This is a genomic window from Murimonas intestini, from assembly GCF_024622195.1.
GTDB classification, from domain to species: Bacteria; Bacillota; Clostridia; order Lachnospirales; family Lachnospiraceae; genus Murimonas; species Murimonas intestini.
In genome coordinates this window covers 634,386-749,728 of record NZ_JANKBI010000001.1, presented here as the reverse complement: position 1 = coordinate 749,728, position 115,343 = coordinate 634,386, and the positions used below count along the sequence as shown (strand labels likewise).

Sequence of the window (115,343 nt, the reverse complement as noted above, 5' to 3'; positions counted from 1 at the left end):
AGTCGGAGACTATATAAGTGAAATAATGGAAAAGCCGTCTGTGACAAGGGCTGAATTCATGGAGATTTTTAACAGCATTTCCGGATGCTCTCCTGAGGAGATTGCAGAAAAGAATGAGATACCGGTTGAGAGCGCTTCCCTTATCATGCCGTCTATGGTTATTTATAAAAGGATGGTGGAAGAAATAGGGGCGGAGACGATCTGGATGCCGGGGCTGAACCTGACAGATGGTCTGGCATTTGATTATGCCCAGAAGAAAAAAATCCTGAAATTCGGCCATAATTTTGATAATGATATTATCGCGTCTGCCAGAAACATGGCAAAGCGTTATATGTGCAGCAAGGCACATATTAAAACTCTGGAGGAGCTTGCCCTGGCAATATTTGATAAGACAAAGAAGATCCACGGCCTGAGCGCAAGGGAGAGGCTGCTTCTTCAGATCGCCGTCATCCTTCATGGCTGCGGCAAGTATGTGAGCCTTTCTAATGTGGCCGAGTGCTCCTACAGCATCATCATGGCAACAGAGATTATCGGACTTTCCCACTCGGAGAGGGAGATCATTGCAAATGTAGTTAAGTTTAATACTATGGATTTTGATTATTATGATAAACTGAGCAGCTACACAAGCATTAACCAGAGGGAATACCTGCTGATAGCAAAACTGACGGCCATACTGCGCATTGCAAATGCTCTTGACCGGAGCCATAAGCAGAAATTTAAAAATGTGAAGATATCGCTGAAGGAAAAAGAGCTTATCATATTAGTGGAGACTGATGAGGATATTACTCTGGAAAAAGGCCTGCTGCCTGAGAAGGCCGCTTTCTTTGAGGAAGTGTTCAGCCTGGAGCCTGTGATACGCCAGAAGAAAAAGATATAGAGGAGGGAGCAAGATGGCAGAAATAGATTTCTATGATTCTAAATATTATGAAAACAGAGAACTGAGCTGGATCAGCTTTAATGAGAGAGTACTGAGCGAAGCCAGAGACAAGAGCCTGCCTCTTTTTGAGAGGCTTAAATTCTTAAGCATCACTGCGTCAAACCTGGATGAATTTTTCATGATCCGTGTGGCCTCCTTGAAGGATATGGTACATGCCGGATATACGAAGCCGGATATTGCAGGGCTGAATGCGGAAGAGCAGCTGGAGCTGATCCAGGAAAGGGCACATGAACTTGTGAACCTGCAGTATTCTACTTATAACCGTTCCCTGCTCCCTTCACTTAAGCAGCACGGCATGGTGCTTGTCTCAGCCCACGAGGAGCTGACAAAGGACCAGATGTCCTATGTGGACCGCTATTTTGAAGAAAATATCTATCCGGTGCTGACGCCGATGGCTATGGACTCATCCAGGCCGTTTCCGCTTATCAGGAATAAATCCCTGAATATAGGCGCCCTTATCTCTAAAAAGGGAGAAAATTCCGAGGACTTTGCCACTGTACAGGTGCCCTCTGTGCTGCCGAGGATCATACAGCTTCCGGACGGCAGGGACGGGAAAAAATATGCCATACTTCTGGAAGAGGTCATTGAACGCAATATCGGGAAACTGTTCCTGAATTATGATGTGGTTTGCGCTCATCCTTACAGGATAATGAGGAATGCGGATCTGACAATCGATGAGGACGAGGCGGCCGATCTGCTCAAGGAGATCCAGAAACAGCTGAAGCGCCGCCAGTGGGGCGAGGTCATCCGTCTGGAGGCCGACGAGGGTATGGAGAAGTCACTGCTGAGGATATTGAAGAAAGAATTCAATATAAAGGACAGTGATATCTACAGCATAAACGGCCCTCTGGATCTGACATTCCTGATGAAAATGTACGGCATGCCGGGATTTGATGAATATAAAGTAAAACCTTACCGGCCTCAGCCAGTGCCGGCCATGATGAATGAAGAAGATATCTTTACGCAGATCAGAAACGGGGATATACTTCTCCACCATCCGTTTATGACTTTTGATCCTGTTGTAAATTTTGTAAAACAGGCGGCAAAGGATCCTGACGTACTGGCAATAAAGCAGACATTGTACAGGGTGAGCGGCAATTCTCCAATCATCGCAGCACTCGCCCAGGCGGCTGAGAATGGCAAGCAGGTTTCAGTGCTGGTGGAGCTGAAGGCCAGGTTTGATGAAGAGAACAATATAATCTGGGCAAAGATGCTGGAAAAAGCCGGCTGTCACGTTATCTACGGACTTGTGGGGCTGAAGACCCATAGTAAGATTACACTTGTTGTCCGCAGGGAGGAGGACGGCATACGCCGTTATGTCCATCTGGGCACTGGAAACTATAATGACAGCACGGCGAAATTATATACAGACCTGGGCCTCCTTACATGCTCTGAGGCCATAGGGGAGGATGCAACTGCTGTCTTTAATATGCTCTCCGGCTATTCAGAGCCAAAGAGCTGGAACAAGCTGGTAGTGGCCCCTATCTGGCTGAGAAAACGCTTCGTAAAGCTTATCCAGAGAGAAACAAAGCATGCCAGAGAGGGGAAACAGGCCCACATTATAGCAAAGATGAATTCCCTGTGTGACAAGGAAATAATTGCAAATCTGTACGAGGCCTCGGCAGCGGGAGTCAGTGTGGAGCTTATAGTCCGCGGGATCTGCTGTCTCAAAACAGGAATTCCTGGTGTGAGCGAAAATATATCTGTGCGTTCTATTGTGGGTAATTTCCTGGAACACAGCAGGATCTTCTATTTCCACAATAACGGGCAGGAAGAGATATATATGGGAAGCGCTGACTGGATGCCGAGAAATCTGGACAAGAGAGTGGAGATCCTCTTCCCTGTGGAGAATCCCAGGCTGATGGAGGAGGTGCGCCATATTCTGGATATCCAGCTGGCAGACAATGTAAAGGCCCATGTGCTGGCGGCTGACGGAACTTATGAGAAGATTGACAAGAGAGGCAAGGTGCTCTTAAATTCACAGCAGTATTTCTGTGATGAGGCCATAAGCAGGGCGGCCCAGCCGGAGGAAGAAGTAAATGACAGGTTGTTTATTCCGGCAGAGCCCATAGAGATGGATTAGGCGGATGGAAAATATGAAATATATTGATCTGCATGTCCACTCAAATGAGTCAGACGGAACTTATACGCCGTCTGAGCTGGTGGATTATGCTATAGAAAAAGGCCTGGCTGCTTTTGCACTGACTGACCATGATACTACAAAAGGGCTTGCAGAAGCCATCCGGGCTTCCAGGGGAAAGCCGGTAGAAGTAATACCGGGAATCGAGTTTTCTACAGAGTATGAGGGACGTGATATACACATAGTGGGGCTGGACTTCGACTATGAAGACCAGGAGTTTCAGAGCCAGTTAAAGCGCTTCAGGGATTCTAGGGATCTGCGAAATGAAAAAATGATCAGGAAACTGAATGAGGCCGGGATAAAGCTGACCTGGGAAGATATGGAGAAGCGTTTTGGGGAGGCTGTGTGGACAAGAGCCCACTTTGCCAGGTATATGCTGGATGAAGGCTACATCAGGGATATGTCAGAAGCCTTCGAGCGTTATATAGGTGATGGATGTACCTGCTATGTGCCGAGAGAAAAGGTGACCCCACATCAGGCAGTGCGCCTTGTGCGCAGGGCGGGAGGGATTCCTGTACTTGCCCACCCCCTTCAGTACCATCTGCAGCCTGAGAAGCTGAAAGAGCTGGTTTGTGAACTGAAAAAAAGCGGGCTTCTGGGCCTGGAGGCTGTCTATTCAACCCACAGGGGGTATGAGGAAGACGAGATGCGCCGTCTGGCGAGAATATCGGGGCTGTGCATTTCGGGCGGCTCTGATTTTCATGGAAGCAATAAGCCTGCAATTGACTTGGGCTGCGGCCGTGGAAATCTGAAGATACCGTATGAGATATTAAAGCAGCTGCGGGCTGCGAGGGATAATGATTCCCTCAGATGAAAGAAGAATGAGAAGTACAGGGGACCGGAAGCGCAGGGGAAAGCGCAGGACGGACTACAGGAAAAAGATAAAGGAGCAGTGACAGTTGGAAGAGAACAGGACATTTCGTGACAGATATATGGCGGGCGAGACAGACTTTGAAGAGATCTTCAGTTTGACGGGCAAGTGGAATTTCAGTGATGATACAAGAACATTGAGAGAATTTTTGGGACTTACCCCGGAGGAAGAAGATGTCTGGATCAGTGAGAGTGATGAGGCTTTGGAGGATTTGATGGAGAAAGAAAAGAATACAAGGATTCTTTTCGTGGATCTGGACGGCACACTTCTCAATGACAAAAAAGAGATAACAGAGAAAAACCGCAGGGCGGTGGATGATGCCCTCGCAAGGGGACATAAGATAGTGATCACTACAGGACGTCCCACAGTGAGCGCCAGAAGGCTGTCAAGAGAACTGGGGCTTGTTAAGGACGGATGCTTTGCCATTGCTTACAATGGGGGCGAGATATATGACCTGTACAGGGAAAAATCAGTGTACCGCAGGACGATTCCTCTGGAATATGTGAAGAAGGTCTTTGAGGAGGCTAAAAAGAGAGGTCTTCACTGCCAGACCTACAATGATGAAAATATCCTTATTGAAAAAGAGACAGAGGAAGTAAAGCGATACCAGAAAATGACAAACGTGACTGCTGTTGTGGTCCCTGATGTCATAGAAGCGCTGAAAGGCCGTGAGCCGGTCAAGCTCATTGTCATGGATTATGAAGATCATAATAAACTGGTGGCTTTTGAGGAGGAGACTAAGGAGTGGGCAGACGGGAAGCTGGACCGGATCTTTTCCTGTGCAGCTTACTTAGAGCACGTGGCTCCGGGAGTTTCTAAAGGCAGTGCCATGAGCATTTTGTGCGAAAAACTGGGTATCCCTATGTGCAATACGATAGCGGCAGGTGACGCTCCTAATGATGTGAGCATGATTGAAGCAGCGGCAGTGGGCGTGGTGATGCAGAACGCGCCGGAAGATATCAAAAGCTGCGGCGATTATGTGACAGAGGCTGACAATAACCATGACGGGATCGCGGAAGTGATTGAGAGATTTATGTAATAGACTTTAAACTCCCTGTATGATATAATAAACTTATGGGGAACGATTATTTTAGCAGGTAATGAGTCAAGTGAACAGTAAACCAGCAGAAGCAAAAGGAGAGTGATATAATGACAGATAATGAGTTATTACTGGCAATATCTGATATGATAGACAAAAAGATAGAACCTGTAACAGCTGCCATAAGAGTTATGCAAAGTGATATAGACGCTATAAATCAAAAGGTTACATCAGTAGGGTTAAAGCTTGAAAATGAAACAAATCATAATATCCAGCTGCTTGCAGAAAATCATATAAATCTGGTCGATAAATTGAATCAGGCAATACGGGTAACTGACAAAACGTTATTGTATGAAGTGCAGGTGTCAACCTTAAAATCTAAAGTTGAGTATTTGGAAAAAGAAGTAGCGGAAATTAAAAATCATATTGCGTAAACATATACCTTGTCGTGCGGAGCACGCCCATCCGAAGGATTTGAATTATGGGATGCACGGAGGTGTATAATTATAAAAAGTGCAGGGCCTTGATTGTAAAGGCGCTGTACTTTTTTCTGTATTTACACAGGAGGCACAGTGATGAATAAAAAATTGAGGATAGCAGTAGTACAGGCAGCCTATTCAGGGTACGATGTGGAGAGCAATAAGACTAAAGGAATCCAGCTTGTCATGAAAGCGAAGGATATGGGGGCAGATCTTGTGCTGTTTCCGGAATGCTGGCTGCATGGCTATAGATTTCCTCTGGTGGCAGAGGATGTGACGGCGGAGGAACAGCAGGAACTTGAACACTGTCCCTGTGACTGGGATGCTCTCAGAAAAAATTCCAGTTACAAGGAATGGGCAGAGGGGGCTTTGGATGAGGAGAGTGAACCTATACGTGAGTTCTGCCGCCTTGCCAGGAGCCTTTCTGTGGGGATTGTGATGACCTGCTACACAAAAGGCCGGGAGAGGCCAAGGAACAGTGCCTTTTTGATTGATAAATCCGGCGCTGTCAAAATGATATACAGTAAAGTACATACCTGCAGTTTTTCAGTGGAAAGCATGCTGGAAAATGGGGAAGAATTTAAAGTATGTGAGTTTGAGGGTGTCAGGATAGGTATTATGATCTGCTATGACAGAGAGTATCCTGAAAGTGCCAGAATACTGATGCTGAAAGGCGCAGAGATCATACTTGTCCCAAATTCGTGCGGCGGGATGAAGCCCAGGGTAAACGCATTATCTACAAGAGCTTATGAGAATATGACAGGGGTGGTTATGGCAAATGTGGCAGGTAAGGACTGCGGAAGGTCATGTGCATTCACACCTGTTGCCTGGGATAAAGAAGGAAAAGAACAGGAAATGACCATGTTTCTGGCAGATGAAGAGTCAGAGGGCATCTATATGGCTGAATATGATATTAATGAACTGAGAGCGTACCGCAGCAGTGAGATGATGGGAAATACATTCAGAAGGACGGAAGCCTACGCTGATCTTTTAAAGGCAGCAGTACAAGAGCCTTTTATCCGTGACAGATGGATAGAATGAATGTCGCTGGTCACGGAGTGAACAGTAATGAATGACAGCGATGGGACCTCTGCCTCCTGAATTGTTGCATAAATGATTTTAAATATACGCCTTTAATAACAGAAGTGTATTCTCAACCCCGTCGGTATGGCTTCTCTCATACCCGTGTGAGGCATATACGCCGGGGCCGATCAGCCCGTGGCGGAGGTCATAGCCGGCCTGAAGGGCGGCGCCTGCGTCTGAACCGTAGTGAGGATACACGTCTGCGGCAAAATCGATATTATTATCCTTTGCTGCTTTTATCAACCCCTTGACGATATCATAGTTGTATGGGCCGTTGCTGTCTTTTACACAGATGGAGACCTGATGCTCCGTGCACTCCAGACCATCGCCCACACATCCCATATCCACGGAAAGGATCTCTGTCACATCATCAGGGGTGGAGGCGGAGCCGCCGTGTCCTACTTCCTCAAATACAGTTATATGCTGGTATACCCTGCGTGTAAGGGAAACATTCTCGTCCTTTAAGTATTTTGCGTAGCCCAGAAGGATAGCGGTACTCAGCTTATCATCCAGAAAACGGCTCTTTATATAGCCGGACGGGGTAATTGTTGTGCGCGGGTCAAAGCAGATGTAATTGCCGGTCATGATACCCAGAGCCTCCACATCCTCTTTTGATGAAACAGGCTCATCTATAAGGATCTCCATCTCATCAAAGGACCTGGATTTATCATTGAAATCCTTATTGACATGGATAGAGGCATTCTGAAGCTGGAGAGTGCCGGTGTATTCCCTGCCGTCAAAAGTATAGATCCTGCAGTTTTCGGTCTCTGCATTGTTGGGATTCATCCCTCCCACAGGAGTCATGCGGAGACGGCCGTTTTGTTTGATCTGCGCTGTCATTCCCCCCAGAGTGTCCACGTGGGCAGTTAATAAAAGGCCATTCCTCTTTCCACCCAGATCTACAAGTACCCCGCCCTTTGTTGTTTTGGCCGGAGAATACCCGAGATCTTTGTATTCTTTCATCAGATAATCAGTCACGGCCTGCGTAAAGCCGGAGGGGCTGTCTATTGCCAGCAGGTTCTCAGCCTGTTCTAAAATATACTCTGTGTATTTATTCATAATGTCCTCCTGATAGTAATTTTCATATACGGCTCTAATATATCACAACCTTAATTTAAGTACAAGTTTACCCGCTGATTTCAATTGAAATCTTTGTGAGATACTCGTTTTCATCGGAGACGGCGATTTCATCCAGAACAGCCTCTTTATAAGAAAACATGCCCGGGGTCAGATTTTTCCTTCTGATATAGGAGAAAAGCTGCTCATAAGCATCAGCGGCATCATAATAATTGCCTCTCAAGTATGTTACGGCGTACAGCCCGGCAGGCTTTTTGCAGCAGGGATGGCCTTCGGGGGCAGAATGTACTTTAGTAAAAAAATGTGCATAAGTATCCAGATGCCCTTCCATCAGACTGCGTGTAGTGAGCATTGCCCCGTAGGGATGTCCCATATTAAGTGAATGGCTCCGGCAGTAGCCGATATGTTCGCAGATGGTCCTGATTATGATATCATGGTCATTAGTGTCAATGCGGGGGCTGATGATCAGATATTCCTCGGGCATCTCTTCAAGGCTGATAGAGGCGGAGTCCATGCATTTGGGCGTCTCGCTTAGATCCACCAGTTCTATCTTTGTCTGAATGACCTGCTGGATACGTTTCAGCCGGTCCAGTTCCTGCCTGATCTTTTCCTGCTGTTCTAAAAGCAGGGTCTTTAAAGCAGCAGGACTGCGGCAGTCAATATATTCTTTTATTTCTTTTAAAGGCATACCGATTTCCCGCAGACAGGTAATTGTAAAAAAGACATCGCACTGGCTCTCGCTGTAATACCGGTAGCCTTTTTCGTCTGTCCAGGCAGGAGAAAAGAGGCCGATCTCATCATAATGGAACAGGGTGCGTTTATTTGTACCGCATAAACTGGCAAATTCCCCTGTTTTTATGCATGGTGTGTTGAATTTCTGCATAAATATACAATTCCTCCTTGACTATACCGTAACGGTATACTTTATTATAAAAGCGCTGTAAAAATAAGTCAATAAAAGTAATGTAAATAACGCTGCTGAATAATTACATATAAATATTTCTATCAGGAGGAAAGAATCAATGCCAAAATTAAGTGACAGGGTCGGTACATTTACCGATTCCGTGATCAGGAGAATGACGCGAATCAGCGATGAATATGGAGCTATTAATCTTTCACAGGGGTTTCCTGATTTTGACCCGCCAAAAGAAATTATGGATGCCCTGGCAAAAGCGGCATATGCAGGACCTCACCAGTACTCCGTGACTTTTGGGGCTGAGAATTTCAGGGAGGCGCTGGCCCGCAAGCAGGGACGCGCCATCGGAAGAGAGATTGATCCTGAAACAGAAATCGTGGTTACCTGCGGCGGTACAGAAGCTATGATGTGCGCCATGATGACTATCTGTAATCCCGGCGATAAGGTGATGGTGTTTTCTCCATTTTATGAGAATTACGGAGCTGATGCCATCCTCTCAGGCGCAGAGCCGGTCTATATTCCGCTGGTCCCTCCTGAATATGGATTTGATATCTCATTAGTAGAAGAAGGATTTAAGAATGGGGCAAAGGCCATTATTGTCTGCAACCCATCCAATCCCTGCGGAAAAGTATTCTCCAGGGAGGAATTGACTGCCATCGGAGAACTGGCTGTAAAATATGATGCTTTCGTAGTCACTGACGAAGTTTATGAGCACATGGTATATGCGCCGAACCGCCATACATGCATGGCATCTATCCCTGGAATGTATGAGCATACCATAACATGTAATTCCCTTTCTAAGACATACTCCATTACAGGGTGGCGTCTCGGATACCTGATAGGGCCGGAGGAAGTGATAGAGTCTGCCAAGAAGGTCCATGATTTCCTTACAGTGGGGGCAGCGGCCCCTCTTCAGGAGGCAGCAGTGACAGGGCTTAATTTCCCTGAATCTTATTATGAAGAGCTTCTTGAAGTTTATACTAAGAAGAGGGCATATTTTCTGGAGGGGCTTGACAGGATCGGCCTGAAGCATAATGTGCCCCAGGGAACTTATTTTGTCCTGATCGATATCCAGGCGTTTCTGGATCTGCCGCAGTTTAGCGGATATACAGACCTGGAATTCTGCGAGTGGATGATAAAGAATATCAAAGTGGCGGCAGTGCCGGGGTCCAGCTTCTTTAAAGAAGAGGTGAATAACCTGATAAGACTCCATTTTGCAAGAGAAGAAAAGACGATGGATGAGGCGCTTGCCCGTCTTGCCAAATTACAGGAGCTGTTGAAATGAAAACTTATTCAGTCTGTTTCACAAATTATACAATAGGCGGTGAGGCATATGAACATGTTCCCGCAGTCTGCGGTTTTTATGGCAGAAGAGTCCTGCTGGTAGCGGGAGAGAAGGCGCTTTGTGCAGCCGGGGATAAGCTGGCCCTGTCCATAAAGAATTCCGGTCTTGAAATAGTCAGGACTGTGATATTTAAAGGAGACTGTACATATTCCCAGATCGGGAAATGTGCTGAAATTGCAGGAGAATGCCAGGCGGAAATGATATTCGGACTGGGAGGCGGCAAAGCGCTGGATACTGCTAAAGGCGCGGCATTTAAGGTCGGTCTGCCTGTGTTTACCTTTCCAACAATCGCGGCTACATGTGCTGCCGCTACAGCTCTGTCAGTAGTCTATAAAGAGGATGGGAATTTTGACAGCTTTTATTTCTATGAGAGGCCTGCCAGACATTGCTTTATAGACCTGCAGGTGATAGCAGATGCGCCGTTTCAGTATCTGAGAGCGGGCATGGGAGATACGATCGGCAAATTTTTTGAATGCCACTTTGCGGCCAGGGGAGATAAGCTGGACCACAATTCAGCGCTGGGCAGGGAAATCAGCAATATGTGCTATGAACCGCTACTGGAGCACGGTGTACAGGCGCTTAAGGACTGCCGGGAGCACAGAGCTTCCTACGAACTGCAGCAGGCTGTGCTGGCCAATATTGTGAGCACCGGTATGGTATCTCTCATGGTGCTGGATGATTATAACTGTGCAGTTGCCCATTCTGTCTATTATGGACTTGTCCTTCTGCCGGGATTTGAGGAGGCTTACCTGCACGGTGATGTAGTGGCTTATGGTGTGCTGGTCCAGCTGGCTGTGGACGGGCAGGAAGAGGAAATGTGCCGGCTGAAAGGATTTCTGACAGAGCTTGGGATACCGTCTTCATTAAAACAGATGAATGTAAAGCTTGAGCGGGAATACCTGCGGGATGTGTTAAAGGAGATCGTGGAAGGCCCTGATATGGAGCATATCCCCTATAAGGTCACAGAAGATATGATATTTGCCGCTATGGAAAAGGTGGAGCGGCTGTAGAGGAGAGAAAAATGGAGCATTCAAGCGTTAATGTAAAGAATTTATCGAAATTCATCCTGTGTTCTGCATTTGGTGTAGTGATGTTTCTTGTGCCTATACCACAGGGAGAATCCTTCACAACCCTGCTGGACTTTTTGAAATCCGGCCTCAAGACCCTGCTTGGTCCGGGGCTGAATTATATGATTGCAGGCCTGCTTGTATTATCAGCGGTCATGAGCCTGATTGATCATTTTTTTAAGCCTGATTTTATCAGAAAGAATCATTACATGACAAAAGCATTTACAACTACGCCCCTCTATCTTGTCTCAAAGGTAATAGGCGCGGTGTTTGCATGCATGGTGGTTTTCGGGGCCGGACCGAAAATTGTCACCTCTGCTGACACTGGAGCTACGATCATAGATCTGTGCGGGACACTTTTCTGTATTGTTGTGGCATTCAGCTTTATTCTGCCCTTTCTCACGGACTGCGGCATAATGGAGTTTTTAGGAGTGCTCTTAAGGCCTGTTGTGCGCCCACTGTTTCATGTGCCGGGCAGGGCGTCTGTAGACCTGATGGCCTCCTGGTTCGGTGCATCAAATGCAGCGGTCATTCTGACACGGGAACAGTACATGAAGGGATTCTATACGAAAAGAGAAGCAGGTTATATCATGACAAACTTTTCTATAGTTTCTATCCCCTTTTGCCTTATGGTGGCAAATACTGTGGGGATTGACAATCTTTTTCCGGCTTTTTACCTGTGTATCTGTATAGTGGGAATTATCCTTGCGGTGATTATTGCCAGGATACCTCCTATCAGGACGATCCCGAATACATATAAGGAAGAAGTGGGAAATCAGCTGAGTGAGGATGTTCCTCAGGAAAAGGGTATATTTGCATATGCAGTGGAGCTAAGCTGCAAGAGGGCTGAAAAATTCAGTATCAGATCAGTTGCTTCCAGCGGTTTTGAGGTTGTCGTAGGTATGCTCTTTGACCTTATTCCGATTGTAGTGTCATGGGGGACTGTTGCACTTATCATAGCTACGTATACGCCTGTATTTGAGTGGCTCTCTTATCCTATGGGGATGTATCTGCAGCTCTTTGGTGTAGAGGAAGCGTTTGCGGCTGCTCCGGCAACTCTTGTCGGCTTCACGGATATGTTCATCCCTGCGCTGCTGATCACAGGCCTTACATCAGTGAAGACAAAATTTATTATCGGTGTGCTCTCGCTGATACAGATCATCTACCTGACAGAGGTAGGCACCATTATTATTAAGAGTGAGGTTCCGCTGAATCTCTGGAAACTCTTCCTGATCTTCCTGGAAAGGACGATTATCGCCATACCTGTAATCGTCCTGCTGGCGAATCTGTTTATCAGATAAATAATATTACTAAACATAAAAATACCGTTTTTCAGAGTCTCAGACTTCTGAAAGACGGTATTTTTTTGTCAGCAGCAATATTCCGGCTTCATATTAGTTACACATTGGAATGATATTCTGCCTTCAGTGATGTAAATACAAAATTATGAAGGAGGAATATATTATGAATTTTATCAACCGCGCGTGGCTGTACATTGTCAGGAAGAAGGGGAAAAGCACATTGCTTTTTATTGTCTTTCTGGTCATGGCCACTTTAGTACTGACGGCTCTGTCACTGGGGAGCGCTTCGGAGACGGCAAGAGAGAATCTGAAGAAAAGCATAGGCGGAAAATTTCTTGTGGCCTGTGATTATTCTGAAAATAATCCGTATCTGAAAATTGAACAGAATGAGAACGGGATGCTTATCTATACAACACAGCAGATCTCACCTGAACTGGTGGAACAGATCAGAAATATAAAAGGTGTTGAATACTGCAGCGCAGAAGATGAATCGCTTGTCACCTGCCCTGATATGAAGTGGTTTGCGGGGAATGTCCCCATAGTAGAAGAATTCAGGCAGTCAGCCAAAATCATCGGTACGTGGAAAAGCAGTGAAAACAGCCTGTTTACATCAGGCAGGCTCACTCTTGCGGAGGGAAGGCATATAACGCCGGAGGATCACAAAAAGGTTCTGATCAGTAAAGACCTGGCTGAGAAAAATGATTTGAAAACAGGTGATACCATACGGACAGAAAAGGGATTTGATTTAGAAATAGCAGGGCTTTTTATCCCAAGAGAACTTGAAAGCGTCAATGAGCAGGTTACAACTTATGATAAAATACAGAATCTGATAATCACAGATCTGTCTGCCCTGGTGGAGATGGAGAATGGGCCGTCTGTACAGGGATTTAAGGAACTGGAAGTGTCTGTTCTGGACCCGGAAGAGATGGAGAGTATAATGAGTCAGATAAAGGAGATCCAGGGGGTGGACTGGAAAGGATTTACTGTCACGGAAGAAAATGACAGCTATGAAAGTACAGTATCTTCCCTGAAACAGCTGTCAGGACTTGCATCTGCCTTTCTGGTCATAATACTTGTTGCGAGTGTGGCTGTTCTGTCATTGATCCTCACCTTATGGGCCCGGGGAAGAGTTCATGAAACAGGTGTGCTCCTCTCGGCAGGGATAAGGAAATCTTCAATTCTGGGCCAGTATATGGCAGAACTGATGCTGATAGCATTTGCTGCATTTTTATTATCATATTTCTCATCAAGCGCGGCTGTATCCAGAACAGGTGAGCTTCTGGCGGCAGGACAAAAAGCCTTTGGGGTACAGGAGGAAGATGAGGGAGCGGATGCAGGCAGTAGGGGAGGCTCAGGCATAGGTACACAGGATGGGATCAGGGAGATGGGGCCCGCAGATCTGGAGGTTACTGTACAGCTAAAGGATATGATCCTTCTTTTTCTGGCAGGGCTGGCTGTTATTTCCATTTCAGCCGGTATTGCATCCGTCTCTGTCATGAGACTGAAGCCCCGGGAGATATTGGCTAAGATGAGCTGAGCCAGGGGCGTTTTACCGCCGGGTATATTAAAACAAGAGAGATAATAGAAAGGATGAAAATAATATGAGTATATTGGAGCTGCAGGAAATTACGTATACATATGATAATAAACAGTATGTTTTGAGAGGTATCAATGCAAAGATGGAGGCAGGAAAGATGTATGCCATCCTGGGACCTTCCGGGTGCGGGAAAACCACACTGCTTTCTCTGCTGGGCGGTCTGGACAGTCCGTCAAACGGCAGGGTTCTGTTTGACGGAACAGATATTGAACAGACTGGTTTGGATGAACACAGAAGAAAACATGTTTCTTTTGTGTTTCAGACGTATAACCTGATTGATTACATGACGCCCCAGGAAAATGTAAGGCTGATTGCCAGGAAGCCTCCTCTGCCGTATCTGGAGAGGCTGGGGCTTACAAAGGATGAGGCAAAACGGAATGTGCTGAAGCTCTCGGGCGGGCAGCAGCAGCGTGTGGCCATTGCCAGGGCGCTGGCATCTGAGGCTCCGGTCATCCTGGCAGATGAACCCACGGGAAATCTGGATGCAGATACGGCACAGGATATTGCGGAAATCCTTAAGGAGAGCGCTCATGAGGAAGGCAAATGTGTGGTGATCGTTACACACTCGAATGAGCTGGCAGAACAGGCCGATGCAGTGTTCAGCCTGAAATATGGCAAACTGCAGACTATCATTTAAAATCGCCGTTTCGCGCTTCAGACTTAGCCTGCATCATATATCACTCAGACTTTTGTCAATTTTCAGGACTGATGCGATTTTTACAGTATAAATGGATATACTCAAGCATAGAGCATGTATATCCCAGATAAATATTGCACAAATTGTATTAATTGTATATAATCAATATGAAAATGAGAAAAAAGGAGAGTGTAAAATGAAAGAAAAGCAAAAATCTCACGGAGGGGCGCTCCTGGGCGCTGCATTTATTATGGCAACATCAGCGATCGGACCAGGCTTCCTTACACAGACGGCAAAATTCACAAGCGATTTTCAGGCCAGCTTTGGTTTTGTCATTCTTGTATCGATCCTGCTGTCTGTCGTAGTGCAGCTCAATGTGTGGAGAGTGCTGTGCGTCTCCGGGATGCGCGGACAGGATGTGGCGAACAAGCTGCTGCCAGGACTGGGTTACTTTGTAGCTGTGCTGATCGTCCTGGGAGGCCTTGTATTCAACATCGGAAACGTAGGCGGAGGCTCTCTTGGATTCAATGCCCTTTTGGGGATCCCCGTTGAAGCGGGGTGCTTCCTTGCGGGTGCGATTGCAATCGTGGTGTTCCTGCTTAAAAATGCTACAAAGGCTATGGATACCCTGACAAAGGTATTGGGCGGTGTAATGATCGTAGTCATCTTTATTGTGATCGTTATTGTCAAGCCTCCGGTGGGACAGGCGTTAAAGGAAACCTTCCTGCCGTCTACAGGCCCTGTGAAGCTGTTTCCGGCCATCCTTACTTTGCTGGGAGGCACGGTAGGCGGATATATCACTTTTGCAGGCGCCCACAGGCTGATTGACGGGGGCGTTACAAAGGAAGAAAATCTCAAAGAGATAAACAAGAGCTCTCTGATGGGAATGGTCATTGCCACAATCGTGCGTATCTTTCTTTTCCTGGCAGTGCTGGGCGTAGTTGTGAAAGGTGTGGCTCTCGATGCCGGCAACCCGGCAGCGGATGCATTCAGGCAGGGGGCGGGCGAGCTGGGATACCGCTTCTTCGGCCTTGTACTCCTCTGTGCAGCAGTCACATCTATTATAGGAGCGGCATATACTTCCGTTTCCTTCCTGAAAACGCTGAGCAGGACGATTGAGAAACAGGAAAAGTGGGTCACCATCGGCTTTATCGCTGTATCAACATTGATCATGGCTCTGGCAGGCCAGCCTGCAAAGCTTCTTGTTCTGGCAGGGGCCCTCAACGGTCTGATCCTTCCTGTGACTCTGGGAGTGTGCCTTGTGGCATCCCAGAAGAAAAAGATCATGGGTGAGGCATACCGCCATCCTGTGTGGCTGCTTATCTCCGGGATCGTAGTTGTGCTGCTTTCGGCCTATCTGGGAATCACTTCACTGGCAAATCTGGGTCAGCTGTTTGCGTAAGAACAGCACAGGGTAGGAGAGGTATAATGCAGAAAATCAAGTTTTTAGCAGCGGGTGATTCGTCAATTCTGATCGAATTCGGAAATGAGATAAGCCCTGAAATAAACAGAAAAATAACGGCAACCGTCCGTTTGATGAGAGAGCAGCAGATCCAGGGTGTCGTGGATATAATTCCGGCATTCTGTTCACTTCTGATCAATTATGATCCGAGAGTCATATCATTTGAAAAGATAGAGAGGCGCATGCGCCATCTTGTAAAGCTGGAGACAGCCGCAGAAGAAGTGAGAAAAAAGATAATAGAGATCCCTGTATGCTACGGCGGGGAATTTGGCCCTGATATCAGTACTGTAGCGGAACATGCAGGTATTTCCAAAGAAGAAGTAATACGAATACATTCTTCAGGGGATTATCTGATCTATATGCTGGGATTCCTGCCGGGATTTTCTTATCTGGGAGGCCTGGATGAGAGAATACACACGCCCAGGCTTGCTGACCCGAGAATGATGATACCCGCAGGCAGTGTGGGGATAGGCGGATCCCAGACAGGCATATATCCTCTTGATTCACCGGGCGGATGGCAGCTTCTGGGAAGGACTCCGGTGAAGACGTATGACCCGGACAGAGAAGAGCCCATACTGTTTGAAGCCGGAGACTATATCCGCTTTATTCCCATAGATGAATCAGAGTTTTTCAGGATAAAAGAACTGGCGGACAAGGGAGTCTATCAGCCGGTTATTCACGAAGGAGAGGTGTGATATGGGAATACGTGTGTTAAAAGGCGGAATGCTGACTACGGTCCAGGATCTGGGAAGAACAGGCTACCAGAGCCAGGGCTTTGGCGTATCAGGGGTTATGGACGTGCGCTCATTTAAGATTGCAAACCTCCTTCTGGACAATCCGGAGAATGAAGCAGTTTTGGAATTTACATTGATCGGGCCGACCCTGCAGTTTACATCTGAGACTATCATAGCCATAACAGGGGGAGATTTCCAGCCTGTGATCAATGGCAGTCCTGCGCCCATGTATACAGCCATATATATGAACAAGGGAGATATACTTAAGTTTAGCAGCGCCAGGACAGGCAGCAGAGGTTACATTGCCTTCTCCAGTTATCTGGATATCCCGGTAGTCATGGGGAGCCGTTCTACAAATATCAGAAGCTCTGTGGGAGGGTTCAAAGGCAGAAAGCTGGAGGATGGGGATTATTTAGGGTTCCGCATGAAAAGGCGTTATCTGCCGTATTTCCTGTCCAGAAAGCTGGACCTGGATGAATTTGATCAGGAGGATGCCACTCTGCGTGTCGTACTGGGGCCGCAGAAAAGTAAATTCACAAAACAGGGTATAGAGACATTTCTTGGCAGTGAATATGTGGTTACAAGCGACTTTGACAGAATGGGTTGCAGGCTGGAAGGACCGTTTATAGCCTACAGGGATACAGCGGACATTATCTCAGATGGTATCGCATTTGGCGCCATACAGGTGCCGTCCCACGGCAAACCCATCATACTGCTCTCAGACAGGCAGACTACAGGAGGCTATGCCAAGATAGCGGCTGTGGCCTCAGTAGATATACCGAAGCTGGTACAGCGCAAGACAGACCATAAGATACGTTTTCAGGCAATCACAGTCCAGGAGGCACAGAAGCTGTACCTGGATGAGATCAGGGAGATGGATGAGTTCCGCAAGCAGATATACAGGCCATGTAAAGAGGTGCTGGACTGCCGTCTTGTAGCGAAGAGGCTTTGCAAGCTTTTTGACCAGTAGAATAATCATAGAGGAATAAGGAGATCATACATGGATTTAAAACAAATAGAGGAACTTGTTAAAATAATCGAAAAATCTTCCCTCACAGAGTTTTCTGTGAAAGAAGGGGATTTAAAGATCACCATGAGTAAGATAAACAAGAATGCTGCTGCAGTGGAAGGACTGGCAGCTGCGGAGGCAGTGCAGGGGCTTTACGAGGCGGAAACTGAGGAGGATGAAGCATTTATCACATCTCCCATAGTGGGTACATTCTATGCGGCCGCGTCTCCAGAAGAGCCGCCGTTTGTGAGCGTGGGCGATGTGGTTAAAGCGGGACAGACAGTCTGTATCCTGGAAGCTATGAAGCTGATGAATGAAATCCAGAGTGATTTTGAATGTGAGATAGAGGCAGTGCTTGTGAGCAATGAGCAGAAGGTGGAATACGGCCAGCCGCTCTTCCGGGTAAAGAAATTATGATCGTGCAGGGAGGACTGGGCTTATGTTTAACAAAATATTAATAGCCAACCGGGGCGAGATAGCAGTCCGTATTATCCGCGCCTGCCGCTGCATGGGAATCAGAAGTGTGGCCATCTATTCTAAAGAGGATGCAAAAAGCCTTCATGTGCAGCTGGCGGACCAGAGGATCTGCATAGGGGAGGGGCCGGCCAGGAACAGCTACCTGAATATGGAGAGGATTATCACCGCCGCAAGAAATATGGGGGCCGATGCCATCCATCCCGGCTTCGGGTTCCTGTCAGAAAACAGCAGATTCGTCAGGATGTGTGAAGAAAACGGGATTACATTTATCGGCCCTTCGGCAGATGTCATAGACAGGATGGGGAATAAATCCCAGGCACGCAGGACTATGATGGATGCCGGGGTACCTGTGGTGCCGGGGACAAAGGAGCCTGTTTTTAATGCCGGAGAAGCGGAAAAGGCAGCAGAGGAGATCGGATACCCTGTCATGATAAAGGCCTCATCAGGCGGCGGGGGAAAGGGAATGCGCGTGGCAAAAAATGCCCGGGAGTTTGAATTCCAGTTCAATATGGCACAGAGGGAATCGGCAAATGCATTCGGGGATGATACTATGTATATAGAGCGTTTTATAGAGAATCCCCGCCATGTGGAGATCCAGATAATGGCTGATGCGCATGGAAATGTGGCAGCTCTCGGCGAGAGGGATTGTTCTGTGCAGAGAAACCATCAGAAGCTGATTGAAGAATCTCCGTCCCCGGCTATATCTGAAAAAATGCGGAAAGAGATGAACCGCTGTGCAGTTCTGGCTGCGCGGACAGTCAATTATACAAATGCCGGTACCATTGAATTCATCGTGGATCCCCATGGGGGATTTTATTTCATGGAAATGAATACGCGTATCCAGGTAGAACACGGTGTCACTGAGATGGTGACTGGGACAGACCTTATCATCGAACAGATCCGTGTGGCCATGGGTGAAAAGCTGAGCTTTAAGCAGAGTGATATCATACAGAGAGGACACGCCATAGAGTGCCGCATCAACGCCGAGATACCTGAAAAAAATTTCATGCCAAGCCCGGGTCTGATAAAGCATATGCATCTTCCGGCCGGAAACGGCGTTCGGGTGGATACTGCACTGTACACGGGATATAAGATTCCTTCAGAGTACGACTCCATGATAGCCAAGGTCATTGTCCATGCGCCTGACAGGGAGGCAGCCCTGCAGAAGATGCGTTCAGCTCTGGATGAAATGGTGATCCTGGGAGTGGAGACGAATCTGGATTTCCAGTATCAGATACTCCGCAATCCTGTATTCTGTGCAGGGGAGGCGGATACTTCATTCATAGAAAAGATGATGGGTATTGACTAGGAGGAAGAGAAGAATGTACAAGGTAGATTTAAACAGTGACCTGGGCGAGAGCTTCGGAAGATATACTCTGGGAATGGACGAAAAGATCATCCCTTTAATCAGTTCGGCGAATGTGGCATGCGGATTCCATGCTTCTGACCCTGTGGTGATGGAAGAGACAGTATCCAGGGCAAAAGCGGCTGGGATCAGCATCGGAGCACATCCCGGCTACCCGGATCTCATGGGGTTTGGGCGGCGAAATATGGATGTGACGTCAGGGGAAGCCAAGGCGTATACGCTTTATCAGATAGGCGCCCTGGATGGGATGTGCAGGGCAAATGGAGTGAAGCTCTCACATGTGAAACCTCATGGCGCCCTGTATAATATGGCATCAGGGGATTATGAGCTTGCAAGAGGAATCTGCCAGGCTGTAAGGGAATTTGACAAAGACTTGATCGTGCTGGCGCTTTCAGGAGGCGAACTGGCCAGGGCTGCAAAAGATATGGGCCTTCGCACAGCGCTGGAGGTATTTGCAGACAGAGCCTATGAGGAAGACGGCAGCCTGGTGAACAGGAGAAAAGCCGGGGCAATGATCCATGACGAAGAACTGGCTATCAAAAGAGTAGTCCGCATGATTAAAGAAAAGAAAGTCACGTCTGTAACAGGCAGGGATATTGACATCCAGGCAGATTCTGTATGCGTCCACGGAGACGGAGAAAAAGCTCTCGCTTTTGTTGAAAAAATCAGGAAAGCGCTTCTGGAAGAAGGCATCGGGATCTCTCCGCTGGGGGAGATCGTGTGACATATATGTATAGAGGGCAGAGGCAGGCGGCATAATATGTTTTGTAATATTACAGGAGGTAATTGATCAATGAAGGAATCAAATATTGTGTCATCTGTTACAGAGCTGCCCCTATCCTGCAGATCAGCAATGGAAAGGATGGAGCGGGAGATAGAGCGGGAGGAGGCAGAAGAGGACTGTCAGTTCGAGGGCCTGCCAGAGAAGGATGTAAAGAAGTCAGAGGATTTAGTTTGACATGTTCCTGACCTGAGACTATAATTAAATAAAGTGCAGGCGTAAAAGAAAGATGCCTGCGGCAGCAGGAAAGAGTGTTTACACCGTAGAGCGGCTGTAAATGCTCTTTTTATGCCATTGAAGTAAAAGTATCAGGAACAGGGAAAGGAGAGCGTTAAATGGAGACAGAAAAGAAAGTTAAGACACTTGATATGACACAGGGAGGGGTTGTCAAAGCTATATTGCTTTTTTCCATCCCGCTGCTGATAGGGAATATCTTTCAGCAGCTGTATAATACTGCCGATTCGGTCATCGCAGGAAATTTTATCAGCAAACAGGCGCTGGCAGCTATAGGATCCAGCAATTCCCTGATCAATCTGCTGATAGGGCTTTTTCTTGGGATCGCGACTGGAGCAGGTGTTATCATAGCACAGTATTACGGTGCAAAGGATAAGGAAAAAATGCAGTGGGCAGTACATACATCCATCGCCTTCAGTCTTATAGGAGGAGTTATACTGACTGTGGCAGGCGTTCTTCTGTCGCCGCAGATACTTAAATGGATGGGAACGCCGGATGAGATCATGGAGCAGTCTGTAGTCTATCTGCGGATCTTCTTCTGCGGCTCTGTTTTTAACCTTCTCTATAATATGGGGGCGGGTATCCTGCGCGGGGTGGGAGATTCCAAAAGGCCGCTCTATTATCTCTGTATTACCTCCGTATTAAATATCCTGCTGGACCTGCTCTTTGTTATTGCCTTTCGCATGGGGGTAGCGGGTGCAGCCCTGGCTACGATCCTCTCCCAGGCTTTTTCAGCGGTGCTGGTGATCGCGACTCTCATGAGGGACAGGGATATTTATACTCTGGATTTGAAGAAGATAAGGATAGACGCAAAGATGATGAAAAGGATCCTGAATATGGGTATCCCCTCAGGGATTCAGAGTGCTGTCATCTCTCTTTCCAATGTAGTTGTACAGGCAAATATCAACAGTTTTGGTTCAGACGCTGTGGCAGGCTGCAGCTCTTACATGAAGATAGACGGATTTGTGGTACTCCCGATCATGAGCTTTGGTATGGCTGCCATGACATATACAGGCCAGAATGTGGGAGCAGGCAAACGTCAGCGTGTAAAAGAGGGAGCAGTGAAGACTCTTCTTGTGGGGCTGGCATACTGCATCATCATGACAATAGTACTGCTGGTCTTTGGAAAAACTGCGCTTTCTATATTTACAAGAGATACTTCTGTGAATGATGTGGGATATACAATGCTGACTATCCTGGCGCCGTTCTATGTATGCATTACTGTAGCCCAGGTTCTGGGCGGCGTTTTCAGAGGGGCGGGAAAATCACTGGCTACTATGTTTATCATGGTTGGGAGCATGGTGGGGATCAGGATGCTGTGGGTAAATCTGGCAGCGCTCGTCTGGCCTTCACTCGACACTGTACTCTGGGGGTATCCCGTATCCTGGATCTTTGCCATGCTGGGTGTTTTTATATATGCGTGGAAGGGAAAATGGCTTCCCAGGGAACTTAAGAAAATGTAAATGTAAAGGTTATGGAGGGCATTCTGCTTGAAAAATTCTATTATAGTAACGGGAGTAAAAGAAGGAAACCTGAAAAATATTTCAGTGGAGATACCAAGGAATAAACTTGTGGTGCTGACTGGATTGTCGGGAAGCGGCAAGACAACTCTCGCAATGGATGTCATTTATCAGGAATGCCAGAGGCAGTATCTGGAGGCTATCAGCTTTCAGGGGATCAGACGGCCGGATATAGAGTATCTGAAAGGCGCCTCCCCGGCAGTCTGCATTACGCAGACAAGCTGCAATAAAAATCCCAGATCCTCAGTTGGAACGTTGACAGATATCTACACGGATCTGAGGATGATATATGAAAAGCTGGGAAAACGCACCTGTCCATACTGCGGGAAAGAGATACTGGCAAGCAGCTGTGTGGAAGAGGCGGTAAAAGACAAGGATGAGTTTACAGTCTTTATGTACTGCAGTGAATGCGGCGGGAAAATGAAGAAGCTGACCAGAACCTTCTTTTCTTATAACACAAGAGAGGGTGCATGCCCCAAGTGTGAGGGCATGGGAAAGATCATCAGCGTGGAGGAAGAGCGTATACTCCACAAAGAGCTTTCCCTGGAAGAGGGGGCTGTGGATTTTTGGGAACAGAAATATAAGGAATATCAGATTGAAGTGTTGTATGCAGCATTCTTTCATTATAACCTCTTCTTTCAGCCCAATATGCCGGTTGAAAAGTTTACAGAGATGCAGAAATATATCCTGCTTTACGGTGTGGATAATGAAACAGTCCGCCAGGCATTTCCTGATATCCAGATGCCCAGGACCGCAGCAGACGGCAGATTTGAGGGTATTTATAACACTATGATGCGCAGGGTCGCAGAGAAGGGCTCTGATGCAGGAAAGCTGGGTAAATATCTGAGCGAAAAGCCCTGTCAAAAGTGCCATGGGGAGAGGCTTGGCCGGGAGAGCCGCAAGGTCAGCGTGATGGGGATGCGTCTGCCCCAGTTGTCAGGACTGACAATGGAGGAGCTCTCAGAGTGGCTGGGTGAACTGGATAATTCTCTGGACGATGTGCAGAGGCCTCTCGTGGAAGTCTATCTGGAGGACCTGAAGACAAAGATAACCCGCATTATCAATGTGGGGCTGGAATATCTCACTATGGACCGTCAGGCTATGACACTCTCAGGTGGTGAGGCACAGCGGATAAAACTGGCGGCTGTGCTGGATTCAGAGCTTACCGGGATCATCTATGTGCTGGATGAGCCCACTGCAGGACTGCATCCAAGGGATACGGCGGGCCTGATAAGGATTCTGAAGGATCTGTGCGGCCTGGGGAATACGGTGATTGTCATAGAACATGATACAGATATCATGGAGGCGGCTGACTATGTGATCGATATGGGACCCGGCGCGGGAAAATACGGGGGACAGATCGTAGGCTGCGGCACACTTGAACAGCTAAAAAACCAGGAAGAGAGCATAACCGGGAATTATCTGAAGCGCGAAGCAGAAAAGTGCAGGAATGTGAGAACAGGTGATGGGGGAAGCATAAAAATCGAACATGCCTCTATGTTTAATCTGAGGGATATCACTGTCTCCATACCGACGGGAAAGCTTATCAGTGTGACAGGAGTATCAGGTTCAGGAAAATCCACTCTTATATTTGAAATTCTGGCAAAGTATCCGGGACAGCGGGCAGGCGGCAGCTGCTGCATAACAGGCCTGGAAAAGTTTGACAGTGTAATAACCATAGAACAGTCGCCCCTGACACGGATGAAACGTTCCAATGTGGCTACCTTCAGCGGTCTCTATGATAAGATCAGGAAGATATTCGGCAGCCTGCCTGAAGCTAAGAAAAAGGGATTTACAGCGAAAGAGTTTTCTTTTAATATAAAAGGAGGCAGATGTGAGACATGTGAGGGCCTGGGAATGGTGGCCAGCAATATGCTGTTCTTTCCCGATACAGAAGTGGTATGCCCTGTCTGTAATGGAAGGCGCTTCAGGGATGAAGTGCTGGAAATACAGTATAAAGGGTATTCCATCAGGGATGTGCTGCAGCTCTCCGTCTGGGAAGCGCTTGAGGTCTTTAAGGAATATCCGGGCATTATAAAGATACTGCGTATGCTCTTGGAGACAGGCCTTGGATACCTGGAACTGGGGCAGACACTGACAACACTGTCAGGGGGAGAGGGGCAGAGACTGAAGCTGGCATCAGAGCTGCTGGGCAGAAGCAGGGAGAAGAACCTCTATCTGATCGACGAACCTACTACGGGGCTGCATCCCATAGATGTGGAGAATTTTCTGGTCCTTCTGAACAAGATAGCAGACGCCGGAAATACAGTGGTTGTAGTAGAACACAATCTGCAAGTCATCAGAAATTCTGACTGGATCATAGATCTGGGCCCGGGTGGAGGCATACATGGAGGACGTGTGATTGCCTGGGGAACGCCCTCAGACATTATGGAAAATGAAAGCTCAGCCACAGGCAGGGCTTTGGCATGTAACTGAGAATGTACTGAACAGAGAGGATTGGAGGATAATATGGTTGAAATTTTAAAAGAAAAATGTACAGGCTGCAGCGCGTGCATAAAGGACTGTCCCGCCGGGGCAATAAAATTAGAAGACGGAAGGGCTGCATGGCTGCGTAAATGTATACAGTGCGGCCACTGCGTGGCAGTATGTCCGCAGAATGCAGTGTCCATACCCTCGTATGAGATGGAGGATGTGGAAGAATATGACAGTGAGAGCTTCAGGATAGAACCGGAGAATTTTCTTCATGCAGTTAAATTCCGCAGAAGCATCAGGAATTTTAAAGACAGGCATCTGGAAAAAGAAGTGATCGGGGGAATCCTCCAGGCCGGCAGATATACGGCAACAGCAAAAAATATGCAGGACTGCACATTTGTGGTTGTACAGGAGCGGCTGGAGGAATTCCGGAAACTTATGTGGGATACTATGCCCTCCATTCTGGAAGAGATGGAGAAAGTGAACCACCCCTATCTGAGAAGCATACAGTTTTTATACCGCAAATGGGAGAAGAGCGGTGAGGACTCTCTGCTTTTTAATGCGGATGCTCTTCTTGTGACAGCATCAGAAGAACCTCTGGATGCAGGCCTGGCGGCAGCGAATATGGAAATGATGGCATCCGCCTCAGGCGCAGGTGTTTTATACAGCGGATTTACGGCAGGCGTCCTGTCAGCGGCGCCCGCACTCAGGGAATGGCTGGGGCTGGGTGAAAAAAAGCCTGTCTGCTGCATGCTGCTGGGATATCCGGCTGTTACCTACAGGCGCACTGCGCCCCGCAGGAAAGCTGATATCATATGGAGATAAGAATGTCACCACAGTGAAGCCGCTATCAGATACAGGGCCAGATAATAGAGGAACATGAGCAGCTTTTGCTTAAAAGTATCAGGTTTGCCGAACTGTTTCTTTCCAAGGATCATGTCAGAGATCTGGAAGCTGAGAATGCCTGCTGCAAACGGCAGAAATCTTATGCCTGCAGTAAAAGGCAGGACAGCTGCGGCTGCGAAATCTCCTGTCAGTACGGCTGCATAAATAATAAAGGGAATAAAAAGCTTTCCCATGAGAGGTATCTCCTTCTTAAAAATAAGGACCATCAATATAAGTTCGGCAATCCAGACCACAAGACTGGCAGGGTGGAGAGGAGCCTGCTCCAGAGCCCAGAGTATCAGCAGTATATGTCCGGCGCCAAAGGAGATACCTCCGGCGATAAGATTCAGCTCGATGAAAAAATCCCCTGCCATGCAGAATATAAGACCCCAGAATACCAGGTTCGTAAGAGGATTTTTACCCTCCAGAACAAGGGCGAGCGCAGCGGTGCATACACAGATATAGCTGCCGGCACACTTGGGAATCAGATAAAACTTCCTGGGAATAATAAACTGTACGGCATAAACAGCCCCCAGGACGGGCAGTGCGATAATGTTCCAAATCAGCAGATTCATAGTAACTTCCATGTTGAGTTATACTCCCTTCTACTACAATATATTTATCTTGAAATTTCCCTGTAATTGCAGTATACATCAGCTGGCCTCATTATACCATATCTGCGATATAGTATCCCTCTGGGAGATGCGCACTTGGCGCGTATAATGTCTAACGACATTATACCACACCCACTGATGGGATGTCACTATTTGCGGGTTACTGTTCACTCCGTGACCAGTAACACGCTCCGCGATGCACAGAAACGGCAAAAACCGCCATTTCGCGCTGCAACCCTCGGGATTTTCGTGCAAAATACGCACGAAAACACCTCGCGGGACGGTGATGTGTGAACAGTAACATTTGCGGGACCGCGCTTTTGTGTAGACAAATAGAATATTTGATTCTATAATAGATTCTAAATACAAAAAGATGAAATAGGAGGAATATTATGAAAAAAGCCATTACTTTTCTTGCTGCATTTTCCATGAGTCTGTCACTGCTGGCAGGCTGTGCAGGGTCAGGCAGCGGAAATACGGAAAAGGCCACACAGGCTGTCACTCCGGCAGAGACAGAAGCGTCTGAGAAAACAGAAAAAATGACTGACGCGCCAAAAGAGACGGATAAGAGTACAGAGGTGCCAAAGGAGACAGAGACGGCAAAGGAGACAGAAACGCAGCCGGCGACAGATGAAACGGCGGAGGATATGTCTGAGACAGCAGCCAAAGCCGGGACGGAATCAGAACTGGAAACAGAGGCGCTGAATAAGACAGATGCTGAAGGGAAAGTGCGGGTCATGGCTCTGAAGGGGCCTACGGCCATGGGAATGGTAAAATTGATGGAGGATTCTGAGGCGGGAGCCGTGAATGGAAATGAATATGATTTTACCATAGCTGCGTCTGTGGATGAGGTTACGCCAAAACTTGTACAGGGAGAAGCTGATATTGCTGCTGTTCCGGCAAATCTGGCCTCTGTATTATATAATAACACGAAGGGCAAGGTGCAGGTACTGGCTGTCAATACACTCGGTGTGCTGTACATTGTTGAGAACGGGGAGGCCGTACAGTCGGTAGAGGACCTGAAGGGAAAAACAGTCTATGCCAGCGGCAAGGGTGCAACCCCTGAATACGCTCTTAATTATATCCTGCAGGAGAATGGGATAGATCCTCAGAAGGATGTTACCATTGAGTGGAAATCAGAACATTCGGAGTGTGTAGCGGCTCTGGCAGCTGACGAGGACGGAATTGCCATGCTTCCTCAGCCTTTTGTCACCACCGCCCAGGCAAAGAATGATAAGATCAGGATCGCCCTGGACCTTACAGCAGAATGGGATAAACTGCAGCAGGGCGGCGGGAGAGAAGTGATGCCCAGCGCATTAATAACAGGAGTGGTTGTCGTGCGCACTGATTTTGCACAAGAACATAAGGCTTGGGTAGATGCTTTTATGGATTCCTATAAAGACTCTGTTGAATATGTAAACAGCAATACTGACGAAGCGGCGTCATTAATTGAAAAATACGATATAGTGCCGGCCGCTGTTGCAAAGAAAGCCCTGCCATACTGCAACATCACTTTTATCGAGGGAGGGGAGCTTAAAGAGAAGCTTTCCGGTTACCTGAACGTACTGATGGAGCAGAATCCTAAAGCTGTAGGAGGAGAGCTTCCATCGGATGATTTCTACTACAGCAGATAAAAACAGGAAAAAGACCAGGATCCGTCTCTGGTCAGTAGCTTTCTGGCTGTTGCTGTGGGAAATCGTAAGCCGGATTATTGGACAGGAGATACTGCTTGTATCTCCTGTTTCTGTAATAAGACGTTTATTTGAGCTGGGGACTGAGGCAGATTTCTGGAGCTCTGTCGCTTATTCCTTCGGGAGAATAATCGGAGGTTTCCTGCTTGCTGCATGCTGCGGCGTCCTTCTGGCAGGGGCGGGCGCTGCCTGCCGGTTTGTGAGAGAACTGGCAGCTCCGGCCATGGCGGCTGTGAAAGCGACTCCTGTAGCATCATTTATTATTCTTGTGCTGATATGGGTGCCTTCCAGGAATCTGTCGGTAGTCATATCCTTCCTGATGGTGCTGCCGGTCATCTATACGAATGTATTAAACGGGATACAGAGTACAGACAGAAAGCTTCTGGAAATGACAGAGGTTTTTGACGTATCCCCTTGGAGACGCATCAAATATATATACATGTCCTCTGTGCTGCCATATTTCAGGGCAGGATGTTCCCTTGGCCTTGGACTCTGCTGGAAAGCAGGAGTTGCAGCTGAGGTGATCGGCATCCCGGCGGGATCCATTGGAGAAAAGCTGTATGAGGCCAAAGTGTATCTGGAAACGCCGGACCTGTTTTCCTGGACAATTGTCATCATTATTCTCAGCATTGCCTTTGAAAAGATTTTTCTGTTGTTAACCGACCTGCTGGTTGGAAGAGTGGAGAGGAGATAAGTTCAGATGGATATTGAAATAAGGAACCTTTCTAAATCATATAATGGAAAAAAAGTGCTGGATAATGTATCCTGCAGATTTAAGGAGGGAAGCATAACACTGGTGATGGCCCCTTCCGGACAGGGAAAGACGACTCTCCTCAGAATACTGATGGGGCTGGAGGAAGCAGACTCCGGGGAAATAGACGGTCTGGACGGCCGGAAGATGGGCGCCGTGTTCCAGGAGGACAGGCTTTGCAGAAATTTAAGCCCGGTATCAAATATCCGCCTTGTGTGCCGCAAGAATATTACAAAAACGGAGATAATAGAAGCTATGGATGCCGTGGGCATTGCCGGATGCGCATCGCAGCCTGTCAGGGAGCTTTCAGGCGGAATGTGCAGGAGAGTAGCTATTTTAAGGGCTCTGCTCTCAGACAGCAGCATCCTGCTGATGGATGAACCGTTTAAAGGCCTTGACAGAGAGACAAAGCTGATAGTAATGGACTATACAAAGTCAAAATACAATGGCAGGACAGTGATACTGGTGACGCATGACGAGGCTGAGGCATTATATATGGCCGGAGAAGACAGCGGCAGGATATGCCGGATATAGTAGAAAAATGCAGGAAGCCATGCTATAATAAAACTTATGAAGCAAACATGGGGAATATAAAACAAAAGAGAGGGAGGCAACAGGATGGATTTACAGGAACGCGAAAAAAAGATAGCTGAACTGAAGGCGAAAAGAAAAAAGCAGGTGCTTATTGTGAGAAGTGCAGTAGGCGGCCTGGCGCTTGTGCTGCTTGTAGTATGCGCTGTTTTCATAGTGAAGTTAGTTAACCGGGGAGATGGGAGCAGTACAGCTGATGATCCGGCAACGGAAGCAGCCACGGATGGCCAGATGGAGGAGACAGGCCAGACGGATGGCAGCCAGACAGAGGGGAGCACCCAGGCACTGCCGGCAGGAACAGACCCCTCAACAGCAGCGGCAGAGGCAGATACGCTGGCAGCTATGTACGACTACGACGGAGCTATTGAATTACTAAAAGGGATGGCCGGCTATGAATCTGATTCCCAGCTGCAGGCGAAGGCAGCGGAGTATGAGGCGGCAAAAGCTTCCTGCGTAGAATATCCCCTTGAGGAAGTGACTCACGTATTTTACCATTCGCTTGTGAAGGATCCCGCCCGCGCGTTCGCTCCGGATGACGCCACATCTAAGGGGATTAATCAGGTCATGACAACAATAGACGAGTTTAATAAGATCACCCAGTCTATGTATGATAAGGGATATGTGATGGTCAGACTGTCTGATATGGTCACCTTTGACGAAAACGGTAATGCTGTGAAAGGAAAGATCATGCTGCCTCCCGGAAAAATACCATTTGTGCTGTCCCAGGATGACGTGAGCTATTACCACTACCAGGCAGGATATGGGATGGCTGATAAGCTGGTGCTGGATGAAAACGGAGAGGTGAAGGCTCTCTACACAGACACAGACGGTACAGAGAGTATTGGAGATTTCGACATGGTCCCGCTTATTGATTCATTTGTAAAAGAGCACCCGGATTTTTCATACAGAGGCGCGAAGGGGACACTTGCCATGACAGGCTACAACGGAGTTTTCGGTTACAGGACAGATATTGATTATAAAGTAAAGGAGCATCTGCTGGACGACCAGAAGGCATGGCTGGCGGAGAATCCTGACTTTGATTTTGATAAAGATGTGGCTGAGGCAACTAAAATTGCAGATGCCATGAAAGCAAACGGCTGGACGTTTGCCAGCCATACATGGGGACATAAAGATGTCAGTGCGGCAGCACTGGATGATATTAAGGCTGACACTGAAAAGTGGAAGAGTTATGTGGAGCCTATTGTAGGACCTACAAATATTATCATTTTTGCTTTTGGCGCCGACATTGGAGAAGCCGCGCCGTATACATCTGATAATACAAACGGTAAGTTTGATTATCTGAAGAGCCAGGGCTTTGATATTTACTGTAATGTGGATTCCCAGAAATATTTTGTACAGTTCGGGGAAAATTTCATGAGGCAGGGCAGGAGGAATCTGGACGGTTACAGAATGTATTACGATCCTGATCTTGTCTCTGACCTGTTTGATGCCAGCCAGGTATTTGACAGCGCAAGGCCGACGCCGGTTCCAAGAATGGATGGAAAAGACAGCGATTGATGCAGCAGATATGCAGGATAAAATGGATTTCAGCGCAAGGCAGATAAGGAGGGAATTTAGAGAGAATATAGAAATAGAAAGGAGAAGGTGAAGCATGAGAGGTAAAATTGAAAGGCTTCAGAAAATTTTGGATGAAAGCAGGTATACAGTCGCCATATGTGGCTCCGGAATGATGGAGGAGGGCGGCTTTGTGGGGGTCAAGCACCCTGAGAGGGCATATGAGATCGAGGAGAAGTATGGGGATTCGCCGGAAGAGATATTCTCAAGCGTTTATTATAATACCCGGCCGGAACAATTTTTCAGATTTTATAAGGAGGAAATGCTTAAAATAGCGCCGGAACCGACAGCGTCAGGAGAGATCATGGCCGCAATGGAGAGGGCGGGAAGACTGCAGTGTATTATCACGGCCAATATCTATGACCACCCCCGGAAAGCGGGCTGCAGCAATGTGATAAACCTTCATGGCACTATTTATGATAATAAGTGCCCCAGATGCGGCAGGGAGTATTCGCTTGATTATGTGATGAATTCCAGGAAAGTCCCCATCTGTGAGAAGTGCAATGTGCCTGTGCGTCCGATGGTCTCTCTGTTTGGGGAGATGGTGGATGCAAGGCTGCTGGCCAGGGCGGTGGATGAGATCGAAAAGGCTGATACACTGCTCCTGCTTGGAACAAATCTGGATTCAGAAGTATTTTCAAGCTATTTCAGGTATTTTGAAGGCAGCAGCCTTGTAGTCATCCATCAGAGGGAGCATTATATGGATTCCAAAGCAGATCTTGTTATTATAGACCAGCCTAAAAATGTACTTCCTCAGCTCCAGTTTTGAGACTGCACTTGACGGGCGGGAGCAGAAATGATACAATACCGGAGAAATAAGTGGGATAAATGGCCGCGGCTGGCAGACCGAAAGGTGCCAGACGAGGAAAGTCCGGGCTTCACAGGGCAGGATGCCGGATAACGTCCGGTGGAGGCAACTCTAAGGATAGTGCAACAGAAATATACCGCCGGGAGACCGGTAAGGTTGGAAGGGCAGTGTAAGAGACTACCGCCTCTCTGGCAACAGAGAGGGCATATGTAAACCCCATCCGAAGCAAGACCGAACAAAAGCATATGGCGGCCCGTCAGCTTTAGGTAGGTCGCTCGAGCCTGGTGGCGACATCAGGCCTAGATAGATGGCCATTCACGACATAACCCGGCTTACCGTCCCGCTTATTATGTTATGCATCTGTATGATGCGCGCTCCGTAGCGAGAATGACGGGGCATTCTTGAACAGAAAGACCCGGCCCCCTCAGGGAATACAAATACCTGAGGGGGCTTTTTGGAGTATAAAATCTCGTATTTTGGCATAGACTCAAACATGATACAGACTCAGATATCATGAGCGAGGAGGAGTCTTTTTGAAAAAATGGAAAAGAGCGGCAGCGGCTGCTGCAGCATGTATGATACTTATGACAGTACCCTGCAGGTTTGTTCAGGGGAGCGCCGTGTGGGAAGAGGCAAAAGAGGGTGCCGGGGCTGGTGAGGCCGCCGGGACTGAGGAGGCTGCCGGGACAGCAGAAAACCAGGCGGAAGTACCGCAGGAGCTGCAGTCCCTCTATGCCCAGTCAGCAGTTCTGATCGATGGTGACTCCGGCAGGGTGCTTTTTTCCAAGGCCGGAAAAGAGCAGAAGCCTATGGCAAGCACAACAAAGATCATGACATGTATCCTGGCACTTGAACTGGGAAATATGGAGGATACTGCCACAGCCTCCTCCTATGCGGCGTCTATGCCCCAGGTGCACCTTGGCGTATCCTCAGGTGAAGAATTCCGTCTGAAAGATCTTCTGTATTCTCTTATGCTGGAGAGCCACAATGATGCCGCTGTAGTGATCGCCGAGCATATAGGAGGAAGCGTAGAAGGCTTTGCTGCCTTGATGAATGAAAAGGCCAGGGAACTTGGGTGTGAGAATACGTATTTCATTACCCCAAACGGGCTGGATGCCCAGGATGAGACAGGGGAGCACAGTACAACAGCTGAAGACCTGGCCCATATCATGAAATACTGTATCATGGACTCCCCTAAAAAGGACGAGTTTCTGGAAATCACCCAGACAGTCTCCTACAGTTTTACAGACCTGGCGGGCAGCAGGAGCTTTTCCTGCAATAACCACAATGCCTTCCTGCGCATGATGGACGGGGCGCTGTCGGGAAAAACAGGTTTTACAGGAAAGGCGGGCTACTGCTATGTGGGGGCCCTGAACAGGGACGGCAGGACTTTTATTGTAGCGCTGCTGGCCTGCGGGTGGCCCAATAATAAAACATATAAGTGGAGCGATACGAAGAAGCTGATGACATATGGACTGGAGAATTATGAATACCGGCAGGTGTGGGAGGAACAGGAGATAGCCGATATACCGGTTGAGGATGGGATAACGGATGACGGCTGGCCGGGCAGGCAGGTATTTGTAAAAGCAGGCCTTAAAAGTGAGATCGCCCGGGAGGAGAAAGAAGGCGCGGATCCCGGTGAAAACGGGCAGCCGGGGAGTGTGGGTGGCAGGAGAGAAGAGCTGGAAAAAGGGCTGCTCCTTGGAAAAAATGAACAGGTGCGGGTGGAATGTGATGTGTGTGACGGGCTTAAAGCTCCTGTGGAGGCGCAGGCGGAGGTTGGCAGTGTCAGGTATTACCTGGGTGATGAGCTGATATATGAGGAAGCGGTAGTTACAAAGGATGCTGTGGAAAAGATAGATTTTATGTGGTGCTTTGAGCAAATCATGAAACAATATGCCCTGATGAAGAAGACCGGCTGATGGCTTTCATCATTTTTTGACGGCAATTTACGGGAAAAAATTGTTAAAATAATGACAAAACGCTTGCTATTTTTTGAGAAACAAGATACAATTATAATCGGCAGAAAATTGGTTTACTTTATTAAAAATATAAAAATGGAGGGCTGAAAAATGAGTGATACAGCACAAAGCTTAGCAGGCAAAAGAATAGCGTCTTTGCTTGATGAGAACAGTTTTGTTGAAATCGGCGGAAGTGTAACTGCCAGAAATACTGATTTCAACATGCAGGAAAAAGAAACTCCTGCAGATGGCGTTATTACAGGTTACGGTGTGATTGACGGTAATCTTGTATATGTCTACAGCCAGGACGCTTCTGTTTTAGGAGGTTCTATCGGCGAGATGCACGCAAAGAAGATCGCAGGCATCTATGACATGGCTATGAAGATGGGGGCGCCTGTCATTGGTCTCGTTGACTGTGCAGGATTAAGGCTTCAGGAAGCTACAGACGCTCTGAACGCGTTTGGTGAGATTTATCTGAAGCAGGCAATGGCTTCCGGAGTGATCCCGCAGATCACAGCTGTTTTCGGAACATGCGGAGGCGGAATGACTATAGGTTCTGCTTTGACAGATTTTACTTTCATGGAGGACAGCAAAGCTAAATTATTCGTAAACTCTCCAAATGCGCTTGATAATAACCGCGTGGACAAATGCGATACAGCAGCTGCAAAGTTCCAGAGCGAAGAGGCAGGTACTGTTGATTTTACTGGCAGTGAAGAGGATATCTTCGGACAGATCCGCCAGCTGGTATGCATGCTTCCGTCTAACAATGAGGATGATGCATCATATGAAGAGTGTACAGATGATCTGAACAGAGTCTGCCCGGATCTGGCGAACGCATCAGGCGATACTTCGATCCTTCTTTCAAATATCTCAGATGATAATATTTTTGTAGAAGTGAAAGCTTCCTATGCAAAAGAGATGGTGACAGGTTTTATCAAATTAAACGGCATGACAGTGGGCGCTGTGGCAAACCGCACAGAAGTGTATGACGCAGAAGGAAATAAGACAGCAGAATACGACGCCGTGCTGACTACAAAGGGAGCCAGAAAAGCAGCAAAATTTGTTAAATTCTGCGATGCTTTTGAAATCCCTGTACTTACTCTGACAAATGTGAAGGGCTTTAAAGCTGATATGCATTCTGAGAGAAGCATTGCTTCTGCAGTGGCAGAACTGACATATGCTTTTGCAAATGCTACAGTCCCGAAGGTCAATGTGGTTATCGGATCAGCTTTCGGAAGTGCTTATACAGTCATGAACAGCAAAGCGCTGGGAGCAGATATGACTTATGCCTGGGGCAATGCACAGATCGGTATGATGGATGCAAGAGAAGCAGCCAGGATCATGTATCCTGATGCAGATGCAGCCCTTCTGAATGAAAAGGCGGCAGAATATGCTTCTGCTCAGGAAAGCGCCATGGCAGCAGCAAGACGCGGATATGTAGATACTCTGATCGAGGCAGAAGATACCAGAAAATATGTGATCGGAGCTTTTGAAATGTTATTCACGAAAAGAGAAGACCGCCCGAGCAAAAAACATGGCACGGTTTAAGAGAGGTGAATAATATGAAGGGAAAACTGAAAAGTCTGTTACTTGTCGTATGCCTGCTTGTAAGCATGAGCGTTTTCGCAGCATGCGGACAGAAGACAGAGAGCACAGAAAATAACAGCGGCCTGAGCCAAGAGCAGATTGCTTCTTTTGAAAGTTCGGCAGTAGGAATGATTGAGAGCGTCACATCAATGGATGATGCTGCTATGGAATATTATCTGACTTTGAATGATGAATTCACGACAGGCAGTATCCAGTCATGGCAGGGCGTAAAAGAAGAGCTGGGAGCTTATAAAGAGTCAGGTGAACAGTCCTATGAAGTGAAAAATAAGATTATCACAATCACTACAAAAGCTTTCTTTGAGAAGATGGATGCAGATGTGGAGCTGGTTGTGGACTTTTCTAATCTGAACAGCGTTACAGCCACCAGCATGACGTTTAATGTTGACTATCCAATGTCTGTTATGCTGGAGAGAGCGGCTTTAAATACAGTCATGGGTATAGTCATTGTATTTTTAATGCTTCTGTTCCTGAGCTTCCTCATTTCTCTGTTCAAGTATATTCCTAAGCTTACAGAGTCTTTTGGAAAGAAAAAAGAGATCAAAGAAGAGCCGAAGGCTCCTGCAGCTGCAGAAATACCTGCAGTGGAAGAAGAGGAAGAGCTTGTGGATGACGGAGAGCTGGTTGCAGTTATTGCAGCAGCAATCGCAGCATCTGAGAATACTTCTACAGATGGTTTTGTAGTTCGTTCTATTAAAAAAGCAAACCGTAAAAAATGGCAGAAGGCCTGATATTAGGAGGATATTATCATGAAGAATTATACAATTACTGTTAATGGAACAGCATATGATGTAACTGTTGAAGAAGGAACAGGAAGCACAGCGGCAGCTCCTGCGGCAAAAGCAGCGCCAAAGGCAGCTCCGAAAGCAGCTCCTGCAGCGGCACCGAAGGCAGCGGCAGGCGGAGCAGGCGCAGTTAAGGTAACAGCTTCTGTACCGGGTAAGGTATGCAAGATAGAAGCAAGTGCAGGACAGGCTGTAAAGGCCGGAGAAAACATCATGATCCTGGAAGCTATGAAGATGGAGATCCCTGTAGTGGCTCCTCAGGACGGAACAATCGCAAGCATTGATGTAGCAGTAGGTGATGCAGTAGAATCAGGTGACGCATTAGCATCAATGAACTAATATTGGAGGTAGAAAAATGTCATACGTTATTGATACGTTGTCTAACCTACTCCATCAAACGGCATTCTTCAATCTGACCTGGGGCAACTATGTAATGATTCTCGTTGCCTTCGTGTTCCTTTACCTGGCCATCAGGAAAGGATTCGAACCGCTTTTGCTGGTTCCGATTGCATTTGGTATGCTGCTTGTAAATATCTTCCCGGGTATTTTTGCAAGCGCAGAAGAGAGTTCCAATGGAGTGGCAGGGCTTCTTCATATCTTTTACATCTTAGATGAGTGGAGTGTACTTCCGTCATTGATTTTCCTTGGCGTAGGTGCAATGACTGACTTTGGTCCGCTGATCGCGAATCCTAAGAGCTTTATCATGGGTGCGGCAGCGCAGGTTGGTATCTACATCGCATATTTCCTTGCAATCCTTATGGGATTCAATGGAAAAGCAGCAGCAGCTATTTCAATTATCGGCGGCGCAGACGGCCCGACTTCTATTTTCCTTGCAGGAAAGCTCGGACAGTCTACACTGATGGGGCCGATCGCAGTGGCAGCATATTCCTATATGTCACTGGTGCCGATCATCCAGCCTCCGATTATGAAGCTTCTGACAACAGAAAAAGAAAGAAAAATTAAGATGGAACAGCTTCGTCCTGTTTCCAGATTAGAGAAGATCCTCTTCCCTATCATCATCACTGTTGTAGTATGTCTTATACTGCCGACAACAGCACCGCTTGTTGGTATGCTTATGCTTGGTAACCTGTTCCGTGAGTGCGGCGTTGTTAAGCAGCTCTCAGAGACAGCTTCCAATGCGCTTATGTACATCGTAGTTATCCTTCTTGGTACTTCTGTCGGTGCTTCTACAAGCGCTGAAGCTTTCTTAAACCTGGATACACTTAAGATCGTTGCACTTGGTCTTGCAGCATTCGCCTGCGGTACTGCCGGAGGTGTACTGCTCGGAAAACTTATGTGCAAGCTGACCCACGGAAAGATCAATCCTCTGATCGGTTCCGCCGGAGTGTCTGCTGTTCCTATGGCGGCCCGTGTATCGCAGAAGGTCGGTGCGGAGGCAGATCCTACCAACTTCCTTCTCATGCATGCAATGGGACCGAATGTTGCGGGCGTTATCGGTACAGCTGTGGCGGCCGGAACATTCATGGCTATTTTTGGAGTTTAACAAAAAAGGCGGGGCCCGCAGGCTCGCAGCTATAAAATAATAAGGAGGTTCGAATTATAATGGCTGAAATAGAAAAGAAACCAATTAAAATTACCGAGACAGTACTCCGTGATGCCCATCAGTCACTGATTGCCACGAGAATGACAACAGAGCAGATGCTTCCCATCGTGGATAAAATGGATAAAGTCGGATATCATTCTGTAGAGTGCTGGGGCGGTGCTACCTTCGATGCATCCCTTCGTTTCCTGAAGGAAGATCCATGGGAGAGGCTCCGCAAGCTCCGTGCAGGATTTAAAAACACAAAGCTGCAGATGCTTTTCCGCGGACAGAATATCTTAGGATACCGTCCGTATGCAGATGATGTGGTAGAATATTTCGTACAGAAATCTATCGCCAATGGTATTGATATAATCCGTATTTTCGACTGTATGAACGATATCAGAAATCTGCAGACAGCTGTAAGCGCATCAAACAAGGAAAAGGGACATGCGCAGGTAGCTATTTCCTATACATTAGGTGATGCCTACACAATGGATTACTGGATCAAGCTGGCTAAGAATATCGAGGAGATGGGAGCTAATTCCATCTGTATCAAGGATATGGCAGGCCTTCTTGTACCTTACCATGCGACAGAACTTGTAACTGAGTTAAAGAAAGCAGTCAGCATTCCTATCCAGCTGCATACACACTATACATCTGGTGTAGCTTCCATGACATACATGAAAGCCGTTGAGGCAGGCGTGGATGTTATCGACACAGCTATGTCACCGTTTGCTATGGGTACTTCACAGCCGGCTACAGAGGTTATGGTAGAGACCTTTAAGGGTACGCCGTATGATACCGGATTTGACCAGAATCTTCTGGCAGAGATCGCTGATTACTTCAGGCCGATGAGAGACGAGGCTCTTGATTCAGGGCTTCTGAATCCAAAGAACCTGGGTGTTAACATCAAGACCCTGTTATATCAGGTACCGGGTGGTATGCTCTCCAACCTGACATCCCAGCTGAAAGAACAGCATGCTGAAGATAAGTACTATGAGGTTCTGGAAGAGGTTCCGAGAGTACGTAAAGACTTAGGTGAGCCTCCTCTTGTAACACCGTCATCCCAGATCGTTGGTACACAGGCTGTATTCAATGTAATCATGGGTGAGCGTTATAAGATGGTAACAAAAGAGACAAAGGCTGTCCTTTCAGGCGAATACGGCGCAACAGCAAAGCCGTTTAACCCGGAAGTACAGAAAAAATGTATTGGCGACAAGCAGCCGATTACCTGCCGCCCAGCAGATCTCTTAGAACCAGAGTTACACAAAATTGAAGCAGAGATGTCCCAGTGGAAAGAACAGGATGAAGATGTACTCACATATGCACTGTTCCCACAGGTTGCAACAGAATTCTTCAAATACAGAGCAGCACAGAAGACAAAAGTCGATCCGGCTGCAGCTGATACAAAGGACGGAGCATATCCGGTATAAGAGGTTCCTTCGAAGGCGGAGACAGGCAATGGGGTGTCTCCGCCCTTTTTAAAAGAATATTTACGATGGAGATAAGATGAGCAGAGTTGTAATAGCAGGAGGCGGAGCGGCAGGGATGATGGCATCCATATCAGCCGCCCGGTCAGGACATGAGGTGCATGTCTATGAGAAAAATGAGAAGCTGGGGAAAAAGCTGTTTATCACGGGAAAGGGCAGGTGCAACCTGACTAATGCCTGTGATATGGAGACACTTTTTGAGAATGTCTGTTCCAACAGGAAATTTCTGTACAGCGCATTTTACGGTTTCAGCAATCAGGATACAGTAGCCTTTTTTGAGGACTGCGGACTGAAGGTAAAATTGGAGAGAGGGGACCGTGTTTTTCCGGCCTCAGACCATTCTTCTGATGTCATAGGTGTGCTTTCCAGGAAAATGAAAGAACTGGGAGTGAATGTCCATCTGAACTGCGGCGTCAAAGAACTAGTGATAGAAGAAGGAAAAGTAAAGGGAATCCTGACGGAGGGAAACGCATTAATACCGGCTGATGAGGTCATCATAGCCACAGGCGGGATTTCCTATCCCAGCACCGGTTCAACAGGAGACGGATACCGGTTTGCAAGAGCGGCGGGGCATACAGTGAGTGAATTGAGCCCTGCACTTGTACCTCTCAATATAAAAGAGGACTTTGCAAAACAGCTGCAGGGATTGTCTCTGCGCAATGTGCGTGCAGGCGTGTTTAAAGGGAAAAAGTGCCTGTACGAGGATTTCGGAGAGATGATGTTCACCCACTTCGGCGTCACAGGGCCATTAATACTGAGCGCCAGCAGCCTGATCCAGAAGGAGCTTAAAAAAGGGCCGCTGACACTATCCATCGATTTAAAGCCGGCTCTCTCACAAGAGCAGCTGGATGCCAGGATACTGAGGGACTTTAAGGAGAGCAAGAATAAGCAGTTCAAGAATTCACTGGGCGGCCTCTTCCCCTCCAAGCTGATTCCTGTGATGGTAGAATTATCGGGAATAATGCCGGAAAAACAGGTAAATGAGATCTCGCGGGAGGAAAGAACGGGATTTCTTCATAAAATCAAGCATTTAGAGTTGACCATAACAGGGCTTAGAGATTATAATGAAGCTATTATTACTAAAGGCGGGGTCGTGGTAAAGGAAATAAATCCGGCCACGATGGAATCAAAGCTGGTAAAAGGACTCTATTTTATTGGAGAGGTGCTGGACCTGGATGCATTGACCGGTGGGTTTAATCTGCAGATAGCCTGGTCCACTGCCGTAGCTGCCGGAGGTAATATTTGATCAGTAGCAAAATGAGGAGGAAAACATGAGTTTCAACATTGCGGTTGACGGACCTGCAGGAGCAGGAAAAAGCACCATCGCCAGGAAGGTAGCAAAGAAACTTAAGTTTATCTATGTGGATACCGGAGCCATGTACAGGGCAATGGCGGTGTATATGCTGCGCAGCCATGTGGACTGTACAGATGAGGCAGCGCTGGAAGAGGCATGCAGAAAGATCAGCATTGAGCTGGCCTATGAGGACGGTGAACAGCAGGTTATATTAAATGGTGAGAATGTTACACCGTATATAAGGACTGAAGAGGTGAGCCAGATGACATCCAGGTTATCTGCCAGGCCGGCGGTCCGCGCAGCGCTTCTGAATCTTCAGCGCAGGCTGGCAGAGGAGCAGGATGTCCTGATGGATGGACGTGACATCGGCACCCAGGTGCTTCCTGACGCACAGCTGAAGATATACCTGACGGCCAGCCCGGCTGCCAGGGCGAAGAGGCGTTATCTGGAATATCTTGAAAAGGGTGATAACACTCACAGCCTGGAGGAGATCGAAAGGACTATAGCTGAGAGGGACGAGCGGGATATGAACCGGGAGATCGCGCCCTTGAAGCAGGCAGATGACGCTGTTCTGGTAGACACTTCAGATATGGGGATAGAAGAGGTGACCAGCCATATTATTTCCCTGTATGAAGAGAAAAAGGCGGCTGCAGAATGAAGGTCATAACAGCAAAAACAGCAGGATTCTGCTTCGGTGTGAAAAGGGCAGTAGACAAAGTGTATGAACAGGCGGAAAAGGGCGAGACACCTGTATACACCTATGGCCCCATCATCCATAATGAGGAAGTCGTGAAGGATCTGGAAAAAAAGGGAGTCATGGTCATCGGCTCTGCAGAAGAACTTTCGCAGCTTCACGAGGGAACTGTTGTCATCAGGTCCCACGGGGTCTCAAAAGAGATCTATGATATGATAAAACAGCAGGGACTGCATCTGATAGATGCTACCTGTCCCTTCGTGCTTAAGATCCACAATATAGTGAGAGAGCAGAGTGCAAAGGGCGCCCGCATTGTAATTATAGGCAACAAGAGCCATCCGGAGGTCGAAGGCATTTACGGGTGGTGTGATGGCGGCGCAGCAGTCATTGCCACGGAGGAAGAGGCATTAAATTTTACTTCGACTCCGGGACAGAAGATATGTATTGTGTCACAGACGACATTTAATTACAATAAATTTAATAAATTAGTTGAAATTATTTCTGAAAAGGGTTATGATATACTTGTTTTAAATACGATTTGCAACGCCACGGCAGAGCGTCAAACCGAGGCAGCCGAGATTGCAAAGGCGGTTGACGCTATGATTGTCATAGGCGGCAGGAATAGTTCCAACACGCAGAAGCTATTTGAAATATGTAAAAATGAATGTGAAAATACTTACTATATACAGACACTGGTTGATTTGGATGTACATTCGTTACCGTCCATGAGTTGCGTAGGTATTACCGCAGGGGCTTCAACCCCAAATAAAATTATTGAGGAGGTTCAAAACAATGTCAGAAATGAGCTTTGAACAAATGCTGGATGAATCATTTAAAACAATTCATAATGGAGAGGTAGTCGAAGGTACAGTCATCGATGTAAAAGAAGACGAAATTATCTTAAACATTGGCTATAAAGCAGACGGTATCATCACTAGAAACGAATACACGAACGATTCTAACGTAGATCTTCGTACCCTTGTGAAGGTAAACGACACAATGGAAGCAAAGGTCCTGAAAGTAAACGATGGAGAGGGACAGGTTCTTCTCACATATAAGAGACTGGCAGCTGAAAAAGGCAATAAGAGGCTGGAAGAGGCATTCAATACTCAGGAAGTATTAAAAGCTCCTGTTGCCCAGGTACTTGACGGCGGATTAAGTGTCGTTGTGGAAGATGCAAGAGTATTTATTCCTGCAAGTCTCGTGTCCGACACTTATGAGAAGAATTTATCTAAGTATGCAGGACAGGAGATCGAATTCGTGATCAGCGAATTTAACCCGCGCAGAAGAAGGATCATCGGCGACAGAAAACAGCTTCTTGTGGCTAAGAAGGCACAGATGCAGAAAGAACTGTTTGAGAGGATCAGCGCAGGTGATGTAGTTGAAGGAACGATCAAGAATGTTACAGATTTCGGTGCATTTATTGATTTAGGCGGTGCAGACGGCCTGCTTCATATCTCAGAGATGTCCTGGGGACGTGTTGAGAATCCAAAGAAGCTCTTTAAGGTCGGTGAAAAGCTTACAGTTCTGATCAAGGATATCAGCGGGGACAAGATTGCCCTCAGCCTGAAATTTGCAGACCAGAATCCATGGCTGACAGCTGCTGATAAATTTGCAGTTGGAAATGTGGTAGACGGAAGAGTTGCCAGAATGACAGACTTCGGCGCATTTGTTGAGCTGGAGCCGGGCGTTGACGCTCTCCTTCATGTTTCACAGATTTCTCATGACCATGTTGAGAAGCCGTCAGATGTGCTGAGCGTAGGTCAGGAAATCACAGCAAAGGTCGTTGATTTCAACGAAGATGAAAAGAAGATCAGCCTGAGCATGAAGGCACTGGAAAACGCATCAGCAAGAGAAGCAGAAGAGACATATGACGATATGGATTATGTTCCTACAGAGGAATAAGCGGTAAGTATTCTCTGATGGCAGCTTTTAGCTTCTTATCTCAGGTAAAATTATAAAAAAAAGGGCCCGGATCTTTCAATCTGGGTCTTTTTGATTCCCGCGGGCAATGGGCCTGGCGGACATGCCAGAGCGCGTTTAGCCGCTGCCGCGGGGTTTTTGGGTTGTCAGCCTGTCATATTCTCCAGAAGAGAGTGAATATACTTTTTAAGAGTATCTTTGCTGGCAAGAAATTCATCTGTGCATTCAAAGTAAGCAGCAGGACTTTTGTAATCCTCATAAAAGGCAGGCCCAAAAGCTTCACTGCCCTGAGGAAGGAAGAAGCCGGACTTTTTAGAATAGCAGGTAGAAGCCCTGGCAGGTGTCCTGTATTCTTTATCTACGTAGGATGCGACGCTTTTGTGGACTGCCGTATCTTCCCTGGGAAGGTAATAGTAGTTTTTATAATCAGGAAAGAAGTATTTTAATTCTCCCTGCAGCCCGTATATGAGCATACGGGCATCCTGCTGTGCGGCTGTCAAATAAAAGCTGCTGCAGCCCCAGGATATCCTGCGCGGGAGAGGGGTTGGCAGGCTGAGGATAAGTTCCAGGGAAAAATCATGAATGTCATCAGACCCGGTCCGGCATTCCCTGACAGTAAAATCTCCTTCCAGGAAGTCAGTATATGCGAAAAAAGAGAGCAGGCTTAACATGCCCAGCACATCGTCATGGTTGTGCAGGAGGAGAAGCTGTTTTGATGTGTCATCATGGTTCAGGAGATAATTCCTGTAGACAGGTATCAGTTCTCCGCCGGTGTACTCATCTTCACGTTTCGCATTTATAAATTCCTGAAGCGACTTCTGATTCATGTGTGAAGCCTTCAGCAGGGGTTTTAAGGGAAGAAATGACTTATAGAGGTCCAGACTTCCATACGAAGTAAAATCCTCCTCTATGCCCAGCATACGGGCTCTGCAGGCCAGGAAGGGCAGATCAAACCTGTCACCGTTAAAATGGATCAGTGTACTGTGCCGGCGGCACAGGCCGGCAAATGCATTTAAAAGCTTTGCCTCTTCTTCCGGGTCATCTGACATCCACTGGCACATCTGCCAGCAGTCATCCTCATATGAGACGGCGCCTATCAGATAAACCCCGGAATTTTTTGGAGAAAATCCAGTCGTTTCTATATCGAAAAAAACAGCCTCCTGCGGAAGGCATTTCTTTTCAAGAGGGTAGGGCAGAGCGCCGGTGAACGGCAGTTTCTGTATAGTCATGGTAAAAGCCTCCTTTTCTTTTGCATTTCCCTGCATATTGAGGTAAAATGTAATAACAGGCATAATGTGCACTTAGATTATAGCGCATTTTCAAATGATGGGATAGTATGAATTTACGAGGTACACAATGTGGAATTTTGAGATACTTGGAGTAAGTCTGTATCATATTGCAGCATGGCTGTATATATACAGTTTTTTAGGATGGGTGTGGGAAAGTGCTTTTATTTCTTTTAAACAGAAAAAGCTTGTCAACAGAGGATTTGTTACAGGTCCCCTGTGTACTATTTACGGGGTGGGGGCAGTCAGCGTCTATCTGATACTCAGACCGCTGGGAGATAATCCGCTGCTTGTATATCTGGGCGGTGTGGCAGTTGCCACTGTTCTGGAGTATATCACGGCAGTATTGATGGAAGCAATTTTTCATGCCTGCTGGTGGGACTACAGTACTAAGAAATTTAATTTCCAGGGTAAGATCTGTCTTGGAAGCTCTGTGGCCTGGGGATTTTTTACTTTGATCATGTTTAAGGTCCTGCAGCCTTTTGTAGAATTGGTGACAGGTCTTGTTGACCAGGAGACAGGGCAGTCAATTATTATAGCGGTGACAGTCCTGTATGCAGCAGATTTTGCATATTCCATGACCTCCGCTGTCAATCTTGGCCAGAAGCTTGGCAGGCTGCAGCTGAAGCTGGGGGAAGTGGCTGAGTATTTCCTGAACACAAAGATCATGACTTCAGTGGATGAATTCAGGGAAAAATGGGAGAATTACACAATCTACAGTATTAAGACGAGTTTCAGGGAGAAAGTAGATCTCTATCAGGAAAAGCTGGCGGAGCAGCTGGAAAGCCGGGGACTTACCCAATACAGAGATGCAGCGGCAGAGAAGCTCTCATCACTCAGAGAGAGCTATATGAAGGCTGTTGAAAAGGGAAGCTTCGGTGCAAGGCGTTTTATGAGAGCGTATCCTAGCCTGAGCAGGATTTCCAGGTTTAAGATAAAAAGAAATATCAAAAAGAAGAATAAGAGGGAAAGGAAGGAAAAGTAATGGCACGACTTACATTTAAAGGCGGCGTTCATCCGTATGACGGAAAGGAATTATCTAAAGATAAGCCTATCAGGACTGTGCTGCCCGAAGGGGAGCTGGTATACCCGCTGTCACAGCATATCGGGGCGCCTGCCGTACCAATCGTAAAAAAAGGAGACCATGTTCTTCTGGGACAGAAGATCGCAGATGCGGGAGGATTTGTATCAGCATGCATCTGTTCATCTGTATCAGGTACGGTAAAAGCCATTGAACCGAGGCTTACTGTCACAGGGGCGGAGGCCATGGCTATTGTCATTGAAAATGACGGCAAATATGAAGAAATAGAATGGCCCAAGGCCAGGCCTCTTGATGAGCTTACAGGGGCAGAGATACTGGACATGATAAAAGAGGCCGGTATAGTTGGCATGGGTGGTGCGGGATTTCCTACACATGTAAAGCTTTCCCCAAAAGAACCAGATAAGATCGATTATATTATTGCTAACTGCGCGGAATGTGAGCCGTATCTGACCTCTGATTACCGCAGGATGCTGGAGGAGCCTGAGAAAGTTGTGGGCGGCCTGCGGACGGCGCTGAGGATATTCCCTCATGCGAAAGGTATCCTGGCTGTGGAGGACAACAAGCCGGACGCGGCGGCTCTTCTTCGGGAGGCAGCTGCAAAGGATGACAATATCGAGATCATGCTGCTGAAGACAAAATATCCCCAGGGTGCAGAGCGCCAGCTGATCTATGCGACTACAGGACGGATGATCAATTCTTCCATGCTGCCGGCTGATGCAGGCTGTGTTGTAAATAACTGTGATACGATAACTGCTATCTATAAGGCTGTAAATGAGAGACGCCCTCTCATGCACAGGATCGTGACAGTCACCGGTGACGCTGTTAAAGAGCCTCAGAACTTCAGTGTTCCCACAGGAACAAATTACCAGCAGCTCATAAAAGAGGCAGGGGGCTTCAGGGAAGAGCCGATCAAGATAATCTCAGGCGGTCCTATGATGGGAGTATGTATCTATGATCTGAATGTACCTGTCACAAAGACTTCATCCGCACTGCTCTGCCTGACAAAGGATGAGGTAGCGGAATTTGAGCCGACAGCCTGCATTAATTGCGGAAAATGTGTGAGTGTCTGCCCGGGGCGTGTAGTTCCCTCGAGGCTTGCAGATTATTCCATGAGGCACGACGAGGAAAGCTTCCTGAAGGCAGACGGAATGGAGTGCTGTGAATGTGGATGCTGCAGCTTTATCTGTCCTGCCAAGAGGCCTCTGACACAGTACATAAAGTCTATGCGCCGTATTATCCTGGCGAACAGAAAGAAAAAATAGGAGGAAGAGAAGAAATGAGTGATTTATTAAATGTATCATCCAATCCTCATGTCAGGTCAAGAGTGAAGAGCAGCGACATCATGCTGATCGTCCTGATCTCCCTGCTTCCTGCCAGCATATTTGGGGTATGGCATTTTGGGTTTAATGCCTTGCTGCTGATAGTTGTCAGCGTGGCTTCATGTGTGCTGACAGAGTATGCATATGAGAGGCTGATGCACAAAAAAGTAACGATCAAAGATTACAGCGCTGCCGTGACAGGCCTTCTGCTGGCCCTGAACCTGCCTTCATCAGCTCCCTGGTGGATACCGGTTATCGGCGGTGTATTTGCCATTTTGGTGGTAAAGCAGCTGTTCGGAGGACTGGGACAGAACTTTATGAACCCTGCACTGGGCGCCAGATGCTTCCTGCTGATTTCTTTTACAGGAAGGATGACGAATTTTGCATATGACAGCTTTACAGGCGCTACGCCTCTGGCAGCTCTGAAAGCCGGGGAAGCAGTGAATGTATGGGATATGTTTACAGGCAACATCGCCGGGACCATAGGTGAGACTTCCGTCATAGCCCTGCTGATCGGCGCTGTGCTGCTTCTTGTGACAGGTGCCATTGATCTGCGCATACCGGGTACATATATTTTGAGCTTTATTATTTTTGTCCTTATTTTCTCAGGACATGGTTTTGATATGCAGTATCTGGCTGCACAGCTCTGCGGTGGAGGACTGATCCTGGGCGCTTTCTTTATGGCCACAGACTATGTCACATCTCCGATCACAAAGACGGGGCAGCTGGTGTATGGGTGTATATTGGGGATACTGACAGGGCTGTTCCGGATTTTCGGGAATTCAGCGGAAGGTGTTTCTTATGCGATCATTTTCTCAAACCTGCTGGTGCCGGTCATAGAAAAACTGACACCTCCCACAGCCTTTGGAAAAAGTAGAAGGAGGGAAAAAGCATGAACAAAATAGTTAAGAATGCCTTGATCCTCATGGCTATTACCCTTGTAGCCGGCATCCTTTTAGGCGCCGTGTACGAGATCACAAAAGGGCCTATTGCAAAGCAGGAAGAGCAGGCGAAGATGGATGCTTATAAAGAAGTCTTCCAGGATGCGGATACCTTTGAGGAAATTCCGGAGGATGTGCTCTCAGGAGATGATATGAGGAAAGTGCTTGATGAGAATGACCTGGCCGCATGTACTGTTAAAGAAGTCTTAAAGGCCCTGGATGCAGGCGGAAAAACTATCGGTGTTGTTATGAATATCACTGACAGTGAAGGATATGGCGGAGACATTAATTTCTCAATGGGAATCCAGAACGATGGTACAGTGAACGGCATTGCCATCCTGACCATCAGTGAGACAGCCGGTCTTGGAATGAAAGCAGATACCGATGAATTTAAATCCCAGTTTGCGGGCAAGAAGGTAGATAAATTCCAGTACACAAAAACCGGAGCCGAATCAGAAGACCAGATCGATGCTATCAGCGGGGCGACAATCACTACAAACGCTGTCACAAACGGCGTGAATGCTGGCATCTGCCTCTTCAAAAGTATAGAGGAAGGAGGAATCTTAGGTGAATAAGCTTACAGAACGCCTATACAATGGTTTAATAAAAGAAAATCCTACATTTGTGCTGATGCTGGGCATGTGTCCTACACTGGCTGTCACTACTTCAGCGGTCAACGGCCTTGGCATGGGACTGACGACAATGGTTATCCTTGCCCTGTCCAATCTGATGATCTCAGCTCTGCGCAAAGTGATCCCAAATGGTGTCAGGGTCCCGGCGTTTATCGTTATCGTGGCTTCATTTGTAACGATAGTGCAGTTTTTGCTGCAGGCCTATATCCCGACCTTATATGACAGCCTGGGTATCTACATTCCTCTTATTGTTGTAAACTGTATCATCCTGGGCCGTGCAGAGGCCTATGCCTCTAAGAATCCGGTGCTCCCGTCTCTTTTCGACGGAATTGGAATGGGTCTGGGCTTTACTCTTGGGCTTACATGTATAGGCGCAGTGCGTGAACTCATCGGTGCGGGACAGCTTTTCGGACAGCAGATCATGCCTTCGTCCTATGAGCCTGTGACGATCTTCATCCTGGCCCCCGGCGCTTTCCTTGTACTGGCAGTGCTGACGGCGGTTATGAATAAGGTGAAGATGAATGCAGAGAAAAAGGGCAGGGAGACAAAAATAAACACAGATATTTGCAGCGGTTCCTGTGCTGCCTGTGACAATAACTGTAAAGGAGGCCGGGAATAATGAAAGAATTGCTTATGATTGCAGTTGGAAGCGCACTTATCAATAATGTAGTATTGAGCCAGTTCCTGGGCCTGTGTCCGTTCCTGGGCGTATCTAAGAAGATGAGTACGGCAGCCGGCATGGGAGCGGCAGTTGTATTTGTACTTACCATTTCCTCTCTGGTGACCAGCCTGATCTATGAATTTATCCTGGTCCCGGCAGATGTGAAGTATCTGCAGACGATCGTATTTATTCTTGTCATTGCAGCGCTGGTGCAGTTTGTGGAGATGGTTTTAAAGAAGATGAGCCCCGGTCTCTATCAGGCACTTGGAGTTTATCTTCCTCTGATCACGACAAACTGTGCAGTGTTAGGTGTAGCGCTTATAAATGTACAGAAATCATACGGGATACTGGAGGGCGTTGTGAACGGATTTGCCACGGCTGTTGGTTTTACAATTGCTATTGTGCTGATGGCAGGCATCCGTGAGAAAACGGAGTACAATGATGTTCCGGCTTCTTTCAAAGGTTCCCCCATCGTACTGCTGACTGCTTGCCTGATGGCAATTGCGTTTTTCGGCTTTTCAGGCCTGAAATAGGGAGGAGATAAGGATGAGTATAACAGGGATTTTGATAGCTGCCGCTATAGTAGGCGGTACCGGACTGCTCCTCGGCCTGTTTCTTGGAGCGGCGGATAAGAAGTTTAAGGTAGAAGTCGATGAAAAGGAAATGGCCGTCAGGGAAGAGCTTCCGGGGAATAACTGCGGAGGCTGCGGTTTTGCCGGATGTGATGCTCTTGCCAAGGCAATTGCCAGCGGTGAGGCGAAACCGGATGCCTGCCCGGTGGGCGGAGCGTCTGTGGCGGAAAAGATTGCCGCTATCATGGGAGAAGAAGTCGGGGAAACAAAGCATATGGTGGCATTTGTAAAATGCTCCGGCGACTGTAATAATGTAAAGGTGATTTATGATTATTACGGCGCTGACGACTGCGAGATGCTGGCATTTGTCCCCTCAGGAGGCCCTAAGAGCTGTAATTACGGCTGTCTGGGCTTTGGCACATGTGTGAAGGTATGTCCGTTTGATGCGATCCATGTAGTTGACGGCATCGCCGTGGTAGACAGGGAAAAGTGCAAGGCCTGCGGCAAATGTGTGGCCCACTGTCCGAAGCATCTGATCGAACTTGTGCCATATGAGATGGAGCACCTTGTAAAATGCGCCTCCCAGGATAAAGGCAAGCAGACAATGCAGAACTGCCAGGCAGGATGTATCGGCTGCAAGAAGTGTGAGCGCGCATGTCCCGCAGAAGCTGTGACCGTAACAAATAATGTGGCACATGTAGATACAGAAAAATGTGCAAACTGCGGTGTCTGCGCTCTGGAATGCCCGAGAAAGATCATCACCAATATACCGGAAAAGAAGCAGTGATGAGAAGCAGCCTGATAGAATATCTCAAGCCTGTCACAGAAGAGGAGGCAAGAATCCTCTCCGGAGACGGGAGGATCCAGAGAGAACTTTACACTACTGGGCCTGAGTTTACTGTGGACAGTGAGAAGATGATGGAAAAAGGGCGCCTGATCGATATCAGGAAACATACCCGGTTCATCGCATTTCCGGAGCATAAGCATAATTACATTGAAATCATGTATATGTGTTTGGGAAGCACTGTCCATGTAATAAACGGCGCCACAGAAGTGGTGCTGGGTGAAGGAGATCTGCTCTTTCTGAACCAGTTTTCTTCCCATGAGATCCTGCCGGCAAAAGAAGACGATATCGGGATCAATTTTGTCGTGCTGCCGGAGTTTTTTGATGAAGTGCTGCCTATGCTGAATCAGGAGAATGCCCTGAGCAGCTTTCTTATCAGCACACTGAAGAGGAACACGGATACGGCAGGATATCTGCATTACCATGTGGCAGATGTCCTGCCAATACAGAATCTTGTGGAGAACCTGGTATGGTCACTGCTGAACCGCCAGAGCAATTACCGCCAGATCAATCAGACCACCATGGGGCTTCTGTTCATGCAGCTGGTCAATGAGACAGACCGCATCGAATCAGGAAATCCTGAGCAGTATTCAGAAGTATTTATCATGCAGGTGCTCAAATATATTGAAGAGAACTATAAGACGGCATCCCTGGGGGAGATCGCTCTTCGAATGAACCAGTCAGATTCCAATATGAGCAAGATCGTCAAGAATCTGACAGGACGCACCTTCAAGGAGCTTCTGCAGGATAAGAGGATGAGGCAGGCAGAGCATCTTTTAAAGGACACGAGGCTGCCGATCACAGATATCATATACCAGGTGGGATATGACAATACAAGTTATTTTCACAGGATATTCAGAGAGCTGCACGGTATGAGCCCAAAGAAATACAGAGACACACTGGCATATGGAAAATAAGGACGTAAATCTTAGAATTTACGTCCTTGTTTTTTTACAGGCACAAAGGTATAATGGAGACATCAATAATTGTCCGGGAGACGGACATTTATGAAGAAAGGTGGAGCTTAAACTATGTATGATGTAAAAAAAGGATATGAGGCTGCAAAAGAGTTCTATGCACAGTACGGAATCGATGTGGATGAAGCGATCAGGATCGCAGATGAGACACCGATCTCCATGCACTGCTGGCAGGGAGATGATGTAGGCGGAACAGAGTTAAAAGAGGATAAGTCACTGACAGGCGGTATCCAGACTACAGGAAATTATCCCGGAAAAGCCAGGAACGGGGAAGAGCTTCGTTCTGATATAGAAGAAGCCATGAAGTTCATTCCAGGAAATCTGAAGATGAACATCCATGCTAATTACCAGGAGGCAGACCATTTTGTTGACCGTAATGAAATTGCCCCTGAGCATTTTGATAAGTGGGTAGACTGGGCTGTTGAAAAAGGTATCGGACTTGACTTTAACCCTACATATTTCGCACATCCCAAGAGTGAAAACGGAACACTCTCTGCAGCAGATGAAGATGTCCGTAAATTCTGGGTTGAGCACGGAATCAAATGCCGTCAGATCGGTGAATATTTCTACAAAAAAACAGGAAAACCATGTGTGATCAACCATTGGACACCGGACGGCGATAAAGAAGTGCCCATCGATACCCTGGGGCCAAGAGAGCGCTTAAAGAAGAGCTATGATGAGATCTTTGAGGCAACAAAGGATGTAGAAGGCGTAATCGACGGTATTGAGTCTAAAGTATTCGGCATCGGAGCTGAGAGTTACACAGTAGGTTCCCATGAATTCTGTATGGGATATGTGATGAAAGCAAATAAAGACCACATCATCATGACACTTGATGACGGACATTATCATCCTACAGAGATGGTATCCGGCAAACTGTCCAGCATCTTCACATTTGCAGATTCAGTTCTGCTTCATGTGACACGTCCTGTACGCTGGGATTCTGACCATGTAGTCGGATTCGATGATGAGACAAAGGCAATCTTCGAAGAGCTTGTGCGCATGAATAAACTGCAGGATACTTATGTTGCAACTGACTTCTTTGATGCGTCCATCAACCGTATCGCAGCATGGGTCATCGGTCTGCGCAACACAAGAAAAGCTATGCTGGCAGCTCTGCTTCAGCCAAATGCATACATGAAAGAGCTGGAAGCAAAAGGCGATGTAAGTGCAAGACTTGCGTATAAAGAAGAGTTTAAGGCAGCTCCATTTGCCCTCGTATGGGATTACTACTGTGACCAGAAAGGTGTTGGTGTCAGCCTGGATTGGTTAAAAGATGTACAGCAGTATGAAAAAGACGTACTTTCCAAAAGGGCATAGGAAGACTGTGCGGAGGTAAACAGGCAGTAGGGCAGCAGTTCAGGATGTCTGAAATGCTCTGCGAAAATAGAATAATAAGCCGGCCGGCAGTATAGCTGGCTGAGAATAGAGGGTGCTTATATCAGCATCCTCTTATTTATTTCTATAGGAAGCGCGTGCACAGTGTATATAAACAGGAGAAACAGGCAATGCTGTATTAGAAAAAACAGAAATGGGGTATTGCCTGATGAGAAATCTTAATGTCCGTTCTCTTAGAGAAGACATGGAAGAATTTAAAGAAAAAACAGACGCTTTTTATGCCGGTGAGATGGATAAGGGAGCCTACAAAGCCTTTTCCGGGCGTTTTGGCAGCTATGCCCAGAGAGGCGGGACGGCAAATATGCTCCGCCTTCGTTTGCCGGCAGGCAGGATAACAAAGGAACGGTTAGATTTTATTGCAGACATCCTGGCACAATACCATGTAAAGCGGGCGCATTTTACAACCTGCCAGACGATCCAGCTGCATGACCTGAGCGGAAAGGATGCATATGAAATCATGGCCCGGGCATTGGATGCCGGCATCATAACCGCCGGAGGAGGCGGTGATTATCCGCGCAATGTCATGTGCTCCCCGCTTGCAGGTGTGGAGAAGGGAGAGTATTTTGACATCCTCCCCTGGGCTGAGGCGGCCGGGGATTATCTGCTGACTCTTATACAGGCAGAGAAAATGCCCAGAAAGCTGAAGGTGGCTTTTTCTAATACCCCGGAAAATATAACTCATGCCACTTACCGTGATCTGGGGTTTGCCGCCAGACCGGATGGCAAATTTGATGTATACAGTGCAGGGGGACTGGGAAACAATCCCCGGCTGGGTGTAAAGACAGGAGAAGCTGTGGATCCTTCAGATATTCTTTATTATATTAAGGCTATGTGGCTTACCTTTCTGGCCTATGGAAATTATGAGTCCAGAGGGAAGGCACGTACCAGATATATGCAGGAATCGCTGGGAGGGCCTGAGGCCTATGTGAATGCTTACAGAGAAAAACTGGAAGAAGCTTACGGCTCCGGGGAGGATTTGAAGCTTTCCATATCTGCAAAGGAGACTGGCAAAAGAGGTGACGGAAGCTGTGCGCAGGGATTCAGGGTCATCCCCCAGAAACAGGAAGGGCTGTACAGTGTCCTGTACCATCCAATCGGCGGACAGCCGGGGGTCTCATGGTTTGCCTCGGTCAGTGAGGTCATAAGAAATATGGAGGACGTGGAGCTGCGTCTTTCACCGGATCAGTCAGTCTATATCATTAATCTCACGGGAAATGAAGCCAGGAAAATACTGAAAGCTACTGACGACGGGGCGGCTACCCTGTTTGAGACGTCTGTAAGCTGTATAGGCGCATCTACCTGCCAGACAGGCGTCAGAGATTCCCAGGGACTGCTGAGGGCCTGTGTGGAGGCAGTAAGAGAAGCAGGTCTTCCTGATACGGCGCTTCCGCAGATACACATCTCCGGGTGTGCTTCCTCATGCGGCACGCATCAGACAGGCGCTATAGGCTTCCATGGTACTGCAAAAAAAATAGATAAGACAACTTATCCTGCTTACTTTCTTCATGTAAATGGACGGGAGGGACAGAAGGATGCACGTATGGGGACCAGGCTTGGAATCATTCTGGAAAAAGACATTCCCGGTTTTCTCATAGAGACAGGGAAAGAAGCAGCAGCAGCCGGACTGGATTACAGAAGATGGAATGAAGAAAATCCTGGGAAACTGGAAGAGATCGCAGCTAAATATCTTGTATGAATCAAATACCCTTGGCAGAATCGCGGCCCGCAGCCTTACAGCAGATTCTGCCAGGGGTATTTTTGATATTTATCAGATATAACCTTGACATAACAATAAATGTTATGATATGATGAGTGTACAACGTAACAAAAAATGTTATGACGGAAAGGAAACGATATGAAAACTAAAAAAGTATATCTTTATACAGAAAAAGAACTCAGGGCATATATGCATCCAACCCGCCAGAAAATTCTTCATTATCTGTCTTTAGCCCCGGATGGCATGACGGCTAAACAGCTGGCTGACCGTCTTGCCATAACTCCCTCAAGTGCAGGGCATCATCTTTCCACATTGGAAAGTATCGGGATGGTAAAGATGATAAGGACAGAAAAGATACATGGGCTTACTGCTAAATATTATAAAGAAGTCCAGGCAACTGTGTCTCTGAAGGATACTGTGCCGGCGGCACAGGAGATAAAAAATGCAATGCTTCAGAATCTGATCAATGACATTTACAGCCGCTGGAATCAGGCAGCCATTAAAATAGAGTCAGAGGGAAGAGAGCCGGCCGCGTCTGACGGAAACCTTCTGACGGGAATTATCTATCTGACGCCGGAGGAGGCAGAAGAGATGGGGAACAGGCTTCTGGATTTCTTTGAAAGGCATGAACAGCCCAAGGAGGGATGTCTCCCATATGAATATGCACTGATCGCATACAATACTAAGATCTTAGAAAAATGATCAGAGAAATTGTAAGGGAAACAGATAAGAAAACAGGCGGCAGCAGGCAAAAGGAGGAGAAACATGGGAGAGAAAAGGATTTGGAGCAGCAGGTGCCTGACGGCAATAATCATAGAGTCATTGGCCAGAGGGCTGCTTGTGCCTGTATTGAGCCTGATTTTTTTGCAGAAGGGCTTTAGTCTGGCGCAGCTGTCGGGCGGGATTGCAGTATACTCAGCAGTAGCGCTCATCATGGAGGTGCCAAGCGGGGTTGTGGCGGACATGTTTGGCAGAAAACGCACCTTTATTTTTTCACAGCTTACATATGCAGCGGTGCTTGCACTTATGCTGGCAGTAAAAGGCACCGCCGCCCTTTATTTTCTTATGGGCGGATATGGAATTGCCAGGGCGCTGGCCAGCGGCAGTATGGATGCCCTATATATTGATACCTGCCTTAATGAAAGAGGAGAAGTTTATCTTACAAAGGCAGCCACCAGACAGACCCTCTGGGCTACGGTGGGACTTGCCGCCGGGGCATTGTCAGGGGGTGTGATAAACTGGGCCGGCGGGCAGTTTTGGAATGGAGACCACAGCAGTCTTACAGTACTTCCGGCAGCATTTGCCCTGACCCTGGCAGCAGCAGCGGCAGCATTATTTACAAAAGAGACACCTGCCCTCAGAGAGAATGCACAGGATCAGGATGGTGGAAAGACAAATGGAATAAAAAGACAGGCAGCCAGCATCTGTAAAGTCTGCAGAAAAACTCCTTTACTTTTAGTTCTGCTTGGCTCAACAGTGTTTACGGGCACGACGCTTGCCCTCATGGAAACTTACTGGCAGCCGCGTTTCCTGTCACTGCTTCCTGAGAGTAATTTTACCTGGCTGCTTGGCGTACTGGGCTTTCTGTATTTTGCTGCATCAGCGGCGGGTACAATTGCGGCCGGACAGTTGATGGTTAAAAAATCCCCTGTGAAGACATATATGATTTTTGCAATATTGTTTGGCGTCTGCCTGGCGGCTTTAGGTTGTACTGAAAATGGACTGATCTTTGCCGTACTGTATCTGTTGTTCTACTTTTTACTGGGAATCTCCAGCACAGCACAGAGTGTTTCCATTAACGCTGCCGCGCCTCCTGCTTTCAGAGCTACACTTTTAAGTGTACAGGGCCTGGCGCTTCAGCTGGGAGGTTTTCTGTCCAGCTGCATGGCAAGTATTTCCGCAGACAGACTGGGTATTCCCGGATTGTGGTGGTGCGGGGCCGGACTGCTCATTTTGGGGATTGGGCTGACGGCTTTTATGGTTGTTACAGTTCAGCCGTCTGCCATTCGGCAGCCGTCTGAACTATAATAACGCTCCGCGATGCACAGAAACGGCTGGTTACAGCCATAATGGCACGACATTGACTTATAAAGAATACTATAGTAGAATAACCAAATATGGAAGAAGCTGCTTATCCGGACAGATATTGATAATTTGATAGCAGAAAGAAGGTGCTTTAAGATAATAAGAGCGATATTATTTGACTTTGACGGAGTCCTTACTGTAGATAAAACAGGTTCTGAGTCAATAATAAATTTTATTTCCACTAAATGCGGACTTTCATTAAAGGCGGTTGAGTCAAATTATTACAAATATAATGAAGCACTTTTAAGCGGTAAGATATCACATCTTGATATGTGGGAAAGCTTTTGCAATGACGTCGGTTTTAAACTGGATTATAATATTCTATTGGATGCATTCAAAAATACACTGCTGGAATCAGACATGATAAACTTTGTAAAGAAATTAAAACAGAAATATTTGATTGGTATGATAACAGATAATAAAGCTGACAGAATTGATTTGATTTTAGAGTATAATGATTTAGGGCAGTATTTTGATGCAGTTTCCATATCTTCCAGAGTACATTCCGGAAAAACAGAGAGGTATATCTTTGAAGATGCTTTGATTAAATTAAATGTATCTCCAGAAGAATGTATGTTTATAGACAATACAGAAGAGAATTTAGTTGTTCCGGCTAATATGGGGATGCAGACAATACTATTTAATAATGTAAACGGTTTCTTTATTGAATTTACGCAAAAGTTAGGGTTATGTTCAGGCTTCGCAGAATAAACAAAAGAAGACATGGAGGTAAATATGGGTGAAATAGCAAAATTGCCGAATATCGGCCCTGTGGTAGAAGAACAGCTAAAACAGGTTGGAATAACAACTTATGAGCAGTTAAAGGCAGCAGGAAGCAGGCAGGCCTGGCTTAAAATAAAGGCAATTGATGAATCGGCCTGTATACACAGACTTCTGGCTTTTGAAGGAGCTATCCGCGGCGTGAAGAAAAGCCAGCTGCCGGAAGAAGTAAAAGAGGAGCTTAGAGAGTTTTACAGAGCATGTAAATAAATTTGGAAAGATAATAACGGGTACTGTAAAATCCATGGACAAAAATAGAAAATTACAATCGTACATGGTTTTTCTTCTGTTAGTTGTAATCCTCCAGTGTCAGGTTATGGGCAGTTCTTTCCCGGAGCCGAAATATATATCTGCTGATACAAAGCAGGCAGACTTGATGCACGGGGAGGAAGATAACCGGGATTCCAGAGAAAGCCAGAAGATAAAAGAAGCGCTGCGTTTGACACAGCAGGGAAGGCCAGCGGCAAAATCAAGACAGCAGCAGGATAATGACATGATGTACATATCTCCGGCATATAGCCGGAGCTGCTGGGCTGCAGAAGAGACAGCCGGGGATATGTCTGTCAGCTTTTGTGGAATATCTGAAGATGAGGTTGGGGAAAGAGGTCCGCCATACACTTTTGTCATATAAAATGCATATCTTAATGTGCGGAGTGCGCCCATACAAGGGCTTAAAGCTATGGGGCACCCGGAAGAAAAATTATAAAAGCAAATATGCGGACAGGAGTTATAATGAAAAAATCTCATAAAGATAAAATAGTGGTAGTCGGAGCTGGAAATGTTGGAGAAGCGATCGCTTATACGCTGATGGTGCGTGTACAGGCAAATGATATCGTGCTGGTGGATGTAAATGAAGACCGCGCAAAGGGAGCTGCACTGGATATTGCTCATGGAACCAGCTTTTTTAAGCAGGTGTGGGTCAGACAGGGAGGATACGAAGAATGTGCAGATGCCCAGATGATCATCATAACAGCAGGCATTGCCAGGAAACCCGGACAGACACGTCTGGATCTGGCAAAGACGAATGTATCTATTGTCAAGAGTATCACAGAGAATATCATGAAATATGCAAAGAATCCATTGATCCTTGTGGTGTCTAATCCTGCTGATATCACCACTATGGCAGTACAGCAGGTATCAGGGCTGCCGGCAGAGAGAGTGATAGGTTCAGGAACATCGCTGGATACAGCCAGATTCCGTTACATTTTAAGTGAAAAGCTGCATGTAAATATAGAAGATATCAATGCTTATATTCTGGGAGAACACGGAGACAGCCAGGTGCCAATCTACAGTTCTGCCAATGTGGGAGGTTTCCCGCTGGAAGAATATGCCGGCCAGGTTGGAGCACAGCTTGATAAAAAGGCGATCGCCGAGCGTACCAAGAATGGAGGGGCCGAGGTGATAAAGCTGAAGGGAGCTACCTTCTACGGTATTGCCATGGCTGTATCTAATATAGTTGAAACGATCATGAAGGATGACAACGCCCTCCTCCCCGTGGCTCATGTGCTGGATGAAAGCTTTGGGGAATGGGCAGGAGTCGCAATTTCGCTCCCCTGCAGGCTTGGCTGGGAAGGAATCGTTCAGACGCACAGAATCCCTATGGATGAAAATGAAAAGAAGCTGATGGACCATTCAGCAGAGCTGTTAAAAGAATTTGCTAAGCAGGCTTTGGCTTAAATACTATATATGAGATATCACAGTTAATGTGGGGATACGGAAATTTCCGTATCCCCACAAATATTGTTCCCGGCTTTCCAATCAAGCATCTTCTGCTTCAATGATATACAGGCTGCTTCCGCAGTCACCTAAAAGCCTTGTGTTTTCATTATAGTAGCTGCCCATAAACTGATTATTTAAAGGGATGCCGGCCATGATCAGCGCCCCCTTTCCTCTGTAGTGTTCCACACAGTCAGTCAGCGTATAGTATTTATTCGCTGTATGCAGAATCAGGCCGTTAGGATTTAATTCTACAGGCAGGACATGCTTTGTCAGTTCTCCAAACTGCTCAATATAAAGATTCTGCGGCTTAGTGGACACTGTATACGAAATGTCACGTTTCAGGCCTGACAGCATCAGGACGTCAGGCCCCTCACTGGCCCCTGAGAGAGTCTGGAAAAATCCCGCCGCTGAATGTTTGCGGTCAGGGCTGACACACTGCCAGCAGACTTTATTATCCTTCGGAGAAGGAAGCCTGTAAAATGTGCCGTATTGGAATACCATCCTGTATTTCTTATAAAACGTGATCTGTTTTTTTATTTCCCTGCGCTCTGCCAGGGTAAGATTGTCCAGATCCAGCTCATATCCCAGACATCCGAAGGCCGCCACATTGAACCTGGTAGAAAGCTGGGTGCTTCGCAGCGTCTGCTGGTGGGGAGATGCGGACACATGGGCGCCGATGCATGAAAGAGGATACAGGCAGCTGAGGCCGCCCTGGATCTTTAGGCGCTCTATGGGGTCTGTGTCATCAGATGCCCATATCTGCGGTGAATAACAGAGCATTCCCAGGTCAAAGCGGTTTCCGCCGCTGGAGCAGCTCTCCAGAAGTATGTGGGGTCTGGGCGAAAAGATCCTGTCAAGGACTTCATAAAGCCCGCAGATATAGCGGTGATAAAATTCTCCCTGATTTTTCATGCATGGGGAATAAGCATCTGTGATGTGCCGGTTCATATCCCATTTTACATAGGAAATAGAAGCCGAATCCAGTATCTGCCCCACGTGTTCCACAATATAATCACGGACCTCAGGATTGCATAAATCTAAAACCAGCTGGTTGCGCCCCAGGTTGGGCTTTTTTCCAGGGATAACTACGGCATATTCAGGATGTGTCCGGTAGAGCCGGCTGTCTTCATTTACCATCTCGGGCTCAAACCACAGGCCGAACTTCATGCCCATGCTGTTTATCTTAGATGCCAGGCCGGTAAGGCCGCCAGGGAGTTTCTTTTTATTTACATCATAGTCGCCCAGGCCGGAAGTATCAGAATCACGGCTGCCGAACCAGCCGTCGTCCAGAACAAAGAGTTCAGCACCCAGGCCTTTGGCCTCTTTTGCAAGTGATAAAAGTTTCTTTTCATCGAATTTGAAAAAGCAGGCTTCCCAGTTGTTATATAGTACGGGTCTGGGGCGCTTTTTCCACCGCCCACGGACTATATGTTCATTGATAAAGGAATGGAAGTGACGGCTGGCGCCGCCCAGCCCCCGGCTGCTGAAGGTCATGACCGCCTCCGGGGCCTCAAATTCTTCATCCGGCTTTACTTCAAAGGAGAAGCAGTGCGGATTGATCCCAAGCTGTACCCGGACGGTATCGTGGCCTGAGAGCTCTGCCAGCCCCTGATGATTTCCGCTGTATATGAGATTGAAGCCGTATACATTCCCCGTCTGCTCTGTATAGCCGTCAGCCGCCAGAAAGAAGCCCGGATTATGGCGGTTGCTGCTGCTTCCTGTGACAGATGAGTTTACTGTGATGCCATAGGAGATCCTGCGCTTGTGAATGTGAGCCTCCTTTGCCCATCCGCCGTCAAATGTGATCATAGTAAAGTTCTGGCTGATAAGGTCCAGATTCATGCTGGCCAGATTGCGCAGCAGAATAGAAGAGGAACTGCGGTTTTTCAGGACACAGCGCCTGGTGATCACATCTGTTTTCTCATATACAGTATAATACAGATCCAGCTCAGCTTCATTCCGTGTATCATTCAGAGAGATACATAAGGCCGCTACATCTTCTGTGCCTGTGGCGCAGGGCAGTGTCTTCATGGGATGGCAGCCTTCCATGATCTTATAGCCGGTATACAGGAAATCACAGGAATAGCTTCCGTCAGGCATAAGCGCTTCAATGGGGCTGTTCCTGAAATCGCCGCAGCCGGCAGAGGAATACTCCAAAGGCAGTATATCCAGAGAATAATTCAGATCCTCCTGGGAATAGGCAATCGTGCTTCCAACCTGGGCTGTGCGCTTCAGAGCCAGCAGAGGCGCAGCTGCAGCGTCAGGCTCATCCAGCCTTTCACCATAGTAGAGGTGTTCCGGATGGCCATATTTTGTTATGCAGAAAGCATATGTGGTGTGACGCGTGTGAAGAAAAAAACAATTTTCATTTACTGATATCATTGAAATCCCTCCTGCTTTATATCTGCGTCCCGGTTTCCGTCTGTAAACACAACAGCCTCATAAGGACGGAGCCTGTATATTTTATTGCCGGTCCTGCATATGCCGGCTGTATGGCGGCCTTCTGTGGTTTCTGTGACGCCGGAATAGCTGGAGATCAGGAGATTCTGGCTGCTCAGCCCGGAACAGCGTTTATCTGTTACTCTGCAGATATCTGCGTCTGTATATCTGTCTGACATATTCAGACAGATAAAGACAGTCTGCCCTTTATACTTCCTGCCATATGCGAAAATCTTATCTGTGATGCAGAAGGCCTTGAATTTTCCAAATTTAAGAGGGCTGCTGCTCTGGCGGAGCAATATCATTTCTCTGTAAAAATTCAGAATAGAGTCAGGGTCGTTCTTTTCATCCTGGTAATTGACAGAAATAAAATTATGATTTACGGCAAGCCAGGGCTTCCCGCTGGTAAAACCGGCATTTTCAGAGGCATCCCACTGCATGGGAGTGCGGGCGTTGTCTCTGGAGACAAGGCGCATCATGCGCCATCTGTACCAGGATGGAATGTGCAGCTTTTTGGCCAGGGCATATACATTATGTGATTCCACATCCTGTATCTCATCCATGGAAGTATAGTCAAAGTTTGTCATTCCTATTTCTTCACCCTGGTATAGGAAGGGTGTGCCTCTGAGAGTGAGCAGCAGAACAGCCAGCATTTTGGCAGACTCCTTCCAGTATTTCTGATCATTCCCGAAACGGGAGACGCTCCTGGGCTGATCATGATTTTCCAGATAGACGGCGGGCCATTCCAGAGCATTCTGCCATTTTGCAAGGGAGAGTGCAAACGGCCGGGAGCGGAATTTCTTTTTAAACCACTTTACAAAGAGCTGGTCAGTCTCCATATGTTCGAATGAAAAAATCATGTCCAGTTCCCCGCGGGCTTTATCACACAGCTCCCGTCCCATTTTTGGTGTGACAAAAACAGTTTCCCCGACAGTGAAGCAGTCGTAATTGTTCAGAACCTCACTTTTCAGCCTGCGCAGTATGGCATGTGTGCCTTCCCGGGAGATATAGTGTTCACTGCCTGTCAGAGCCAGCTTTTTTTTGCCGTCCTTTAATGATTCCTTGAAAAGGATGTTGATCACATCACAACGGAAACCGGATATCCCCTTATCCAGCCAGAAGCGAATGATTTCTTTCACTTCCTCTATGACTTCTGGATTCTGGTAATTCAGATCAGGCTGCTTTTTGGCAAAAAGATGCAGGTAATATTCACCGCTTTTGGGGTCATATTCCCAGCAGTCCTCTGCAAAAAAGCTGGTCCAGTTATTTGGGGGAGAGCCGTCAGGCCTGCCGGGACGCCATATATAGTAGTTCCGGTAAGGGCTGTCCTTATCGCGGCTGCTCTGGAACCATTTATGTTCATCAGAGGTATGATTTACGACCAGATCCATGATGAGGCGCAGGCCCCTTCTGCGGCATTGTAAAATAAGTTCATCCATATCTGCCATAGTTCCGTACTCAGGATTGATATTCCTGTAATCGCTTATGTCATATCCGTTATCTGCATTGGGAGAACTGTATACGGGGGAGAGCCAGAGAATACCCACTCCCAGATTTTTTAATTCGTCCAGGCGCGAGATGATGCCTGGGATATCTCCGATCCCGTCACCGTTACTGTCCTGGAAGCTGCGCGGGTAGATCTGATAAACAATCTGCTCCTGCCACCATTTTGCCATATTTTCACAACCTTTCCTGAATAGATTGAATCATTACAGTTATGGTATTATTATCCGATATTTGTACGCTGTCCGCAAGAGATATTTCAAAGTTACCGTTCACACGTCACCATCCCGCGAGGTGTTTTCGTGCGTATTTTGCACGAAAATCCCGAGTTTTGCAGCGCGAAACGGCGTTTTTTGCCGTTTCTGTGCATCGCGGAGCGTGTTACTGGTCACGGAGTGAACAGTAATATTTCAAAGATTGCATCTGGTCCCATTCTAGTGTAAACTATAAATATTCAGAGCTATAAATGTAACCTGCAGAGAATAGATCACAATATCCAGGGTATCATTGAGTTTTTTAAGGAAGATAAGATGGGGGAAAAGAGATAGAAAAAGGCAGCAAAAGAAATCATTACACCTTTGGACTTGGCACAATTGGAAGGGATATGCTTTATTCAATGGTAAGCATGTATCTGATGTATTATCTCACAGATATATTGAGGCTTCCCACCTCTGTCATGTGGTGGGTGACAGGTATTATACTGGCGGCGAGGATATTCGATGCCCTGAATGATCCCATCATGGGTGTCATCGTTGATAATACACACGGCAGGTTCGGAAAGTTTAAGCCCTGGATCGCCCTTGGGGCTCTGCTGTCAGGCGCTCTGACAGTTCTGCTCTTTACTGATTTTGGATTTGAGGGCGCTGCGTATATTGCATTTTTTGCAGTTGTCTATGTGATGTGGGGGGTGAGCTTTACAGCAAATGATATTTCATACTGGTCTATGCTGCCGTCCCTTTCCGCAGACCAAAAGGAAAGAGAGAAGATCGGGGCTTTTGCAAGGATATGTGCAAATGTCGGGCTTTTTACAGTGGTTGCAGGGATCGTGCCTATTACAACTGCACTGGGGAACGCTGCCGGGAGCCAGCAGAAAGGATATTTTTACTTTGCAATGATTGTTGTTGGGATCATGTGGGCCGGACAGTGTATCACGCTTCTGGGAGTAAAGGAACCCAGAGCTTTGGAAAAAGTACAGGAACATACTACATTAAAAGGGATGGTCCGGGCAATCTTTAAGAATGACCAGCTGCTGTTTACTGCCATCTCTATGGCGCTCTTTATGATCGGATATACTACGACCACCAGTTTTGGGCTGTATTTTTTCAAATATGCCTACGGGGATGAGGGAATGTATTCCATATTTGCAGTTATCCTGGGAGTTTCCCAGATTCTGGCGCTTTATGTCTTTCCTGTCTTCAGCAAGAGATTTAACAGAAAGAAGCTGTATACAGCAGCGACCATTCTTGTAGTGGCGGGGTATATTGTATTCTTTTTTGCTCCTGTCAATACCATGATATTTATCGGGATTGCCGGCATGCTTTTATTTGTGGGCCAGGCATTTATACAGCTGCTGATGCTTATGTTCCTGGCAGACACAGTGGAATATGGGCAGTGGAAGCTGGGAAAAAGGAATGACAGTGTCACTTTTTCCCTGCAGCCATTTATAAATAAGATGGGAGGGGCAGTATCCAGCGGTATTGTTGGTGCAGTAGTGATCATTTCAGGTATTAAGGAAGCGGAGACTGCCGCAGATGTGACTGCACAAGGGCTTTTCCTGATGAAGGCAGCCATGCTGATTCTGCCTCTGATCTGCATTCTGGCCGGGTATGTGATATACAGGAAAAAATACAGGATTGATGAGGAGGCATATGCCAGGATATTAAATGAGCTGGAGGAGAGAGAAGCGAAAAAAGAACCGTAATATAAAAAGAGCTGCACGTCAGCGGGGAAACCCGCTGGAATAGTGCAGTTCTTCTTTGTCTGTAACAAACATGGCCTCAGTACCTTCCAGAGACTCGATAAGCTCCATTCCCTTTTCTTCACCCAGTATGAAGCAGGCAGTGCTCAGTGCATCTGCGTCCACAGAGTTTTCTGAGAGGATGGTGACGCTGTAGAGCCCGTTGGAAGCCGGCCAGCCTGTATGGGGATCCAGCAGATGGTGATAGATTCTGCCGTCTTTTTCAAAATACCGCTCATATATGCCGGAAGTCACCAGGGACTGTCCGGATATCTTTACAGAAGTGAGAGCCGTGCCCTCCTGTGCAAATGGTTTTTGTATCCCGATGTTGTAGGGAGAGCCATCCGGTTTAGTACCCAGGGCATAGACGTTCCCGCCCAGATTTATAAGAGCGTTCTTTACACCTTTTGAAAGCAGGAGTTCCTTTAGCCTGTCTGCTATATATCCTTTTGCTATGCCACCTAAGTCGATTGATGCCTCAGGGTCCTTCAGTGTTACTGTATTTTTGTCGATCACTATATTTTTGTAAGAGACATGGGAGAGGGCATCCTCGATCTTTTCCTCTGAAGGGATATCTCCTGTATTTTCTTTGATATTCCAGAGAGTAGTCAGAGGGGCTATGGTGCAGTCAAAAGCCCCGTCTGAAAGACGGCTGTAGTCAAGGGCTTTTTCCAGCAGCCTGGCTGTGTCAAGAGAGACAGTGACAGGCCTGCCTTTTGAGCTGTTTATATTGTAGATGTCGCTGCCTTTGACAGTGCGGCTTAAAAGCGCTTCCTCCTGCCCGCAGAGAGAAAAGCAGTCGTCCAGCACAGACTCCTGTCCTTCGTCATACAGGGTTATGGTGATTACTGTGTCAAAATAAAACCCTGTCCTGGATATGGGGGAGGATGGCCTGGCACATGATACAGCAGTCCCGCATATCAGTAAAAACAATAAGATACAGATTAATGAAGTGCTTAAATGACAGCCGTGATTTCTGTATTTATGGTTCTTGTATTTCATGAATGAGGATTTCCTTTCTGGTAATAGAAAATGGCAAGCTGCGTCCTGTCTCTTAACTCCAGCTTTTCAAGGATACTGCTCAGATAGTTGCGCACTGTGCCCTCGCTCAGATATAGGGTCTGGGAGATTTCCTTATTGCTGAGTCCTTCCGCCACCAGCTTTATGATTTCTTCCTCTTTGGGAAGTATGCCGGCCTTCTGGTAATCGAAGCCGACGGCAGGCTGAAGGAGATCAGGTATCTTCTGGACGATCTCACCGCCAAAGACACTCTGTCCCATCTGGATCGCCTTCAGGGATGGGACTATGCTCTCATAATTCTGTTTCAGCAGATAGCCTTTAGCTCCCATATGGAGGGCACGGACTATGTATTCATCATCAGAAAACGTAGTCAGAAAGAGGATCTTAAGTTCCGGATAAGAGGCCAGAAGCTCCTCGCCTGCCTCCAGTCCGGTCCTGCCTTCCATTCTGATATCCATAAGAAGGATATCGGGGAGGGAGGTGCGGCAGAGCTGTATTGCCTGTGCAGCACTGGAGCCGACGGCCTGCACCGAAATGGCAGGATCGCTCTCCAGGATCGTCTTCAGAGACAGGGCTACAAGCCTGTCATCGTCTATAATAATTACATTCATAATATATTCCTTTCTTAATTTTTAACGAAAATATCTGTACTGTTAACTGTACACTAGGAAGTCTGTTTTGGGATGGATATATAAATCTTAAAACCATTCTGGGCCTGTATGCGCAGGATGCCATTTAAAGCGCTCACTCTTTCCCTCATATTTTCCAGGCCTATGCCGTTTCCGGCAGGTACGCCAAAGGGAGTATATTCAAGGGCATTTTCTGATATGCTTCCATTATCTGTTATAACAAGCTGGTAAAAGGAGGGATGTTCCCTTCCTGTCACTGTTATACATGTTGCATCGCTGTGTTTTACAATATTAGAAAGGGCTTCTTTTAATATAGCGATAAAGCAGTATTTGACTTGTCTGGGAACATCTTCCGGCATATCATATTCAAACACGGTGTCATACTGGCTGTAATTCTCCAGAAGGCTTGTCATGGCGTCTCTGAGCTGTACAGAATCAGCATGGAGGTCATGGACACTGGAACGTATGGCATCCATGGCCTTATTGAGTGTATCCTTCAGGTCACATAATGGCTCCTTAAGATAGTCTGCTTTGTTGACTGTAATTAAAGCTCCCACCTGGAGGATGGAGCGGGAGAGCATATGCCCTACATGGTCATGTATCTCCCGGGCTATGCGGTTCCGCTCATTCAGCGTGGCCAGATGGATCTCATAATCTTGTTTCTCCAGCAGATCTTTATTCTTATTCTCAAGTATCATATTCAGTTCATGGCTGTCATCCCGCATTTTTTTATACTTTTCAGTGAGCGTCAGCAGATGCCCTGTCCTGAAAGAGAGCAGGAGACTGACGGCACAGAACAGCAGGAGTGTAAAAGTAAAAGGCGAAGCATTTTGCAGCAGATACCTGATCACGGCAGAAAAGCTTACAGCGATCACCAGCCACAGCCCCTGGTCAAAGTAGTCATAAAAGAGCAGAGGCAGAAAGAGCGAAAAGGCCGGCACAGCCATGCACAGCAGTGCGTACAGCAGGCCAGAAACAAAAGTAAAAAGACGTCTGTTAATGTAGAAAATCAGGCAGCTCAGCGTAAACGCACTCAGAAAAACCGCCACAGGAAGCGCCCCCTTTTTAATGGGAAGGAGAAAAATACTGCAGCACAGGATTAAAATGAGTTTATCTAATAATTTTTGCATAAAGGATTCCTTTCTGTGTCATCACATGCCAGAACCAGGCGCTGTCTGATCCATAATCCATTATAACGAAGACACACCAAAATCACAAGCTTAGATTATAGTGACATTTGTCATATAGAATGCTGACAGATTGCACTTAAAGAGCAGCAGTTATTTTTGTATACTTAAGACAGTAAAAGGCTGCTGACACAGCGGCATGGAGTATGAGGAGGAAGCAGTATGGCAGAGACAATCGTAAGGATAGAGAATTTAGTAAAGAGATACAAAGAGCTGGTGGCGCTTGACCATCTGAATCTGGAGATAAAAGAGGGGGAAGTCTTCGGACTGCTGGGGCCCAACGGTTCAGGGAAGACAACAGCAATAAACTGCCTTCTCTCCCTGTTAAAATATGATAAAGGAAAGATCCAGGTATTTGGAAGGCCTATGGAGCCGGATACCTATGAGTCTAAACGCAATATAGGCGTTGTCATGCAGAATGTGGCAGTATTTGAAGAACTGACAGTGTATGAGAACATTGACTATTTCTGCGGACTTTATGTGACTTCAAAGGCTGAGAGGAAAAATATGGTGGAAGAAGCCATCGATTTTGTGGGGCTTCAGGAATTCAGAAAATTTTATCCTAAAAAACTCTCCGGAGGCCTGCTCAGAAGGCTGAACATTGCCTGCGGCATAGCGCACAGGCCCAGACTCATCATTATGGATGAACCTACCGTGGCGGTGGACCCCCAGAGCCGGAATAAGATCCTGGAAGGTATACTGAAGCTGAACAGCCAGGGGGCTACAATCATCTATACGTCACATTATATGGAAGAGGTGGAGCAGATCTGCAGCCGGATCGCTATCATGGATAAAGGCCAGGTCATAGCCCTGGGGACAAAGGAAGAACTGAAAAAAATGATAAAAGAGGGCGAGACTATCCAGGTTGATCTTATGGAACTTTCAGAAGAAGCACTCACCGAGATCGGCAAAATGCCGCATGTATATTCGGCTGTATATGAGGATAATCTGCTCACGGTGCGCTGCAGCGGCGGCAGGCATAATGTGATCCGTATCCTGAATTACCTTCAGGAGCAGGGAGTTTCATTCGGCCAGGTATACACGAAGCTGCCTACGCTAAATGATATTTTCCTGGAAATCACAGGAAAAGAACTCAGGGATTAAGGAGGAGCTTATGTTTGGTCATATATTCAAATACAGGTTTAAAAGCATGATACGCTGCTTTGATGTGATTTTCTGGACTCTGGCTTTTCCTCTCCTGCTGTCTTTATTTTTCTATTTTGGATTCGGCAGTTTTTTTGAATCGAAGGAACAGTTCCATGTGATCCCGGCAGCAGTAGTTGTGGAAAAAGAGAACCCCTATATCAGCCAGCTGTTTGAGGAGCTTTCAGTAAAGGGAGAAGACCAGATGCTTGAGCTTACCTTTACAGACAGAGAAGAGGCGGAGAGGCTTCTGAGTGATGAAAAAGTCGAAGGTATTTTCACAGAAGGTGATGAGCTTGGCCTGATATTTAAGAAAAACGGGCTGTCGCAGAGTATCTTAAAGGCCATCGCAGACAATTATGCCCAGGTGAGCGCCCTGATAAAAGAGAGGGCGGTGTCTGATCCTGCGGAGGCAGCTTTCATGTTGCAGAGTATAACTGAGGATATCAGCCTCAATAAGGAGATCACTTATACAGGAGGAAATATGGATTCCATGCTGCAGTATTTCTATGCATTGCTGGCCATGACCTGTCTGTACGGCAGTTTCAGCGGGCTTATCAATGCAGAGCAGCTTCAGGCGAATCTCTCACCCCTGGCAGCGCGCAAGGTAGCGGCACCAGCGCACAGAATGAAAATGATACTGGGGGAATTTTCGGCATCAGTCCTGCTGCAGACTGCCATAATATTCATTGTGATCCTGTTTCTGAGGTTCGTTTTGGGCATTGATTTTGGAAACAGATTCCTGCCTGTTATCCCCCTGGCTTTTGCAGGGTCCATCCTTGGTGTCTCTTTTGGATTCTTTATAGGATGTATTGGAAAAGCAAGCGCTCAGCTGAAAAACTATCTGATGATAGCTGCATGTATGGTTCTCAGTTTTCTGAGCGGCCTGATGATAGGCGATATCAAGATGTGGCTGGAACGCTCATGCCCTATAATAAACAGGCTTAATCCGGCAGCGCTGATCGCAGATGCATTTTACTCTTTGAATATCTATGACAGCTATGGCAGATACCTGGCCAATCTGGCGGGGATCCTGATCTATGCCGCTGTATTCTGTATTGGCGGGTTTATGCTGGCAAGGAGGAAAAAGTATGCAAGTCTTTAAATGTTTCTTTAAAATCGTAAAAAAGAATGCTGTGGGGATGGGTATTTATTTTGGCGTCTTTCTTCTGCTGTCGATTTTTATGTCACAGTTTACGGCAGACACACAGAAGGTGCAGTATGAAGATGCAAGACTCTCCATAGCTGTCATAGACAGAGACGGCAGTGAAGCATCCCGCGCCCTCACAGAATATATGGGAAACAGGCATGATCTGGTGGAACTCAATGACGAGAAAGAAGAAATACAGGATGCACTGTTTGCCAGACTTGTGGAATATGTGCTGATCATACCGGAAGGGTTTGGAGAAGGCCTGGCCTCTGAGGATCCGGTGCAGACAGAGAATTTGAAGGTACCAGGTTCGTATACAGGATATCTTGTTGATAACCAGATAGAAGCTTACCTGAAATATCTGAGGATATATCTGCAGAGCGGCGAGTCTGTTCCAAATGCATCAGACAGGGCAGAAGAGGTCCTGTCAAATACAGCCAAGGTAGCGATGCAGGACATGACTGTCCTGTCAGATATGAGGTCGGTATTTTACTATACGCAGTATCTGCCTTTTGTATTTATTGCGATACTGGCAGTGGGAATATCCGCGCCTCTCAGCGTTTTTGTAAAGAAAGACATTAAAATGCGCAACGACTGCGGCGCTCTGTCACTCAGGGGCAGGAATATACAAATGCTCTCAGCATTTATGGCTTCCGCAGGTATTGTTTGGCTGGTTTTTGCAGTGGTAGGCTTCTTTTTGTATAACAAAGAATTAGACTCTCCCGGCATACCCTATACTTTGCTTAATTCCATAGCTGTTCTGCTTGTTTCGGCATCACTGGCATTTCTGGTAGGTATGAATATAAAGAATGAAAATGCAAAGTGGGCCATGGTAAACGTGTTTTCACTGGGTCTTAGTTTCCTGGGGGGAGTATTTGTGCCCCAGCAGATGATGGATGAAAAAATACTCATGGTAGCCAGGTTTATGCCCACGTACTGGTATGTGAAAAATAATTCGCTGCTGGGAACGGCGGCAGTCATTACTGACAGCATAAAAACTCAGTTCTGGGTGGGAATACTCATACAGCTGGGATTTGCAGCGGCTATTTTTACAGCAGGGCTTGTGTTTACAAAGGTAAAGGAAGGAAATAACTAAAAATAGGGCAGGACCCCAATTAAAGACCGCAGTGTGATGATGTTGTTCATCATGCTGCGGTCTTTAAAATATTGAAAATAGGTATTGAAAAATTATATTATATGATATATAATATAAAAATATAAAACATATATAACACAATTACATATACTAATAATTAAAGATATTATACAGTATATGCGAAATGCTTACGCAAAGGAGGCGGTAAGATGACATACCAGTTGGGTGTTTCTCTCCTGGATGCGATGGTCCTTTCTATTATTTCAAGAGGCGACGCTTATGGATATTCTATTTCACAAAAGCTTAAGTCAGTAACTGATATGAAGGATTCAGCCCTCTATCCTGTACTGCGGCGGCTGCAGCAGGCGGGTTTTTTGGGGACGTATGACCAGCCCTTCCAGGGAAGGAACAGAAAGTATTACTACATTACAGAATCAGGCAAGGCACAGCAGGATTTTTATGTGAAAGAATGGATGAGCTTCAGGGATGAGGTAGAAGGAATCATGTTAGGAGGGAAAGAGAATGAGCAGGGATGAGTATCTGAGGATCCTGGCAAGGGAGCTGAGCAGGCTGCCAAAAGAGGAATTTGACAGGGCGATGGAATACTATACAGAATATTTTGAGGAAGCAGGGCCGGAGAATGCCGAGGCGGTTATGGCAGACCTGGGTTCCCCGGTGGAAGTGGCCAGGGAAATCATCAGGGAGACAGCTCTAAAAAGAATGGATGAGCCGATAAAGTCAATGAAAAAAGGATTCAGTTCTATCTGGATCGTCATATTAGCTATATTTGCAGCGCCAATTGCACTGCCCGTGGCAATCCTGCTGCTGGCTGTACTGGTAATGCTGCTGGCAGCTGGGGTCATAGTACTGGCAGGGATGGTAATAGCAGGGCTGGGAAGTGTGGCTTTAGGCATTGTGTCCATCGGAGCGGGGATATCTATGCTGGCCCAGTCGGTGCCGTCCGGGATCGCTGTCATTGGCATGGGGCTGCTGGCAGCCGGCACAGGCATATTGGTGGCAATGGCAATGGCATTTATAGTTAAGTGGATATTCAGGGGTGTGCGTGCGATATTCCGCAGGATATTAAGAGGGAGGAAGAAGAAATGAAAAAGTATATAAAAGTCCTTTTAATTATATCAGGATGCCTGGTGCTCTCAGGCGGGATCATGTTGTCGGCCGGCGTGGCACTTGGCGGAAGACCGGGTTTTGTGATCACCAGGGATGGGGTCAGGAGTGAAGATAAAGAGGGTGATTTTATTGAGAAGGAAGAAGAAGACCTGAGGAATATCACATCCCTTGATTTAAAATCATGGTCCGGCAATATTGAAATAGTGGAAAGTGATAAGTTTAAAGTCGAGTATGGATATTGGGAGGACTATACAGATCCTCTGTATGAGATCATAGACGGAAAGCTGACTCTGAAACTGAGCGAGAAGAGAGGATACCGTCAGTCAGTTTTCACCGGAGTATATTTTGGCGGGAGCTGGGAAGGCAAAAATAAAGAGGATTATATCAAGCTGTATGTTCCTTCTAATATAAAATTTGAAGAAATTTTGATAGATTCAAAGTATAACGACCTGCATATGAATGCAGTGGATACGAAGCAATTGATTCTGAAAGCTGATTACAGTGATATCAGCCTGGATGGAATCAAGGCAGGCAGTATGGATATCAGCAGCGGCTATGGTGAATTGCAGGCGAAAAACTGCAGCTTCCAGATGGCTGACCTGAAGATGGACTACGGCAATGCAAAGCTTTCAGACAGTGAGATAGGAGAAACCCAGATAGCTGCAAAATATGGGGAAGTATATATAAGCAGTGTGAAAGCCGGCAGCCTGAAGGTAGGAGCTGATTATGGAACTGTCAGTATAAAGGATGTAATAAACACAAATGACAAGAAGGAATTAGAGACGCTGGAATTGAGTGCCGAATACGGTGACCTGGAGTTGAATCATGTAAAGGCTGAAACACTCAGTCTGAATGCTGAAAGCGGAAATGTGAGCAGCAATGAGGTGACAATTGGCACAGGCGTAATACAGGGGGACTACTGTGATATACGTTTCCGTGAGCTGACAGTCCAGAATCTGGATGTGGAGGATGATTATGGTGATATCAGGCTTGAACTGACTGGGGATGAGGATGATTATGACTTCCTGCTGAAAGCAGGCTATGGTGAGATCAGTCTGAATGGCAGCAACACAGAGGGAACTTTGGAGCGCCAGAAGAACAGGAAGAACAGCATATCTGTCAAGGGTGACAGCTCTGATATTACGATCCATACAAACTAAGCCTGATCAGGGGATAAAAGCATTTAAAACTTTATATTAAATTGATATTTTGTTGAAAAGTGGAGTGTAGAATCGAAGTATAAATCAGGGAGGAAGCGTAAAATGAAGATTTTATCAGTCATTGTACCTTGTTATAACTCACAGAGCTACATGGAGCATGCCATACTGACGCTGCTCTCAGGCGGTGAAGATGTAGAGATCCTGCTTATTGATGACGGTTCTGCAGACGGCACTCTGAATCTGGCGAAAAAGTATGAGAGCATGCATCCTGATATTATAAGAGTCATTCACCAGGAAAACAAAGGTCATGGGGGCGCGCTGAACACAGGCATTGAGGTGGCAGCCGGAGCTTATTTAAAAGTTGTGGACAGCGATGACTGGGTGAATGTAGATGCATATCTGAAAATACTGGATGAGCTTAAGAATGTAGTCAGGAACAATGAGCCGCTGGATATGCTTTTGTCTAACTTTGTGTATGAAAAGCAGGGGGCAAAGAGGAAGAAGGTAATTCATTACAGGCATTACCTGGACGACGACGGCTTGTTTATGTGGAGTGATATACGGGGCCTTCCGGTGACGAATTATCTCATGATGCATTCCATTATTTACAGGACACAGATCCTGAAAAAATGCGGTCTGAAACTGCCGGAGCACACTTTTTATGTTGACAGCCTCTATGCTTTTGTTCCTCTGTCTCATGTGAGGACTATCAGGTACATGGATCTGAATTTTTACAGGTATTTCATAGGCAGGGAGGGACAGTCTGTCCAGGAAAAGGTGATGCTGACAAGGCTGCCCCAGCACGAGAGAGTAACAAAGCTGATGATCGACGCTATGGTCCAGGCGGAGCCTGACGTTCATGATAAGGCATTGAGGAAGACCATGCGGAACAATCTGGCTCTTACAATTGCCGTTGACAGCATCATGTCCATGCTGGAGGATACAAAGGAGAACCGTCAGAACAGAAAAAATATCTGGCTGTACCTCAGGGAGAGTGATAAAAGGCTGTACCGGAAGATACGGATGAGTCCGCTGGGTATCGGAGTGAATATGCCAGGCTGGCTGGGCAGAAAGGCAGCTGTGGGATGCTACCATCTGCTGCAGAGACTTTATGGATTTAACTGACAGGAGGATTGAAGGAAATGAGAGAGAGATTTGCAAAGGGATTCAACTTGTATAAGGTATTCTGGATTTTTATGGTAGGAGGAGTATTGGGATGCATAGTGGAGACCATCTGGTGTTACTTTGCTTTTGGAGAATTGTCGAGCCGCACCAGTAACGTATTTCTTCCTTTCAGCACGGTATGGGGTCTGGGATGCGCCCTGTTCAGTGTTTTCTTACATAACAGTAAAGACAGCCGTACCTGGGTGGTCTTCATAAAGGGATATCTGCTGGGAGGGGTATTCGAGTTTCTCTGCGGGTGGGTGTGCCAGATCGCACTGGGCGTAACTTTCTGGGATTATACTGGCCTTCCGCTTAGTATAGGGAATTATGTGAATCTGATATTCTGCGCTTTCTGGGGACTGGTGGCGATCGCCTGGGTAAAATGGGTCTATCCATTCTTTACCAGGATGATAGAAAAAATTCCTAAAAAAACAGGCGTCATCCTGACCTGGATCATGGTCTGCTTTATGATCGTGACAGCCAGTATTTCAGGAACTGCGCTGCTGAGAATGAGTGCCCGTTCAGCCAATAAACCGCCCAGGAATGTGGTGGAGAGGTCACTTGATAAGTATTATCCGGATACTGTGCTGATGAAGTACTTTCCCAAGATGAAGCCTGTTTAATACCCTTTATAATAAAGTCATTTGGAAATATCCTTCTGGGATTCCCAAATGGCTTTTTTGATGCAAAGATATTTGTTTGTTTTATCAGCTGGATATATCTATAATTGTTGTTTTGTGATAAGATATAACACATAAATAAAACATATCCGGAATTTTCCAGGAGAGGTATGGCATGAAGAAGATATTTAACAGATTACGTGGAAAGGCTGTTCTTATTTTTTTAGGAATTGCACTTATATTAACAGGAGTACTTTCAGGAAATACAATAAAAGGTCTTCAGGGAAATGCGCGTGTTATCAATTATACAGGTATCGTTCGCGGGGCAACACAAAGACTGATCAAAAAGGAGCTTAATCATGTGCCGGATGACGGTCTGATCGCCAGGCTGGACGGGATACTGGAAGGACTGGCAAAGGGCAGCAGTGAGTTTGATCTGATATGCCTTGAGTGTCCGGAGTACCAGGAACTGCTCACAGAAATGCTGGGAGAGTGGACTGAGATTAAAAAAGAGATCTTGAACTTCAGGAATGGAAGAGAAGGAGATCTGCTTTTTAGCCTGAGTGAGGATTATTTTGAACTGGCGGACAGGACTGTTCTGGCAGCAGAGGTATTTACTGAGAAAAGTGTCCAGAATACAAAATATGCCCTCATCTATGTAAACGGCATATGCATTCTGCTGGCAGTTTGCAGCGCTTTGTCAGCCTTCTGGCAGGATAAAAGAAGACGGAAGCTTGATGAGGCTGAACAGGAGAACAAAAGGAAAAGCGAGCATCTTTCAAAAATGTTTCAGCAGGTGTTAACGCCGATGAATGAAATCTCTGAGCTGATGTATATATCAGACATAGATACATATGAGTTATTGTTTATTAATAATGCAGGAAGGGAGACGTTTCAGTGTGATGAAAGGGAGGGTGTTAAATGCTATGAGCTGATACAGGGAAGAGATGAGCCTTGTCCTTTTTGTACCTCACCTTTATTAAAAACAGATGAGAATTATACCTGGGAATATACGAACCCCATTACTAAGCGTCACTATCTGCTGAAAGACAGACTGGTTGAGTGGGAAGGACGTCCGGCGAGAATGGAGATTGCCTTTGATATAACGGAGACTGCTAATGAAAAGATAGAACTTCAAAAGCGCGTGGACATGGATAAGATCATGGTGGATTGTATAAGGGAGCTGTACCGCAACCATAATTTTTCAGAGGCGGCCTTTTACGTACTGGAACAGGCAGGAAAGTTGTTCATGGCTGACCGGGCATATATTATAGTTTTCCATGGCGAGTATTTTTCTAATACTTCAGAATGGTGCAGGGAGGGAATCGAGCCTCAGAAAGAAAATCTCCAAAATATACCAAAGGCTGAATATGAAGCCTGGTTTGAACTTTTTCAAAACAGAGAAAATCTCATTATAGAGGACGTGGACAGCCTGAAGGAAACTATGTCGGAAGGATATGAAATACTGGAAAAACAGGGAATCAGGAGTGTAGTCCTCGTTCCGCTGGAACGCGGGGGAGAGGTGAGCGGCTGTATAGGCCTGGATAATCCGCCGGCAGGATTTATGGATAATGGGGTGTCTTTTCTGGAGGCGATCAGGTATTTTTTAATGCTGGCAATGAAAAGAAATGAGGATGAGCAGGAGCTGTACAGGCTGAGCTATCAGGACACGCTCACATCATTTTATAACAGGAACCGTTATATGATAGATACAGAGGAGCTTGCCGTCAGGAATATTCCGGCAGGGGTGGTGTATCTGGACCTGAACGGGCTGAAAGAGATCAATGATATGTATGGACATGATGCAGGTGATCTGGCGCTTAAAGAATGTGCCAGGACCATACAGAAGGCAGTTAAGACGGGAATGTTCTACCGTATAGGAGGCGATGAATTTGTCATTATCTGTACGGGGATAGAAGAGGATGAATTTAACAGATATGTCTGTGAGTTAAAAGACAGCTTCAGAGATGAAAAGTGCCGTGCGGCCATAGGAAGCAAATGGACAGAAAAAAGCAATAATATCCGGAGCGTGATAGCAGAGGCAGATAAAATGATGTATTCAGATAAGGAAGCTTACTATCAGGATCACGGGCCGACAGGCCGTTACCGGCACTATAGCCATTAAGAAAGAGGGACTGCTAAGATGCAGCCTCTTTTTCTTTTTGCGGAAAATAAAAAATACTATTGACATTGTATATATATAGTGGTATATATGTATATATAAAGTATATACAATATATAAAATCAAATGAAGATAAGAGGGATGCATATGGATATCATGATCAGCAATTCCAGCGGCAAGCCTATCTATGAGCAGATCACCAGCCAGATAAAAAATCTGATAATGACTGGCGAACTGAAAGCCGGGGACCCTCTGCCATCCATGAGGCTGCTGGCAAAAGAGCTGCGCATTAGTGTGATAACTACAAAACGGGCATATGAAGATCTGGAGCGTGATGGTTTTATCACTACTATGGTAGGCAGAGGCAGTTTCGTATCTGAGTCAAATACGGAAATTATGAAAGAGGAACAGCTGCGTATTGTAGAAGGTTATCTTACAAAGGCAGTTGAGGTTGCATCACGCAGCGGAGTGGCACTGCAGGAGATGACAGAGATTCTGGAAATGTTATATGAGGAGGAAAAAAGATGAAAAATGCGATTGAGGTAAGAAATCTGACCAAACATTATAAAAACTTCAGCCTGGATCATATCTCTTTTGATGTGCCTTCGGGAAGCATCGTAGGGCTGGTCGGAGAGAATGGGGCAGGGAAAAGTACAACACTGAAGGCTATCCTGAATCTGATATATCCGGAGGAAGGAACCATAAAGATATTCGGGAAAGAAAACACTGAAGATTCACTGACGCGTAATCAGGAGATTGGAGTAGTCTTTGATGAGTGCATGTTTCCGGGAGATATGAAGCTGGAGCAGGTGGGAAAGATGCTCTCCTGCATTTACGCAAACTGGGATCAGAGAGCTTTTGATATGTACCAGCAGAAATTCAGACTCCCACTTGATAAGTGCATTAAAGATTTTTCAAGAGGTATGAAGATGAAGACCAGTATTGCAGGGGCGCTTTCCCACAATGCAAAGCTCCTTATCCTGGATGAGGCTACCAGCGGGCTGGACCCCATGGTAAGGGATGAGATACTGGATATATTTCTGGATTTTATTCAGGATGAGGAACACAGTGTACTTGTCTCAACGCATATAATCAGTGATCTGGAAAAAATAGCTGATTATATTACGTTTATCCACGATGGGAAAATTCATTTCTCAGAATCTAAAGATGAACTCATATATAAATATGGTATTGTGCGGTGTAATGAAAAAGAATATAAAAACCTGGAAGATAAGCATATAGCGGGAGTAAAAAGGAACAGCTTCGGGTATGAGGTGCTTGTAGACAATAAACCAGAGCTGGAGAAGCGGGCTCATAGTTTTGTGATCGATAAGGCGGGCATTGAAGATATCATGCTCTTTATGACGAAAGGAGAATTGCAATGAAGGGATTAATTATCAAAGATCTTTACAGTCTAAAGAAATTTACTAAATCAGTTCTTATTACGGCCGGACTGATGCTGCTTTACGGTGTCTTCCTGAAAAATACAAGCTTTGTAAGTTTTATGATCTGCTTCTTTGCTATGAGTATTATCCTTACTGTATTGGGAGATGACGAAGTAAGCCACTGGGATAAGTATGCGCTGTGCATGCCTATCGACAGGCAGCTTATGGTCAGGGAGAAATACTTGATGATCATATTGATACTGATATGTACCGGACTTGTGTCCTGCCTGGTAGGCGGAGGCATGTCAGCCGTTATGAAACTGGACATTGTTTCTTCTCTGCAGATGTCTTACCTGGCATTCGGAATGGTTTCTTTAATTGCAGCTATTGTCACACCGGTCTATTATAAGGTAGGTATACAGAAGGCACGCTACATCATGATTGGCTGCGCATTGGTTCCCACCGTGTTGATTCTCGTGATTGTTAATATGATGGAGAAATCAGGGATCGCCATACAAGAAGATCAGCTGCCCTCGCTTATAATGAATTTCAATATAGCATTGCCGGTGATATTGATTGTCCTTATGTATATTTCCTACCACATATCTTTCGCCATTTATAAAAAGAAGGAATGGTAGAGGATAATAGCATGTAACTGTGAAGGTACTGAACAATTGCATTAACAGAATATGGAACCCAAAACAGCTGCCATAAAAATGGCAGCTGTTTTTAAAAAAAATACTAGACTATTTTGGCGATTTATGAGAGAATGAACTTAAGTATGATGTTAAATATCTAACGATGTTTGGCGTGTACATATACAAAGTCATTTATTTTGAAAGGAGTCTTAAAATGATTTATTCACATGAAGTAGAAAAAATGTGTAAAGTAGCGCAAGGCGTTGCTCATGGCGCTGCTCCGATCCCAGAAGAAGCAAAGTGGGTAAAGGCAAAAGAAATTAAAGACATCTCCGGTTTGACACATGGTGTAGGCTGGTGTGCACCTCAGCAGGGTACCTGTAAATTAACATTAAATGTTAAAGAAGGTGTGATCCAGGAAGCTCTTGTAGAGACGATCGGATGTTCAGGAATGACTCATTCAGCAGCTATGGCTTCAGAAATCCTTCCGGGAAGAACATTACTGGAAGCTTTAAATACAGACCTGGTATGTGATGCTATCAATACAGCCATGAGAGAATTATTCTTACAGATCGTTTACGGAAGAAGCCAGAGTGCATTCTCAGAAGACGGACTTCCAATCGGAGCAGGACTGGAAGACTTAGGAAAAGGCCTTCGTTCTCAGGTTGGTACAATGTACGGAACTCTTGCAAAAGGACCTCGTTACCTGGAAATGACTGATGGTTATGTTACAGGCGTTGCTTTAAATGAAGATGATGAAATCATAGGATATCAGTTCGTTAACTTCGGAAAGATGATGGACTTCATCAAAGCAGGCGATGACGCAAACACAGCATTTGAAAAAGCAAAAGGCCAGTACGGCAGAGTTGCAGATGCAGTGAAAATCATCGATCCAAGACACGAGTAATAGAGGAGGAAAATTAAAATGGCTTTATTCGAATCATATGAAAGAAGAGAAAAACAAATTCTGGCTGTTTTAAAAGAGTATGGAATCAATTCAATTGAAGAGACAGCAGAAATTACAAAAGCAGCAGGGCTTGATGTATATACACAGGTAGAAAAAATCCAGCCGATCTGCTTTGAAAATGCAAAATGGGCATACACAGTAGGCGCAGCGATCGCAATTAAAAAAGGCTGCAAAAGAGCAGCAGACGCAGCAGCAGCAATCGGCGAAGGACTTCAGGCATTCTGTATTCCGGGTTCTGTAGCTGACCAGCGTAAAGTAGGACTGGGACATGGAAACTTAGGCAAGATGCTTCTTGAAGAAGAGACAGAGTGCTTCTGCTTCCTGGCTGGACATGAGTCATTTGCAGCAGCAGAAGGTGCTATCGGTATTGCTGAGAAAGCTAATAAGGTACGCCAGAAACCTCTGCGCGTTATCCTGAACGGTCTTGGAAAAGATGCAGCTCAGATCATTGCACGTATCAATGGATTCACATATGTTGAGACAGAGATGGATTATTACACAGGAGAAGTAAAAGAAGTATTCCGCAAGGCTTACTCTGAAGGACTCCGTGCAAAAGTTAACTGCTATGGCGCTAACGATGTAACAGAAGGCGTTGCGATCATGTGGAAAGAGGGCGTAGACGTTTCTATCACAGGAAACTCCACAAACCCGACACGTTTCCAGCATCCGGTAGCAGGCACATACAAAAAAGAATGTGTTGATAAGAACAAGAAATATTTCTCAGTTGCATCAGGCGGCGGCACAGGCCGTACACTTCATCCGGACAACATGGCAGCAGGTCCGGCTTCCTATGGTATGACAGATACAATGGGACGTATGCACTCAGACGCACAGTTCGCAGGCTCATCCTCAGTTCCGGCTCATGTAGAGATGATGGGACTTATTGGTATGGGTAACAATCCTATGGTTGGAGCTACAGTGGCTGTGGCAGTGGCTGTTGAGGAAGCAGCGAACGCCGGGAAGTTTTAAGAAAATCGTATACTTATAGATAGCTTTATAGACCGCACTAACCTTTGATGGCTGGTGCGGTTTTTAAAACTGTGAGTTTATCCAAGAACTAGAATATCACTAAAATAGTGATATTACGAAAGCATTATGATATACTACCAGTAAAAGGTGGTGAAGGTATGGACTTATTTATTGCAAAAGAAGCTCTTGACATATTGTCTTATAAATCGACATTAGGAAAAAGTCTAAAGCAGATTTCATTGAGGGATACGCCTTTGGAATTAATATTGGAAGATATTGCAAGATATCGTGCAAGCTATATAGATGTATTAGTACAGGGAAATTTGATTGGTTCAAGATTTAAGAGTGATGATTCTATAATGCGTAAGTATGAGAAGACAATTAGAACAGGTGGTGGATTTAAACAGTGTTTTAATGATATACTTGGATTTCGGTTGCGATTTGAAAAATATCCCGAACAGTATCCAGAATATTTTAGAGTTGTTGATTTACGAAAAGGAAAGAAAGTAGATGATGGTTACCATGCAATCCACCTATATTATCAAAGAGACAATTTAGCTTATCCTATTGAGGTACAGTTATGGTGCGAAAAAGATTATTTATTCAATATATGGAGCCATCAATATGTATATAAATATAAAGAGCCGGAAATAGGAAAACGTCTTTATATGGAATATATTGAAAACTTAATAACTAACGAGCAGGAATTTGTTGAGCGTCTAAAATATTGGGAAGGTGGATCAGATGGGAGATAAAAAAATATATATCATAGCTAAAATATTTGATAAACAGGGATGTATAGCATATTTGTGTAAGACGGTAAATGAAGCGCGTTGTCTGCCCGGAACATTGGAGGCTTTGAGAGCTGATGGAGTACAAATTGTGATATTAGATGATCCGGATATCTATTCGGAGTATGCCCCATATTCTTATGTAAATGATATGAAAGAGTTTATTGATAAAGTCAGTAAGATGAATCGAGTTGCATAAACTGGATAAGAGGAATGGAAAGCGGTCAGTAGTGCAGAGCAGTACATCATTTTTATAATTACTAAACTATTGATATTTACATTTCCTTGGCGTAATATACTGTTGACAGAGAAAAGCGGTTGTGTCCACTGGACGCAAAGCGAAACCCCAAGGAGTTGCACCTTCTTGGGGCTTCTTTTTCCTTTTGAAGAGGAATAACTTAGGCAGGCTGTTGGTTGTTTATCTCCGTCCAACCATTTGCAAATATAGTAGCAAACTATACCTGCCACAACAGAGATAAGAATAGCGGTTATAATTAATAACCTACAGCAGAAACACCATATTCCGCCTGTTCATTGGTAAAACCTTCGTATACTAGCTGATCAATAAGGCCGGATCGTGAAAAAGCTGTTAAATCTAAGTAATCCTGCGCTTTTTTAGCTGCCTGTTCATTCCAGTCTGCACCGCAGTGATCGGCGGCATAAGTTGCATCTTCATTTGAAAAGCCTTCAAATTCTAACTGTTTTATTAACCCGGTGTAAGAAAATGCGGTAAGGTTTAAATAATCCTTTGCTTTACTAAGTGCATTTTTTTGTGACATTGTCATCTGACTATCAGTTGCTGAACGCTGGTTTTCGGATATCTCTGATTTTTCGGTTTCAGTATTACTTCCATCTCCCATATCAATTAATTTACCATTGTCATCAAACCATGCGTGGAAAGTCATCTGGTAGTCATCGCATTTTAATAAAATGGATACAACCAGGTAATCTTCATAGTACTGGGAAAGCATTACATAATCATAATCAAACCAACTTTCAGTAGCAGCCTGGCCTAAAACTTCTGCTAATTTTTCTGTATCTTCATTGGTACCAGCGGTAACATATAGTATAGATCCGTCTGAATTGACTGTTTCAGCTAACTGGGTATCTTTAAACTCTGCCTGGACGATTTCACTAATGCTTTCTAAGGTTGAAAGTTCTGCATTTGCCAAAGCTTTAGTTCCATTTCCATAAGCATTGGCAGATAATATGCACATTGCAGATAAAATGACTAGAAATTTCCTTTTCATAAATAATTCCCTCTTTTCTTATGTATTCATTCTTTTTCTGTATCTTTTATCTGATTGCGGCTCTCTCCAGACTGCAAAACTATATTTGCTGCCTCGTCTTTTTTGTGACATATTCATCATGCTCCTTTCATGACGGATAGAGCCTTTGATAAGCTAAAAAAATTATATCACATTTAAGGCCCGTCTGCATTTATATTACATTTTGCCATCAATTATTTTTCAAAGTGCTAATACGAAATGCCATGGTGGGAAAGCTGATCCAGAAACAGGATCGGGTATTTATCTGATCAGGTACAGGATAAAATTGGAAAATTATAAATTAGAAATATGTGTTAGATTATTCATGGGGACTGCTGGATATTTCATGTCAATATAAAGATCAAAATGATATGTTTAAATATCTAAAAAAAACGGGAGGTATATCATGAAAATGAAAAGAGCAGGAGCATTGATCCTCACAGGGCTGGTAACAGCTGGGCCTGACAGTAGAAGTAGAACGGCGTGTGGATGGAAGTGACGGAGATAATATTGTGAAGACACGGTTGGCATCGGGGGATATGACGGACTTGTGTATGTATAACTCAGGCTCACTTTTTAAAGCATTGAATCCGGAACAGCATTACCTGATATTGCCCTGTACAGTGTTATCTTTACTGATGTATGGAAAGGTGTCAGCATAGTGACAGCCATATACATTGCGGGACTCCAGGCGATTGATCGGAATTACTATGAGGCGGCATCAATAGACGGCGCCGGAGGATGGCAGAGACTTGTACATATTACACTGCCGCTTATACGCCCGTCCATGAATTCAGTAATTTTACTCTCCTTAATTGGAGGGTTGAGGAATTTTGTGATGATATGGGCTATGACAGGCGGCGGCCCAGGATTTGCCACGGATGTGCTGTCTTCAGCCGTATATAAACAGTATGCAGCAGGTTTTTATGGGTTGTCTACAGCGGGAAATGTAATTATGTTCATTTTAGTTGCAGCGTTTGGCTATCCGCGTACCATTTTTGTTTATGCTCACTAACTCTCTGAAAGAGCGAAGAGAAGCTAACTTGTTGAGTATGAGTCTTCCGGATGTTTTTCGCTGGGAAAATTATAAAGAAATTTTTAGATTGATAATGGCATTATTCTAACAGCTTTTAAGAATGGCTTTGTGATAACTATAGGAGCTGTCATTATTTTGATTATTACCTGCTCTATGTCTGGATATGTCCTCAGAGGAGAAAAGGTAAAGGATGAGTGTTGTCAGTTCCCTGATCCTGGCAGGGCTTATGGTATCGGCAGCAATACTTCCTTATCTTGTACCGGAGGAACTGTTATGCGGAAGAAACTTTGAGAGGTACATTATAGGTGTTTACAAGAAAGAATGTTCCGATGGACATTACACTACTCGTGGTTATGGTAAATGCAGTTTTTACACTGCTCAGCTTCAGAGCAGAGTCAGAGAACTGTATAAAGTGTTGGATACATTTAGTACTGTGGGTGAAAATCAGATTTTAAACTTGGATAAATGCAATGGGGAGGCAGAACTTGGGCAGAAGGTGATGAACTTAGTGATCTCAGATCTTGAGCACTTTCTTTTGGAATAGCGTTATGATAAATTTAAAAGTGAACTCAGATATCTTTTCAGAAAATGGAAGAGTGAAAAAAGCCTCAGCTATGGGTGGATTAAGCAAACTTTTCAGAAAATATAAAAAGGAATCTTTCAACAGATATCTGACATTCATCAGAGTAAAAAGAGCTGTGGAGCTGATGGAACTGAATCCGGAAGTATTTGTAAAAGATATTACTGCTAAAGTAGGATTTAACGATCAATTTCATTTCAGCAGGATTTTCCGTTCCTATACAGGAATATGTCCCACAGATTATATGGAACAGATTGAAGATAAAAACTATTATAGTTACGGAGATGAAAATAAATGCCACGTTTCTGGATCAGACAGACTTAATCCAAAGATTGACGGACATATTGAATCATAGTACAATTACTCAGAGATGTGAACATGCTTTTAACAGACAAGGGTACTTCAATAATTTTTGCTAACCGAATCTAAACCATCCATGTGGTATGATATGTTTACAGATTAAAATTCTGCAAAAATAAATCATATGGAGGTAAACAACATGAAAGTAAACAACATGAAAGTAAACATGAAGAAGGCTATTGGCGCTGGTGCGCTGGCATTGACATTGGCGGCAGGTGGTGGAACGATGGCGTTTGCCGCTAATAACCAAAAGGCGGAGATCCCAACCGAAGATGTAGTTGCGGAGGATGGAAATGCCGTATCTTATAGGACCGTATTTGACTATGAGAATGATTCCAGAGTAGTAAAGGAAGACAGCGTTGATGAAGCTGTCATTGCTGACAGCGGAGAGAAGTGGATACCAGAAGGCAACGATATTATAAGAGAGGAAATAAGCTATAACATGAATAGCAAATAACTTACCAATGGGCCGGGGTACATAAGTACCCCAGCCTTACTGCATATGGAGGCAAAGATGAAACTACTGCTGGTAGAAGATGAGGAAGACCTCGCTGTAATGCTCGCACGAGGGCTGCGTGGAAGAGGTTACACGGTTGAACATGCATATGATGGAGAAGAAGCCTGTTATCTCTACGGGATTGGTGGATATGATCTTGTAATACTGGACTTAAACCTGCCAAAACTGGACGGAATCGAAGTGCTCCGCCGCATACGTGCGTGCGATCCTGCCGCGAGGGTGCTGATTCTATCCGCACGCAGCCGCATTGATGAGCGTGTACTTGGCCTGGACGCAGGTGCCAACGATTATTTAGTGAAACCCTTTGACTTTCTGGAACTGGATGCCCGTGTGCGTACTTTACTTCGTGCGGATTTTGTTCAGCGTGCTCCTATAGTGAAATGTGGCAGACTGTCGTTTGATCCTGCCGCGCGTACACTGACCTGCGATGCCGCGCCGGTACTTCTGACGAGGATGGAGATGGCAGTATTTGAATATCTGATAAATAGACAGGGCATTGTTGTGAGTTCGGAAGAGTTGTTTGAACATATTTGGGATAGTGAGGCTGATCCATTTTCAAATACAGTAAAACTCCATATACATGCAATCAAAAAGAAGCTGCGCGCTGCTGGTGCGGAGCGTGAATATATCGTCAATCTGCGAGGGCAGGGATATATGGTAACGGAGGATCCTTTATGAAAACACGTGTGACTTTGCGTATGCGTATTACCTTACTGACTGGTGCGGTCATTGCTGTAGTGGCTGTACTGCTTACATTATCCTCCATGCTTAATGCCCGCCAGGGACTATATGATTTTAGTGGCGTTGCACGTCAGATCATCGCAGAAGATCAGGCGTCTCAAGGAAATGCTGTGGGTGAGGATAAAGAAACAACATCATCCCAGCACGCACCGGGGACTATTCCAGATACACAAAAGAAGATACTTACTCCCAACCGGGATACCTTGATCACGCAAGCGGAAAGTGACGTGAGACAACAGTTCAACTTGCTCAGTATTGGCTGTTTATTGAGTGCAGTTATATTCGGCATGGTGATGGCGTATCTGTTGGCAGGACGTGCGCTCATACCCGTACACCGGCTCAGCCGGGCGGCAAGCGAAGTCAGTGCCAGTAATATGAACTTCCGTCTGGAATCGACAGATGTGCCTGATGATATTGGAAGCCTGATTAATGCATTTAATTCCATGCTTGACCGGCTCGAAAATGCTTTTGAGAGTCAAAAACGATTTTCTTCAAATGTGGCGCATGAACTGAAAACACCTCTTGCAACAATGAAAATGAGTCTTCAGGTAGCCCAGCTTGAAAATAATGATCCGGAAAATGTTCCATTTTTTGCGGCCACAGAACGCAGCGTAGACAGGCTTGCGGGGGTAGTTACCAGCTTGCTTGCTCTGACCGATGATTCCCCTGTTGAGCTTTGTGATAAAGTTGTTCCTTCTTTATTGCTGTTAAAGGCTGCGGATGATCTTCAGACACTCTATGCCGAAAAAAAACTGCATATAGAAAGCGCTTTTAAAGCCGGGGAGATTACAGTGATGGGAAATATCCGTCTTGTGCAGCAGCTTATAAACAATTTGGTGGAGAATGCAATGAAGTACACTCCACCCAGCGGTACAATATGCCTTACAACGGAACTCTCTGAGGACACTTTTCGCATCATGGTTGCGGACAATGGTCCCGGCATACCGGAAGATGAGCTGAAACATATATTTGAGCCATTCTACAGTATCGATCCCTCCCGGTCCCGTAAACTTGGCGGTGCAGGTCTCGGCCTCTCCATAGCGCGTATGGTGTCTCAAAAACATGGCTGGATTCTGGAGGCTGAAAATACCGGCACCTGCGGGACACTTTTTTCGATTGTAATACCTGCTCAGCAAATATTGTAGAAAGACTGGCGCTGCTTTCCTGCACATCTTGCAAAGTGTACTGCATCCTTCAGCGCACAGATCGTTCATTTTACATGATTTACGATACATGGTACAGAAGTATATCCTGCATCCGCTTTAATTTTCAGTAAGTCTTTTCTCAATAACAATGTGCTGTTCTAATGTTAAATATTTCTGATTGCCTTTATTACTCATAGATATCTCCAATCTGCACAGACAGGCAATCAGCTGCATATACATTATATGGAAAGATACTTAAAGAGTTAAAATAGGTAATTATGCACAAAAATCTTTTCGCTTTTTTTGTGTTTTCTGCTCTTGACGACAAATAGAATATAGCGTAGGATAAAATCATGAAAAGCATTTCATTGATAAGAGAAGGAGGAATGCTATGGAGCAAAATGGATTGGGGAGTCTGTCAGGGCAAGCTGAGTGTATACTGTGCGGATATGGTAAAGGGTATCCGGATGCTCTTACAGGTACGCTGGAATTTTCATGGGAAGTCCGGGGATTGTATGGTAAGCAGGATGCATATCGTCTTAAGGTGTGGAAACAGGGGGAAAATGAACTGGTTTGGGACAGTGGCTGGAATTGGAGCAGTACTCAGACAGGAGTCAGCTATGAGGGAAAGCCCTTTGTAAGTAATTGTGATTATGAGGCGGAAGTATCTGTTAAGATATCAGGAGATCTGCAGAGCAGCGGACGTGTCAGGTTTTCTACAGGATTTCTGAAACGCGCCGAATGGAAAGCTGTGTGGCTGAAGCAGCATGAAGCAGCTGGTACCTCAGCGCCCATGTTCAGGAGGGAATTTATAGCTGAGAACATTCCTAAGAGGGCCAGGCTGTTTATCAGCGGGCTGGGATACTACGAGGCTTATTTGAACGGAAAAAGGGTAGGGGACCATATATTGGATCCTGCATGGACAGATTTTGATAAAAGGATTAGCTATGTGGCTTATGATGTGAAGGAGATGCTCCTGGAGGGTAAAAATGTGATAGGAATCCTTCTGGGACATGGCTGGTACGGTGGTCTCAAAAAAGTGCTTGATCCCTGCTTTACAATGCGGCTGATCATGGAATTTGAAAATGGAAGCATTTCAGAAGTGAGCAGCGGCAGTACCAGGGGATGGTTATGTACAAGCAGCGGACCAATAAGAGAAGAATCTATCTATGACGGGGAGCTTTACGATGCAAGGGACGAGATGGCAGGCTGGAGCACACGTGAATATCACATCCCGCATAATGGAAGCTGGCTGACGCCGCTTGTCGCTGAACCACCTGAGGGGCTCCTGGAGCCGCAGGATCTGGAACCCATACGAGCTGTCAAAATCTTAGATCCGGCTTTAGTTACGCATATGGAAGATGGGACAGACGTGGTGGATTTTGGATGCAATATTGCCGGTGTGGTACGGATTAATATCCGGGAACCAGAAGGTACAAAGATTGTAATCACACATGCAGAGATCCTGGATAGGAGAGGCAGGCCTAACAGAAAGAATCTCAGGAAAGCAAAGGCGTGTGATACCTACATTTCCCCTGGAAACCCGGCAGTTTATCAGCCAAGGTTTACTTATCATGGATTTAGGTATGTACAGGTGGAGGGACTGTCGGAAGCACTGCGGCCAGAAGATATAAAGGCTGTGGTACTCAGATCAGATGTGGCAGTCAGGAGCCGATTTGAATGTTCAGACTCTCTTGTAAACAGGATTCAGGAGATGTGTTTTCAGACAGAGAGCAATAATCTGCATGGTGTTCCAACAGACTGTCCTCAGAGAGATGAGAGGCAGGGATGGCTCAATGACTTGACAGTCAGGGCGGAGGAAGCTGTATATAATTTTGAAATGGCCCGTTTTTTTGGAAAGTATGCCCAGGATATAGCAGATACCCAAGGCAAGAGTTCCGGAGCCATAAAGGATACAGCCCCTTACCTCATGTGCGGCAAAGCGCCGGCGGATCCAGTGTGCAGCAGTTACTTAAATCTTCCCTGGCTGATTTATGAACATTACGGAATAAAGAGCATACTGCAGCGCTTCTATCCGGGGCTGGCCCGCTGGACAAAATATCTTCAGGATTCGGCGGAGAACGGAATCGTTCGCTGGGGGTATTACGGAGACTGGGCTTCACCTATTACAGAAAGTGATAAAAGCAGCTATGGGGCTGGGGCAGTTTCTAAGAATACACCGATAGCCCTGATGTCTACAGGTTTTCTATATTATAATCAGAAACTGCTTGAGAAAATAGCCCTGATAACCGGCAAAGCTTCAGAATCAGAAAAATGGGGGCGTGCGGCCCAACGGACGAAGTTAGCTTTAAACAGAGAATTTTATAATAAGGAAAAGGGATATTACGCAACAGGAAGCCAGGGAGCAAATGTTTTTATGCTTTATCTGGGGGTGGTTTTGGAGGAAGAAAGAGAGAGAGTCCTGAAAAATCTGGAAAAAGATATAAAGGCCCACAGAGTGCATCTGACAACAGGCAATATCTGTACTAAATATTTGCCGGAGGTGCTGGCGGATAATGGAAGAATAGATTTGGCCTATGCTCTGGTGACGCAGACAACATATCCCAGCTGGGGGTACATGCTTTCTAAGGGTGCTACGACTGCATGGGAGCGCTGGGAATATGTAGATCATGGGTGGCAGCTGGAGATGGCATCTCATGACCATCCAATGTACGCTACGATAAGTGCCTGGTTTTATAAATATTTGCTGGGTATCCAGCCGCTGGAAGCAGGATTTGGCACTTTTCAGGTCAGGCCATATTTCCCGATAGGCTTGAAATGGGCCCGGGGAAATGTACATACGGTTAGAGGAATGATTGAGGTGTCATGGGAGAAAAAAGACATATGCCGGGATGGACAGAAGCAGCTTATTCAGGTAGAAATCAAGGTTCCGTTTAACTCGAAGTGCAGTTTTTCACTGTCAGAAGCAGAAGGAGAAATCATGGCGGATGGAGAGATTGGCTCAAGAGTTATGGAGCTGGATTCCGGAGTGCATAATATATCCATATTTTTACCACAGAATAGGTAAAGCCTGTACAGGCTTTATTTGAAATATTAAAACTGGAGTTTGACCGGCAGGTAAGTATGCTGGATTGCTTACCTGGGTAAACTCCATGGAGGAGAAGATGGTAACAAGAATCCTTTATTGAGAATGATCACGTAACTGCCATGCAGGAAGCGGTAGAGTAACCTCTATAGTCAGGGTCACCGCAGAATAGCGTATCTGGATGCGCTGGAGGCTATAAAAGAGAGGGGGGCTGCAGGGATTAGGAAGCAGAAAAGAATTTAATATTTTTTTACCGTATCATGAAATGCTTTTCATTGGAACGTTTGATTATAAAATGATTTAGTAAAGGAGAATAGGTATGAGAAAAAACAGATTATTAACTGGAATATTGGCGGGAACAATGGTATTAACAACACTGACAGGATTTAGTGGCGCAGGAAAGCAGGAGACATATACAGAAGCTGCTAAGAAGGTCAATGATATAGGAAAGGTAAAAGCTTCATCTGGCAGCCCGGCATGGGATACTTCCAGGGAAGATACGGTTACGGTGTCTGTCATCAATAACTTTTACACTGCCGGGGAGAAAAAGCTGGCAGAGGATTATATGGCGCTTCATCCTGAGACAAAGGTTGTAATTGACGTCATTTCTGACAATGATGCATATACCACTAAAATGATGACATCTATGAGTGATGACAGGGCCAATGCTCCTGATATAGTGCATGGGAATTTTCTGGCAATGGCTGTATCGAACGATAATATGGGGATCGCAGCAGAAAAAGGATATATTTATGATTTAACAGAAATGCTTGACGAGGAGAATCCGTATAATGAGGGCAAGCTTGTGAGGGATGTATTTACAGAGGATGATTTGGCACTTGTACTGAGCAGTTCAGGCGGAAAATATAATACATTTCTTCCATTTGATAAGATTGGGTTCGCATTTTTTTACAATAAAGGGATATTCGAAGATAATGGTCTGACAGTACCTGAAACATTCGAAGAGCTTACAGACGTATGCGAGAAACTGCAGGAAGCAGGGTATGATGTACCGCTGTCTGCAGGTGGGGAAAGCTATCGTCTGCTGGACTCCTTCGCGGACTGCATATACCGGGCTGATGTCTATCCGCAGGTATTGATCCAGCCCGGGGATGCACTTTGGGATGAGGCCACTATGTCGGCAAATAAAGACTTCAAGTTTGATGAGGGCAATCTGTATTGTGACCAGCTGACTGTGTTTAGTGATGAACGTGAGATGGCTTTTGCAAGGGAAAATGGATATAACACAGAAAAAAATAAAGCTATGTGGACAGAGTTCCAGAAAATTGCACGCTTTTTCCCGGACAACTGGATCTCAGCCGACAGTACGCAGGCAATTACTGATTTTGAATCCCAGATGGCACCAATACTTTTCCAGGCCAGCTATAATGCCGGAAATATCCTTGCGGACACAAATGCTCTTCCGGATGATATGAAATTTGAATGGGCTACTTTCCAGATCGACTCCTTTGAAAACACACCAGATTATTTTACTGGAAAAATACGTGGATACTGGAATTTTGGCAATATCATGAGCATTGTTAAAAAAGATGATACAGACCATATGGAACGTGTTAAAGACTTTTATAAATTTTGGTATTCACCAAATGGGGCACAGACATGTTTTGAAGAGACTTTAAATAATGGTAACTATATCCAGGGGCCATGTGTAATTGAAGGCGTCGTCTTAAGTGACAATCTGCAGCAGGTTCTTGCAGGCTTTGAGCCGGTAGCTCCATCTAAAGACGGAAACTGGGTAACTGGTTTTTCACGCGTGACGCAGGCAGACCTGCCGGCTTTTAACGGTCTGATCAACAAACTTTCTGAAGAAAAAATTGATATGGACAGCTTTATGGATGAAATGTCCGGATTATATGATAATTATGTGAATGATGCCATAAGCAGGAATGGATACGACCTGGATCCTGCCACAGCAGATACACCTAAAGAATGATGCATTACGGACAAACAGGATTTGCCTGTTTAAGGCGGCAAATAATCTGCCGGGGAAAAACCCCGGCAGGACAGTTTGTCTGGCGTCGCCGAAGTGTTACAAGGAGGTGAATAATAATGAAGAAGTCTCTGGGGTCAAAAATGTTACCCTATCTGTTTATCCTGCCCACATTGGTGCTGATGGTTATTTTTTCTTATTATGCTATCATAAATGCCATTTATACATCGTTTACAGATTCAGTTTATGGTACCACATCAGCATTTGTGGGGCTCGAAAACTATGCCAGGGCATTTCAGGATAAGATTTTTCTGACTTCATTTATCAATCAATTGCTGCTGACTGCAGCAGCAGTTTTTAACAGCGTATTTTTTCCGCTGCTGGCTTCTGAACTTCTGTTTTTTGTGAAACATTCAAAGCTGGCTAATATTATTAAAACATTATTTGTTGTTCCTATGATGGTTCCTACAATTATTACAATTTTTATCTGGAAATATCTTTATAATCCTAATTTCGGAATCAACACTATCCTGCGCAGGATGGGACTGAAAAGTCTGGCCCATAACTGGCTGAATGATGAGACTACAGCATTGCTGTGTATTATATTGATTGGCTTCCCCTTTATTTCCTGCATGTATTTTTTGATTATGCACAATGGACTCAATATGATCAGCGGAGAACTGTATGAGGCAGCGCTGGTGGATGGGGCCACACCCATGCAGGTGGTACGTTTTATACACGTCCCTAATCTGAAACCTTATATTAATACAATTGTCACTTTGTCGCTGATAAACAGCCTGTCGGGGTTCGGCCTTGTGGCCGCAACAACGAATGGGAGCCCGGGATACTCTACTATGATTCCGGCACTGTATATGTACAAGATTGCCTTTGGGGACGGAAAGTTTGGTTATGCTTCAGCATGCGGCTGTGTGTTGTTTATCGTTATTATTATTCTGACACTGGCATCCAGAAAGTTTTTTGGAAATAAGGAGGGCGCATGAAAATGAAAAAAAGGAGAATGAGCGGACCGGGGGTTTTCCTAAGCAGAGGATTGCTGGCAGTTCTGCTTGTGCTGTGTTTCCTTCCAATTATGATTATGTTAAATATGTCTGTAAAACAGCACGTGATGATTGCAAATGATTTCTGGGGGCTGCCGCGTTCCTTTTACTGGACAAATTATATGAAGGCATGGAAATTTATACTCCGGCCTATCATGAACTCCATCCTGGTGTGCGGTATATCACTTGTATTGATCCTCATTGTAGTCTCTCTTTCCGGGTTTGCGTTTGGCAAAATGGATTTTAAGGGACGCCGTGTGCTGTATATGCTTGTTCTTGCTGTTATGATGATCCCCTATACACTTCAGATCATCCCCACCTACAATATTGTTTCCGGGATGCATCTGCTGAATACATACTGGGCTCTGATTATCCCGTATGTGTCAGGCCAGCAGATATTCGGTATCATACTTGCTGAATCATTTTACAGAGAACTTCCAGTGGACATGTTTGAAGCGGCCAGGATAGATGGTGCAGGAGAGGGGTATTCATTTCTGCACATCGCCCTTCCTCTGTCCAAGCCAATCCTGGCAACTGTAGGAATCACATCTGTAGTCGCTATGTATAATGACTACATATGGCCCACTGTGGCTATGACGGGAGGGGACGAAATAAAGACATTCTGTCAGATTGTCTTTAACAATGCCGCGGGAAAAGGGTCCAATGATATGGGGCTTTTGGCGGCAGCATTTGTGATTGGGACAGTACCGCTGCTTATCGCGGTGTCCAGCTGCATGAAATACTATGTACAGGGAATGATCGTGGGGGCCGTTAAGGGATGAGAGCTGATTATAGTAAGTTTTTGGAGCCGTCAGGCAAATACAGGGGAAAGCCTTTCTGGGCATGGAACGGAAAACTGGAAAAGGAAGAGCTGTTAAGACAGATAGACGTGTTTAAGAAAATGGGATTCGGCGGCTATTTTATGCATTCCAGGACAGGTCTTGCGACAGAATATCTGGGGACAGAGTGGTTCGAACTTATAAATGCCTGTGCAGATTACGGTGAGAGACAGGAAATGGAATCCTGGCTGTATGATGAAGACAGATGGCCCTCAGGCACTGCCGGAGGAATGGCATCCGAACCGGAGAAATACAGGGCACATTTTCTCGTGATGGAATGCTTTAACCAGGATGAATACGCTGCCAGAGATATGCGTCCTGATGAAATGGCATTTGCGTGTGTGCTGGAGAATGGGGAACTTGTAAGGTATTACAAACTTCAAAAAGGAAGAGAAGCAGGAGCAGGAGAAACAGTGGCTGTCTTTTACGAAGAGCCGGCAAAAGAGCAGGATATTTATAATGGCGCCACATATCTGGATACGATGAATCCTGAGGCGGTACAATATTTTATCAGTATTACACATGAAGCTTATCATGACAAATGTAATAAAAGGCTGGGTTCATCTATAAAAGGTATTTTTACAGATGAACCTCACAGAAACCCCATGTTTACTGAATTTAATAATGGCAGAGAAAATGCAGTTCCGTATACTCCGGGTCTGTTTGAAAAATTTGAACAGCGTTTCGGATATCAGCTGCAGAGACAATTACCTGATTTGTTTTTTAGAAAAAAGGACCAGCCATTATTAAAAGTTAAGTGGGACTATATAGAGCTCTGCCAGGAACTGTTTTTAGAAAGCTATGCAGTACCAATGCAGAAATGGTGTAATGAACATCATATTATTTTTACCGGACATGTGCTTCATGAGGATACCCTCACAGCACAGACAGTTATGCAGGGATCTCTGATGAGATTCTATGAATATATGGACATACCTGGGGTTGATGTACTGTTTCGGGATAATGAAAACTGGTGGATAATAAAGCAGGCCGCTTCGGCGGCCAGACAGATGGGAAAGGACCAGCTGCTGTCAGAACTTTACGGGTGTACCGGATGGCAGATGAGTTTTCAGGATTATAAAAACTGCGGGGACTGGCAGGCCTTGTTTGGCGTTAATTTCAGATGCCAGCATCTTTCATGGTACACCATGAAAGGGGAAGGAAAGAGAGACTATCCGGCAAGTATCTTCTTCCAGTCAGCCTGGTACCGTGAGTATAAATACGTAGAAGATTATTTTTCCAGAATCAATTGTTTTCTGGAAGGAGCGCAGCCGGAATGCAGGCTTCTGGTGTTAAACCCTGTAGAGAGTGTATGGGCAAGGGCGTATGGAGGGGCATTTGACTGCATAGATCCCAGAGATACAGAGATAAAACTTTTGGAAAAACGGTATCGGGATACATTTCAGTATTTGACTGAAGCGCGCATCGATTTCGAGTATGGAGATGAAGGTATATTGGAGCACGCCGGAAAAATACAAAATGGAAAAATTCTTGTCGGCTGCTGTTTATATGACAGAGTATTAGTCACAGGCATGGATACTATGCGGAGTTCTACATTGCACCTGCTGCGGCAATTGTCGGAGGAGGGAGGAGAAGTTATTTTTGCAGGAAAGGTGCCCTCCTATGTAAATGCTGAGAGCTCCGATGAAGTTTTAGAACTGGCCGGTACTGCAAAGAGGATTCCATTTACGAGAAACAGTATTGCAGGAGCCTGCGCGGACGGCACAGAGATCACAGCAGGCGGGGAGGCACAAAGAGACATTTTGGCGCGCAGTTACCGGGACGGAAATGACAGGAAAGTAATGCTGCTGAACAAAAACTGGGAGGCTGAGTACAGGGATGTTCCCATCTGCCTGGGAGCGGGAAAGAGTGCTTCGTGTTGGAACGCAAGAAACGGACAGGTGTATCCGCTTAATTGTAAGGAGAAAGAGGGAAAGCTTTATGTAAATATCAGCTTTGCAAAGGGAGAAGAAAAACTTTTCCTGATCTCAGACGAAAAGGACGGAGAAAGGAGACAGCCCCAAAAAGAAGAGGGGTGCACATATTTACTTCCGGACTGCTTTCAATATGAGCTTTCTGAGAAAAATATTTGTGTGCTGGACATGGCAAAAGTATCAATTAAAGGGACAGAGTTTGGCCCTATGGATGTTCTCAGGGCGGACCGCGCTATCCGGGATCATCTCGGACTGTGTTACCGGGGAGGGGAGATGAGGCAGCCATGGTATGAGGACAAGACTGAAAAATGCCGGAGGATTCCTGTTGAAACTGTGGATATATGTTATACAGTAAGAATGGAAATATTGTGTGAGGCTGAACTGGCAGTGGAGGATATCAGCCATATTCGCAGAATAGAAATAAATGGAAAAGCAATAAGCCTGTGTCCTTCAGGAATTTGGATCGATCCATGCTTTGCCCGTCTTAAGATTCCCAAGGAATATCTGATAGTGGGCGGCAACAGCATAGTTCTGACCATGGACTACGACAGACACAGCGGCATAGAGTCTGTCTGGCTGCTTGGAGATTTTGGGGTAAGGCTGGAAGAGGGCAGCCTTCCTGTTATCATTGGCCTGCCGGATAAAGTCAGTACCGGAGATATCAGTAATCAGGGATTTCCATTTTATTCAGGAAAAATAACTTACAGATTTACTGAAGTGCAGGGTATCTCACAGGTAAGGATGGCAGATTTTAGGGGCGCATGCGCAATTCTTCGTGGGAAACAGGAGGTGATACTGGGATTTGAGCCCTTCGAGGGCTGTGTGGAAGACCTTTGGGGGATCCAGATCGTATTTGGAAGAAGAAATACTTTTGGGCCGCTGCATCAGTTTCCACGGGAACAGCCATATGTGGAACCTGCCAGTTTCCTGACAGAAGGCAATAACTGGTCCGGGAAATATGTGCTGTATGAACAGGGGATGCTGGAAAAACCTGAGGTGAAAGTTATAAAGCCCCATTGATAAACAGCCGGGATTTATTAAAATCAAAGGAGGAACGAAAGGTGGTAATAGAGACATTCCGTATTTGGGAGAAGGAAGAATACAGTTATGAAAAGTCTTTTGGATTTATTCCTAAAATAACAGGGTATTTTCATGAAGATAATCAGGAACGTCCGTGCATGATAGTTGTTCCAGGCGGAGGATACAGGGCAGTTGTACCATCAGAGGGAGAACTTGCTGCGCTGAAATTTTACGAGTCAGGATATCAGGCTTTTGTGCTGACGTATACGACTGATTATTTTATGGAGTCTCCATTGATGAAACAGCCTCTTTTTGATATTTCGAGGGCAGTACGGTATATTAGACTGCATTCCGACAGATTCCATGTACTGACGGGGCAGATAGTGGTATGTGGATTTTCAGCAGGTGGGCATTTATGTGCCAGCCTCTGTGTTCACCATGGTGATATAGAAGATCTGTCTGGCAAGTACAGCGGGATTTCAAACCGTCCTGATGCAGCGGTACTCTGCTACCCGGTAATTTCAGCTGGAAAATATAAGGATGAAGAATCCTTCACAGCTTTGCTTGGGAAGGGTGCCTCACAGGAAGAATATCAATATATGTCGCTTGAAAAACATGTAAACAGTGATACTCCGCCATGCTTTATATGGACTACGGCGGCAGATGACAGAGTGGCGCCGGAGAACAGTGAACTATACGCAGAAGCATGCAGAAGAAACCATATCCGCTGCGCGCTGCACATATTTTCAGGTGGAAAACACGGACTTTCTCTGGCGGATCAGGTATGGGCAAAAGGGCAGTGCCAGCCCGGATATGTACTGGAACAGCTGGAAAATTATTATATACAGGCGGTAAGAGAAGGCAGAGAAGTACCGCAGGAGGTACTAAATGTATTGGGAAAGGACGGTGCGGATATATGTGATGAAAGGAAGGTAAGTAAGGAGGCGGAGATATGGCCGCTGGCTGCTGCTTCTTTTCTGGAACAGATATTTATGGGGGAAGATAAAGAGTAAAGAAAGAGCCTGCCCTATTACCATAGTTTATCTTTTAAGGTTGGAAAAACTATGGTATACTTACAGAAACATGTAGTAAAGAGGGTGGGAAATTGAACATAACGCAAAAGAAGGGTTCGGTCCATAAGCCGACGATGAATGAGGTGGCAAAAAAGTCAGGAGTGGCTCTGTCCACAGTATCTCACGTAATTAATGGGACTGCGCCTATTTCAGATGAGACAAAGGCCAGGGTCCAAAAGGTCATTGAGGAACTCAACTATACGCCGAATGCCCTTGCCAGGGGACTTAGACACAGCAGAACAAATACTATTGGGATTATTGTTCCTGATCTTACAAATGAATTTTATGCCAAGTATGCAGCCTGCCTGATTAAGCTCGCCGGGGAAGATGAGGTTTCTGCATCCCTGATAGATTTCGGGTACAAGAAAGAGCGGGAAGAGCGGGGAGTGGATACTCTGATAAGAAGCCGTGTTGACGGTGTAATATTTTTGGGCGGCAGCCAGGATGAAAATTTAATAGAGAGACTGGACAAGGCAAATATCATTACGGTCTTTGCTGACCGTTATTATAAGGATTATCCTTCAGTTTCCTTTGATAATTATGAGACAATGTATCATCTTATCAGGTGTTTGTGGGAAAATGGATACACAAAAATAGGGTATATTTCTGAGGCCATGACTATGGTGAATCTCATAGACCGCTACCGGGGAATCATGGATGCTTTAAACAATTATAACATGGAGCTTCAGAAGGACTGGACGCTGGAAGACAGCTGGCTGAGGATGGAAAAGCTCCATACTGCAAAAGATATGGTAAACAGGCTCATAGGCAGGATATCCAGGGACAGTATGCCGGAAGTACTTATTGCATCAAGCGATATGATTGCTATAGGAATATTGGATGCGCTTCTGCAGCATGGATATAAGGTACCTGAGGATATCGGTGTGGTGGGATACGATGATATGACGATGGCAGCGTATTATAATCCTTCTGTGACTACTGTGCATCAGGATTATGCCGCCGCTGCCAGGGAGACATATAGACTGCTGTGTGATAAACTTGCCGGCAGGGAAGAGAATGAACACGTTGTGATCCACAACGAACTGATAATACGTAAATCACTTGTTCTCAAGAAATAAAATGGTTTAAGATTTCAGATTTATTGTTACCCTGTTGTGAAAAGCATTTCATTACAAAACTATAGACGGGAGGTTTTACTATGGGGAATATTAACGAAAAAGTAGTAAGAAATAATTATAATAACGCGAAAGAGATCTATGCATCTTATGGAGTGGATACAGATGCGGTAATAGAGGAATTTAAGAGTATACCTATATCTGTCCACAACTGGCAGGGGGATGATGTTAAAGGATTCGAAGGACTGGAAGGCGTGCACAGTGAGAATGTTGTGACAGGCGGATTTCCGGGAGCGGCCAGAAATGGGGATGAGATGCGTCTGGACATGGAAACAGCCATGAAATATTCTCCGTGCCGCCATAAGCTCAATTTGCACAGCATGTATGCGGAGCCAGGACAGAAGAAAGAACGCAATGAATATGACACAGAGGATTATCAAAACTGGATAGACTGGGCCAGAGAGAAAAAAATAGGCATGGACTTTAACTGCTCTTATTTTACGCATCCCATGATGAAGGATATGTGTTCTCTGGCTTCGCCGGATGAAGGGATACGCCGGTACTGGATACAGGCGGGCAGAATGTCCAGAAAAATAGCAAATGACATAGGTGCAAGCCTGGGAGAAGTCTGCCGGAATAATACATGGGTCCCGGATGGGACAAAGGACATGCCGGCTGACAGAAGCGCCTACAGGATGCGTCTGAAAGATTCTCTGGATCAGATATTTGAAGCAGAATATGACGCCGACAATATGTGTGATTGTCTTGAAGGCAAGGTGTTTAGTATCGGGACAGAATGTTTTACCGTAGGGTCACATGATTTTTATCTGGCATATGCAGTCCAGAACCACCTGGGTATTACTATGGATACAGGACATTATCATCCACAGGAAAATGTGGCAGACAAGATATCCGCCATTATGCCATTTGTAGATAATATTATGCTCCATCTGTCCAGAGGAGTCAGATGGGACAGCGACCACTGCCTGATCCAGGGCGATGAGCTTTCTTATATTATGCAGGAGATAAAAAGGCAGGGGTTGTTCCACAAGAATGTGGGGATTGGCCTGGATTATTTTGATGCTACGATTAACAGGGTTACTTCCTGGATTATTGGCCTTAGGGCAGCGGGAAAAGCGCTTTTGGGAGCGCTGGTGGAGCCGACAGGAATGCTGCTCAAAGCCGAAGAGGAGGGAGAGCTGACGAGAAGGCTGGCTCTGACAGAGGAGTTTAAAAATCTGCCTGTTAACAGCGTGTGGGATTATTTGTGTCTGAGAGAATCGGCCGGTGTAGGTATTGATTGGATGGATGATATGCAGATATATGAAAAAGAGGTACAGATGAAAAGATGAGCCAAAACAGGCTGCATGATGTAAAAAATAAACATGGAAAGATTTTTAAGTTATTTCCATAAAATAAGAAGTTCCCATGGAATACAGTACTTTTCATACTTGATATTTCATGAGAGCTTCTTTCTATTGCTGTTTATTTTAGAACGCAAATCTTTCTATTTCAGCTTCGGAAGTATCTCGATCAGCACTTGTACTGCATTGTTCAGCCTCTGCAGCTCTTCTTCTGTGAGCAGTTCCTCCAGCATATGTATAAAAACCTTGTTTTTCAGATAATACTCATCCAGATATGCAGATGCCTTCGGCGTAAGCCGGATCCAGACAGACCTTCTGTCCTGGTCGTTACTCACACGTTCTACGAACTGATATTCACTCAGCTTGTCGGTCAGTTTAGTCACCTGCTGTTTTGGCACTTTCAGTTCCTGGGCCAGCTTTGTCATGGTAATAGCCCCGCACCTCTTCACTGTCTCCAGGCAATAGTAGGTCTCCAGGCTCATCTCCCGGTTTAGCGTATCTTTAAACGGCTTGATTAGCTTGGAGTGCCAGTCAGGCATTACAAGCAGTAAATTTTGTACAAATTGTTCTGATATCTTTTCAGTCTTCATCCTTCTTCCCCCGTTGACAAATGTATTGAAAGGTGTTATTCTAATAAATTAGTAAATAAAATATGACTATCATGTTTAAGTTACAGTCTTGAAGCTATTATATAACAGATATATTTTTAGTCAAGTGGATCTGTTAAATTGAACCATATTATTAAAAGGATCAAAAAAGGAGATGCAGATATCTATGCAAAAAAGCAAGTGGAACGTACTGGACGTGATAAAAAATAACTTCCGTTTCAGCACACTGAGTTTTATTTTTATTATTTTTTATGTGAATATTTTTCAGACCATCTTTGGCCCTGAAAACTCCATTGTGGGCGTCATCTTTACCATCATGATGTCAGCATCCATGGTACGGGACCTGACTGCTACGCCCTTTCGCCACCTTATCGTTCAGACACTTGTACTTGTGTGGATGGCACTTGCCGCATTTTGGGTGAGTACATTACCTGCTCCCCTGTCCTTTGTCATTAATTTTATCACATTATTACTGATTTTGTATGCCTATACATATGAATATTCCAATCATATATATTTTCCTTATATTTTATCCTACTTATTCCTGGTATTTATTTCACCTGTAAATGCCCAGCAGCTCCCCAAAAGAATGATCGGCATGGCAGCAGGCGCTGTGTCCATTATGCTGTATCAGTGGATTATGGGAAGAAAACGAGTTGAAGAGACGGCCAGGGATGTGCTGACAGAAATGCTGGATGATATTTGTCTTCTCATTTCATACCGGCTTGGAAAGACTGAAGAAAAACCGGATCTGACAGATATACGCCGCAAACTCTGCCGCCTGGGGAGAACAGTATATGAACGGAGAAAAAAGGTGCTGTGTATCTCTGACGCCAGTTTCTCCATGGTAGCCGCAGGACGGGGACTGGAACATTTGCTGATCCTTGTCCATGAACTGCCAGAACAACTGTCTGACTGTGATACTGCCATTCTTCTGTATACTCTGGACCGGCTTGCATCTTTCTGTGCTTTTCTCCAGGGTGAGACAAAAGAGCTTCTGCCTCTCCGCTTATCTGATCTTTCTGACGAAAAGGATGGAAAGACAGCTCATCTGTTTTACAATAATCTGCTGTATACACAGGACAGACTCCTGCACATGTCTGACCCTCAGAACAAAACACATTACAGGAAAACCGCTCTTTCCCTGAAGGTACGCCTTCAGGCAGCTCTTGATCTGAGTCCTGTCAGAGCTGTCTATGCCTTACGAACGGCATTGCTCCTGTCCTGTGCCACCCTGTTAGTACAATGTCTTGGTCTTCCTCACGGCAAATGGCTGCTGTTTACCCTGGCTTCTGTCTCCCTGCCCTACGCAGACGATGTACCTGTCAAGATGAAAAAACGTATTCTCGCAACTATATCCGGCGGTATATTATCTGTAGTGATCTATTCGCTGGTTCCGTCTCCGGCAGGACGTACCGCTGCCATGATGCTTTCCGGATATTTGTCTTTTTATTTTACAGATTACAGGGAAACCTTTACCTGTTCAACCATAGGTGCACTTGGGGGCGCCGTCTTTATGGGCAGTTTCGGTATTAAGGCTGTGGGTGGTATGTTCTTGGTAAGGCTTGGCTATATTTTAGCGGGCGCCGCTGCAGGATATATAGCAAACTGCATTCTTTTTCCTTACAACCGCGCCAAAGCAACGAGACAGCTCTGGAAAAAATACAAATCTGTCACAGAGCTTCTTGATAAAATTTGTCTTTCTGGTTCCATGGATTCCCAGTTGTATTACCATCTGGTAATCCAGGCATACCTGCTGGAAGAAAAACTGTCCCAAAATGCAGATCTGGAACAATGGGAAGAATTTCCCCGGCTTTTGACCATATATCAGGAAAAGATACGAAAAGCCCACAGGAAGCTGATCGCAGGACGTGCCAACGCCCCTGTATTTGAAGGCGGACACTTGAGTTAGAGCTGCCTTTTTACGCTGTTTCCAGGCTCTGGAAATAAAAACGCCGCAGTAGTATATGGCTCAGTATAAAATCTGTCATATACTGCTGCGGCTGTCTCTGAGTGACTTTTTGATTTGTTTCCTCATGAAAAAATATTTACATAAGAAACATCACATGAATGGGGAACATCATGAGTCAAAGCCCCGGGATTCTTTAAAAACAGAAATGGTTATGACAATGAACTTAAGAGGCTGGAGAAATTTCTTAAGGCTTAGGACATCAAAGGCCTCACATCCGCAGTGCAGAGAGGTTGCCTGCAGTCTGCTAAAACTTTTCTCAGAGAAATATCCTGCATTTTTCAAAGATTTGCTGGAAGACAATTAGTACTATTGAGCATGTCTGTGTATCTGCGGCAATTTATTATTTAGGGTACACACTTCTGAATGCTCGGAGTTATGAGATGAATATACGAGTACCGCAGTTTCTTTAAAGGCTGCGGTACTTTTTGCGCTCTGCTTGTCAGACGATTAGCAGAGGAGCTTTTAATTAATCATTACAGTTATAAAATAAAGAGAAAAGTTTAATGAGAGAAAAGTGATTTAAGTATTGCATACAGCGAACGTATGTGCTATCATTATGTGAAACAGAACAAATGTTTTTGAGAAGGGAGCATATGATATGCAGGGGAGAAGTATAAACAGAGAATTCATAGGCTTTACTCTTATTTCAGGCCTGATTTCTTTTGGCTATAATGTGGTAATGACAGTCATTCCGTTGAGGATGACAGATCATGGACTCAGCTACGGCAAAATAGGGAGCGCCATGTCAGCTGTAGCTATTGGTTTGATGGTAATTAAGCTGCTGATCGGACATCTCTCTGATATTCTTGGAACAAAGAAATTTATACTCTCATCTCTTGCAGGGCTGGCGGTAGTATCAGTACTCCTGGCAAGGGCTGATGAAATCGTGGCATTTACTGTATTGATGGCAGCCCTTGGAATCTTCCGCGGGATATTCCTTGCTGTAAGCGGCTCATACGTGATGGATATGGCGAGCAGCGGAGGATATGGGAAAATATATGGGGCCGTACAGAGCGTATCTTCTCTGCTGGCCAGTATTGGGGGGATCATATCTGGCCTGCTGTACCAGTTCCGGGAAGGAGAATATGCTCTTTACATATGCAGCTTTTTGCTGATGGCGGCATCTGTCTGGGCGGCTGCAGGCCTTAAAAGCGATCGTAATGTCCGCAGAGAACGTCTGCCCATCCTGCAGATATTTAAGTCTATAAATAAAAGGATCCTGATATTCTGCGTATTAATTTTTATACAGTCTTTTGTGGCCGGTCCAATGTGGAGCTTTATAATTCCCATGTATTGTTATAATGTTTTGCTTTTTTCACCGGCAAAACTGGGAATACTCATGTCAATGGATGAACTTGTCAGCGCGCCGACTTATATGCTGGCAGGACGTATTGTGGATAAAGTAAATGTAGTAAAATTCAACATTATCTTCCTGCTTCTGACGGCGCTGGGTGGCCTGCTGCTTATAAAATCACAGTCTGCTGTTGTATTCATGATTGTATTTCTATTATGCAGTGTGTCCATTTCCTGCACATTTGTGGGAATACCCAAAGAAAGGGTAGGGTACATAAGAAAGGAACAGAAGGGATTAGAGCTTGCGCTTATATCCCTGTGCGGAAGCCTGGGTGATTCCCTCGGGAGCAACATACTGGGAAAAGTAGCAGAAAAATATACTATAAATCAGTGTATCTATATTTTTGCAGCCTCATATGTATTAATGGCTGTGCTTACAGCAGTTCCGGTTTTGTTTTCTTCATCTAAAACTGCTTCAGAGAAGAAATCATAGGGCCTGCATGATTCATGTTAAAGAAACAGAATGATTATCAGCGGATGACTGCCTTTGACAGGTTCATGTTTGGCTATAACTATTCTTTCCACTTGTGCTATCTCTCTCAGTCTTTTATGATAAATATGTAAGCTGCTTGTAACTATTCAGCAGGTCTGTGCATTTACAGCCGCTTATACATAGACTGATGGAGGATTGAAATGAGAAAGAATACAGAAAATATAACATCAAGACAGTACCAGATACTGGCAGACCATATGGATATTTATCAGTTTATGATAGAGATCTATGAAAGAGACTGGAGAAACGGCGTCCCCGCACCATTTCTGGAATATGCACTTTCTTCAGACTGGATGGACTTGTCATATACACACAGAAATAAGATCTGGCTGGATGGCGGCAAGATCGTTGGATTTGTTTTTACTGAGAAACCGGTGACAGACATATATTTTAGCCTTAGGCCGGGATATGAAGAACTGGCAGCTGATATGGTTTTGCATGCTGACAAATATATGCCGGGATGTGACGGGGAAAGACAGCTGGTCATATTTCAGGGACAGGATGCCATCATGAAGGCTGCACAGGAACTTGGTTATTCTAAGACGGGTGAGCATATTGATCTGCAGATTGATTTTGATAAGCCGCTGGATTACAGACTCCCGGAAGGGTTCAGAATTGTACCACAGGGAGAGCAGGATATAAGAAGGGCGGCTGAATGCTGTTGGAAAGGATTTGAGCGTGAGGCAAAGGAAGGTCCCTGGAATGGAAATGCTGAAGGCGGGTATCAGCTCAGCCAGGCCCCGCATGCAACAATGGAGTATAATGTGGCAGTGGAAAACGAAGCAGGGGACTATGTATGCTGGGCTGGAATGTGGTGGACACCTGAGAATCATCTTGCCTATATGGAGCCCTTATGCACACTGCCGGAATACAGGCGCCGTGGTATTGCCGCTGCCGCACTCTCAGAAATGTACAGGCGTATGAAACCTCTTGGAGCAACACATATGACCGGGGGCAACAATTCCTTCTATGTAGGTATTGGATATAAGCCGGCGGTGAAATGGACTTTCTGGAAAAAGATACAGCCGGCAGGATAAAAGTGATATTGATTTCTAAAGACGGCAAAACGGCTGTATCATTTTGAGGGGTATATGGGATTGATATGAGGCTGGAATAATGAGCAGTGAGAGGTAGCACCGGATATCATTGCATATATTGTCATTGTTTGTATAATGTTGTCAATATTGCGTGCAAGTCTTGTAATTTTTCCGCACAGAGGATAATTTAAATCAGAGAAATAAGTGCGGAGGAACAGAGGATGATTTTTAGCTGGAAAAAACTGGCCAAAAAAGAAGAGGGTTTTACACTTGTGGAACTGATAGTTGTACTGGTGATACTTGCATTATTGTCCGCTGTTTTGGTACCTTCACTGTTAGGTTTTATTGATAAGAGCAAGGAAAAAGTATGCCTTGTCAACAGAAATATGATAGAACGCTATTACAGGGCGGAAGTAATATATGCACCGGATACAAAAATGCAGGATATGCTGGACGGAAATTCTGTGACGGGAACGGATGCTTCAGAACTTTCCTGCCCCTCAGGCGGAGACTACAGCGTATCGTCTGACGGCCAGCATGTGATCTGTTCTGTCCATGGGGGCGGAGACGGGGAGTCAGATGATACTGTGACGAAACCGGAAGAAAAACCCGATGGAGAACAGGGGCCGGGCGGAAATGGCGGAGGTCTGCAGCCGCCGGATGGCAGCGGAGCAGAGAAATATCCGGGGACAGATATTGTTGTCCAGGAGAGTATATGGCCTACTATGGATGATTTCGTGAATCAAAATTCGTGGAATATCGTGATGGAACCTGGTGGTGTATTCAAACATGGGGAGAACTATTATGTAATTACCTCACAAGGAAATGTTGACAGGGACAGGGTGGACAAGGGTCCGGATGCATATCTGGGAGAAAGGTTTGTCAAAAAGCTGACAGGAAAGGTGCTTCAGGGAGATTTTCCACTGAATAGTTATGAGCAGGGAGATATCGTTGATGTTAACGGAACATATTATATTTGGGCCGATTATGCCACTCCCGGTTCCATGCCTTCAGAAGGAGCTTACGGCTGGTATAAGATACCCTGACTGCTTCCAATATAATTTATGAATTTACGAAGGACTGCCGTACCGCGGCAGTCCTTTTATCTTGGAAACAGATCAAGAAAGAGGAGCATATTTTGAGCACATGACTTTTTAATTGAAGCATTAATTAAAGGGTGAATTAAAATCGTAACAGTTCAGCCTTCCAATGTTCCGCGAGGAGCGCTGTTATAGATCAGATGGCTGAACTGTAACTTAAAATAAGAGAAAGAATCAGATATATATCGTTTTTTGGCAATAATGGTGATATAATAAATTACAGTGCGAAAAAGTATTTTTGAGTTTAGGGACAGAAGTTTTTAATGGGCAATTAATAGTAATATTGAATGAGATACCGGAAGCGGAAAACTAATACGAAGGGATAAACAGTGCTATGAAGGAAGCGTTTCAGTTGGTAAAATCGTATAAAGATAATAGTACACTCAGAAGCAGTTTTAATTCCTTAGCCAGGGAAACTTTTGGCATTAGTTTTGAGGAATGGTACAAGAATGGCTTTTGGGGTGAAATGTACAATCCATATTCAGTAGTCAGGGACAATGAAGTAGTTGCAAACGTATCAGTGAATAAGATGGAGTTTGAATGTGGGAATAAAAAAAGAAAATATATCCAGCTGGGTACGGTGATGACGAAAAAGGAATACAGGGGGAGGGGGATGATCAGGTTCCTGATGGATGAGATCAAAAAAGAGTACTTGGACAGTGCAGATGGTATGTATTTATTTGCCAATAACAGCGTTCTGGATTTTTATCCCAGATTCGGATTCAGACGGGGAAAAGAATGGAATTTCCACAAAAAAGTTAAGATTACAGGCAGCAGCCGGGTACAGCAGATTCCTATGGAATCACGCCATGGCTGGAAGACAGTAGAGAATGCCGTCATCAGCTCAGCCAATAACAGCTTATTTGAAATGAAAAATAATATGGGCCTTATTATGTTTGGACTGACTCAATTCATGAAAGATAACGTTTATTACATTGAAAGTGAGGACGCATACGCTGTTGCGGATATAGAAAATGCCAGGCTGGTGCTTTATGCTGTCTATTCTGAGAGGCCGGCTGATCTGGAAAAAATTATAGAAGCCTTTGGCAGCGAAATTACGGAGGTTGTATTAGGTTTTACGCCTTTAGACGGGGAGGGGTTCACAAAAGGGGAGATTCATAGCCATGACCTGACCTTGTTTCTGCTTGGACAAGGTTTTAAGGAATTTGAAAATGCAGGAATGATGTTCCCGCTGCTTTCACATGCATGATTACTGATACATGCATAATTACAACAAAAATACAATATAAATTAAGATAAGAAAGGGAGAAACAAAATGCAAAAATTTTCTGAGATAGTATATGAACGTCCGGATACAAATGCCTTTATGGGAAAGATTGAAGAGTATATGGAAAAGCTGCCGTTAGCTGGAAGCTATGAAGAGGCGAAAGAACTGTTTTTGTGGATGAACAGTGAGGCGGATCATCTGGATACAATGAATACAGTGGCCAGTATACGAAATACGATCAATACAGCTGATGAATTCTACGAAAAAGAAGTAGAATTCATGAACAGCGAGCTGCCTAAGATACAGTTGAAAATGAAGGAGGCAAATAAGCTGCTTCTGGAATCACCATGGCTGAGTGAATTTGAGAAGGATTTCGGAGAGCTGTATTTTCTGAATATAAAAAACAGGATGCGTCTGGCAGATGAGAAGATTATTCAAAATCAAATAAGAGAGAGCCAGCTTACACAGCAGTATGCAAAGGCATCAGCTGTCTGCACCGCCACATTCCATGGAGAAGAAGTGAATTTTTACGGGCTGCTGAAATATATGCAGAGTACTGACAGAGCTGTGAGAAAAGAAGCGTTTGAAGCCTGGGCCGGGCTGTATGAGTCTGTATCAGGAGAACTGGACAAGATTTATGACGAGCTTATCAAGGTGCGCTGTGAAATGGCGGAAGTATTGGGATTTTCTGATTATATTGAAATGGCATACCTCCAAAGAGAAAGATATGATTACAAAAAGGAGGATGTGGCTGTATTTAGAAAACAGATAGAAGAGACAGTAGTGCCTGTATGCCGGCGTCTGTTTGAAGAGCAGAGGGAACGGCTGGGTATAGAAACGCTTCACTACTATGACGAGGCGCTTGTATATCCAGAAGGGAATGCAGTTCCGTCAGGTACAAAGGATGAGATGATAGAGAAGGCAGGGAAAATGTACCATGAATTATCTCATGAGACAGGCGAGTTTTTTGACTTTATGGTCTGCAATGACTTGTTTGATCTGGAGACAAAGCCGGGCAAACGCCAGGGCGGGTACTGTACATTTTTAGCGGATTATAAGGCGCCGTTTATCTTTTCAAATTTTAATCAGACAAGCGCAGATGTGGATGTACTGACACATGAAGCGGGACATGCTTTTGAAGCCTACATCGCTTCCAGGCTCCTGCCTCTGTCCGAGCAGTCCTGGTCTACTTCGGAAATCGATGAGATCCATTCCATGTCCATGGAGTTCTTTACGTATCCATGGATGGAGCTGTTTTTTGGGGGAGATGCGGATAAATACCGCTATGCCCATCTGGCTGATGCCCTTGAGGTGATCCCATATATGGCGTGTGTGGACGAATTCCAGCATGAGGTATATGAGGGCAGGGTGACAGATGCAAAAGAAAGACGGAATATATGGAGCCGTCTGGAGAAGAAATATCTGCCCTGGAGGGATTATGACGGAAATGATTTCCTGGAAAATGGCGGCTTCTGGATGCAGAAACAGCATATATTCCTGTTTCCGTTCTATTATATTGATTATGCGCTGGCTCAGATGGGCGCTCTTGAGTTATACGGGCGTATGAAAGAGAACAGGGAGGAAGCCTGGAATGATTACTGCAGGCTGTGCCGCGCAGGAGGAAGCAAGGGGTATTTTGAATTGTTAAAAGAGGCGCATTTGAGTAATCCGTTTGCGGGCGGTACGGTAGAAAAAATCATGGGGCAGATTAAAAAAGAGCTGTAACTGTGAAAGTACCGGACAGGTACGAAGAGTTTTAAATGGACAGCCGTTCAGGTTAGAGGAATATCATCATCATTGCATTTTCCTTTTATAACCTGGGCGGTTCTTTTTGCCGTTACTGTTTACACTGGTGAAAGCAGTCTGCAATTACTTGACTTAAGTTCAAAAGAAATATTATAATAATTTGGTGAAGCCGGAATAGTATCAGCCTCGATAAATAAAAGACAGGAATGGAGAATTTTACATATGAACAAGAAAGAAATCAGTGAGATAAAGAAGCTGTTAACCCCTAACAAGTCAGTATTTACCCGTATTTGCGGATGTTATGTGGATGCAGAGAAGAACCAGAAGACAAAGCTTAAAGAGGCCTTCCTTTCGCTCTTGGAAGAAGAGGCCTTTAAATATTTTGCGATTTTTAAGAAAACACTCTCAGGCACTATCGGAAGGAATCTGATCAATATGGAATTTCCGCTGGATCAGGAGATGGGGGACGGCACCCAGACCTTCCTGCTGAAACTGCGTGATACAGAATTAAAGGATGATGACCTTATAGAAGAGTTCTATCAGAAAGTGATGGAGACATATCTCTATCCTGAAAACTATTACATTATCCTGGTGCATGGCGCTTATGATGTTCCGGGAAGAGCATCGGACAACCTTGATATGGATGACGCTTCTGATTATGTGTATAATTTTGTACTGTGCAGTATCTGTCCCGTGAAACTCTCAAAGCCTGGTCTCTGTTACAATATTGACACGAACCAGATTGAAAACAGGATACAGGACTGGATTGTGGAGACTCCCGATGTGGGATTTCTGTTTCCTGCGTTTAATGACAGGAATACAGATGTACATGGTCTGTTATATTATGCCAAGAATCCGGAGATACTTCAGGAAGAATTCATTGACCAGTTCCTGGGATGCAGGATACCCCTTAGCGCCAAGACACAAAAGGAGACCTTCCAGACGATCATTGAGGAGACGTTGGACCGGAGCTGCGATTTTGATACAGTTATGAGTATACAGGAGAATCTGAACGAGCTTCTGGAGGAGAGGAAAGAAGATCCTGAACCGGTGACGCTGGACAAAGTGGAAGTTAAAAGGCTTCTGGCAAACAGCGGAGTGGCCAATGAAAGACTGGAAGAATTTGATACCCACTATGAAGCGGCGGCTGATGAGAAGACCAGTTTCATAGCGGCAAATGTGGCGAGTGTGAGAAGTTATGAAATCAAGACGCCGGACGTTGTCATAAAGGTTTCCCCGGATAAAGCCCAGTTGGTTGAACACCGGGAGATAGACGGAATCCCCTATATACTGATCAAGGCTACTGACCAGGTAGAGATTAACGGGATTGCAGTAAAATCGTCTGTAAACGGTGCAGAAGGCTGAACTATAATACTGTTCACTCCGTGACCAGTAACACGCTCCGCGATGCACAGAAACGGCAAAAACCGCCGTTTCGCGCTGCAACCCTCGGGATTTTCGTGCAAATACGCACGAAAACACCTCGCGGGATGGTGACGTGTGAACAGTAACCTATAAACAATCAGATACTGCAGATGCGGAAGTGTTCAGATTAAATTTAGAATAAGCAGGAAAGAGGGAAGGCTGTGGGGATTTACGGAAAATATTTCCAAAAGTATAAAATACCTTTTTTAACAGCTATATTTTGTGTGAGCTGCGAGGCATTCTGTGACCTGCTGGGGCCTACGCTGATGGCCCGGATCATCGACAGCGGTATAGAGCGGCAGGACACGGGGCAGGTGCTCCACTTTGGCGCCCTGATGATATTGGTTACCGGAGCCGGGGCAGTTTTTGCGGTCATCAGGAATATACTGGCGAGCAATGTGTCGCAGCGCGCCGGCAAGGATCTTCGGGGAGATCTGTTTGAAAAAATCATGCATTTTTCTGAGGCAGGAGCCGACAGGATCGAAAGCGGTTCCCTGATCACCAGGATGTCCAATGATACTACACAGGTGATACAATTTATAAACGGTATCATGAGGATATTTATGAAAGCGCCTGTCACATGTATAGGCAGCATTATTCTGGCCACATTTTTAAACTGGAGGCTGAGCTTTATCATTTACGGGGTAGTGGCGGCTGTGGCTGCTATGATCATCCTGAGCATGAAACTCTCTTACCCCAGATTTGCCGTACTTCAAAAAGCCATGGATCAGGTGAACCGGGTAGTGCAGGAATATCTGATCGGAGTGCGGCTCGTCAAGGCATTCGGCACATATGAAGAGGAAGAAAACCAGTTCAATAATGTTAACAGAAATCTGATGGACAGCAGTATCAGGGCTCAGATGATCATAACTTATATAGCGCCCATCCTGAACCTTACAGTTGGGATAGGTACGGCTGCTGCTGTTTATCTGGGAGCCCGCCTCTTTAAAATAGAACTTGCCAATCCCGGAGATATTTCTGCATTCATTATCTATATGGCGCAGATATTGAGCTCTCTTTTGATCATTACAAATATATTTAATACATTTGTGAGGACGAAAGCCTCCACACAGCGTATCAAAGAAGTGCTGGATCAGGAGGAGGACTTAAGCCTTCCGGAAGAAATGGCATATCAGGCTGACGGGTCCGGCACCGGGGAAGAGGGCAGGCTGAAGGGAGAGGTCGCCTTTTCGCATGTGACATTTTCCTATCCGGGAGGCAGCGGCCTTCCTGTGCTGGAGGATGTGTCCTTCCATATCCGCCCGGGCAGAAGCCTTGCTGTTATAGGCCCTACAGGGAGCGGCAAATCTACACTGGCATGGCTTTTGCTCAGGTTCTATGATGCAGACGAAGGTGAGGTGCTGCTTGACGGAACAGATGTGCGCCGGATGGATGTCAGGACGGTCAGACAGAATATAGCGCTGGTACCCCAGAAGCCCATGCTGTTTTCGGGTACAGTGCTGGAAAACCTCCGCTGGGGCAAAAGTGATGCAAAGAAAAAAGAGGCAGAAGCTGCCCTGCAGGCAGCGGAAGGCTCTTTTATCCTGCAGGCAGCGGAAGGCCTGGATAAAAATCTGGGCAGTGCCGGAGTGAATCTGTCAGGAGGGCAGAAACAGAGGGTATCCATAGCCAGAGGAATCATTAAAAATGCTCCTGTCCTTGTACTGGATGATGCCACAAGTGCCCTCGATGCGATTACAGAAGCCCGTGTGAGAAAAAATCTTCTTCAGGGACGCCAGAAGAGGACGACAGTATTTATCACCCAGCGCTGCACAACTGCAATGGCTGCAGACGACATACTTGTATTAGAAAACGGCAGATGCATGGGCTATGGAACACATGAGGAACTGATGGAAAACTGCCGTATCTATCAGGAAATTTACCAGTCTCAGATTGAGGGGAGGCGCTGACAGATGGCAGATAATATGCACACAAACCAGAAGATGCCTGCTCTTACGAGAGGAGGCGGAGGAGGGGGCGGCGCAGCACGTTTTGCTCCGGGCAAGAAAGCGAAAGACGCTAAGGGGACACTGGAACGCATTGTTAGGATCTATCTGCAGTGGGGGAGGACAGTGTTTGCCGCAATGCTGCTGACAGCCCTTTCATCTTTAATAGCCGTAGCCATCCCCTATTTTACAGGCCGGGTTTTCAATATCTTTGATGTGGAGACAAGATCAGTGGATGAAACGGTGATGATGAAGCTGCTGGCGGCTGTGCTGCTGCTTTATGGTGCCAACTGGCTTGTAACTACAGCAGGCTCTGTTATTATGCTCAGAGTTTCACAGAAACTGGTCTATGTGCTGAGAACAGAATTCTTCAAAAAAATGCAGAAGCTGCCGCTGGCCTTCTATGATACGCACTCACATGGAGACACTATGAGCAGGCTGACAAATGATGTGGATAATATCAGCACTACCATAGCACAGTCAGCTACTCAGCTGATTTCCAGTATCCTGACTCTGGCAGGGTCTCTGATCGTTATGTTTGCCCTGAATATCTGGCTGACTCTCGTTGTCCTTCTCTGCGTTCCGCTGGTGGCAGGCCTGACAGGTGTGATCACTAAACGAAGCAGATCTTATTTCCTGAGCCAGCAGATCAGCCTGGGAGCACTGAACGGTATTGTTGAGGAGGATATTCTGGGGCTGAAGATGGTGAAAGCTTTTGGACGCCAGGAAGAAGAGAGCAGAAGATTTGCAGAGCAGAATGAGTCTCTCTGCGAGAACAGCAGGAAGGCGCAGATCTGGGCCGGTTTTATGATGCCAGTTATGAATGTGATCAACAATCTGATTTTTGCGCTTGTTGCTATTATAGGCGGCTTTATGTCTGCCAGAGGCGTATTGCTGGTGGGTACAGTTGTGAGCTTCTTAAGTTATTCCAAGCAGTTCTCGCACCCGCTGAATGCTATAGCAGGAATGTTCAATACTATCCAGCAGGCCCTGGCAGGTGCAGAGAGGGTTTTTGAAATACTGGATGAGTCTGAAGAAGAGCTGGATGCTGAGAATGCCGTACAGCTTAAAGATCCTGTGGGCGATGTAGAGTTTGCAAACGTCTGCTTCTCCTATCAGCCGGGAAAAGAAATTCTAAAAAATATTAATTTTCATGTAAAGCCGGGGGAGGTAGTGGCGCTTGTGGGGGAGACAGGAGCAGGCAAAACTACAATAGTGAACCTGCTGACACGGTTTTATGACGCGGACAGCGGCAGTATACTGCTTGATGGCACCGATATCAGAAATATAAAGCGCAGCAGCCTGAATAAATATTTTTCAGTTGTCCTGCAGGATACCTGTCTTTTTACAGGGACTATCATGGACAATATCCGCTATTCCAATACAGTGGCCACGGATGAAGAGGTGGTCCGGGCGGCAAGGCTGGCGCATGCCCATGAGTTTATAGAACGCCTTCCCAAGGGGTATCAGACCATGGTATCCGGAAGCATGGATAATCTCAGTCAGGGCCAGAGACAGCTGCTGGCAATTGCAAGAGCGGCCCTCTGTGATACTCCGATACTGATCCTGGATGAAGCTACAAGCTCTGTAGACACTAAAACGGAAAAAGATATCCAGAGGGCAATGCTGCATCTGATGGAGCACCATACAAGTTTTCTTATCGCCCACCGG

Annotated in this window: 104 protein-coding genes and 1 other RNA gene (2 of these 105 cut by a window edge); 94 read left to right on the top strand and 11 right to left on the bottom strand. The window is 45.7% G+C overall.

Annotated features, from left to right (window positions below; genetic code table 11):
* The 6 genes from NSB28_RS03480 to NSB28_RS03455 form a co-directional block, all read left to right on the top strand.
* Window positions 1-877, top strand: the 3' portion of a protein-coding gene (locus NSB28_RS03480; protein WP_109624181.1) for a Ppx/GppA phosphatase family protein. Its footprint begins 644 nt before the window's first position; 877 of the gene's 1,521 nt are visible here — the last part of the coding sequence; the start codon falls outside the window, past its left edge; its stop codon occupies window positions 875-877.
* 13 nt (window positions 878-890) lie between these two features.
* Entirely contained in the window at window positions 891-3,020 is a 2,130-nt protein-coding gene (locus NSB28_RS03475) for an RNA degradosome polyphosphate kinase (protein WP_109624182.1), read from the top strand.
* 13 nt (window positions 3,021-3,033) lie between these two features.
* Window positions 3,034-3,891, top strand: a complete 858-nt coding sequence (locus NSB28_RS03470) for a PHP domain-containing protein (protein WP_257497436.1) — start codon at window positions 3,034-3,036, stop codon at window positions 3,889-3,891.
* Window positions 3,892-3,976: 85 nt separating this feature from the next.
* On the top strand, window positions 3,977-4,987 hold the full coding sequence (locus tag NSB28_RS03465; protein ID WP_109624184.1) for a Cof-type HAD-IIB family hydrolase: 1,011 nt from the start codon (window positions 3,977-3,979) through the stop codon (window positions 4,985-4,987).
* 110 nt (window positions 4,988-5,097) lie between these two features.
* Window positions 5,098-5,421 carry a hypothetical protein gene (locus NSB28_RS03460; protein WP_109624185.1) on the top strand — a complete coding sequence of 108 codons (324 nt, stop codon included), beginning with the start codon at window positions 5,098-5,100 and terminating at the stop codon, window positions 5,419-5,421.
* Window positions 5,422-5,562: 141 nt separating this feature from the next.
* Entirely contained in the window at window positions 5,563-6,507 is a 945-nt protein-coding gene (locus NSB28_RS03455) for a carbon-nitrogen hydrolase family protein (RefSeq protein ID WP_109624186.1), read from the top strand.
* 78 nt (window positions 6,508-6,585) lie between these two features.
* Here NSB28_RS03455 and NSB28_RS03450 read toward each other — a convergent pair whose 3' ends face one another.
* Together NSB28_RS03450 and NSB28_RS03445 are read right to left on the bottom strand one after the other, a co-directional pair.
* Complete coding sequence (locus NSB28_RS03450) at window positions 6,586-7,608, bottom strand: M42 family metallopeptidase (protein ID WP_109624187.1); 1,023 nt, start codon at window positions 7,606-7,608, stop codon at window positions 6,586-6,588.
* 67 nt (window positions 7,609-7,675) lie between these two features.
* Complete coding sequence (locus NSB28_RS03445) at window positions 7,676-8,509, bottom strand: MerR family transcriptional regulator (RefSeq protein ID WP_109624188.1); 834 nt, start codon at window positions 8,507-8,509, stop codon at window positions 7,676-7,678.
* 139 nt (window positions 8,510-8,648) lie between these two features.
* On the opposite strand from NSB28_RS03445, the gene NSB28_RS03440 reads away from it, so the two are divergent.
* The 15 genes from NSB28_RS03440 (at window position 8,649) to NSB28_RS03370 (ending at window position 25,330) form a co-directional block, all read left to right on the top strand.
* Window positions 8,649-9,827, top strand: a complete 1,179-nt coding sequence (locus NSB28_RS03440) for a pyridoxal phosphate-dependent aminotransferase (protein WP_109624189.1) — start codon at window positions 8,649-8,651, stop codon at window positions 9,825-9,827.
* Window positions 9,824-10,897 carry an iron-containing alcohol dehydrogenase family protein gene (locus NSB28_RS03435; RefSeq protein WP_109624190.1) on the top strand — a complete coding sequence of 358 codons (1,074 nt, stop codon included), beginning with the start codon at window positions 9,824-9,826 and terminating at the stop codon, window positions 10,895-10,897. Before NSB28_RS03440 ends, NSB28_RS03435 begins: the two co-directional genes overlap by 4 nt.
* An 11-nt stretch (window positions 10,898-10,908) precedes the next feature.
* Window positions 10,909-12,255: a YjiH family protein gene (locus tag NSB28_RS03430; protein WP_109624191.1), complete on the top strand. Its 1,347-nt coding sequence runs from the start codon at window positions 10,909-10,911 to the stop codon at window positions 12,253-12,255.
* A 163-nt stretch (window positions 12,256-12,418) separates the two neighbouring features.
* Window positions 12,419-13,792: an ABC transporter permease gene (locus NSB28_RS03425; protein ID WP_257497435.1), complete on the top strand. Its 1,374-nt coding sequence runs from the start codon at window positions 12,419-12,421 to the stop codon at window positions 13,790-13,792.
* Between the two features lie 64 nt (window positions 13,793-13,856).
* Window positions 13,857-14,489: an ABC transporter ATP-binding protein gene (locus NSB28_RS03420; RefSeq protein WP_109624193.1), complete on the top strand. Its 633-nt coding sequence runs from the start codon at window positions 13,857-13,859 to the stop codon at window positions 14,487-14,489.
* 196 nt (window positions 14,490-14,685) lie between these two features.
* On the top strand, window positions 14,686-15,891 hold the full coding sequence (locus NSB28_RS03415) for an NRAMP family divalent metal transporter (RefSeq protein WP_109624194.1): 1,206 nt from the start codon (window positions 14,686-14,688) through the stop codon (window positions 15,889-15,891).
* Window positions 15,892-15,917: 26 nt separating this feature from the next.
* Window positions 15,918-16,646: a 5-oxoprolinase subunit PxpB gene (gene pxpB / locus NSB28_RS03410; RefSeq protein WP_109624195.1), complete on the top strand. Its 729-nt coding sequence runs from the start codon at window positions 15,918-15,920 to the stop codon at window positions 16,644-16,646.
* A gap of 1 nt (window position 16,647) precedes the next feature.
* Window positions 16,648-17,655: a 5-oxoprolinase subunit C family protein gene (locus tag NSB28_RS03405; RefSeq protein WP_109624196.1), complete on the top strand. Its 1,008-nt coding sequence runs from the start codon at window positions 16,648-16,650 to the stop codon at window positions 17,653-17,655.
* Between the two features lie 30 nt (window positions 17,656-17,685).
* The gene (gene accB, locus NSB28_RS03400; protein ID WP_109624197.1) at window positions 17,686-18,111 is read left to right on the top strand and encodes an acetyl-CoA carboxylase biotin carboxyl carrier protein; all 426 of its coding nucleotides are present in this window, start codon (window positions 17,686-17,688) and stop codon (window positions 18,109-18,111) included.
* Between the two features lie 22 nt (window positions 18,112-18,133).
* Entirely contained in the window at window positions 18,134-19,480 is a 1,347-nt protein-coding gene (accC, locus tag NSB28_RS03395; protein WP_109624198.1) for an acetyl-CoA carboxylase biotin carboxylase subunit, read from the top strand.
* A gap of 13 nt (window positions 19,481-19,493) precedes the next feature.
* On the top strand, window positions 19,494-20,261 hold the full coding sequence (locus NSB28_RS03390) for a LamB/YcsF family protein (RefSeq protein ID WP_109624199.1): 768 nt from the start codon (window positions 19,494-19,496) through the stop codon (window positions 20,259-20,261).
* A gap of 69 nt (window positions 20,262-20,330) precedes the next feature.
* The gene (locus tag NSB28_RS03385; RefSeq protein WP_257497434.1) at window positions 20,331-20,495 is read left to right on the top strand and encodes a hypothetical protein; all 165 of its coding nucleotides are present in this window, start codon (window positions 20,331-20,333) and stop codon (window positions 20,493-20,495) included.
* A 158-nt stretch (window positions 20,496-20,653) separates the two neighbouring features.
* Window positions 20,654-22,015 (top strand): MATE family efflux transporter, encoded by a 1,362-nt coding sequence (locus NSB28_RS03380; RefSeq protein ID WP_109624200.1) that lies wholly within the window; start codon window positions 20,654-20,656, stop codon window positions 22,013-22,015.
* Between the two features lie 27 nt (window positions 22,016-22,042).
* The gene (gene uvrA, locus NSB28_RS03375) at window positions 22,043-24,508 is read left to right on the top strand and encodes an excinuclease ABC subunit UvrA (protein ID WP_109624201.1); all 2,466 of its coding nucleotides are present in this window, start codon (window positions 22,043-22,045) and stop codon (window positions 24,506-24,508) included.
* Window positions 24,509-24,541: 33 nt separating this feature from the next.
* Complete coding sequence (locus tag NSB28_RS03370) at window positions 24,542-25,330, top strand: nitroreductase family protein (RefSeq protein WP_109624202.1); 789 nt, start codon at window positions 24,542-24,544, stop codon at window positions 25,328-25,330.
* Between the two features lie 5 nt (window positions 25,331-25,335).
* Here the strand turns inward: NSB28_RS03370 and NSB28_RS03365 are convergent, their stop codons facing one another.
* A complete protein-coding gene (locus NSB28_RS03365) occupies window positions 25,336-25,965 on the bottom strand; it encodes a lysoplasmalogenase (RefSeq protein ID WP_257497433.1) in 630 nt (209 codons plus the stop codon).
* Window positions 25,966-26,396: 431 nt separating this feature from the next.
* On the opposite strand from NSB28_RS03365, the gene NSB28_RS03360 reads away from it, so the two are divergent.
* The 16 genes from NSB28_RS03360 to rpsA all read left to right on the top strand — a co-directional run bounded on the left by NSB28_RS03360 (window position 26,397) and on the right by rpsA (window position 42,697).
* Window positions 26,397-27,638: an ABC transporter substrate-binding protein gene (locus NSB28_RS03360; protein ID WP_109624204.1), complete on the top strand. Its 1,242-nt coding sequence runs from the start codon at window positions 26,397-26,399 to the stop codon at window positions 27,636-27,638.
* Window positions 27,616-28,389: an ABC transporter permease gene (locus NSB28_RS03355; protein ID WP_109624205.1), complete on the top strand. Its 774-nt coding sequence runs from the start codon at window positions 27,616-27,618 to the stop codon at window positions 28,387-28,389. The genes NSB28_RS03360 and NSB28_RS03355 overlap by 23 nt, the downstream gene beginning before the upstream one ends.
* A 6-nt stretch (window positions 28,390-28,395) precedes the next feature.
* A complete protein-coding gene (locus NSB28_RS03350) occupies window positions 28,396-28,980 on the top strand; it encodes an ATP-binding cassette domain-containing protein (protein WP_109624206.1) in 585 nt (194 codons plus the stop codon).
* A gap of 84 nt (window positions 28,981-29,064) precedes the next feature.
* Window positions 29,065-30,555: a polysaccharide deacetylase family protein gene (locus tag NSB28_RS03345; RefSeq protein WP_257497432.1), complete on the top strand. Its 1,491-nt coding sequence runs from the start codon at window positions 29,065-29,067 to the stop codon at window positions 30,553-30,555.
* A 94-nt stretch (window positions 30,556-30,649) separates the two neighbouring features.
* Window positions 30,650-31,381 carry an SIR2 family NAD-dependent protein deacylase gene (locus NSB28_RS03340; RefSeq protein WP_109624207.1) on the top strand — a complete coding sequence of 244 codons (732 nt, stop codon included), beginning with the start codon at window positions 30,650-30,652 and terminating at the stop codon, window positions 31,379-31,381.
* A gap of 47 nt (window positions 31,382-31,428) precedes the next feature.
* Window positions 31,429-31,771: RNase P RNA component class A (gene rnpB, locus NSB28_RS03335), an RNA gene on the top strand.
* Between the two features lie 182 nt (window positions 31,772-31,953).
* The gene (locus tag NSB28_RS03330) at window positions 31,954-33,342 is read left to right on the top strand and encodes a D-alanyl-D-alanine carboxypeptidase family protein (protein WP_257497431.1); all 1,389 of its coding nucleotides are present in this window, start codon (window positions 31,954-31,956) and stop codon (window positions 33,340-33,342) included.
* A gap of 150 nt (window positions 33,343-33,492) precedes the next feature.
* The gene (locus NSB28_RS03325; RefSeq protein ID WP_109624208.1) at window positions 33,493-34,929 is read left to right on the top strand and encodes an acyl-CoA carboxylase subunit beta; all 1,437 of its coding nucleotides are present in this window, start codon (window positions 33,493-33,495) and stop codon (window positions 34,927-34,929) included.
* 14 nt (window positions 34,930-34,943) lie between these two features.
* The gene (locus NSB28_RS03320; RefSeq protein WP_257497430.1) at window positions 34,944-35,717 is read left to right on the top strand and encodes an OadG family transporter subunit; all 774 of its coding nucleotides are present in this window, start codon (window positions 34,944-34,946) and stop codon (window positions 35,715-35,717) included.
* Window positions 35,718-35,735: 18 nt separating this feature from the next.
* Complete coding sequence (locus NSB28_RS03315) at window positions 35,736-36,110, top strand: biotin/lipoyl-containing protein (protein ID WP_109624209.1); 375 nt, start codon at window positions 35,736-35,738, stop codon at window positions 36,108-36,110.
* Window positions 36,111-36,126: 16 nt separating this feature from the next.
* Entirely contained in the window at window positions 36,127-37,275 is a 1,149-nt protein-coding gene (locus tag NSB28_RS03310) for a sodium ion-translocating decarboxylase subunit beta (protein ID WP_109624210.1), read from the top strand.
* A 59-nt stretch (window positions 37,276-37,334) separates the two neighbouring features.
* Window positions 37,335-38,747, top strand: coding sequence for an oxaloacetate decarboxylase subunit alpha (locus NSB28_RS03305; RefSeq protein ID WP_109624211.1), 1,413 nt, complete (start codon window positions 37,335-37,337; stop codon window positions 38,745-38,747).
* A gap of 76 nt (window positions 38,748-38,823) precedes the next feature.
* The gene (locus tag NSB28_RS03300) at window positions 38,824-40,050 is read left to right on the top strand and encodes a BaiN/RdsA family NAD(P)/FAD-dependent oxidoreductase (protein WP_109624212.1); all 1,227 of its coding nucleotides are present in this window, start codon (window positions 38,824-38,826) and stop codon (window positions 40,048-40,050) included.
* 25 nt (window positions 40,051-40,075) lie between these two features.
* Complete coding sequence (gene cmk, locus NSB28_RS03295) at window positions 40,076-40,756, top strand: (d)CMP kinase (protein WP_109624213.1); 681 nt, start codon at window positions 40,076-40,078, stop codon at window positions 40,754-40,756.
* Window positions 40,753-41,604 carry a 4-hydroxy-3-methylbut-2-enyl diphosphate reductase gene (locus NSB28_RS03290; protein ID WP_109624214.1) on the top strand — a complete coding sequence of 284 codons (852 nt, stop codon included), beginning with the start codon at window positions 40,753-40,755 and terminating at the stop codon, window positions 41,602-41,604. The genes cmk and NSB28_RS03290 overlap by 4 nt, the downstream gene beginning before the upstream one ends.
* A complete protein-coding gene (rpsA, locus tag NSB28_RS03285; protein ID WP_109624215.1) occupies window positions 41,585-42,697 on the top strand; it encodes a 30S ribosomal protein S1 in 1,113 nt (370 codons plus the stop codon). The genes NSB28_RS03290 and rpsA overlap by 20 nt, the downstream gene beginning before the upstream one ends.
* Window positions 42,698-42,861: 164 nt before the next feature.
* Here rpsA and NSB28_RS03280 read toward each other — a convergent pair whose 3' ends face one another.
* Complete coding sequence (locus tag NSB28_RS03280) at window positions 42,862-43,944, bottom strand: ribonuclease H-like domain-containing protein (RefSeq protein WP_257497429.1); 1,083 nt, start codon at window positions 43,942-43,944, stop codon at window positions 42,862-42,864.
* Window positions 43,945-44,071: 127 nt separating this feature from the next.
* On the opposite strand from NSB28_RS03280, the gene NSB28_RS03275 reads away from it, so the two are divergent.
* The 16 genes from NSB28_RS03275 (at window position 44,072) to NSB28_RS03200 (ending at window position 58,646) form a co-directional block, all read left to right on the top strand.
* Window positions 44,072-44,986 carry a putative ABC transporter permease gene (locus NSB28_RS03275; protein ID WP_109624217.1) on the top strand — a complete coding sequence of 305 codons (915 nt, stop codon included), beginning with the start codon at window positions 44,072-44,074 and terminating at the stop codon, window positions 44,984-44,986.
* Window positions 44,986-46,305, top strand: coding sequence for an electron transport complex subunit RsxC (gene rsxC, locus NSB28_RS03270; RefSeq protein ID WP_109624218.1), 1,320 nt, complete (start codon window positions 44,986-44,988; stop codon window positions 46,303-46,305). The genes NSB28_RS03275 and rsxC overlap by 1 nt, the downstream gene beginning before the upstream one ends.
* 14 nt (window positions 46,306-46,319) lie before the next feature.
* Entirely contained in the window at window positions 46,320-47,258 is a 939-nt protein-coding gene (locus tag NSB28_RS03265) for an RnfABCDGE type electron transport complex subunit D (protein ID WP_109624219.1), read from the top strand.
* Window positions 47,255-47,878: an RnfABCDGE type electron transport complex subunit G gene (locus NSB28_RS03260; protein ID WP_109624220.1), complete on the top strand. Its 624-nt coding sequence runs from the start codon at window positions 47,255-47,257 to the stop codon at window positions 47,876-47,878. The genes NSB28_RS03265 and NSB28_RS03260 overlap by 4 nt, the downstream gene beginning before the upstream one ends.
* Window positions 47,871-48,554 (top strand): electron transport complex subunit RsxE, encoded by a 684-nt coding sequence (gene rsxE, locus NSB28_RS03255; RefSeq protein ID WP_109624221.1) that lies wholly within the window; start codon window positions 47,871-47,873, stop codon window positions 48,552-48,554. The genes NSB28_RS03260 and rsxE overlap by 8 nt, the downstream gene beginning before the upstream one ends.
* On the top strand, window positions 48,554-49,129 hold the full coding sequence (gene rsxA, locus NSB28_RS03250; protein ID WP_109624222.1) for an electron transport complex subunit RsxA: 576 nt from the start codon (window positions 48,554-48,556) through the stop codon (window positions 49,127-49,129). Before rsxE ends, rsxA begins: the two co-directional genes overlap by 1 nt.
* Window positions 49,130-49,142: 13 nt before the next feature.
* On the top strand, window positions 49,143-49,955 hold the full coding sequence (locus tag NSB28_RS03245; protein WP_109624223.1) for an RnfABCDGE type electron transport complex subunit B: 813 nt from the start codon (window positions 49,143-49,145) through the stop codon (window positions 49,953-49,955).
* Window positions 49,955-50,929, top strand: coding sequence for an AraC family transcriptional regulator (locus tag NSB28_RS03240; RefSeq protein ID WP_109624224.1), 975 nt, complete (start codon window positions 49,955-49,957; stop codon window positions 50,927-50,929). The genes NSB28_RS03245 and NSB28_RS03240 overlap by 1 nt, the downstream gene beginning before the upstream one ends.
* A gap of 114 nt (window positions 50,930-51,043) precedes the next feature.
* Window positions 51,044-52,309, top strand: coding sequence for an L-rhamnose isomerase (locus NSB28_RS03235; RefSeq protein WP_109624225.1), 1,266 nt, complete (start codon window positions 51,044-51,046; stop codon window positions 52,307-52,309).
* A 226-nt stretch (window positions 52,310-52,535) separates the two neighbouring features.
* Window positions 52,536-54,083, top strand: coding sequence for a nitrite/sulfite reductase (locus NSB28_RS03230; protein ID WP_109624786.1), 1,548 nt, complete (start codon window positions 52,536-52,538; stop codon window positions 54,081-54,083).
* 159 nt (window positions 54,084-54,242) lie between these two features.
* The gene (locus tag NSB28_RS03225; RefSeq protein ID WP_109624226.1) at window positions 54,243-54,806 is read left to right on the top strand and encodes a winged helix-turn-helix domain-containing protein; all 564 of its coding nucleotides are present in this window, start codon (window positions 54,243-54,245) and stop codon (window positions 54,804-54,806) included.
* Between the two features lie 63 nt (window positions 54,807-54,869).
* Window positions 54,870-56,132, top strand: a complete 1,263-nt coding sequence (locus NSB28_RS03220; RefSeq protein WP_109624227.1) for an MFS transporter — start codon at window positions 54,870-54,872, stop codon at window positions 56,130-56,132.
* Between the two features lie 126 nt (window positions 56,133-56,258).
* Window positions 56,259-56,900 carry an HAD-IA family hydrolase gene (locus NSB28_RS03215; protein WP_257497428.1) on the top strand — a complete coding sequence of 214 codons (642 nt, stop codon included), beginning with the start codon at window positions 56,259-56,261 and terminating at the stop codon, window positions 56,898-56,900.
* A gap of 24 nt (window positions 56,901-56,924) precedes the next feature.
* Window positions 56,925-57,179: a TfoX/Sxy family protein gene (locus tag NSB28_RS03210; RefSeq protein WP_109624229.1), complete on the top strand. Its 255-nt coding sequence runs from the start codon at window positions 56,925-56,927 to the stop codon at window positions 57,177-57,179.
* Between the two features lie 166 nt (window positions 57,180-57,345).
* Window positions 57,346-57,600: a hypothetical protein gene (locus NSB28_RS03205; RefSeq protein ID WP_257497427.1), complete on the top strand. Its 255-nt coding sequence runs from the start codon at window positions 57,346-57,348 to the stop codon at window positions 57,598-57,600.
* Window positions 57,601-57,701: 101 nt separating this feature from the next.
* Entirely contained in the window at window positions 57,702-58,646 is a 945-nt protein-coding gene (locus tag NSB28_RS03200; RefSeq protein ID WP_109624231.1) for an L-lactate dehydrogenase, read from the top strand.
* A gap of 81 nt (window positions 58,647-58,727) precedes the next feature.
* On the opposite strand, the gene NSB28_RS03195 is transcribed toward NSB28_RS03200, so the two are convergent.
* Both NSB28_RS03195 and NSB28_RS03190 read right to left on the bottom strand, forming a co-directional pair.
* A complete protein-coding gene (locus NSB28_RS03195; RefSeq protein WP_109624232.1) occupies window positions 58,728-61,070 on the bottom strand; it encodes an alpha-galactosidase in 2,343 nt (780 codons plus the stop codon).
* Window positions 61,067-62,803, bottom strand: a complete 1,737-nt coding sequence (locus NSB28_RS03190) for an alpha-glucosidase (RefSeq protein ID WP_109624233.1) — start codon at window positions 62,801-62,803, stop codon at window positions 61,067-61,069. Before NSB28_RS03190 ends, NSB28_RS03195 begins: the two co-directional genes overlap by 4 nt.
* Window positions 62,804-63,174: 371 nt before the next feature.
* Between NSB28_RS03190 and NSB28_RS03185 the strand changes: the two genes are divergently transcribed.
* Window positions 63,175-64,551, top strand: a complete 1,377-nt coding sequence (locus NSB28_RS03185; RefSeq protein ID WP_109624234.1) for a glycoside-pentoside-hexuronide (GPH):cation symporter — start codon at window positions 63,175-63,177, stop codon at window positions 64,549-64,551.
* Window positions 64,552-64,569: 18 nt separating this feature from the next.
* On the opposite strand, the gene NSB28_RS03180 is transcribed toward NSB28_RS03185, so the two are convergent.
* The 3 genes from NSB28_RS03180 to NSB28_RS03170 are packed head-to-tail and all read right to left on the bottom strand — an operon-like array spanning window position 64,570 to window position 67,285.
* Window positions 64,570-65,589 carry an FAD:protein FMN transferase gene (locus tag NSB28_RS03180; RefSeq protein WP_109624235.1) on the bottom strand — a complete coding sequence of 340 codons (1,020 nt, stop codon included), beginning with the start codon at window positions 65,587-65,589 and terminating at the stop codon, window positions 64,570-64,572.
* Entirely contained in the window at window positions 65,586-66,218 is a 633-nt protein-coding gene (locus NSB28_RS03175; RefSeq protein ID WP_109624236.1) for a response regulator transcription factor, read from the bottom strand. The genes NSB28_RS03180 and NSB28_RS03175 overlap by 4 nt, the downstream gene beginning before the upstream one ends.
* Before the next feature lie 53 nt (window positions 66,219-66,271).
* Entirely contained in the window at window positions 66,272-67,285 is a 1,014-nt protein-coding gene (locus tag NSB28_RS03170) for a sensor histidine kinase (RefSeq protein ID WP_257497426.1), read from the bottom strand.
* A gap of 300 nt (window positions 67,286-67,585) precedes the next feature.
* Here NSB28_RS03170 and NSB28_RS03165 point away from each other — a divergent pair, with 300 nt between their 5' ends.
* From NSB28_RS03165 to NSB28_RS03090, 16 genes are all read left to right on the top strand, one after another.
* On the top strand, window positions 67,586-68,527 hold the full coding sequence (locus NSB28_RS03165) for an ABC transporter ATP-binding protein (RefSeq protein ID WP_109624238.1): 942 nt from the start codon (window positions 67,586-67,588) through the stop codon (window positions 68,525-68,527).
* Between the two features lie 10 nt (window positions 68,528-68,537).
* Window positions 68,538-69,671: an ABC transporter permease gene (locus tag NSB28_RS03160; RefSeq protein ID WP_257497425.1), complete on the top strand. Its 1,134-nt coding sequence runs from the start codon at window positions 68,538-68,540 to the stop codon at window positions 69,669-69,671.
* On the top strand, window positions 69,658-70,812 hold the full coding sequence (locus NSB28_RS03155) for an ABC transporter permease (protein ID WP_187374100.1): 1,155 nt from the start codon (window positions 69,658-69,660) through the stop codon (window positions 70,810-70,812). Before NSB28_RS03160 ends, NSB28_RS03155 begins: the two co-directional genes overlap by 14 nt.
* A gap of 209 nt (window positions 70,813-71,021) precedes the next feature.
* Window positions 71,022-71,348: a PadR family transcriptional regulator gene (locus NSB28_RS03150; RefSeq protein ID WP_109624241.1), complete on the top strand. Its 327-nt coding sequence runs from the start codon at window positions 71,022-71,024 to the stop codon at window positions 71,346-71,348.
* On the top strand, window positions 71,335-71,919 hold the full coding sequence (locus NSB28_RS03145; protein WP_109624242.1) for a DUF1700 domain-containing protein: 585 nt from the start codon (window positions 71,335-71,337) through the stop codon (window positions 71,917-71,919). The genes NSB28_RS03150 and NSB28_RS03145 overlap by 14 nt, the downstream gene beginning before the upstream one ends.
* Window positions 71,916-73,100: a DUF4097 family beta strand repeat-containing protein gene (locus NSB28_RS03140; protein WP_109624243.1), complete on the top strand. Its 1,185-nt coding sequence runs from the start codon at window positions 71,916-71,918 to the stop codon at window positions 73,098-73,100. Before NSB28_RS03145 ends, NSB28_RS03140 begins: the two co-directional genes overlap by 4 nt.
* A 102-nt stretch (window positions 73,101-73,202) precedes the next feature.
* Window positions 73,203-74,225, top strand: coding sequence for a glycosyltransferase family 2 protein (locus NSB28_RS03135; RefSeq protein WP_109624244.1), 1,023 nt, complete (start codon window positions 73,203-73,205; stop codon window positions 74,223-74,225).
* 17 nt (window positions 74,226-74,242) lie between these two features.
* Entirely contained in the window at window positions 74,243-74,887 is a 645-nt protein-coding gene (locus NSB28_RS03130) for a putative ABC transporter permease (protein ID WP_109624245.1), read from the top strand.
* A gap of 172 nt (window positions 74,888-75,059) precedes the next feature.
* The gene (locus NSB28_RS03125) at window positions 75,060-77,009 is read left to right on the top strand and encodes a sensor domain-containing diguanylate cyclase (protein WP_109624246.1); all 1,950 of its coding nucleotides are present in this window, start codon (window positions 75,060-75,062) and stop codon (window positions 77,007-77,009) included.
* A 144-nt stretch (window positions 77,010-77,153) separates the two neighbouring features.
* Complete coding sequence (locus NSB28_RS03120; protein WP_109624247.1) at window positions 77,154-77,534, top strand: GntR family transcriptional regulator; 381 nt, start codon at window positions 77,154-77,156, stop codon at window positions 77,532-77,534.
* Window positions 77,531-78,391 (top strand): ABC transporter ATP-binding protein, encoded by an 861-nt coding sequence (locus NSB28_RS03115; protein WP_109624248.1) that lies wholly within the window; start codon window positions 77,531-77,533, stop codon window positions 78,389-78,391. Before NSB28_RS03120 ends, NSB28_RS03115 begins: the two co-directional genes overlap by 4 nt.
* On the top strand, window positions 78,388-79,029 hold the full coding sequence (locus tag NSB28_RS03110) for an ABC-2 transporter permease (protein WP_109624249.1): 642 nt from the start codon (window positions 78,388-78,390) through the stop codon (window positions 79,027-79,029). Before NSB28_RS03115 ends, NSB28_RS03110 begins: the two co-directional genes overlap by 4 nt.
* A 214-nt stretch (window positions 79,030-79,243) precedes the next feature.
* Complete coding sequence (locus NSB28_RS03105) at window positions 79,244-79,936, top strand: iron-sulfur cluster assembly scaffold protein (RefSeq protein ID WP_109624250.1); 693 nt, start codon at window positions 79,244-79,246, stop codon at window positions 79,934-79,936.
* Between the two features lie 18 nt (window positions 79,937-79,954).
* Window positions 79,955-80,965: a GGGtGRT protein gene (locus NSB28_RS03100; protein ID WP_109624251.1), complete on the top strand. Its 1,011-nt coding sequence runs from the start codon at window positions 79,955-79,957 to the stop codon at window positions 80,963-80,965.
* A 158-nt stretch (window positions 80,966-81,123) separates the two neighbouring features.
* Window positions 81,124-81,720, top strand: a complete 597-nt coding sequence (locus NSB28_RS03095) for a nucleotidyltransferase family protein (RefSeq protein ID WP_257497424.1) — start codon at window positions 81,124-81,126, stop codon at window positions 81,718-81,720.
* Window positions 81,710-81,955 (top strand): DUF6718 family protein, encoded by a 246-nt coding sequence (locus tag NSB28_RS03090; RefSeq protein ID WP_109624252.1) that lies wholly within the window; start codon window positions 81,710-81,712, stop codon window positions 81,953-81,955. Before NSB28_RS03095 ends, NSB28_RS03090 begins: the two co-directional genes overlap by 11 nt.
* A 295-nt stretch (window positions 81,956-82,250) precedes the next feature.
* Here the strand turns inward: NSB28_RS03090 and NSB28_RS03085 are convergent, their stop codons facing one another.
* On the bottom strand, window positions 82,251-83,006 hold the full coding sequence (locus tag NSB28_RS03085) for an Ltp family lipoprotein (protein WP_207708122.1): 756 nt from the start codon (window positions 83,004-83,006) through the stop codon (window positions 82,251-82,253).
* Window positions 83,007-83,607: 601 nt separating this feature from the next.
* Between NSB28_RS03085 and NSB28_RS03080 the strand changes: the two genes are divergently transcribed.
* The 14 genes from NSB28_RS03080 to NSB28_RS03015 all read left to right on the top strand — a co-directional run bounded on the left by NSB28_RS03080 (window position 83,608) and on the right by NSB28_RS03015 (window position 100,752).
* Complete coding sequence (locus tag NSB28_RS03080; RefSeq protein WP_109624254.1) at window positions 83,608-84,039, top strand: carbohydrate ABC transporter permease; 432 nt, start codon at window positions 83,608-83,610, stop codon at window positions 84,037-84,039.
* Between the two features lie 211 nt (window positions 84,040-84,250).
* The gene (locus NSB28_RS03075) at window positions 84,251-84,604 is read left to right on the top strand and encodes a hypothetical protein (protein ID WP_109624255.1); all 354 of its coding nucleotides are present in this window, start codon (window positions 84,251-84,253) and stop codon (window positions 84,602-84,604) included.
* A 4-nt stretch (window positions 84,605-84,608) separates the two neighbouring features.
* Window positions 84,609-84,995, top strand: coding sequence for a helix-turn-helix domain-containing protein (locus NSB28_RS03070; protein ID WP_109624256.1), 387 nt, complete (start codon window positions 84,609-84,611; stop codon window positions 84,993-84,995).
* 144 nt (window positions 84,996-85,139) lie between these two features.
* A complete protein-coding gene (locus NSB28_RS03065; RefSeq protein ID WP_109624257.1) occupies window positions 85,140-85,457 on the top strand; it encodes a hypothetical protein in 318 nt (105 codons plus the stop codon).
* A 57-nt stretch (window positions 85,458-85,514) separates the two neighbouring features.
* The gene (locus NSB28_RS03060; protein ID WP_109624258.1) at window positions 85,515-86,195 is read left to right on the top strand and encodes a response regulator transcription factor; all 681 of its coding nucleotides are present in this window, start codon (window positions 85,515-85,517) and stop codon (window positions 86,193-86,195) included.
* The gene (locus NSB28_RS03055) at window positions 86,192-87,403 is read left to right on the top strand and encodes a sensor histidine kinase (protein ID WP_109624259.1); all 1,212 of its coding nucleotides are present in this window, start codon (window positions 86,192-86,194) and stop codon (window positions 87,401-87,403) included. The genes NSB28_RS03060 and NSB28_RS03055 overlap by 4 nt, the downstream gene beginning before the upstream one ends.
* Window positions 87,404-87,794: 391 nt before the next feature.
* Complete coding sequence (locus NSB28_RS03050; protein WP_109624260.1) at window positions 87,795-90,431, top strand: alpha-L-rhamnosidase; 2,637 nt, start codon at window positions 87,795-87,797, stop codon at window positions 90,429-90,431.
* Between the two features lie 337 nt (window positions 90,432-90,768).
* The gene (locus NSB28_RS03045; protein WP_109624261.1) at window positions 90,769-92,403 is read left to right on the top strand and encodes an ABC transporter substrate-binding protein; all 1,635 of its coding nucleotides are present in this window, start codon (window positions 90,769-90,771) and stop codon (window positions 92,401-92,403) included.
* Window positions 92,404-92,519: 116 nt separating this feature from the next.
* Window positions 92,520-93,401: a carbohydrate ABC transporter permease gene (locus tag NSB28_RS03040; protein ID WP_109624262.1), complete on the top strand. Its 882-nt coding sequence runs from the start codon at window positions 92,520-92,522 to the stop codon at window positions 93,399-93,401.
* Window positions 93,402-93,403: 2 nt separating this feature from the next.
* Window positions 93,404-94,240: a carbohydrate ABC transporter permease gene (locus NSB28_RS03035; RefSeq protein WP_257497422.1), complete on the top strand. Its 837-nt coding sequence runs from the start codon at window positions 93,404-93,406 to the stop codon at window positions 94,238-94,240.
* On the top strand, window positions 94,237-97,251 hold the full coding sequence (locus tag NSB28_RS03030) for a hypothetical protein (RefSeq protein ID WP_109624264.1): 3,015 nt from the start codon (window positions 94,237-94,239) through the stop codon (window positions 97,249-97,251). The genes NSB28_RS03035 and NSB28_RS03030 overlap by 4 nt, the downstream gene beginning before the upstream one ends.
* Window positions 97,252-97,292: 41 nt before the next feature.
* Window positions 97,293-98,264, top strand: coding sequence for an alpha/beta hydrolase (locus NSB28_RS03025; RefSeq protein WP_109624265.1), 972 nt, complete (start codon window positions 97,293-97,295; stop codon window positions 98,262-98,264).
* Between the two features lie 92 nt (window positions 98,265-98,356).
* Window positions 98,357-99,403, top strand: coding sequence for a LacI family DNA-binding transcriptional regulator (locus tag NSB28_RS03020; protein WP_257497421.1), 1,047 nt, complete (start codon window positions 98,357-98,359; stop codon window positions 99,401-99,403).
* 80 nt (window positions 99,404-99,483) lie between these two features.
* Window positions 99,484-100,752 (top strand): L-rhamnose isomerase, encoded by a 1,269-nt coding sequence (locus NSB28_RS03015; RefSeq protein WP_109624267.1) that lies wholly within the window; start codon window positions 99,484-99,486, stop codon window positions 100,750-100,752.
* Between the two features lie 155 nt (window positions 100,753-100,907).
* Here NSB28_RS03015 and NSB28_RS03010 read toward each other — a convergent pair whose 3' ends face one another.
* Window positions 100,908-101,354 carry a MarR family winged helix-turn-helix transcriptional regulator gene (locus NSB28_RS03010; protein WP_109624268.1) on the bottom strand — a complete coding sequence of 149 codons (447 nt, stop codon included), beginning with the start codon at window positions 101,352-101,354 and terminating at the stop codon, window positions 100,908-100,910.
* 184 nt (window positions 101,355-101,538) lie between these two features.
* Between NSB28_RS03010 and NSB28_RS03005 the strand changes: the two genes are divergently transcribed.
* From NSB28_RS03005 to NSB28_RS02960, 10 genes are all read left to right on the top strand, one after another.
* A complete protein-coding gene (locus NSB28_RS03005; protein ID WP_109624269.1) occupies window positions 101,539-103,284 on the top strand; it encodes an FUSC family protein in 1,746 nt (581 codons plus the stop codon).
* 55 nt (window positions 103,285-103,339) lie between these two features.
* Window positions 103,340-103,648: an FAD-dependent thymidylate synthase gene (locus tag NSB28_RS24965; RefSeq protein ID WP_109624270.1), complete on the top strand. Its 309-nt coding sequence runs from the start codon at window positions 103,340-103,342 to the stop codon at window positions 103,646-103,648.
* A gap of 294 nt (window positions 103,649-103,942) precedes the next feature.
* Window positions 103,943-105,130, top strand: coding sequence for an MFS transporter (locus NSB28_RS02995; protein WP_109624271.1), 1,188 nt, complete (start codon window positions 103,943-103,945; stop codon window positions 105,128-105,130).
* 200 nt (window positions 105,131-105,330) lie between these two features.
* On the top strand, window positions 105,331-106,227 hold the full coding sequence (locus NSB28_RS02990; RefSeq protein ID WP_109624272.1) for a GNAT family N-acetyltransferase: 897 nt from the start codon (window positions 105,331-105,333) through the stop codon (window positions 106,225-106,227).
* Window positions 106,228-106,448: 221 nt separating this feature from the next.
* Window positions 106,449-107,273: a competence type IV pilus major pilin ComGC gene (locus NSB28_RS02985; protein ID WP_109624273.1), complete on the top strand. Its 825-nt coding sequence runs from the start codon at window positions 106,449-106,451 to the stop codon at window positions 107,271-107,273.
* A 406-nt stretch (window positions 107,274-107,679) separates the two neighbouring features.
* On the top strand, window positions 107,680-108,537 hold the full coding sequence (locus NSB28_RS02980; protein ID WP_257497419.1) for a GNAT family N-acetyltransferase: 858 nt from the start codon (window positions 107,680-107,682) through the stop codon (window positions 108,535-108,537).
* A 66-nt stretch (window positions 108,538-108,603) separates the two neighbouring features.
* On the top strand, window positions 108,604-110,280 hold the full coding sequence (locus tag NSB28_RS02975; RefSeq protein ID WP_109624275.1) for a M3 family oligoendopeptidase: 1,677 nt from the start codon (window positions 108,604-108,606) through the stop codon (window positions 110,278-110,280).
* A 243-nt stretch (window positions 110,281-110,523) separates the two neighbouring features.
* Entirely contained in the window at window positions 110,524-111,666 is a 1,143-nt protein-coding gene (locus NSB28_RS02970) for a DUF4317 domain-containing protein (protein WP_109624276.1), read from the top strand.
* A gap of 221 nt (window positions 111,667-111,887) precedes the next feature.
* On the top strand, window positions 111,888-113,636 hold the full coding sequence (locus NSB28_RS02965) for an ABC transporter ATP-binding protein (protein WP_109624277.1): 1,749 nt from the start codon (window positions 111,888-111,890) through the stop codon (window positions 113,634-113,636).
* Between the two features lie 3 nt (window positions 113,637-113,639).
* Window positions 113,640-115,343, top strand: the 5' portion of a protein-coding gene (locus NSB28_RS02960; protein WP_109624278.1) for an ABC transporter ATP-binding protein. Its footprint extends 141 nt past the window's final position; only the first 1,704 of its 1,845 coding nucleotides appear in the window; its start codon is at window positions 113,640-113,642; its stop codon lies beyond the right edge, outside the window.

What these genes read in the sequence shown, in the direction of transcription:
- NSB28_RS03420 (WP_109624193.1), top strand. Translation starts at nt 13,857, where the DNA reads ATGAGTATATTGGAGCTGCAGGAAATTACGTATACATATGATAATAAA.
- NSB28_RS03425 (WP_257497435.1), top strand. Translation starts at nt 12,419, where the DNA reads ATGAATTTTATCAACCGCGCGTGGCTGTACATTGTCAGGAAGAAGGGG.
- NSB28_RS03385 (WP_257497434.1), top strand. Translation starts at nt 20,331, where the DNA reads ATGAAGGAATCAAATATTGTGTCATCTGTTACAGAGCTGCCCCTATCC.
- NSB28_RS03260 (WP_109624220.1), top strand. Translation starts at nt 47,255, where the DNA reads ATGAACAAAATAGTTAAGAATGCCTTGATCCTCATGGCTATTACCCTT.
- NSB28_RS03300 (WP_109624212.1), top strand. Translation starts at nt 38,824, where the DNA reads ATGAGCAGAGTTGTAATAGCAGGAGGCGGAGCGGCAGGGATGATGGCA.
- NSB28_RS03370 (WP_109624202.1), top strand. Translation starts at nt 24,542, where the DNA reads ATGGTTGAAATTTTAAAAGAAAAATGTACAGGCTGCAGCGCGTGCATA.
- NSB28_RS02970 (WP_109624276.1), top strand. Translation starts at nt 110,524, where the DNA reads ATGAACAAGAAAGAAATCAGTGAGATAAAGAAGCTGTTAACCCCTAAC.
- NSB28_RS03035 (WP_257497422.1), top strand. Translation starts at nt 93,404, where the DNA reads ATGAAAAAAAGGAGAATGAGCGGACCGGGGGTTTTCCTAAGCAGAGGA.
- rsxA (WP_109624222.1), top strand. Translation starts at nt 48,554, where the DNA reads ATGAAAGAATTGCTTATGATTGCAGTTGGAAGCGCACTTATCAATAAT.
- NSB28_RS03275 (WP_109624217.1), top strand. Translation starts at nt 44,072, where the DNA reads ATGTGGAATTTTGAGATACTTGGAGTAAGTCTGTATCATATTGCAGCA.
- NSB28_RS03115 (WP_109624248.1), top strand. Translation starts at nt 77,531, where the DNA reads ATGAAAAATGCGATTGAGGTAAGAAATCTGACCAAACATTATAAAAAC.
- NSB28_RS03090 (WP_109624252.1), top strand. Translation starts at nt 81,710, where the DNA reads ATGGGAGATAAAAAAATATATATCATAGCTAAAATATTTGATAAACAG.
- NSB28_RS03305 (WP_109624211.1), top strand. Translation starts at nt 37,335, where the DNA reads ATGGCTGAAATAGAAAAGAAACCAATTAAAATTACCGAGACAGTACTC.
- NSB28_RS03355 (WP_109624205.1), top strand. Translation starts at nt 27,616, where the DNA reads ATGATTTCTACTACAGCAGATAAAAACAGGAAAAAGACCAGGATCCGT.
- NSB28_RS03325 (WP_109624208.1), top strand. Translation starts at nt 33,493, where the DNA reads ATGAGTGATACAGCACAAAGCTTAGCAGGCAAAAGAATAGCGTCTTTG.
- NSB28_RS03265 (WP_109624219.1), top strand. Translation starts at nt 46,320, where the DNA reads ATGAGTGATTTATTAAATGTATCATCCAATCCTCATGTCAGGTCAAGA.
- NSB28_RS02975 (WP_109624275.1), top strand. Translation starts at nt 108,604, where the DNA reads ATGCAAAAATTTTCTGAGATAGTATATGAACGTCCGGATACAAATGCC.
- NSB28_RS03140 (WP_109624243.1), top strand. Translation starts at nt 71,916, where the DNA reads ATGAAAAAGTATATAAAAGTCCTTTTAATTATATCAGGATGCCTGGTG.
- NSB28_RS03165 (WP_109624238.1), top strand. Translation starts at nt 67,586, where the DNA reads ATGGCAGAGACAATCGTAAGGATAGAGAATTTAGTAAAGAGATACAAA.
- NSB28_RS03450 (WP_109624187.1), bottom strand. Translation starts at nt 7,608, where the DNA reads ATGAATAAATACACAGAGTATATTTTAGAACAGGCTGAGAACCTGCTG.
- NSB28_RS03380 (WP_109624200.1), top strand. Translation starts at nt 20,654, where the DNA reads ATGGAGACAGAAAAGAAAGTTAAGACACTTGATATGACACAGGGAGGG.
- NSB28_RS03230 (WP_109624786.1), top strand. Translation starts at nt 52,536, where the DNA reads ATGAGAAATCTTAATGTCCGTTCTCTTAGAGAAGACATGGAAGAATTT.
- NSB28_RS02985 (WP_109624273.1), top strand. Translation starts at nt 106,449, where the DNA reads ATGATTTTTAGCTGGAAAAAACTGGCCAAAAAAGAAGAGGGTTTTACA.
- NSB28_RS03340 (WP_109624207.1), top strand. Translation starts at nt 30,650, where the DNA reads ATGAGAGGTAAAATTGAAAGGCTTCAGAAAATTTTGGATGAAAGCAGG.
- NSB28_RS03470 (WP_257497436.1), top strand. Translation starts at nt 3,034, where the DNA reads ATGAAATATATTGATCTGCATGTCCACTCAAATGAGTCAGACGGAACT.
- rpsA (WP_109624215.1), top strand. Translation starts at nt 41,585, where the DNA reads ATGTCAGAAATGAGCTTTGAACAAATGCTGGATGAATCATTTAAAACA.
- NSB28_RS03320 (WP_257497430.1), top strand. Translation starts at nt 34,944, where the DNA reads ATGAAGGGAAAACTGAAAAGTCTGTTACTTGTCGTATGCCTGCTTGTA.
- rsxC (WP_109624218.1), top strand. Translation starts at nt 44,986, where the DNA reads ATGGCACGACTTACATTTAAAGGCGGCGTTCATCCGTATGACGGAAAG.
- pxpB (WP_109624195.1), top strand. Translation starts at nt 15,918, where the DNA reads ATGCAGAAAATCAAGTTTTTAGCAGCGGGTGATTCGTCAATTCTGATC.
- NSB28_RS03125 (WP_109624246.1), top strand. Translation starts at nt 75,060, where the DNA reads ATGAAGAAGATATTTAACAGATTACGTGGAAAGGCTGTTCTTATTTTT.
- NSB28_RS24965 (WP_109624270.1), top strand. Translation starts at nt 103,340, where the DNA reads ATGGCTCAGTATAAAATCTGTCATATACTGCTGCGGCTGTCTCTGAGT.
- NSB28_RS03475 (WP_109624182.1), top strand. Translation starts at nt 891, where the DNA reads ATGGCAGAAATAGATTTCTATGATTCTAAATATTATGAAAACAGAGAA.
- NSB28_RS03030 (WP_109624264.1), top strand. Translation starts at nt 94,237, where the DNA reads ATGAGAGCTGATTATAGTAAGTTTTTGGAGCCGTCAGGCAAATACAGG.
- NSB28_RS03360 (WP_109624204.1), top strand. Translation starts at nt 26,397, where the DNA reads ATGAAAAAAGCCATTACTTTTCTTGCTGCATTTTCCATGAGTCTGTCA.
- NSB28_RS03445 (WP_109624188.1), bottom strand. Translation starts at nt 8,509, where the DNA reads ATGCAGAAATTCAACACACCATGCATAAAAACAGGGGAATTTGCCAGT.
- NSB28_RS03145 (WP_109624242.1), top strand. Translation starts at nt 71,335, where the DNA reads ATGAGCAGGGATGAGTATCTGAGGATCCTGGCAAGGGAGCTGAGCAGG.
- NSB28_RS03130 (WP_109624245.1), top strand. Translation starts at nt 74,243, where the DNA reads ATGAGAGAGAGATTTGCAAAGGGATTCAACTTGTATAAGGTATTCTGG.
- NSB28_RS03070 (WP_109624256.1), top strand. Translation starts at nt 84,609, where the DNA reads ATGATAAATTTAAAAGTGAACTCAGATATCTTTTCAGAAAATGGAAGA.
- NSB28_RS03105 (WP_109624250.1), top strand. Translation starts at nt 79,244, where the DNA reads ATGATTTATTCACATGAAGTAGAAAAAATGTGTAAAGTAGCGCAAGGC.
- NSB28_RS03055 (WP_109624259.1), top strand. Translation starts at nt 86,192, where the DNA reads ATGAAAACACGTGTGACTTTGCGTATGCGTATTACCTTACTGACTGGT.
- NSB28_RS03180 (WP_109624235.1), bottom strand. Translation starts at nt 65,589, where the DNA reads ATGAAATACAAGAACCATAAATACAGAAATCACGGCTGTCATTTAAGC.
- NSB28_RS03225 (WP_109624226.1), top strand. Translation starts at nt 54,243, where the DNA reads ATGAAAACTAAAAAAGTATATCTTTATACAGAAAAAGAACTCAGGGCA.
- cmk (WP_109624213.1), top strand. Translation starts at nt 40,076, where the DNA reads ATGAGTTTCAACATTGCGGTTGACGGACCTGCAGGAGCAGGAAAAAGC.
- NSB28_RS03280 (WP_257497429.1), bottom strand. Translation starts at nt 43,944, where the DNA reads ATGACTATACAGAAACTGCCGTTCACCGGCGCTCTGCCCTACCCTCTT.
- NSB28_RS03240 (WP_109624224.1), top strand. Translation starts at nt 49,955, where the DNA reads ATGAGAAGCAGCCTGATAGAATATCTCAAGCCTGTCACAGAAGAGGAG.
- NSB28_RS03350 (WP_109624206.1), top strand. Translation starts at nt 28,396, where the DNA reads ATGGATATTGAAATAAGGAACCTTTCTAAATCATATAATGGAAAAAAA.
- NSB28_RS03150 (WP_109624241.1), top strand. Translation starts at nt 71,022, where the DNA reads ATGACATACCAGTTGGGTGTTTCTCTCCTGGATGCGATGGTCCTTTCT.
- NSB28_RS03095 (WP_257497424.1), top strand. Translation starts at nt 81,124, where the DNA reads ATGGACTTATTTATTGCAAAAGAAGCTCTTGACATATTGTCTTATAAA.
- NSB28_RS03120 (WP_109624247.1), top strand. Translation starts at nt 77,154, where the DNA reads ATGGATATCATGATCAGCAATTCCAGCGGCAAGCCTATCTATGAGCAG.
- NSB28_RS03155 (WP_187374100.1), top strand. Translation starts at nt 69,658, where the DNA reads ATGCAAGTCTTTAAATGTTTCTTTAAAATCGTAAAAAAGAATGCTGTG.
- NSB28_RS03430 (WP_109624191.1), top strand. Translation starts at nt 10,909, where the DNA reads ATGGAGCATTCAAGCGTTAATGTAAAGAATTTATCGAAATTCATCCTG.
- NSB28_RS03135 (WP_109624244.1), top strand. Translation starts at nt 73,203, where the DNA reads ATGAAGATTTTATCAGTCATTGTACCTTGTTATAACTCACAGAGCTAC.
- NSB28_RS03205 (WP_257497427.1), top strand. Translation starts at nt 57,346, where the DNA reads ATGCACGGGGAGGAAGATAACCGGGATTCCAGAGAAAGCCAGAAGATA.
- NSB28_RS03365 (WP_257497433.1), bottom strand. Translation starts at nt 25,965, where the DNA reads ATGAATCTGCTGATTTGGAACATTATCGCACTGCCCGTCCTGGGGGCT.
- NSB28_RS02995 (WP_109624271.1), top strand. Translation starts at nt 103,943, where the DNA reads ATGCAGGGGAGAAGTATAAACAGAGAATTCATAGGCTTTACTCTTATT.
- NSB28_RS03065 (WP_109624257.1), top strand. Translation starts at nt 85,140, where the DNA reads ATGAAAGTAAACAACATGAAAGTAAACATGAAGAAGGCTATTGGCGCT.
- NSB28_RS03075 (WP_109624255.1), top strand. Translation starts at nt 84,251, where the DNA reads ATGAGTGTTGTCAGTTCCCTGATCCTGGCAGGGCTTATGGTATCGGCA.
- NSB28_RS03245 (WP_109624223.1), top strand. Translation starts at nt 49,143, where the DNA reads ATGAGTATAACAGGGATTTTGATAGCTGCCGCTATAGTAGGCGGTACC.
- NSB28_RS03195 (WP_109624232.1), bottom strand. Translation starts at nt 61,070, where the DNA reads ATGATATCAGTAAATGAAAATTGTTTTTTTCTTCACACGCGTCACACC.
- NSB28_RS03390 (WP_109624199.1), top strand. Translation starts at nt 19,494, where the DNA reads ATGTACAAGGTAGATTTAAACAGTGACCTGGGCGAGAGCTTCGGAAGA.
- NSB28_RS03045 (WP_109624261.1), top strand. Translation starts at nt 90,769, where the DNA reads ATGAGAAAAAACAGATTATTAACTGGAATATTGGCGGGAACAATGGTA.
- NSB28_RS03415 (WP_109624194.1), top strand. Translation starts at nt 14,686, where the DNA reads ATGAAAGAAAAGCAAAAATCTCACGGAGGGGCGCTCCTGGGCGCTGCA.
- NSB28_RS03460 (WP_109624185.1), top strand. Translation starts at nt 5,098, where the DNA reads ATGACAGATAATGAGTTATTACTGGCAATATCTGATATGATAGACAAA.
- NSB28_RS03315 (WP_109624209.1), top strand. Translation starts at nt 35,736, where the DNA reads ATGAAGAATTATACAATTACTGTTAATGGAACAGCATATGATGTAACT.
- NSB28_RS03100 (WP_109624251.1), top strand. Translation starts at nt 79,955, where the DNA reads ATGGCTTTATTCGAATCATATGAAAGAAGAGAAAAACAAATTCTGGCT.
- NSB28_RS03405 (WP_109624196.1), top strand. Translation starts at nt 16,648, where the DNA reads ATGGGAATACGTGTGTTAAAAGGCGGAATGCTGACTACGGTCCAGGAT.
- NSB28_RS03050 (WP_109624260.1), top strand. Translation starts at nt 87,795, where the DNA reads ATGGAGCAAAATGGATTGGGGAGTCTGTCAGGGCAAGCTGAGTGTATA.
- NSB28_RS03010 (WP_109624268.1), bottom strand. Translation starts at nt 101,354, where the DNA reads ATGAAGACTGAAAAGATATCAGAACAATTTGTACAAAATTTACTGCTT.
- accB (WP_109624197.1), top strand. Translation starts at nt 17,686, where the DNA reads ATGGATTTAAAACAAATAGAGGAACTTGTTAAAATAATCGAAAAATCT.
- NSB28_RS03160 (WP_257497425.1), top strand. Translation starts at nt 68,538, where the DNA reads ATGTTTGGTCATATATTCAAATACAGGTTTAAAAGCATGATACGCTGC.
- NSB28_RS03060 (WP_109624258.1), top strand. Translation starts at nt 85,515, where the DNA reads ATGAAACTACTGCTGGTAGAAGATGAGGAAGACCTCGCTGTAATGCTC.
- NSB28_RS03455 (WP_109624186.1), top strand. Translation starts at nt 5,563, where the DNA reads ATGAATAAAAAATTGAGGATAGCAGTAGTACAGGCAGCCTATTCAGGG.
- NSB28_RS03310 (WP_109624210.1), top strand. Translation starts at nt 36,127, where the DNA reads ATGTCATACGTTATTGATACGTTGTCTAACCTACTCCATCAAACGGCA.
- NSB28_RS03290 (WP_109624214.1), top strand. Translation starts at nt 40,753, where the DNA reads ATGAAGGTCATAACAGCAAAAACAGCAGGATTCTGCTTCGGTGTGAAA.
- NSB28_RS03175 (WP_109624236.1), bottom strand. Translation starts at nt 66,218, where the DNA reads ATGAATGTAATTATTATAGACGATGACAGGCTTGTAGCCCTGTCTCTG.
- accC (WP_109624198.1), top strand. Translation starts at nt 18,134, where the DNA reads ATGTTTAACAAAATATTAATAGCCAACCGGGGCGAGATAGCAGTCCGT.
- NSB28_RS03235 (WP_109624225.1), top strand. Translation starts at nt 51,044, where the DNA reads ATGTATGATGTAAAAAAAGGATATGAGGCTGCAAAAGAGTTCTATGCA.
- NSB28_RS03435 (WP_109624190.1), top strand. Translation starts at nt 9,824, where the DNA reads ATGAAAACTTATTCAGTCTGTTTCACAAATTATACAATAGGCGGTGAG.
- NSB28_RS03200 (WP_109624231.1), top strand. Translation starts at nt 57,702, where the DNA reads ATGAAAAAATCTCATAAAGATAAAATAGTGGTAGTCGGAGCTGGAAAT.
- NSB28_RS03040 (WP_109624262.1), top strand. Translation starts at nt 92,520, where the DNA reads ATGAAGAAGTCTCTGGGGTCAAAAATGTTACCCTATCTGTTTATCCTG.
- NSB28_RS03110 (WP_109624249.1), top strand. Translation starts at nt 78,388, where the DNA reads ATGAAGGGATTAATTATCAAAGATCTTTACAGTCTAAAGAAATTTACT.
- NSB28_RS03345 (WP_257497432.1), top strand. Translation starts at nt 29,065, where the DNA reads ATGGATTTACAGGAACGCGAAAAAAAGATAGCTGAACTGAAGGCGAAA.
- NSB28_RS03190 (WP_109624233.1), bottom strand. Translation starts at nt 62,803, where the DNA reads ATGGCAAAATGGTGGCAGGAGCAGATTGTTTATCAGATCTACCCGCGC.
- NSB28_RS03440 (WP_109624189.1), top strand. Translation starts at nt 8,649, where the DNA reads ATGCCAAAATTAAGTGACAGGGTCGGTACATTTACCGATTCCGTGATC.
- NSB28_RS03015 (WP_109624267.1), top strand. Translation starts at nt 99,484, where the DNA reads ATGGGGAATATTAACGAAAAAGTAGTAAGAAATAATTATAATAACGCG.
- NSB28_RS03005 (WP_109624269.1), top strand. Translation starts at nt 101,539, where the DNA reads ATGCAAAAAAGCAAGTGGAACGTACTGGACGTGATAAAAAATAACTTC.
- NSB28_RS02990 (WP_109624272.1), top strand. Translation starts at nt 105,331, where the DNA reads ATGAGAAAGAATACAGAAAATATAACATCAAGACAGTACCAGATACTG.
- NSB28_RS03210 (WP_109624229.1), top strand. Translation starts at nt 56,925, where the DNA reads ATGGGTGAAATAGCAAAATTGCCGAATATCGGCCCTGTGGTAGAAGAA.
- NSB28_RS03085 (WP_207708122.1), bottom strand. Translation starts at nt 83,006, where the DNA reads ATGAAAAGGAAATTTCTAGTCATTTTATCTGCAATGTGCATATTATCT.
- NSB28_RS03220 (WP_109624227.1), top strand. Translation starts at nt 54,870, where the DNA reads ATGGGAGAGAAAAGGATTTGGAGCAGCAGGTGCCTGACGGCAATAATC.